The 111,268-nt window shown below is 61.6% G+C and carries 114 protein-coding genes (2 of these 114 only partly in view); 56 read left to right on the forward strand and 58 right to left on the reverse strand.

Annotation, left to right across the window (positions count from 1 at the left end):
- The 17 genes from lnt to mutS form a co-directional block, all read right to left on the reverse strand.
- Positions 1 to 561, reverse strand: the 5' end (the start) of a protein-coding gene (gene lnt, locus FHT28_RS14045) for an apolipoprotein N-acyltransferase (RefSeq protein WP_037203036.1). Its footprint begins 1,041 nt before the window's first position; only the first 561 of its 1,602 coding nucleotides appear in the window; its start codon is at positions 559 to 561; its stop codon lies off the left edge, out of view.
- Between the two features lie 78 nt (positions 562 to 639).
- Positions 640 to 1,812 (reverse strand): hemolysin family protein, encoded by a 1,173-nt coding sequence (locus FHT28_RS14050; RefSeq protein WP_047641077.1) that lies wholly within the window; start codon positions 1,810 to 1,812, stop codon positions 640 to 642.
- 25 nt (positions 1,813 to 1,837) lie between these two features.
- Complete coding sequence (gene ybeY / locus FHT28_RS14055) at positions 1,838 to 2,344, reverse strand: rRNA maturation RNase YbeY (RefSeq protein ID WP_037203032.1); 507 nt, start codon at positions 2,342 to 2,344, stop codon at positions 1,838 to 1,840.
- Between the two features lie 18 nt (positions 2,345 to 2,362).
- The gene (locus FHT28_RS14060) at positions 2,363 to 3,415 is read right to left on the reverse strand and encodes a PhoH family protein (RefSeq protein ID WP_037203030.1); all 1,053 of its coding nucleotides are present in this window, start codon (positions 3,413 to 3,415) and stop codon (positions 2,363 to 2,365) included.
- A 30-nt stretch (positions 3,416 to 3,445) separates the two neighbouring features.
- Complete coding sequence (gene miaB / locus FHT28_RS14065) at positions 3,446 to 4,858, reverse strand: tRNA (N6-isopentenyl adenosine(37)-C2)-methylthiotransferase MiaB (RefSeq protein WP_168596540.1); 1,413 nt, start codon at positions 4,856 to 4,858, stop codon at positions 3,446 to 3,448.
- Between the two features lie 60 nt (positions 4,859 to 4,918).
- A complete protein-coding gene (locus tag FHT28_RS14070; RefSeq protein ID WP_037203026.1) occupies positions 4,919 to 5,716 on the reverse strand; it encodes a lysophospholipid acyltransferase family protein in 798 nt (265 codons plus the stop codon).
- Positions 5,717 to 5,746: 30 nt separating this feature from the next.
- Positions 5,747 to 6,175, reverse strand: coding sequence for a Fur family transcriptional regulator (locus tag FHT28_RS14075; protein WP_037203024.1), 429 nt, complete (start codon positions 6,173 to 6,175; stop codon positions 5,747 to 5,749).
- 38 nt (positions 6,176 to 6,213) lie between these two features.
- Complete coding sequence (locus FHT28_RS14080) at positions 6,214 to 6,708, reverse strand: N-acetyltransferase (protein WP_037203022.1); 495 nt, start codon at positions 6,706 to 6,708, stop codon at positions 6,214 to 6,216.
- A 2-nt stretch (positions 6,709 to 6,710) separates the two neighbouring features.
- Positions 6,711 to 7,367 (reverse strand): tRNA (adenosine(37)-N6)-threonylcarbamoyltransferase complex dimerization subunit type 1 TsaB, encoded by a 657-nt coding sequence (gene tsaB, locus FHT28_RS14085; RefSeq protein ID WP_037203021.1) that lies wholly within the window; start codon positions 7,365 to 7,367, stop codon positions 6,711 to 6,713.
- A 24-nt stretch (positions 7,368 to 7,391) separates the two neighbouring features.
- The gene (locus tag FHT28_RS14090; RefSeq protein ID WP_037203019.1) at positions 7,392 to 7,958 is read right to left on the reverse strand and encodes a NifU family protein; all 567 of its coding nucleotides are present in this window, start codon (positions 7,956 to 7,958) and stop codon (positions 7,392 to 7,394) included.
- A 117-nt stretch (positions 7,959 to 8,075) separates the two neighbouring features.
- The gene (locus tag FHT28_RS14095) at positions 8,076 to 8,567 is read right to left on the reverse strand and encodes a universal stress protein (RefSeq protein ID WP_037203017.1); all 492 of its coding nucleotides are present in this window, start codon (positions 8,565 to 8,567) and stop codon (positions 8,076 to 8,078) included.
- 75 nt (positions 8,568 to 8,642) lie between these two features.
- Entirely contained in the window at positions 8,643 to 9,707 is a 1,065-nt protein-coding gene (gene trpS, locus FHT28_RS14100) for a tryptophan--tRNA ligase (protein ID WP_037203316.1), read from the reverse strand.
- Between the two features lie 111 nt (positions 9,708 to 9,818).
- Positions 9,819 to 10,211 (reverse strand): VOC family protein, encoded by a 393-nt coding sequence (locus tag FHT28_RS14105; RefSeq protein WP_037203016.1) that lies wholly within the window; start codon positions 10,209 to 10,211, stop codon positions 9,819 to 9,821.
- A 243-nt stretch (positions 10,212 to 10,454) separates the two neighbouring features.
- The gene (murJ, locus tag FHT28_RS14110; protein WP_037203014.1) at positions 10,455 to 12,059 is read right to left on the reverse strand and encodes a murein biosynthesis integral membrane protein MurJ; all 1,605 of its coding nucleotides are present in this window, start codon (positions 12,057 to 12,059) and stop codon (positions 10,455 to 10,457) included.
- Entirely contained in the window at positions 12,056 to 14,971 is a 2,916-nt protein-coding gene (locus FHT28_RS14115; protein ID WP_037203012.1) for a [protein-PII] uridylyltransferase, read from the reverse strand. Before FHT28_RS14115 ends, murJ begins: the two co-directional genes overlap by 4 nt.
- Before the next feature lie 157 nt (positions 14,972 to 15,128).
- Positions 15,129 to 15,422, reverse strand: coding sequence for a hypothetical protein (locus FHT28_RS14120; RefSeq protein ID WP_037203011.1), 294 nt, complete (start codon positions 15,420 to 15,422; stop codon positions 15,129 to 15,131).
- Between the two features lie 27 nt (positions 15,423 to 15,449).
- A complete protein-coding gene (gene mutS, locus FHT28_RS14125; protein WP_168596541.1) occupies positions 15,450 to 18,191 on the reverse strand; it encodes a DNA mismatch repair protein MutS in 2,742 nt (913 codons plus the stop codon).
- A 113-nt stretch (positions 18,192 to 18,304) separates the two neighbouring features.
- Here mutS and FHT28_RS14130 point away from each other — a divergent pair, with 113 nt between their 5' ends.
- Positions 18,305 to 20,593 (forward strand): NADP-dependent malic enzyme, encoded by a 2,289-nt coding sequence (locus FHT28_RS14130; RefSeq protein WP_037203008.1) that lies wholly within the window; start codon positions 18,305 to 18,307, stop codon positions 20,591 to 20,593.
- A 77-nt stretch (positions 20,594 to 20,670) separates the two neighbouring features.
- On the forward strand, positions 20,671 to 22,080 hold the full coding sequence (locus tag FHT28_RS14135) for an adenylate/guanylate cyclase domain-containing protein (RefSeq protein ID WP_168596542.1): 1,410 nt from the start codon (positions 20,671 to 20,673) through the stop codon (positions 22,078 to 22,080).
- Positions 22,081 to 22,086: 6 nt separating this feature from the next.
- On the opposite strand, the gene FHT28_RS14140 is transcribed toward FHT28_RS14135, so the two are convergent.
- From FHT28_RS14140 to FHT28_RS14160, 5 genes are all read right to left on the reverse strand, one after another.
- Positions 22,087 to 22,926 carry a GNAT family N-acetyltransferase gene (locus FHT28_RS14140; protein ID WP_234903762.1) on the reverse strand — a complete coding sequence of 280 codons (840 nt, stop codon included), beginning with the start codon at positions 22,924 to 22,926 and terminating at the stop codon, positions 22,087 to 22,089.
- A gap of 291 nt (positions 22,927 to 23,217) precedes the next feature.
- Positions 23,218 to 25,500: a PAS domain-containing hybrid sensor histidine kinase/response regulator gene (locus FHT28_RS14145; RefSeq protein ID WP_168596543.1), complete on the reverse strand. Its 2,283-nt coding sequence runs from the start codon at positions 25,498 to 25,500 to the stop codon at positions 23,218 to 23,220.
- A gap of 55 nt (positions 25,501 to 25,555) precedes the next feature.
- The gene (lspA, locus tag FHT28_RS14150) at positions 25,556 to 26,074 is read right to left on the reverse strand and encodes a signal peptidase II (protein WP_037203001.1); all 519 of its coding nucleotides are present in this window, start codon (positions 26,072 to 26,074) and stop codon (positions 25,556 to 25,558) included.
- Complete coding sequence (locus FHT28_RS14155) at positions 26,071 to 26,931, reverse strand: RNA methyltransferase (protein WP_168596544.1); 861 nt, start codon at positions 26,929 to 26,931, stop codon at positions 26,071 to 26,073. The genes lspA and FHT28_RS14155 overlap by 4 nt, the downstream gene beginning before the upstream one ends.
- Positions 26,928 to 28,049 (reverse strand): class I SAM-dependent methyltransferase, encoded by a 1,122-nt coding sequence (locus FHT28_RS14160; protein WP_168596545.1) that lies wholly within the window; start codon positions 28,047 to 28,049, stop codon positions 26,928 to 26,930. Before FHT28_RS14160 ends, FHT28_RS14155 begins: the two co-directional genes overlap by 4 nt.
- Positions 28,050 to 28,161: 112 nt before the next feature.
- On the opposite strand from FHT28_RS14160, the gene FHT28_RS14165 reads away from it, so the two are divergent.
- Together FHT28_RS14165 and FHT28_RS14170 are read left to right on the forward strand one after the other, a co-directional pair.
- Positions 28,162 to 28,614: a carbon monoxide dehydrogenase subunit G gene (locus FHT28_RS14165; RefSeq protein ID WP_037202998.1), complete on the forward strand. Its 453-nt coding sequence runs from the start codon at positions 28,162 to 28,164 to the stop codon at positions 28,612 to 28,614.
- A 37-nt stretch (positions 28,615 to 28,651) separates the two neighbouring features.
- Complete coding sequence (locus FHT28_RS14170; protein WP_168596546.1) at positions 28,652 to 29,110, forward strand: GNAT family N-acetyltransferase; 459 nt, start codon at positions 28,652 to 28,654, stop codon at positions 29,108 to 29,110.
- Here FHT28_RS14170 and FHT28_RS14175 read toward each other — a convergent pair.
- The 3 genes from FHT28_RS14175 to sppA form a co-directional block, all read right to left on the reverse strand.
- Positions 29,102 to 29,434: a LapA family protein gene (locus tag FHT28_RS14175; RefSeq protein WP_037202994.1), complete on the reverse strand. Its 333-nt coding sequence runs from the start codon at positions 29,432 to 29,434 to the stop codon at positions 29,102 to 29,104. The two genes, FHT28_RS14170 and FHT28_RS14175, sit on opposite strands and share 9 nt — an antisense overlap.
- Positions 29,435 to 29,602: 168 nt before the next feature.
- Complete coding sequence (locus tag FHT28_RS14180; RefSeq protein ID WP_004120746.1) at positions 29,603 to 29,908, reverse strand: integration host factor subunit beta; 306 nt, start codon at positions 29,906 to 29,908, stop codon at positions 29,603 to 29,605.
- Between the two features lie 26 nt (positions 29,909 to 29,934).
- Positions 29,935 to 30,891 carry a signal peptide peptidase SppA gene (gene sppA, locus FHT28_RS14185; RefSeq protein WP_168596547.1) on the reverse strand — a complete coding sequence of 319 codons (957 nt, stop codon included), beginning with the start codon at positions 30,889 to 30,891 and terminating at the stop codon, positions 29,935 to 29,937.
- A 326-nt stretch (positions 30,892 to 31,217) separates the two neighbouring features.
- Between sppA and lptC the strand changes: the two genes are divergently transcribed.
- The 6 genes from lptC to ptsN all read left to right on the forward strand — a co-directional run bounded on the left by lptC (position 31,218) and on the right by ptsN (position 36,520).
- The gene (lptC, locus tag FHT28_RS14190) at positions 31,218 to 31,904 is read left to right on the forward strand and encodes an LPS export ABC transporter periplasmic protein LptC (protein WP_037202989.1); all 687 of its coding nucleotides are present in this window, start codon (positions 31,218 to 31,220) and stop codon (positions 31,902 to 31,904) included.
- Positions 31,901 to 32,563, forward strand: a complete 663-nt coding sequence (locus tag FHT28_RS14195) for an LptA/OstA family protein (RefSeq protein WP_037202988.1) — start codon at positions 31,901 to 31,903, stop codon at positions 32,561 to 32,563. The genes lptC and FHT28_RS14195 overlap by 4 nt, the downstream gene beginning before the upstream one ends.
- Positions 32,564 to 32,594: 31 nt before the next feature.
- On the forward strand, positions 32,595 to 33,386 hold the full coding sequence (gene lptB / locus FHT28_RS14200; RefSeq protein WP_245297501.1) for an LPS export ABC transporter ATP-binding protein: 792 nt from the start codon (positions 32,595 to 32,597) through the stop codon (positions 33,384 to 33,386).
- A gap of 195 nt (positions 33,387 to 33,581) precedes the next feature.
- Positions 33,582 to 35,141, forward strand: a complete 1,560-nt coding sequence (gene rpoN, locus FHT28_RS14205; protein ID WP_168596548.1) for an RNA polymerase factor sigma-54 — start codon at positions 33,582 to 33,584, stop codon at positions 35,139 to 35,141.
- A gap of 249 nt (positions 35,142 to 35,390) precedes the next feature.
- On the forward strand, positions 35,391 to 35,966 hold the full coding sequence (raiA, locus tag FHT28_RS14210) for a ribosome-associated translation inhibitor RaiA (RefSeq protein WP_037202985.1): 576 nt from the start codon (positions 35,391 to 35,393) through the stop codon (positions 35,964 to 35,966).
- 89 nt (positions 35,967 to 36,055) lie between these two features.
- Positions 36,056 to 36,520: a PTS IIA-like nitrogen regulatory protein PtsN gene (ptsN, locus tag FHT28_RS14215; RefSeq protein ID WP_037202984.1), complete on the forward strand. Its 465-nt coding sequence runs from the start codon at positions 36,056 to 36,058 to the stop codon at positions 36,518 to 36,520.
- Between the two features lie 88 nt (positions 36,521 to 36,608).
- On the opposite strand, the gene grpE is transcribed toward ptsN, so the two are convergent.
- Complete coding sequence (grpE, locus tag FHT28_RS14220; protein ID WP_037202982.1) at positions 36,609 to 37,247, reverse strand: nucleotide exchange factor GrpE; 639 nt, start codon at positions 37,245 to 37,247, stop codon at positions 36,609 to 36,611.
- Positions 37,248 to 37,458: 211 nt separating this feature from the next.
- On the opposite strand from grpE, the gene FHT28_RS14225 reads away from it, so the two are divergent.
- Positions 37,459 to 37,893 (forward strand): GFA family protein, encoded by a 435-nt coding sequence (locus FHT28_RS14225; protein ID WP_037202980.1) that lies wholly within the window; start codon positions 37,459 to 37,461, stop codon positions 37,891 to 37,893.
- Positions 37,894 to 37,896: 3 nt separating this feature from the next.
- Here the strand turns inward: FHT28_RS14225 and hrcA are convergent, their stop codons facing one another.
- On the reverse strand, positions 37,897 to 38,985 hold the full coding sequence (hrcA, locus tag FHT28_RS14230) for a heat-inducible transcriptional repressor HrcA (protein WP_037202978.1): 1,089 nt from the start codon (positions 38,983 to 38,985) through the stop codon (positions 37,897 to 37,899).
- Between the two features lie 172 nt (positions 38,986 to 39,157).
- Here hrcA and rph point away from each other — a divergent pair, with 172 nt between their 5' ends.
- Genes rph through hemW form a run of 4 tightly spaced genes read left to right on the forward strand, consistent with a single transcriptional unit; the run spans position 39,158 to position 42,171 of the window.
- Positions 39,158 to 39,874 carry a ribonuclease PH gene (rph, locus tag FHT28_RS14235; protein WP_168596549.1) on the forward strand — a complete coding sequence of 239 codons (717 nt, stop codon included), beginning with the start codon at positions 39,158 to 39,160 and terminating at the stop codon, positions 39,872 to 39,874.
- A gap of 12 nt (positions 39,875 to 39,886) precedes the next feature.
- Positions 39,887 to 40,303: a VOC family protein gene (locus FHT28_RS14240; RefSeq protein ID WP_037202974.1), complete on the forward strand. Its 417-nt coding sequence runs from the start codon at positions 39,887 to 39,889 to the stop codon at positions 40,301 to 40,303.
- Between the two features lie 11 nt (positions 40,304 to 40,314).
- Complete coding sequence (gene rdgB / locus FHT28_RS14245; protein WP_047641086.1) at positions 40,315 to 40,959, forward strand: RdgB/HAM1 family non-canonical purine NTP pyrophosphatase; 645 nt, start codon at positions 40,315 to 40,317, stop codon at positions 40,957 to 40,959.
- Positions 40,960 to 40,977: 18 nt separating this feature from the next.
- Entirely contained in the window at positions 40,978 to 42,171 is a 1,194-nt protein-coding gene (hemW, locus tag FHT28_RS14250) for a radical SAM family heme chaperone HemW (protein ID WP_037202973.1), read from the forward strand.
- A gap of 115 nt (positions 42,172 to 42,286) precedes the next feature.
- Here the strand turns inward: hemW and FHT28_RS14255 are convergent, their stop codons facing one another.
- Positions 42,287 to 43,216, reverse strand: a complete 930-nt coding sequence (locus tag FHT28_RS14255; RefSeq protein WP_210255760.1) for a DMT family transporter — start codon at positions 43,214 to 43,216, stop codon at positions 42,287 to 42,289.
- Between the two features lie 159 nt (positions 43,217 to 43,375).
- Between FHT28_RS14255 and gcvA the strand changes: the two genes are divergently transcribed.
- The gene (gene gcvA / locus FHT28_RS14260) at positions 43,376 to 44,272 is read left to right on the forward strand and encodes a transcriptional regulator GcvA (RefSeq protein ID WP_210255755.1); all 897 of its coding nucleotides are present in this window, start codon (positions 43,376 to 43,378) and stop codon (positions 44,270 to 44,272) included.
- 116 nt (positions 44,273 to 44,388) lie between these two features.
- Here the strand turns inward: gcvA and dnaA are convergent, their stop codons facing one another.
- The 4 genes from dnaA to mutM all read right to left on the reverse strand — a co-directional run bounded on the left by dnaA (position 44,389) and on the right by mutM (position 48,961).
- Entirely contained in the window at positions 44,389 to 45,939 is a 1,551-nt protein-coding gene (gene dnaA / locus FHT28_RS14265; protein WP_034513977.1) for a chromosomal replication initiator protein DnaA, read from the reverse strand.
- An 873-nt stretch (positions 45,940 to 46,812) separates the two neighbouring features.
- Positions 46,813 to 47,088: a 30S ribosomal protein S20 gene (rpsT, locus tag FHT28_RS14270; RefSeq protein ID WP_037202970.1), complete on the reverse strand. Its 276-nt coding sequence runs from the start codon at positions 47,086 to 47,088 to the stop codon at positions 46,813 to 46,815.
- 192 nt (positions 47,089 to 47,280) lie between these two features.
- The gene (locus FHT28_RS14275; protein ID WP_037202969.1) at positions 47,281 to 48,054 is read right to left on the reverse strand and encodes an enoyl-CoA hydratase; all 774 of its coding nucleotides are present in this window, start codon (positions 48,052 to 48,054) and stop codon (positions 47,281 to 47,283) included.
- A gap of 16 nt (positions 48,055 to 48,070) precedes the next feature.
- Positions 48,071 to 48,961 carry a bifunctional DNA-formamidopyrimidine glycosylase/DNA-(apurinic or apyrimidinic site) lyase gene (gene mutM / locus FHT28_RS14280; protein WP_168596551.1) on the reverse strand — a complete coding sequence of 297 codons (891 nt, stop codon included), beginning with the start codon at positions 48,959 to 48,961 and terminating at the stop codon, positions 48,071 to 48,073.
- Between the two features lie 247 nt (positions 48,962 to 49,208).
- Here mutM and ubiE point away from each other — a divergent pair, with 247 nt between their 5' ends.
- The 9 genes from ubiE (at position 49,209) to FHT28_RS14325 (ending at position 60,241) form a co-directional block, all read left to right on the forward strand.
- Positions 49,209 to 49,985, forward strand: a complete 777-nt coding sequence (gene ubiE / locus FHT28_RS14285; protein WP_168596552.1) for a bifunctional demethylmenaquinone methyltransferase/2-methoxy-6-polyprenyl-1,4-benzoquinol methylase UbiE — start codon at positions 49,209 to 49,211, stop codon at positions 49,983 to 49,985.
- Between the two features lie 62 nt (positions 49,986 to 50,047).
- Positions 50,048 to 51,622, forward strand: coding sequence for a 2-polyprenylphenol 6-hydroxylase (ubiB, locus tag FHT28_RS14290; RefSeq protein ID WP_168596553.1), 1,575 nt, complete (start codon positions 50,048 to 50,050; stop codon positions 51,620 to 51,622).
- Between the two features lie 243 nt (positions 51,623 to 51,865).
- Complete coding sequence (locus FHT28_RS14295) at positions 51,866 to 53,449, forward strand: aromatic amino acid lyase (protein WP_047641093.1); 1,584 nt, start codon at positions 51,866 to 51,868, stop codon at positions 53,447 to 53,449.
- A 27-nt stretch (positions 53,450 to 53,476) separates the two neighbouring features.
- Complete coding sequence (locus tag FHT28_RS14300; RefSeq protein ID WP_168596554.1) at positions 53,477 to 54,862, forward strand: amidohydrolase family protein; 1,386 nt, start codon at positions 53,477 to 53,479, stop codon at positions 54,860 to 54,862.
- Entirely contained in the window at positions 54,859 to 56,133 is a 1,275-nt protein-coding gene (locus FHT28_RS14305; RefSeq protein WP_168596555.1) for a Zn-dependent hydrolase, read from the forward strand. The genes FHT28_RS14300 and FHT28_RS14305 overlap by 4 nt, the downstream gene beginning before the upstream one ends.
- 3 nt (positions 56,134 to 56,136) lie before the next feature.
- A complete protein-coding gene (locus FHT28_RS14310) occupies positions 56,137 to 57,237 on the forward strand; it encodes a DUF917 domain-containing protein (protein WP_037202959.1) in 1,101 nt (366 codons plus the stop codon).
- A gap of 17 nt (positions 57,238 to 57,254) precedes the next feature.
- Positions 57,255 to 57,584: a TfoX/Sxy family protein gene (locus FHT28_RS14315; RefSeq protein ID WP_047556236.1), complete on the forward strand. Its 330-nt coding sequence runs from the start codon at positions 57,255 to 57,257 to the stop codon at positions 57,582 to 57,584.
- A gap of 200 nt (positions 57,585 to 57,784) precedes the next feature.
- Positions 57,785 to 59,446, forward strand: coding sequence for a urocanate hydratase (locus FHT28_RS14320; protein WP_168596556.1), 1,662 nt, complete (start codon positions 57,785 to 57,787; stop codon positions 59,444 to 59,446).
- A gap of 126 nt (positions 59,447 to 59,572) precedes the next feature.
- Entirely contained in the window at positions 59,573 to 60,241 is a 669-nt protein-coding gene (locus tag FHT28_RS14325) for a hypothetical protein (RefSeq protein ID WP_168596557.1), read from the forward strand.
- A 114-nt stretch (positions 60,242 to 60,355) separates the two neighbouring features.
- On the opposite strand, the gene FHT28_RS14330 is transcribed toward FHT28_RS14325, so the two are convergent.
- The 5 genes from FHT28_RS14330 to FHT28_RS14350 form a co-directional block, all read right to left on the reverse strand.
- The gene (locus tag FHT28_RS14330) at positions 60,356 to 60,760 is read right to left on the reverse strand and encodes a GFA family protein (RefSeq protein WP_047556242.1); all 405 of its coding nucleotides are present in this window, start codon (positions 60,758 to 60,760) and stop codon (positions 60,356 to 60,358) included.
- Positions 60,761 to 60,765: 5 nt separating this feature from the next.
- Positions 60,766 to 61,248 carry an SRPBCC domain-containing protein gene (locus FHT28_RS14335; RefSeq protein WP_168596558.1) on the reverse strand — a complete coding sequence of 161 codons (483 nt, stop codon included), beginning with the start codon at positions 61,246 to 61,248 and terminating at the stop codon, positions 60,766 to 60,768.
- Positions 61,232 to 61,573, reverse strand: a complete 342-nt coding sequence (locus FHT28_RS14340) for a metalloregulator ArsR/SmtB family transcription factor (RefSeq protein ID WP_037203309.1) — start codon at positions 61,571 to 61,573, stop codon at positions 61,232 to 61,234. The genes FHT28_RS14335 and FHT28_RS14340 overlap by 17 nt, the downstream gene beginning before the upstream one ends.
- 129 nt (positions 61,574 to 61,702) lie before the next feature.
- On the reverse strand, positions 61,703 to 62,089 hold the full coding sequence (locus FHT28_RS14345) for a VOC family protein (protein WP_037202951.1): 387 nt from the start codon (positions 62,087 to 62,089) through the stop codon (positions 61,703 to 61,705).
- A 15-nt stretch (positions 62,090 to 62,104) separates the two neighbouring features.
- Positions 62,105 to 63,388 carry an MFS transporter gene (locus FHT28_RS14350; protein WP_168596559.1) on the reverse strand — a complete coding sequence of 428 codons (1,284 nt, stop codon included), beginning with the start codon at positions 63,386 to 63,388 and terminating at the stop codon, positions 62,105 to 62,107.
- A 97-nt stretch (positions 63,389 to 63,485) separates the two neighbouring features.
- On the opposite strand from FHT28_RS14350, the gene FHT28_RS14355 reads away from it, so the two are divergent.
- On the forward strand, positions 63,486 to 64,364 hold the full coding sequence (locus FHT28_RS14355; protein WP_168596560.1) for a LysR family transcriptional regulator: 879 nt from the start codon (positions 63,486 to 63,488) through the stop codon (positions 64,362 to 64,364).
- Here FHT28_RS14355 and FHT28_RS14360 read toward each other — a convergent pair.
- On the reverse strand, positions 64,361 to 65,266 hold the full coding sequence (locus FHT28_RS14360; RefSeq protein ID WP_047556253.1) for a LysR family transcriptional regulator: 906 nt from the start codon (positions 65,264 to 65,266) through the stop codon (positions 64,361 to 64,363). The two genes, FHT28_RS14355 and FHT28_RS14360, sit on opposite strands and share 4 nt — an antisense overlap.
- A 119-nt stretch (positions 65,267 to 65,385) precedes the next feature.
- Here FHT28_RS14360 and FHT28_RS14365 point away from each other — a divergent pair, with 119 nt between their 5' ends.
- Positions 65,386 to 66,150 (forward strand): SDR family oxidoreductase, encoded by a 765-nt coding sequence (locus FHT28_RS14365; RefSeq protein WP_168596561.1) that lies wholly within the window; start codon positions 65,386 to 65,388, stop codon positions 66,148 to 66,150.
- A gap of 161 nt (positions 66,151 to 66,311) precedes the next feature.
- On the opposite strand, the gene FHT28_RS14370 is transcribed toward FHT28_RS14365, so the two are convergent.
- A complete protein-coding gene (locus FHT28_RS14370; RefSeq protein WP_210255761.1) occupies positions 66,312 to 66,758 on the reverse strand; it encodes an ester cyclase in 447 nt (148 codons plus the stop codon).
- A gap of 244 nt (positions 66,759 to 67,002) precedes the next feature.
- Here FHT28_RS14370 and coaBC point away from each other — a divergent pair, with 244 nt between their 5' ends.
- Positions 67,003 to 68,214: a bifunctional phosphopantothenoylcysteine decarboxylase/phosphopantothenate--cysteine ligase CoaBC gene (gene coaBC / locus FHT28_RS14375; protein ID WP_168596563.1), complete on the forward strand. Its 1,212-nt coding sequence runs from the start codon at positions 67,003 to 67,005 to the stop codon at positions 68,212 to 68,214.
- On the opposite strand, the gene FHT28_RS14380 is transcribed toward coaBC, so the two are convergent.
- Entirely contained in the window at positions 68,201 to 69,016 is an 816-nt protein-coding gene (locus FHT28_RS14380; protein ID WP_037202940.1) for a class II glutamine amidotransferase, read from the reverse strand. The two genes, coaBC and FHT28_RS14380, sit on opposite strands and share 14 nt — an antisense overlap.
- A 601-nt stretch (positions 69,017 to 69,617) precedes the next feature.
- On the opposite strand from FHT28_RS14380, the gene otsB reads away from it, so the two are divergent.
- Both otsB and otsA read left to right on the forward strand, forming a co-directional pair.
- Positions 69,618 to 70,412, forward strand: coding sequence for a trehalose-phosphatase (gene otsB / locus FHT28_RS14385; RefSeq protein ID WP_037202938.1), 795 nt, complete (start codon positions 69,618 to 69,620; stop codon positions 70,410 to 70,412).
- Positions 70,413 to 70,461: 49 nt separating this feature from the next.
- Complete coding sequence (otsA, locus tag FHT28_RS14390; protein WP_168596564.1) at positions 70,462 to 71,838, forward strand: alpha,alpha-trehalose-phosphate synthase (UDP-forming); 1,377 nt, start codon at positions 70,462 to 70,464, stop codon at positions 71,836 to 71,838.
- On the opposite strand, the gene FHT28_RS14395 is transcribed toward otsA, so the two are convergent.
- Positions 71,825 to 72,751 carry a LysR family transcriptional regulator gene (locus FHT28_RS14395; protein WP_047556262.1) on the reverse strand — a complete coding sequence of 309 codons (927 nt, stop codon included), beginning with the start codon at positions 72,749 to 72,751 and terminating at the stop codon, positions 71,825 to 71,827. The two genes, otsA and FHT28_RS14395, sit on opposite strands and share 14 nt — an antisense overlap.
- A 162-nt stretch (positions 72,752 to 72,913) precedes the next feature.
- On the opposite strand from FHT28_RS14395, the gene betC reads away from it, so the two are divergent.
- Together betC and FHT28_RS14405 are read left to right on the forward strand one after the other, a co-directional pair.
- Complete coding sequence (betC, locus tag FHT28_RS14400; protein WP_168596565.1) at positions 72,914 to 74,428, forward strand: choline-sulfatase; 1,515 nt, start codon at positions 72,914 to 72,916, stop codon at positions 74,426 to 74,428.
- Between the two features lie 68 nt (positions 74,429 to 74,496).
- Positions 74,497 to 74,706 (forward strand): molybdopterin-binding protein, encoded by a 210-nt coding sequence (locus FHT28_RS14405; RefSeq protein ID WP_034489026.1) that lies wholly within the window; start codon positions 74,497 to 74,499, stop codon positions 74,704 to 74,706.
- Positions 74,707 to 74,766: 60 nt separating this feature from the next.
- Here the strand turns inward: FHT28_RS14405 and tsaA are convergent, their stop codons facing one another.
- The 3 genes from tsaA to FHT28_RS14420 all read right to left on the reverse strand — a co-directional run bounded on the left by tsaA (position 74,767) and on the right by FHT28_RS14420 (position 78,085).
- The gene (tsaA, locus tag FHT28_RS14410) at positions 74,767 to 75,291 is read right to left on the reverse strand and encodes a tRNA (N6-threonylcarbamoyladenosine(37)-N6)-methyltransferase TrmO (RefSeq protein WP_168596566.1); all 525 of its coding nucleotides are present in this window, start codon (positions 75,289 to 75,291) and stop codon (positions 74,767 to 74,769) included.
- A 25-nt stretch (positions 75,292 to 75,316) separates the two neighbouring features.
- Positions 75,317 to 76,342 (reverse strand): iron ABC transporter substrate-binding protein, encoded by a 1,026-nt coding sequence (locus FHT28_RS14415; protein WP_168596567.1) that lies wholly within the window; start codon positions 76,340 to 76,342, stop codon positions 75,317 to 75,319.
- Between the two features lie 159 nt (positions 76,343 to 76,501).
- Positions 76,502 to 78,085: a peptide chain release factor 3 gene (locus FHT28_RS14420; protein ID WP_168596568.1), complete on the reverse strand. Its 1,584-nt coding sequence runs from the start codon at positions 78,083 to 78,085 to the stop codon at positions 76,502 to 76,504.
- 90 nt (positions 78,086 to 78,175) lie between these two features.
- On the opposite strand from FHT28_RS14420, the gene dut reads away from it, so the two are divergent.
- Together dut and FHT28_RS14430 are read left to right on the forward strand one after the other, a co-directional pair.
- Positions 78,176 to 78,646, forward strand: coding sequence for a dUTP diphosphatase (gene dut, locus FHT28_RS14425; RefSeq protein ID WP_037202928.1), 471 nt, complete (start codon positions 78,176 to 78,178; stop codon positions 78,644 to 78,646).
- Between the two features lie 116 nt (positions 78,647 to 78,762).
- Positions 78,763 to 79,539, forward strand: a complete 777-nt coding sequence (locus tag FHT28_RS14430) for a GNAT family N-acetyltransferase (RefSeq protein WP_348644985.1) — start codon at positions 78,763 to 78,765, stop codon at positions 79,537 to 79,539.
- Here the strand turns inward: FHT28_RS14430 and FHT28_RS14435 are convergent.
- Positions 79,536 to 80,000, reverse strand: coding sequence for an Lrp/AsnC family transcriptional regulator (locus FHT28_RS14435; RefSeq protein ID WP_168596569.1), 465 nt, complete (start codon positions 79,998 to 80,000; stop codon positions 79,536 to 79,538). The genes FHT28_RS14430 and FHT28_RS14435 overlap by 4 nt on opposite strands.
- Before the next feature lie 108 nt (positions 80,001 to 80,108).
- On the opposite strand from FHT28_RS14435, the gene FHT28_RS14440 reads away from it, so the two are divergent.
- Positions 80,109 to 81,023: a DMT family transporter gene (locus FHT28_RS14440; RefSeq protein WP_168596570.1), complete on the forward strand. Its 915-nt coding sequence runs from the start codon at positions 80,109 to 80,111 to the stop codon at positions 81,021 to 81,023.
- Complete coding sequence (locus tag FHT28_RS14445) at positions 81,020 to 81,322, forward strand: NIPSNAP family protein (RefSeq protein ID WP_037202923.1); 303 nt, start codon at positions 81,020 to 81,022, stop codon at positions 81,320 to 81,322. The genes FHT28_RS14440 and FHT28_RS14445 overlap by 4 nt, the downstream gene beginning before the upstream one ends.
- Before the next feature lie 2 nt (positions 81,323 to 81,324).
- Here FHT28_RS14445 and FHT28_RS14450 read toward each other — a convergent pair whose 3' ends face one another.
- From FHT28_RS14450 to FHT28_RS14460, 3 genes are read right to left on the reverse strand one after another with little or no spacing between them, the layout of a single operon-like run.
- Positions 81,325 to 81,957, reverse strand: coding sequence for a hypothetical protein (locus tag FHT28_RS14450; protein ID WP_168596571.1), 633 nt, complete (start codon positions 81,955 to 81,957; stop codon positions 81,325 to 81,327).
- Positions 81,957 to 82,589, reverse strand: coding sequence for a LysE family translocator (locus FHT28_RS14455; RefSeq protein WP_037202919.1), 633 nt, complete (start codon positions 82,587 to 82,589; stop codon positions 81,957 to 81,959). The genes FHT28_RS14450 and FHT28_RS14455 overlap by 1 nt, the downstream gene beginning before the upstream one ends.
- A 30-nt stretch (positions 82,590 to 82,619) precedes the next feature.
- Entirely contained in the window at positions 82,620 to 83,177 is a 558-nt protein-coding gene (locus tag FHT28_RS14460) for a cysteine hydrolase family protein (RefSeq protein ID WP_168596572.1), read from the reverse strand.
- A 129-nt stretch (positions 83,178 to 83,306) separates the two neighbouring features.
- On the opposite strand from FHT28_RS14460, the gene FHT28_RS14465 reads away from it, so the two are divergent.
- Both FHT28_RS14465 and cysK read left to right on the forward strand, forming a co-directional pair.
- Positions 83,307 to 83,924, forward strand: coding sequence for a LysE family translocator (locus FHT28_RS14465; RefSeq protein WP_168596573.1), 618 nt, complete (start codon positions 83,307 to 83,309; stop codon positions 83,922 to 83,924).
- 136 nt (positions 83,925 to 84,060) lie between these two features.
- Positions 84,061 to 85,029, forward strand: a complete 969-nt coding sequence (gene cysK / locus FHT28_RS14470; RefSeq protein ID WP_047556278.1) for a cysteine synthase A — start codon at positions 84,061 to 84,063, stop codon at positions 85,027 to 85,029.
- A 72-nt stretch (positions 85,030 to 85,101) separates the two neighbouring features.
- On the opposite strand, the gene FHT28_RS14475 is transcribed toward cysK, so the two are convergent.
- The 6 genes from FHT28_RS14475 to rsmI form a co-directional block, all read right to left on the reverse strand.
- Positions 85,102 to 86,634, reverse strand: coding sequence for a YifB family Mg chelatase-like AAA ATPase (locus tag FHT28_RS14475; RefSeq protein WP_047556280.1), 1,533 nt, complete (start codon positions 86,632 to 86,634; stop codon positions 85,102 to 85,104).
- Positions 86,635 to 86,820: 186 nt separating this feature from the next.
- A complete protein-coding gene (gene gshB / locus FHT28_RS14480; protein WP_047556282.1) occupies positions 86,821 to 87,768 on the reverse strand; it encodes a glutathione synthase in 948 nt (315 codons plus the stop codon).
- Between the two features lie 93 nt (positions 87,769 to 87,861).
- Positions 87,862 to 88,362, reverse strand: a complete 501-nt coding sequence (locus FHT28_RS14485) for a cupin domain-containing protein (RefSeq protein WP_173410299.1) — start codon at positions 88,360 to 88,362, stop codon at positions 87,862 to 87,864.
- 96 nt (positions 88,363 to 88,458) lie between these two features.
- Complete coding sequence (locus tag FHT28_RS14490; RefSeq protein WP_168596574.1) at positions 88,459 to 89,454, reverse strand: endonuclease/exonuclease/phosphatase family protein; 996 nt, start codon at positions 89,452 to 89,454, stop codon at positions 88,459 to 88,461.
- A 102-nt stretch (positions 89,455 to 89,556) separates the two neighbouring features.
- Complete coding sequence (locus FHT28_RS14495) at positions 89,557 to 89,925, reverse strand: YraN family protein (protein WP_047556286.1); 369 nt, start codon at positions 89,923 to 89,925, stop codon at positions 89,557 to 89,559.
- The gene (gene rsmI / locus FHT28_RS14500; protein ID WP_168596575.1) at positions 89,918 to 90,826 is read right to left on the reverse strand and encodes a 16S rRNA (cytidine(1402)-2'-O)-methyltransferase; all 909 of its coding nucleotides are present in this window, start codon (positions 90,824 to 90,826) and stop codon (positions 89,918 to 89,920) included. Before rsmI ends, FHT28_RS14495 begins: the two co-directional genes overlap by 8 nt.
- Before the next feature lie 251 nt (positions 90,827 to 91,077).
- Here rsmI and dnaN point away from each other — a divergent pair, with 251 nt between their 5' ends.
- From dnaN to FHT28_RS14535, 7 genes are all read left to right on the forward strand, one after another.
- Positions 91,078 to 92,196: a DNA polymerase III subunit beta gene (gene dnaN / locus FHT28_RS14505; RefSeq protein WP_037197359.1), complete on the forward strand. Its 1,119-nt coding sequence runs from the start codon at positions 91,078 to 91,080 to the stop codon at positions 92,194 to 92,196.
- A gap of 161 nt (positions 92,197 to 92,357) precedes the next feature.
- Positions 92,358 to 92,951 (forward strand): phospholipid N-methyltransferase PmtA, encoded by a 594-nt coding sequence (gene pmtA, locus FHT28_RS14510; protein ID WP_168596576.1) that lies wholly within the window; start codon positions 92,358 to 92,360, stop codon positions 92,949 to 92,951.
- A 9-nt stretch (positions 92,952 to 92,960) separates the two neighbouring features.
- Entirely contained in the window at positions 92,961 to 93,548 is a 588-nt protein-coding gene (locus FHT28_RS14515) for a histidine phosphatase family protein (RefSeq protein ID WP_168596577.1), read from the forward strand.
- 1 nt (position 93,549) lies between these two features.
- Complete coding sequence (gene pyrF, locus FHT28_RS14520) at positions 93,550 to 94,242, forward strand: orotidine-5'-phosphate decarboxylase (RefSeq protein ID WP_047556294.1); 693 nt, start codon at positions 93,550 to 93,552, stop codon at positions 94,240 to 94,242.
- A gap of 27 nt (positions 94,243 to 94,269) precedes the next feature.
- Positions 94,270 to 94,557 carry a DUF1330 domain-containing protein gene (locus FHT28_RS14525; RefSeq protein ID WP_037197315.1) on the forward strand — a complete coding sequence of 96 codons (288 nt, stop codon included), beginning with the start codon at positions 94,270 to 94,272 and terminating at the stop codon, positions 94,555 to 94,557.
- A 111-nt stretch (positions 94,558 to 94,668) separates the two neighbouring features.
- Positions 94,669 to 95,649: a complex I NDUFA9 subunit family protein gene (locus FHT28_RS14530; protein WP_168596578.1), complete on the forward strand. Its 981-nt coding sequence runs from the start codon at positions 94,669 to 94,671 to the stop codon at positions 95,647 to 95,649.
- Between the two features lie 288 nt (positions 95,650 to 95,937).
- Positions 95,938 to 96,102, forward strand: a complete 165-nt coding sequence (locus FHT28_RS14535; RefSeq protein WP_037197313.1) for a hypothetical protein — start codon at positions 95,938 to 95,940, stop codon at positions 96,100 to 96,102.
- Positions 96,103 to 96,173: 71 nt separating this feature from the next.
- On the opposite strand, the gene FHT28_RS14540 is transcribed toward FHT28_RS14535, so the two are convergent.
- Positions 96,174 to 96,974 carry an undecaprenyl-diphosphate phosphatase gene (locus FHT28_RS14540; RefSeq protein WP_037197312.1) on the reverse strand — a complete coding sequence of 267 codons (801 nt, stop codon included), beginning with the start codon at positions 96,972 to 96,974 and terminating at the stop codon, positions 96,174 to 96,176.
- Between the two features lie 150 nt (positions 96,975 to 97,124).
- On the opposite strand from FHT28_RS14540, the gene FHT28_RS14545 reads away from it, so the two are divergent.
- The 5 genes from FHT28_RS14545 (at position 97,125) to FHT28_RS14565 (ending at position 102,129) form a co-directional block, all read left to right on the forward strand.
- Positions 97,125 to 97,817 (forward strand): glutathione S-transferase family protein, encoded by a 693-nt coding sequence (locus tag FHT28_RS14545; protein ID WP_037197311.1) that lies wholly within the window; start codon positions 97,125 to 97,127, stop codon positions 97,815 to 97,817.
- 12 nt (positions 97,818 to 97,829) lie between these two features.
- Positions 97,830 to 98,987, forward strand: a complete 1,158-nt coding sequence (gene queG, locus FHT28_RS14550) for a tRNA epoxyqueuosine(34) reductase QueG (protein ID WP_047556298.1) — start codon at positions 97,830 to 97,832, stop codon at positions 98,985 to 98,987.
- Positions 98,987 to 99,859 carry an SDR family oxidoreductase gene (locus FHT28_RS14555; RefSeq protein WP_047556300.1) on the forward strand — a complete coding sequence of 291 codons (873 nt, stop codon included), beginning with the start codon at positions 98,987 to 98,989 and terminating at the stop codon, positions 99,857 to 99,859. The genes queG and FHT28_RS14555 overlap by 1 nt, the downstream gene beginning before the upstream one ends.
- 398 nt (positions 99,860 to 100,257) lie before the next feature.
- Positions 100,258 to 100,626 (forward strand): septal ring lytic transglycosylase RlpA family protein, encoded by a 369-nt coding sequence (locus tag FHT28_RS14560; protein ID WP_037197308.1) that lies wholly within the window; start codon positions 100,258 to 100,260, stop codon positions 100,624 to 100,626.
- Between the two features lie 213 nt (positions 100,627 to 100,839).
- Entirely contained in the window at positions 100,840 to 102,129 is a 1,290-nt protein-coding gene (locus FHT28_RS14565; protein WP_047556302.1) for an RsmB/NOP family class I SAM-dependent RNA methyltransferase, read from the forward strand.
- Positions 102,130 to 102,136: 7 nt separating this feature from the next.
- Here the strand turns inward: FHT28_RS14565 and FHT28_RS14570 are convergent, their stop codons facing one another.
- Positions 102,137 to 102,640 carry an HPP family protein gene (locus tag FHT28_RS14570; RefSeq protein WP_047641110.1) on the reverse strand — a complete coding sequence of 168 codons (504 nt, stop codon included), beginning with the start codon at positions 102,638 to 102,640 and terminating at the stop codon, positions 102,137 to 102,139.
- Between the two features lie 217 nt (positions 102,641 to 102,857).
- On the opposite strand from FHT28_RS14570, the gene FHT28_RS14575 reads away from it, so the two are divergent.
- Genes FHT28_RS14575 through FHT28_RS14590 form a run of 4 tightly spaced genes read left to right on the forward strand, consistent with a single transcriptional unit; the run spans position 102,858 to position 107,949 of the window.
- On the forward strand, positions 102,858 to 104,144 hold the full coding sequence (locus tag FHT28_RS14575) for an imelysin family protein (RefSeq protein WP_168596579.1): 1,287 nt from the start codon (positions 102,858 to 102,860) through the stop codon (positions 104,142 to 104,144).
- 45 nt (positions 104,145 to 104,189) lie between these two features.
- Positions 104,190 to 105,749, forward strand: coding sequence for a di-heme oxidoredictase family protein (locus FHT28_RS14580; RefSeq protein WP_168596580.1), 1,560 nt, complete (start codon positions 104,190 to 104,192; stop codon positions 105,747 to 105,749).
- Positions 105,749 to 106,858 (forward strand): imelysin family protein, encoded by a 1,110-nt coding sequence (locus FHT28_RS14585; protein ID WP_168596581.1) that lies wholly within the window; start codon positions 105,749 to 105,751, stop codon positions 106,856 to 106,858. Before FHT28_RS14580 ends, FHT28_RS14585 begins: the two co-directional genes overlap by 1 nt.
- Positions 106,859 to 106,863: 5 nt before the next feature.
- Positions 106,864 to 107,949, forward strand: coding sequence for a DUF1513 domain-containing protein (locus FHT28_RS14590; RefSeq protein WP_168596582.1), 1,086 nt, complete (start codon positions 106,864 to 106,866; stop codon positions 107,947 to 107,949).
- Positions 107,950 to 107,961: 12 nt separating this feature from the next.
- Here the strand turns inward: FHT28_RS14590 and FHT28_RS14595 are convergent, their stop codons facing one another.
- Positions 107,962 to 108,642: a GntR family transcriptional regulator gene (locus FHT28_RS14595; protein ID WP_168596583.1), complete on the reverse strand. Its 681-nt coding sequence runs from the start codon at positions 108,640 to 108,642 to the stop codon at positions 107,962 to 107,964.
- 368 nt (positions 108,643 to 109,010) lie between these two features.
- Between FHT28_RS14595 and FHT28_RS14600 the strand changes: the two genes are divergently transcribed.
- Positions 109,011 to 109,808 carry an alpha/beta hydrolase gene (locus FHT28_RS14600; protein ID WP_168596584.1) on the forward strand — a complete coding sequence of 266 codons (798 nt, stop codon included), beginning with the start codon at positions 109,011 to 109,013 and terminating at the stop codon, positions 109,806 to 109,808.
- Positions 109,809 to 109,926: 118 nt separating this feature from the next.
- On the opposite strand, the gene FHT28_RS14605 is transcribed toward FHT28_RS14600, so the two are convergent.
- Entirely contained in the window at positions 109,927 to 111,003 is a 1,077-nt protein-coding gene (locus tag FHT28_RS14605) for a DUF2252 family protein (RefSeq protein WP_168596585.1), read from the reverse strand.
- A 164-nt stretch (positions 111,004 to 111,167) separates the two neighbouring features.
- On the opposite strand from FHT28_RS14605, the gene FHT28_RS14610 reads away from it, so the two are divergent.
- Positions 111,168 to 111,268 carry the start of a PaaI family thioesterase gene (locus FHT28_RS14610; protein ID WP_037197294.1) on the forward strand. It continues 349 nt past the right edge of the window, so 101 of the gene's 450 nt are visible here — the first part of the coding sequence; the start codon lies at positions 111,168 to 111,170; its stop codon lies beyond the right edge, outside the window.

The raw sequence follows: 111,268 nt of genomic DNA on the forward strand, positions 1-111,268 counted from the left end.
AAGCACGGTGACGCCAAGCACGCCGACCACATGCGCAGACTGCATCATCAGCGGAATGGGCATGGCGCCATAACCGATGGCATTCCAGGGAAAGCCGGTAAAGAGAAAGCTCCGCAACCACTCCAGCAGACCGAAGCTGAAGGCGAGCGCCGCGATGCGTCCCATGCCGTCGGACCACAAAATCCGAGCAAGCACGGTCGCCACGCCATAAAAGATCGCCAGGAAGGCCGGCAGGCCGAGGATTGCCAGCGGCAGCGCCCAGGCAAACTCATCGGCATCGATCAGCAGCGCGTGGCCAAGCCACCACAGACCGGCGACGAAATAGCCGAAACCGAACAGCCAACCGGTGAAGAAGGCCGGCCATAGCCGGCCTAAAAGCCCGCTATCGGGGCCGGCAGCGACGCCGTCGAGCAGCCAGACCAGCAGCGTAAAGGAGACGAACATGGCGGCAAAGAAGCCGAAGGGCGGCAGCGCCAGCACGCCGAAGGCACCAGCCAGAATGGCAAGCAGCGCACGTTTAAAACCCCAGACGAGGATCACCCTGCCCGAAAGCCATTCCATGCGCCAGCTCCGTCCAACCGCGAATCAACTGGCCGCAGTCTTTCAAAAAAGCAGCGGTTTGTCCCGCCGAGGCGCCATTTATTGGCTGGCGCTGTTGCGCTCGGCCGAAGTTTCCTCGGCGATTGCCTCCGGTGACGGCAGGCCGCGCTCGGTCATGCCGGCTTCGCCCTCTGCCTTGATCGGGCGACGGCGTGCGGCATGCCGCTTGCGCGTGATGCGCACCCGCTTGATGCGGCGTGGATCGGCATCGAGAATGTGGAATTCGAAGCCCGGCAGCGCCTGCACGAGCTCGCCACGCACGGGAATGCGGCCGAGTGCTGAAAAGATCAGGCCGCCGAGCGTATCCACTTCGTCCACCTGCTCGGCAATGTCGAAATCCGGGCCGATCGCCTCGGCGATCTCCTCCAGTTCGACGCGGGCGTCGGCCACGAAAACGTCCTCGGAAACGCGTTTGAACATCACCTCGTCATCGTCGTGCTCATCGTCGATGTCGCCGACGACCATCTCGACAATATCCTCATGCGAGGCCAGGCCGTCCGTACCGCCATATTCGTCGATGACCAGCGCCATCTGCGTGCGGTTGACCTGCATGCGGCGCAAGAGGTCGGAGGCCAGCATGGACGGCGGCACGAACAGGATCTTGCGGATGATGCCGGCGTCCGCCAACGTTTTCTGCAGATCGACGCGCGAGAGATCGAAATTGGGCTTGGCCGAGCGCGGCGCCTTTTCTGCCGCAGCAGTCACACCTGTCGCGGACCCGGCAGCCTTGGCTGTACCGCTCCGGCGCTTGTTGCGAGCCTGCTTGGCGACATAGGACAGGAGGTCGCGGATATGCACCATGCCGCGCGGATCATCCAGCGTATCGGCATAGACAGGCATGCGCGAGCGGCCGCTCTCCTCGAACAGGATCATCAGCTCGCCGATGGTGATGTTCTGATCCACTGCCTCGATGTCGGCGCGCGGCACCATGACGTCTTCGACGCGCACCTCGCGGAAGCGAAGGATGTTGTGCAACATCGCCCGCTCGTCCGGGGAAAAGGCATCGTCACCCGTCGCGTTGGTCATCAACGCGTCGGCGAGATCCTCGCGCAGCCGGGCGGAGTCCTGTGCCGGGCGCAGAATGCGCGCAGCACGCGCCCAGAATGAAGATTGGGATCGCTTGCCGTTGCTACTACTGCCAACCTCGTCGGAGGAGGCCGTATCGGCGCCGTCTTTGGCCTCGGGGGCCGATCTTGTCGTAAAGTCGCTCATTGTTCCTGGTCAGACAGGGTTCAAATCAAATGGGGTCCTGTCCCGCATAGGGGTCAGATAGGCCAAGCTCCGCCAAAATGCGAGTCTCCAGCCCCTCCATTCTTTCGGCCTCGCTATTATTCATATGGTCGTAGCCGAAGAGATGCAAGAAACCATGCACCATCAAATGGGTCAGATGGTCGTCAAAACTCTTTTCGAGATCGATCGCCTCGCGCTCCACCGTCTCCCTGGCGATGATGATATCGCCGAGCATGGGGCCGGGCTTGCCGCCGGGCTGCAGCGGAAAGGCGGGAAAGGAAAGTACGTTCGTCGCCTTGTCCTGCGAGCGCCATTCGGCGTTGATCTCGCGGATCGAGGCGTCGTCGGTGAACACCAGCGACAATTCGGGCGCCACCTTCGGAAAGGGCTGCTTCTCGTGTTTCCTAAGGTAGTTCGCGGCTACTTCCAGCACACGCCCGGCGAGCGGCTGCAATACCTCTTCGGAGGGCCAAGCGCCCTCCTCCACACTGATCTGTATGTCGAGTTCGGCCATGAGCTTGTGCGCCGCAGATCAAATCTGCGGAGCGCCTTCCTCTGCCTGTGCGGCATAGGTCGAGTCATAGGCCCGAACGATGCGCCCCACCAGCGGGTGACGGACGACGTCGATATCCTTGAAGCGGATGATGCTGATGCCCTCGACGCCATTGAGCAGCTGCAACGCTTCCACCAGGCCGGACTTGATGCCGCGCGGCAAGTCGATCTGGCTCGGATCGCCCGTGATGATCATCCGCGAATTCTCGCCGAGGCGGGTCAGGAACATCTTCATCTGCATCGACGTCGTGTTCTGCGCCTCGTCGAGGATGACGGCGGCGTTGGCGAGCGTGCGGCCGCGCATGAAGGCAAGCGGCGCGATCTCGATGACGCCTGCGGTGATGGCACGTTCGACCTTGTCGCCCGGCATCATGTCGTAGAGCGCGTCATAGAGCGGACGCAGATAAGGATCGACCTTCTCCTTCATGTCGCCGGGCAGGAAGCCGAGGCGCTCACCGGCCTCGACGGCCGGCCGCGACAGGATGATCTTCTCCACGGCGCCGCGCTCCAGGAGCTGGGCGGCGTGCGCAACGGCGAGATAGGTCTTGCCTGTGCCGGCGGGGCCGGCGCCGAAGACCATCTCGGACCGCTCCAGGGCGCGCAGATAGGCATCCTGGGTCGGCGTGCGAGCGATGATCGTCTTCTTGCGCGTCGAAACCTGCGCCATCGTCAACTTGGCTTTTCTCTCCATGGTCGGCAGCGTCAATTGGTCATCGGCGGCAACCGCCATGCGGATTGCCCCTTCTACGTCGGAACGCTCTACATTGCCGCCTTTTTGCAGCTTGTCATAGAGATAATCGAGCGTGCGGCGCGCCTGATTGGTGGCCGGCACATCGCCTGTTATGACGACCGAATTGCCGCGGGCGCGGGCATCGATGCCGAGACGTTCCTCAAGCAGCTTCAAGTTCTGATCGAACTGTCCGAAGAGTTCGCTGGCGAACCTATTGTTCTCGAACGTCAGGATGAAGTGATTGGCGTCGCTCGCGGTGCGGGGCTGGCGCGATGAAGAAGAAACCAATTCCTGTCCGTTCAAGCGGTGTGGCTCCTTGTGCCCGTCCAGAACCTAGAGCAAGTCAGCGAAAAGGCTGTTCGTGCTGGTTCCGGTGATTCGTACGTTGATAATGTCACCGATTTGCGATGCTTTTGCATCAACATTCACAGATTGCAGCCAGGGAGATCGTCCAATCAACTGGCCCGGCATGCGGCCCGGCTTTTCCAGGAGGATATCCACGACTTTGCCCACACAAGCGTCGGCGAACGCATGCTGCTGTTTCAACAGCAACGCCTGCAACCGTTCCAGCCGTTCCGCCTTGATCTCTTCGGCCACCTGGTCCTTCAAGTCAGCACCGGGCGTGCCCGGACGCGTGGAATATTTGAACGAGAAGGCTTGCGCATAGTTCACCTCCTCGACCAGTCTCAATGTATCCTCAAAATCCTGATCTGTCTCCCCCGGGAAACCGACGATAAAATCCCCGGAAAGGGCGATATCCGGCCGCGCGGCGCGGATTTTCTCGATGAGCGCCAAATATTCGGCAGCCGTATGCCGCCGGTTCATCGCCTTCAGGATGCGGTCGGAACCGGACTGAACAGGCAGATGCAGGTAAGGCATCAGCGTGCGCAGGTTACGATGCGCATCGATCAGCCGCTCATCCATGTCGCGCGGATGGCTGGTCGTGTAGCGCAGCCGCGCAAGGCCAGGGATTTCCGCCAGACGATAGAGCAGATCACCCAGGCTCCAGGCTTCACCATTGGGGCCGGCGCCATGCCAGGCATTGACGTTCTGCCCGAGCAGCGTGATTTCGCGCACGCCGCCATCCACAAGTTTCTCGGCCTCCTCGACGATCTGGGCGACCGAGCGGGAGACTTCGGAGCCGCGCGTATAGGGCACTACGCAGAAGGTGCAGAACTTGTCGCAGCCTTCCTGCACCGTCAGGAAGGCGGTGACGCCGCGGGAACGGATCTTCGCCCTCTCCGGCGCCGGCAGATGTTCGAACTTGTCCTCGATCGCATATTCCGTATCGACGACACGATGGCCTTCCTTGGCGCGGCGTAGCGCATCCGGCAGGCGGTGATAGGTCTGCGGGCCAATGACCACATCGACGGCCGGCGCACGACGAAGGATCTCCTCGCCCTCTGCCTGGGCGACGCAGCCGGTAACCCCGATCATCATCTCGCGGCCGTCGGCGGCCTTGCGCTTCTTCATGTCGCGCAGGCGGCCAAGCGCGGAATAGACCTTTTCGGCCGCCTTCTCGCGGATATGACAGGTGTTCAGGAGGACGAGATCGGCCTCCTCCATGTCCTCGGTCGGCTCATAGCCATCGCGGGCAAGCGCGTCGCTCATCCGCGTGGAGTCATAGACATTCATCTGGCAGCCGTAGGTCTTGATGAAAACCTTGCGGCTGTTGGAGCCGTCGCGGTGGCCGAGCTGCGATGCAGCCGTCGCCGGGGCGTCGAGAAGTGCACTGTCCTTGGTCATGGCCGCTATGTAGTGGCTTTTGCTTGCCGAGAAAATGAAAAAGTTGGAATCACCTGGAAATCAAGCGATCTCGCGGCCAAGCAGGCGGCTGGCGAGCATTGTGCGGATGCGCCGCGCGATGGTGGCGCTGACGTCCTTGCGGTTGGAGCCGGCACGATAATCCACGGCCTCGCCGAAACAGACATCCACATCGATGGCGCCACAGGCAACGATATCCTTCAGATGCGGTGCCAGCTCGATGTCGCCGGGCCAGGCCGAGATCGGTCGGTGATAACGACCCATCGCGACACCGTGAATGCGGGTATAGGCGACGGCGACGGGCTGGACATGCACGACTGCATCCGGCGTCTTCGGCAACGCGGCGGCGGCGGCACCGAACAGCGAGGACTTGACCTCGAGCAGGCGATTGCCATCGGAGGTCGTCCCTTCCGGAAACAGCACCATGATTTCGCCGTCAGCCATACGCTCGGCGATCTCGTTCACCTGCTCGCCGGTCTTCCGTTTCTGCTCACGCTCGATGAAGACGCTCTTCTGCCATTGCGCGAAAAGACCGAAGATCGGCCAGTCCCTCACCTCGGATTTGGCGATGAAGGCGACATCGGCGACCGCCGAAAGCACGAGAATATCGAGCCAGGATGAGTGGTTCGAGGCGAGCATCAAGGGCCTGTCTGCCTCGATCTTTCCGATCACATGGATGCGGACGCCGAGCCAATAGCAGACGATGCGATGCCAGTAGCGCGGCAGATATCGCCTCAGCTTCCAGTCGAAACGCAAGCAAACGATCTGCAGCGGCAGCAGCACCAGGCTGACGACAGAAATGACGATGGCGGCACAGCCGATGCGCAGCCAGGTCACCAAATCATTCGCTCCCGCACGACAGCCTTCACCTCAACCTTCGTCCTTCTTCAGCGGGATGCCGTAAAGCTCCAGCCTATGGTCGACGAGCTTGAAACCGTGTTCGCGGGCAATGCGCTCCTGCAGCGCCTCGATCTCCGGCGAATGAAATTCGATCACCTCGCCGCTCTTCAGATCGATCAGATGGTCATGGTGCTCTTCCGGCACCGTTTCGTAGCGCGAGCGGCCATCGCGGAAATCGTGGCGAGCGAGCAGCCCTGCGTCCTCGAACAGCTTCACAGTGCGATATACCGTGGAGATCGAGATCTTCGCATCCACCTTCACGGAACGCCGGTAAAGCTCTTCGACATCCGGATGATCCTCGGAGGTCTCGATGATACGTGCAATGACCCGGCGCTGCTCCGTCATGCGCATGCCGCGCTCGGCGCAAAGCTCCTCCAGGGTTTTTACCGGATCATCCATCAATTGCTGTCTTCGGTCTATTGGACTGCGACAACGGACTAGCGAAGAACGCGGCGCATGACAAGCGCCGACGACTTCGCGCCGGTGTCGCTGACATAATAGGCCTTGCGTTCACCGACCGTCTCGAAGCCAAGCTTGCGGTAGAGGCCGAGCGCCGGCTTATTGCCGCCATCGACCTCCAGGAACATGGTGTCGCCGCCGCGATTGCGGGCTTCGCGCAATGCCGCCTGCATCAGCCGCCAGCCGAGGCCGGAGCGGCCGAGCTTGGCATTGACGGCGATCGTCAGGATCTCGGCCTCGCCCGCCACATGCCTTGCCAGCACGAAGCCGGGAAGCGCCTTCTTCAGGATGGCATTGGTCTGGCGGGCGACGAAGCCGAAAGTCAAGTCCTGCGAGAGGAGATCCTGAAATTCGGTTTCGTCCCAAACCCGCGAAAATCGTTCACCGTGCAGGAGCGCCACCTCGGCGCAATCCTTTAACTCCATCGGGATGATTTCGTATTCTGCTTTCAGAGTGAGATAGGATTCGAGCATTTCTACTGCCTGGCAACTGCGTATCCGGCCTGCGGTCTGGCGTCGGGTCCGCGAAGATAAAGCGGCTTCGGCTTTTCGCTGACAGGTTTGGCAGCGCCCAGCCGGGCGACGACGGCAATCGGAAATGCGTCAGGCCGCTCCGCTGGCGGCGCATCGCTCAACCGGGCGACAGCCGTTCCGGTGACAATGCCGTCGAAGGCGGCAGCGATCGTCCGCGCCTCATCGACTGTCACCGCACGTGCCTCGTCCAGCGGGTCGCCATTGGCGCCAAAGGCCTGGAGATAGATCTCCTCGCGCTTGGCGTCGATGGCGGCCAAAACCGGCTTGCCAGGATTCTGCTTTCCGGCTGCCGCCGCCATGACCTCGAGGGTCGTGACGCCAACGGCCGGAATATCGAGGGAGAGTGCAAAACCACGTGCGGCGGCAACGCCGATGCGGATGCCGGTGAAGGAACCGGGACCGACCGTCACGACGACGCGTTCGACATCTGAGAGCGCCGTACCGGCTTTCGCCAGCGCCTCGTCGACCACGTGCATCAGATGCTCGGCATGTCCCCGTCCGATCGTTTCCGTGACCTCCCCCATCACAGAATCACTGCCGCTATCATACACAGCGGCAGCGCAATCCACACCTGCCGTGTCGAGCGCCAGTACGATCATGTCAACTTTCCGAAAAGCCGGGGATTAGACGGCTTCGACTTCCTGAACTTCCGGAACGAAATGGCGCAGCAGGTTCTGCACGCCGTGCTTCAGCGTCGCCGTCGAAGACGGGCAACCGGCGCAGGATCCCTTCATGTTGAGGTAGACCTTGCCATCACGGAAGCCGCGGAAGGTGATGTCGCCGCCATCCTGGGCAACGGCGGGGCGCACGCGGGTCTCAAGCAGTTCCTTGATGGTCAGCACGATCGCCTCATCGCCTTCATCGAAGAATTCGCCGCCTGCATCCTGCACCTCGGACAAAACCGAGGCAGAACCCATCACGGGCTTGCCCGACATGAAGTGCTCCATGATCGAGCCGAGAATGGCGGGCTTCAGATGCTGCCATTCCTGTTGCTCCTTGGAGACTGAAATGAAGTCGTAACCGAAATAGACGCCTGTGACGCCCGGGATCTCGAAAAGCTGGGCCGCAAGCGGCGAGACTTCGGCTTCCTCGGCACTGCGGAACTCGGCCGTGCCGTTTTCCATCACCACCTTGCCCGGCAGGAACTTCAGGGTCGCGGGGTTCGGCGTCGCTTCGGTCTGAATGAACATCTTGATCTCCATGCGGCGGGCACAAACCCGGTCCCGACTTTAGAATGCTTCAAAAGAAAATAGGCCTTTTGGCCGCTCTATTCAAGAGAGTAATTCTCAAGAAATAGCACGCACGGATCAGCTGAGGGCGTCGATTTCCTCGTTGGTCAGCGTATCAGGCAGCACCGTCACCGGGATCGGAAAGGCTGCCGCGCGCCCGGCGATCGACGAGACCAGCGGACCCGGCCCTTCCTTGGCCGAACCTGCGGCAAGAACGAGCAGCGCGATATCGCGATCCTCTTCGATCACGGCGTTGATCTGCTCGGCGGCGGATCCCTCGCGAATGACGATTTCCGCATCGATGCCGACATTCTCGCGGATATTCTGCGCCGCCTTTGCCGTCACCGCTTCTGCTTCTTCGCGCGCCTCCGCCCGCATGATCTCCTCGACGCCAAGCCATTGCTGGAAGTCGCCCTCGGGGATCACGTAGAGGAGCACAAGGCCGCCATTGGAATTCTTGGCACGCCGGCCGGCATAATGGACGGCGCGCTGGCATTCGGGTGTGCCGTCGATGACCGCCATGAACTTGCGGCGATGACCTTCGAGCCGTGAGAGACGTGTTGATACCATGCGGCGACTCTGACACCCGAAGGCGGCGTTTTGCAAGCCCCCGTTTTTCGACGGGAGCCCTCGTCTACGAGATCATCAGTAGATGAAGCCGACGATGTCGCGGACCTGCTTCATCGTCACGTCGGCGCGAGCGCGGGCGCGGGCACTGCCGTCACGCAGGACGGCGTCGATATGGCCGGGATCGGCCATCAGCCGGCGCATCTCGTTCGTGATCGGCGAGAGCACCTGCACGGCAAGATCGACCAGCGCCGGCTTGAAGACGGAGAACTGCTGGCCGCCGAATTCGGAGAGAACCTCCGCCTTCGACTTGTCGGCGAGCGCGGCATAGATGCCGACCAGGTTATCGGCCTCCGGGCGGCCGGCAAGGCCGTCTGCTTCGCTCGGCAAGCCGTCCGGATCGGTCTTGGCCTTGCGGATCTTCTTCGAGATGTTCTCTTCATCGTCGAGCAGATTGATGCGCGACAGGTCCGAGGCGTCGGATTTCGACATCTTCTTGGTGCCGTCACGCAGCGACATGACGCGCGGCGCCGGGCCGTCGATCAACGGCTCGACCATGGGGAAATAAGCATGCACCGGCTCGTCGCCGACGGTGATGTCGATGCCATAGCCCGTGCGGCGAATGTGCTCCATGTAGTCCAGATTGAACTTCATGGCGATGTCGCGGGTCAGCTCCAGATGCTGCTTCTGGTCGTCGCCGACCGGAACATGCGTGGCGCGATAGAGCAGGATGTCGGCGGCCATCAGGCTCGGATAGGCGTAAAGGCCGAGCGAGGCCTGCTCGCGATCCTTGCCGGCCTTGTCCTTGAACTGCGTCATGCGGTTCATCCAGCCGATGCGGGCGACGCAATTGAAGATCCAGGCGAGTTCGGCATGCTGCGGCACGGCCGACTGATTGAAGACGATATGCTTCTCCGGATCGATGCCTGCGGCGAGAAACGCGGCGGTGATCGACCGCGTCTGGCCCGGCATGTCGTCATGCACGAGCTGAGCGGTCAGCGCATGCATGTCTACGACGCAGTAGATGCAGTCGTTGTTGGCCTGCAGGGCCACGAACTTGCGGATCGCGCCAAGATAATTGCCGAGATGGAGATTGCCTGTGGGTTGAACGCCGGAGAATACCAGCGGCTTGAATTCGGTCATGTCGTCCTCGAAAGGCTTGTGGAGGGCCCGGGCGAGCAGCGCTCGACCCTTGGTTTCGAGCGGCTTATGCACGCCGGACAGGCCGGGATCAAGAGGCTATATCGTTGAGACTCACGAAGAATGCTCAATCAGATCCCAGGTATTGCCGTAGGGGTCGGCAAAGACCGCCACGGTGCCGTAGACCTCATGGCGCGGCTCTTCCAGGAAGCGCACGCCCTTCTCCTTCATCGCAGCATGATCGCGGGCGAAATCGTCGGTCTTGAGGAAGAACCCGACGCGGCCGCCGGTCTGGTTGCCGATCGCGGCGCGCTGCCTGTCATCGGCCGCCTGCGCAAGCAGCAGCGCAGCGCCTTCTCCGCCCTTCGGCTTGATCACGACCCAGCGCTTGCCCTCCGGCTGCAGCTCATCCAGCAGACAGTCGAAGTCGAGGCAATCGCAGTAGAAAGCCTTGGCACGATCATAATCATCGACGACGAGGGCGACGAGAAAGAGGGATTGGGGCATGGAAGAACTCCGCATTTGGTAAAGCCGTTCCCTCGCCCCGCTGGCGGGGAGAGGGCTAGGGTGAGGGGCCAAGCACAAAAGTCCGGCGTCGGCAGATTATCCTGGCCAGCCGCAGCGATGGCGGGGCCGGCAGAGTTTATCTCTGTGCCGACATCCGTGAAGACCCCTCATCCGACTTGTCGCAATCTCACTCCGTTCGATCGCTCCAAGCCACTTTCTCCCCGCATCGCGGGGCGAAGGAGCTTAGTCACTCCCCTTCACCGCCTCAGCATCCGGCGCTGATGCTGCCGGCTTGCGGTTCATGTTGCGGCGGATCATGCCGAGATCGGCGCCGCCGATGAGGAAAGCGACCACAAAATAGACCAGCATGGAAATTGCGATCAGCAGGCCGAGCGTGCCGACTTTGGTCAGCAAAGACGTGCCGGACGCCAGATACGGTTCCCAGCGATGCTGAAGAAAAATGATCATCCCGGTCATGACGCCGGCTGAAACGAGCAGCAGCACGGCGCGGCGGGCAAGTCCCCACTCCCAGGTCAGATGGCCCCGGCGCAAGAGCGTGGTGAAGAGCAGCACGGTGCTGATCCAGCCGGCGGTCGCTTCGGCGACGGCGATGCCGGGTGCGCCCATGTAGGGGAAGAGGCTGAGCGCGATCGCGCAGTTGGTGGCGACCGCAACACCTGAGAACCGCATCGGGGTCTTGGTATCCTCGCGGGCATAGAAGCCCGGCTGCAGCGCCTTGATCAGCACGAAGGCCGGCAAGCCCAAGCCGTAGATCGCCAGGATCGAGCCGACGATGATGGTGTTTTCCTGATGGAAGGCGCGGCGCTCGTAGAGCACGCGGATGATGTCGTCCGAGAGAACCCAAAGCGCCATGGCGGCCGGCAAGGTCAGGAACAGCACGAATTCGATCGAGCGGTTCTGCAGATTGCCGGCCTCCTTCAGATGGCCTGACTTCAAGGCCCGCGCAAGCTCCGGCAAGAGGACGACGCCGACGGCAACGCCGACGACACCGAGCGGGAGCTGATAGATGCGGTCGGCATATTGCAGGGCCGCGATCGCACCTTCACGGCTGGAGGCGATCGCCTGGCCGATCATCTGGTTGATCTGCGTAATGCCGCCGGTGACGGCGGCGGGTATGGCAAGGATCAGCAGCCGCTTCACATTCGGCGTGAAGCGCGGCCAGCGGAAACCGATGCTGATGCCGGCATAGCGCACGCCGACATAGACGACGAACAACTGCAGGATGCCGGCGGCAAGCACGCCCCAGGAGAGATACCAGGCTGTTTGCAGCGGCACAGCGCCGAAATAGAGCGAATAGAACAGCGCGCCGATCATGACAACGTTCAGGAAGACGGGCGCCACGGCGGCGGCGAAGAAATGATGCAGCGAGTTCAGCATGCCGCTCATCATCGCCGTCAACGACATGCACATGAGATAGGGAAACATGACGGCGGCCATGCGCACCGTGATCGAGAACTTGTCCGGATCGCCGGCAAAGCCAGGCGCGATGATCCAGCGCACGATCAGCGGCATGCCCAATTCCATGACGACGGTGATCAGGAAGAGGACGGAAAACAGAACGCCGAAGACTTCCTCGGAGAAGCGCTTCGCGCCCTCGATGCCGTTCGCCTCGATCTCCTTGGCGAAAAGCGGGACGAAGGCGGCATTGAAGGCGCCTTCGGCGAACAGGCGGCGGAAGAGGTTCGGAAAGCGGAAGGCGGCGTAGAACACGTCGGCCATCGGTCCGGTGCCAAGGGCGGCGGCCATCAACGTTTCGCGGGCGAAGCCGAAGACACGGCTGCCAAGCGTCGCGCCACCGACCGTGATGAATTTCCTAACGAGGCTCATGCGGCTGAACCGGCTTTCTTTTCAGTATCTGGCTTTTCGGCGGCGGAAGTGCGCGTGGCGGCGGGCGCGATGATGCCGGAGGGCATGCGCTCGCGCACCTCATCCTCTTCACCCGCCATGACCGCCTTCAGGCGCGCGGTGATATTGGCTCGCTTGTTTTCGTTGGAGATCTTCTGCCCGACGAGATCGGTCACGTAGAAGCTATCGATGACCTTTTCGCCGAAGGTGGTGATGCGCGCCGAGTGAATGTCGAGCGACAGATCCGAGAGAACCGAGGTTATTTCCGACAGAAGGCCGGTGCGGTCGAGGCATTCGACCTCGATGACGGTGAACTTGTTGGACAGGCTGTTGGAGATGGTCACCGACGGCGGGATGACGAAGGCCTTGTTCTTGCGACGGTTCTTCGTGCGCGTGGCGATGACTTCCGGCAGCCGCTTGCGGCCGGCAAGGACGTCTTCGATCATCTTGCCGATGGTGCCTGCGCGGCGAAGCTCATCGGCGTCGTCGGGGAATTCGCGGCTGACATGGATGGTGTCGAGAGCGCGGCCATCGGCCGTCGTGAAGATCTGTGCGTCGGCGATGTTGGCGCCCGCCGCAGCACAGGCGCCGGCGATCACGGTCAAAAGGCGCGGATGGTCGGGCGACAAGACAGTGATTTCGGTGATGGCGTGGAAGCTGTCCGTGCGCACCATGGTCGCCAGAACCTGACCCGATTTGTCCGTCTGGCGGATGAACCGCGTATGGCGGATCTGATCTTCCAGCGGCACGGATAGAAGATAGGGCTGGTAGTGCAGCTTGACATAGGCCTTGCGAGCCTTCTGACCCCAATCATCCAATGCCGCTTCGAGCGCATTGGCAGCGGCTTCCGCCCGCTCCTTGCGCGAGACCTCGGAAAAGCCGCCGGCAAGCAGTAGCTCGGTCTCATAATAGAGGGTGCGCAGAAGCTGGCCCTTCCAGCCGTTCCACACACCCGGACCGACGGCGCGGATGTCGCAGACCGTCAGGATCAGCAGCATCTTCAGCCGGTCGAGCGACTGCACCCGATCGGCGAAATCGATGATCGTCTTGCGGTCCGTCAGGTCGCGCGTCTGGGCGACCATCGACATTGTGAGATGCTCGGCGATCAGCCACACCACCAGCTCGGTCTGCTTCGGCGACAGGCCGAAGCGCGGGCAGAGCTTGCGCGCCACCTTGGCGCCGGCTTCCGAATGATCCTCCTCGCGGCCCTTGGCGATATCGTGCAGCAACACCGCAACGTAAAGCGCATCGCGATCCTCGATAGCAGGCATCAGCTTGTTGGTCAGCGGATGGATATCCTCGGCCTTGCCCTTGTCGATCTCCGACAGCACCTCGACGGCGCGGATCAGATGCTCATCCACCGTATAGTGATGATACATATTGAACTGCATCATCGAGACGATCTTGCCGAATTCCGGAATGAAGCGGCCGAGGACGCCGGCCTCATTCATACGGCGCAGGATCAGCGCAGGATCGCGCTTGGAGGTGAGAATGGAGAGGAAAAGCCGGTTCGCCTCCTCATTCTCCCGCAGATCGCTGTCGATCAGGCCGAGCGAGCGGGTGACGCGCTTCAAGGCGTCCGGATGGAATTCCAGACCGTTGATATCTGCAACGAAAAACAGCCGGATCAGGCTGACCGGATCGCGCTTGAAGACCTCGGGATTGGCGAGCGCGATGCGGCCGCGATCCTCGACGAACTCGACGGTGCCGGGGATTTTGCGCGAGCGATTGGCAAAGCGGCTGATGACGCCGGTAAGACCGGGCGTCGCCTTGGCCTGCTGGTCCTCAAGCGCCGCGCAGAGGATGCGGGTGAGATCGCCGACATCCTTGGCGACGAGGAAATAGTGTTTCATGAAGCGTTCGACGGCGGAAAGGCCGGGGCGGGCGTGGTAACCAAGCGCCTCGGCAATCTCCCGCTGGATATCAAAGGAAAGCCGCTCCTCGGCCTTGCCGGTCAGGAAGTGCATGTGGCAGCGCACGGCCCAGAGGAAATCCTCGGCCTTCTCGAAGAGGCGGTATTCCTGCTTCGAGAGCACGCCGAGCTTCACCAATTCCACAGTATCGCGGACGTGATAGTAATATTTGGAGATCCAGAACAGCGTGTGCAGATCGCGCAAGCCGCCCTTGCCTTCCTTGACATTGGGCTCGACCAGATAGCGGGTGTCGCCGGCCTTGCGGTGGCGCTCATCGCGTTCGGCCAGCTTGGCAGCGATGAATTCCGGGCCGGTATTGGTGACGATTTCCTTGTCGAAGCGTGTTTCCAGCTCGTGCGCTAAGGGCTCGCTGCCGCAGATATAGCGCGTCTCGAGGATGGCGGTGCGCACCGTCATGTCGGATTTCGCCTCGCGTATGCACTCCTCGACGGTGCGCGTGGCGTGGCCGACCTTGAAGCCCATATCCCAGAGCATGTAGAGGATGAATTCGACGGCCTTGTGTGTTTCGCTGTCCGGCTTCGGCCGAAAGATAAACAGAAGGTCGATATCCGAGCCCGGTGCCAGCGTATCCCGGCCATAGCCACCAACGGCGGTGACAGAGAAGTTGCCGGCCTGATTCGGATAGACGTGGTGGACGGTGAAATCGTAGAGAACGGTGATGATCTGGTCCTGCAGCCAGGAAATTCGGTGGGCGCAATCCAGCCCGCCGCCTTGGGCCGCCAGCAACCGCCGCGCTTCTTCGCGCCCTTCCTGGCTCGCCTTCTTCAACAAAGCGAGCAGAGCGGACCGCTCCTCGCTCTTATCCAGATGACGGTTGGCAAGGGCCTCGCATTCCGCCCTCAGAGAGGGAACGTCGAGAATGGCGGGAAAATCGATGTCATGCATTTCCATGCTTTGCCGACCGGATTCCTGTTCGTTGACCGCGGCCCACCGCTGGCGCGCCTGTCTTTTCGTCTGCATGCGCTATAGCCTCTTTGCCCAGCGATTGACACAGGCATTCTACGCCCGAATTTCCATAATCCAGCCTGAGTCAAACCTGTCTAATCGACGATCTCAGGATTTCTATCGGGTCAAGGTTGACGAAGCGTGACGGCAATCGACGCAGAAATCGGCGGTTTTAGGGCCTCGGCATATCAAGCGCCCGTCTGAGCTCGTTCAAGCTATATAATATGTTTCGCGATTGGGCACCGATCTGCGTCACCATTTCGCGCTCGCATTCCCAATAGCCTGCATTTGCGATCCTCGAGCAGATGTCGGAAATACGGCTGCATGACAGGGCAATGTTCAGAAGACCGCGATCGGACTCGCAATCCGGCGCCTCGCCCTCGCCGCAGATCTTGCCACGCGCGGCGATGGGGGAAAAGCGATCGGCCAGTATGCGGACCTCGGCGAGAAGATTTTCGATATGCATTGTATTGTCCTTGGAAATCGCCTTCGGTCAGCCGGCCTTGGTCACAGTTTTCTTCAGCTCGTAGAGCACATCGAGGGCGCCGCGCGGGGTCAGGTCGTCGAGATCGAGCGTCTTCAACCTCTCCTCGACCATGGACGGCGCGCGCCGGCCGGAGGCTTCCTCGCGGCGAACCGCCACCTGGAAGAGCGGCAGATCATCGATGAGCTGGCTTGCCGGATTCTTGCGGTCGGCATCCTCAAGCCGCGTCAGAACGTCGCGGGCGCGCGCCACCACCGAGGCAGGCAGACCGGCAAGCCGCGCCACCTGGATGCCGTATGAGCGGTCCGCAGCGCCCGGCCCGACCTCATGCAGGAAAATGACGTCGCCATCCCATTCCTTGACGCGCATGGTGGCATTGGAGAGCCGCCCGAGCTTCTCCGACAGCACGGTCAGCTCATGGAAATGCGTGGCGAAGAGGCCGCGGCAGCGATTGGCCTCATGCAGATGCTCGACGGCGGCCCACGCGATGGAAAGACCGTCGAAGGTGGCGGTGCCACGGCCGATCTCGTCGAGAATGACCAGCGAGCGCTCGGTCGCCTGATTGAGGATCGCCGCTGTCTCGACCATCTCGACCATGAAGGTGGAGCGGCCGCGCGCCAGATCGTCGGAAGCGCCGACACGCGAGAACAGCCGGTCGACGATGCCGATATGCGCCGATGCGGCAGGCACGAAAGAACCCATCTGCGCGAGAATGGCGATCAGCGCGTTCTGGCGCAGGAAGGTCGATTTACCGCCCATGTTCGGGCCGGTCAAAAGCCAGATGGCGCCATCCTTGCCGTCAGCCTTGGGCGACAGATCGCAATTGTTGGCGACGAAAGGTCCGCCGGCCTGGCGGCGCAGCGCCTGCTCGACGACCGGATGGCGGCCGCCTTCGATGGCGAACATGCGGCTCGCGTCGACAATGGGCCGGCAATAGGCCTGCTCCTCGGCGAGCAGCGCAAGGCCCGCCGCGACATCGATTACCGACAGCGCACGGGCGCCGGCCTTGATCGGCTCGGCATTGGCGACAACTGCCGCGACCATGCGATCGAAGGCTTCGAGCTCGATGGCGAGCGCCTTGTCCGCGGCATTGGCGATGCGGCTTTCGAGATCGGCAAGCTCGGTCGTGGTGAACCGCATGGCGTTCGCCATGGTCTGCCGGTGAATGAAGCGCGCCTTGGCCTCGGACGTATCGGTCATCGGACCGGCATTGCCGGCTGTGACCTCGATGAAATAGCCGAGCACATTGTTGTGCTTGATCTTCAGCGACTTGATGCCGGTTTCCTCGGCATATTGCAGCTGCAGGCCGGCGATGACGCGGCGCGACTGGTCGCGCAGCGCGCGCACCTCGTCCAGCTCGGCATTCGCCCCTTCCCGCAGAAAGCCGCCGTCGCGCTTCAGCAAGGGCAGTTCGTCGGCGAGCGTGGCGGCGAGCAGGGCTTCGAGATCGTCAGGCAAGCCACCGAGCCCAGCAAATGCAGCCTTCAGTTCTTCCGGCAGAAGTGCTGCACCGAGCATGCGGGCGATATCGGCAGCCGCGCCGAGCCCCTGGCGGATCGCCCAGAGATCGCGCGGGCCGCCACGGTCAAGCGCCAGGCGCGACAAGGCGCGCGGCATATCGGGCACGTGCTTCAGCGCTGTCCGCAGATCGCTGCAAAGAGAGGGCTCCTCGGCAAGGAAGCCGATCGAATCCAGCCGTTCGTTGATGCGTTGGGGATCGGTGAGCGGCGACATCAGTCGCTCGGCGAGCAGACGAGCGCCGCCACCGGTCACTGTGCGGTCAATCGCCTTCAGGAGCGAGCCGTTGCGGTCGCCGGAGAGCGTGCGCACCAGTTCAAGATTGGCACGGGTAGCGGGATCGATGAACAGCGTCGATGCGCCGCTTTCGCGTTCCGGCAGCCCAAGCGGCGGCCGCTCGGCGATCTGGGTCTTTTCGACATAGGCGACGGCAGCGGCAGCGGCAGCAAGCTCGGCGCGGGAAAAAGTGCCGAAGCCGTCGAGCGTCGAGACGCCGAAATATCTCACGATGCGCCCCTCGGCGCTGGCGCTGTCGAACAGCACTGCCGGCTGCGGAACGGCGGTGCGGCCGAGCACGTCAAAGACCGGCTTCAGCTCCGGATCGTGGAACATCGTATCCGGCAGGATCAGCTCGCGCGGATCGATGCGTAGGATATCGGCGAGCAGCCGCGAGGCTTCCGTTTCGGCCAGCCGGAAGACGCCAGTCGAAATGTCGATCCAGGCGAGCGCCAGTTGCGGCTCGGCGCCGCCGCGAATGCGCGTGAGCGCCATCAGATAGTTGGATTCCGAGGGCGAGAGCAGCTTTTCCTCGGTAATCGTGCCCGGCGTCACCAGACGCACGACATCGCGCCGGACGACAGACTTGCCGCCACGCTTCTTCGCCTCGGCCGGGTCTTCCACCTGCTCGCAGACGGCCACGCGGAAACCCAGTGAGATCAGCTTCTGCAGATAATCGTCGGCGGCATGCACGGGCACCCCGCACATCGGGATATCCTGGCCCATATGCTGGCCGCGCTTGGTGAGCGTGATGCCGAGCGCACGCGACGCATCGACGGCGTCCTCGAAGAACAATTCGTAGAAATCGCCCATGCGATAGAACAGGAGCGAACCCGGATTGTTCGCCTTAATCTCGATGTACTGCTCCATCATCGGAGTCGCGGAGGCGCGACTTTCCTCCGAGGCAAGCTCGGCGGCCGAGAAAGCATCGACGCTGGTGGTTATACGTTCGTTCACGGAGGTGCAGTTTTTCCAAAAAAATGAGGTGTCACCCTATCCGCGCGCCGCTATAGAAGACAACAGCTATCGGGCAAGAGGGACCGGTCGCCCACAGGAGGTTTGGAGGAAAAATGGCTGATAACAAGAGCAAGTCGCGTCCAGGAGCGGGGATCACCGATCAGGAGGCACTGGATTTCCACAGGCAGGGCCGCCCCGGCAAGCTTGAGATCAATCCGACCAAGCCGATGGCGACGCAGCGCGACCTTTCCCTTGCCTATTCGCCCGGTGTCGCCGTTCCCGTGAAGGCAATCGCCGCCGATCCCGCCACAGCCTATGATTATACCACGCGCGGCAACATGGTCGCCGTCATCTCCAACGGCACAGCCATTCTCGGCCTCGGCAATCTCGGGGCACTGGCCTCCAAACCGGTCATGGAAGGCAAGGCGGTTCTCTTCAAGCGCTTTGCCGACGTCGATTCGATCGATCTTGAGATCGATACCGAGAATGTCGATGAATTCATCAATTGCGTGCGCTATCTCGGTCCCTCCTTCGGCGGCATCAATCTCGAAGACATCAAGGCGCCCGACTGCTTCATCATCGAGCAGCGCTTGCGCGAACTCATGGACATCCCCGTCTTCCATGACGACCAGCACGGCACCGCCATCATCGCAGCCGCCGGCCTGATCAATGCGCTCGAGCTGACAGGTCGCGACCTCAAGACAACCAAGCTCGTCTGCAATGGCGCGGGTGCCGCCGCAATCGCCTGCGTCGAGCTGATCAAGGCCATGGGCTTCAACCCGGACAACGTCATCCTTTGCGACACGAAGGGCGTGATCTACCAGGGCCGCAGCGAGGGCATGAACCAGTGGAAGTCGGCGCATGCGGTCAAGACCGACAAGCGCACGCTGGAAGAAGCGATGAAAGGTGCCGACGTCGTGTTCGGCCTGTCGCAGAAAGACGCCTTCTCCGCCGACATGATCCGTTCCATGGCAGACAAGCCGATCATCTTCGCCATGGCCAATCCCGATCCGGAAATCACGCCCGAGGAAGTCGCCCGTATCCGCGACGATGCGATCATGGCGACCGGGCGCTCGGACTATCCGAACCAGGTCAACAACGTCCTCGGTTTTCCCTACATCTTCCGCGGCGCGCTCGACGTGCGCGCCACCACCATCAACGACGAGATGAAGATCGCAGCCGTCAATGCGCTGGCAAGCCTCGCGCGCGAAGATGTGCCTGACGACGTCGTGGCGGCCTATCAGGGCGCGCGGCCGCGTTTCGGTGCGCAATATATCATTCCCGTGCCGTTCGATCCGCGCCTGATCTCGGCAATCCCGGTGGCCGTGGCCAAGGCGGCGATCGAGAGCGGCGTCGCTCGCCGCGAGATGCCCGATATGGCGGCCTATGCCCGCGAGCTTTCAGCCCGGCGCGATCCGATCGCCTCGACGCTGGCGCAGCTCTACGAGCGTGTGCGCCGGCACCAGAAGCGCATCGTCTTTGCCGAGGCGGAAGAAGAGCAGGTCATGCGCGCCGCCCTCTCCTATGCCAACCAGGGGCTCGGCACCGCCATCCTGCTCGGCCGCGAAGATCTGATCCACTCCACCGCCGAACGCGCCGGCATCGACCTCAACCGGCCCGGCCTCGAAATCGTCAACGCTCGCATTTCCAAGCGGGTCGATGCCTATATCGACTATCTCTATGCCCGGCTGCAGCGCCAGGGCTATCTGCACCGCGACGTGACGCGCCTGATCCATAACGACCGCAATCACTTCGCCGCCTGCATGGTGGCATTGGGCGATGCCGACGGCATGGTGACGGGCGTGACGCGCAACTATTCGACAGCGCTCGGAGACGTGCGCCGCTGCATCGACGCGAAGCCTGGGCACCGGGTCATCGGCGTGTCGCTGGTGATCGCCCGCGGCCGCACCGTCTTCGTCGCCGATACCGCCGTGCACGACATGCCGACGGCCGAGGAGCTGGCCGACATCGCCGAAGAAGCAGCCGGCTTCACCCGGCGCATGGGCTATGAGCCGCGCGTCGCCATGCTCGCCTATTCCACCTTCGGTCATCCGTCAGGTGAACGCTCCGAACGGGTGCGCGAAGCGGTCAGCATCCTCGACAAGCGCTATGTGAACTTCGAATTCGATGGCGAAATGGCCGCCGACGTGGCGCTGAACCGCAAGATCATGGAGAGCCTCTATCCCTTCTCACGACTCTCCGGACCGGCAAACGTGCTTGTGATGCCGGCCTTCCACTCGGCCGCGATCTCCACCAAGATGCTGCAGGAACTCGGCGGTTCCACCGTGATCGGGCCGCTGCTCGTCGGGCTCGACAAGCCGGTGCAGATCACCTCCATGGGCGCCAAGGATTCCGACATCGTCAACATGGCGGCGATCGCCGCCTATGGCGCGGGATCGTAGCCACTACACCAGATGGCGGAGCCCGTGACCGAACAAAGGTGATGGGCTGCCGTATCAATTCGGTGTAGGCTATCAGGATGAGTGAAGCTCAGGTCCTGTTCGGAATACTGCGCCATTCAGCGCGGTCGGATATCGTCGATGCTATCGAGCGGCTCGTTGTTGAGGCGCCCGATCGCAAGCTCAATCGCGTGAACGTGCTTGCCTTCGCGGCCGACCAGGGCTTCGATGAAGAGCAGGCCATCAATGCCTTCCTGCATGGCTCGCGCCTCGGCCTGTTCGAGATGTCGTGGAATGTTCTTTGCCCGGGTTGCGGCGGGGTGTTGGATGCCAATACCTCGCTGAAAACAGTGCAAAGCGAAACCTATAACTGCACGCTGTGCGCAGCCGGCTACGAGCCGACGCTCGACGAGATGGTTGAGGTCACCTTCACCGTCAGTCCGCGCGTGCGCCACATCGAAGCCCACAATCCGCACGAACTGCCGCCGCTTGAATATTTCCGACAGATCTATTGGGGCTCGGGTATCGATCTTCCCGATGAGGGCTACGAGGAGAAGGTCGATCAATTCATCCTGGAATCGCTGGAACTGCCGCCTGGCGAGAAGGCCGTCATATCGCTTCAATTACCTGCGGAGTTTACCATCATCTTCGAACCGGTCACGCACGCCGCGCAGTTCCTCGACGTGAAGGGAGAACCATCGAAGGAAAGGCAGACTCTCTCGCTCGTTTTCGACCGAATGCACCGACACAGCGAGGCCATCGAACTGCGCCCCGGCCCCCTGCGCATCATGATGGAGAACCATACGGACCTCCGCGTGCTGCCATCGATCTGTCTGGCCAACGAGGCTCTCCACACCCTGCTCGGCCAACGTCGACCGTTCCTGACCGCCAAGCGTCTGCTCTCCAACCAGACGTTCCGCGACATCTACCGCACGGACACGATCGACATCGACCAGCGACTGAAGATCACCAGTCTCACCTTTCTCTTCACCGATCTGCGCGGCTCGACCGAGCTGTACGAAAGGGTCGGCGACCTCGCAGCCTTCGATCTGGTCAAGACCCATTTCGGCATCCTGCACGAGATCGTGGCGGCGGAGGCGGGTGCGGTCGTCAAGACCATCGGCGATGCCGTCATGGCCACCTTCCCGACACCGGACCGGGCGTTGATGGCGGCAATGCGGATGCGGGAGGCCATGCTCAGCCTCAACAAGGAGCGCGGCAGCGACGATCTTCTTCTGAAAATCGGCATCCATGAGGGACCGTGCATCGCGGTGAGCCTGAACGAACGGCAGGATTATTTCGGGCAAACGGTCAATATCGCATCCCGCGTCCAGCATCTCGCCACGTCACGCGAAATATTCGCAACCAGTTCGGTGCTCGATAATCCTCTCGCCGCCGAGCTGATGACAACGCGCGGCCTCACGCCGCAATCTCATCACGTTGCGCTTCGAGGCATCACGGATGCGATGGATATTTTTGCGATCCCTTGAGATCCGTCAGCTTGCGAAACGACCGGCATCCGCGCCGTAATAGTTGACGTAGCGATCCGAGATGCTGGCGATCGGCAGGACGATCAGGACGTCCGTCGTGTTGAAAGCCTGATCGACGACGGCGGTCGAACCGACCATGGCGCCGAGGCGCAGATAACCCTTGATCAGCGGCGGCAGCGCCATAAGCGCCTTCTTCGGATTGACGGCTTCGACCGGCATCAGGTCCATGTTGCGGGCAAGCGACGGCAAGGCGCCGACCGTCCATTCGTCCTTCGCAAGGACGTTGTGATAAAGGAAGGACAGAGCCAGCGCATGCTGTTCCGGCAGGACGCCGGGGAAAGAGGCGCAACCGATCATCGCGCCCATGCCGTGCTTCAGCGCATAGGCCCAATTGCCCTGCCACAACAACTCGACGGTGCGCTTGTTGCGGTATTCCGGCAGCACGCAGGAACGGCCGAGCTCCATGAAGCGCTTGTCGGGATGGCGAGCGAGCAGCGTGTCGATGTCGAATTCCGAGGAGGAATAGAAGCCGCCGTTGGCCATGGCCACTTCCTGGCGCAGCAGGCGATAGGTGCCAACGATCTGGTCTTCCGGATCGCCTTCAAGCGAGCGATCCAATACCAGCAGATGATCGCAGATTGCGTCCCAGCCGTCGATATCACGCTGGCGACGCATGGCGTCGGCCGGCAATTGCGCGTTCATCTCCTCGACGAAAACGCGATAGCGGACGGCCTGAGCGGCATCAATTTCGCGCGCCGTGCGAGCAAGGCGCGTTTCTAGATTTCCGATGCGTCCGAGCACATCGCTGGCAACCGGCGCAACCGTTGCCTTTGAGGACTGAACCATTTCGCCCTGAGCTTCGCGATTCAAGATTTCGATGGACATGGCGATTCTCCCCCTGCGGGCCGATATAGCGCCATAAACCAAATTCGTGCGACAGGAAAGTGACACGCAGCTTTGCTAAAAGCAAGAAGTGTGCCCGTTGCAATTTTTGAATGGGCGCCCCGTCCCCAACTAAACGACAGCAATTCGCGCAGGTTGAAGGTCGCCGCAAGCCACTATCGGTCATTGCCGCCTAATCGGTTCAGGCGACATGATGGATATGCCCGATCTTGATTCGAAAATCAAATGCCTGGCTTAGGCGCGTTCGAAAGCCGCCTTCGACAGGCTCTGCACGGTGGTTATCAGCCGCTTAGGATCGACGGGCTTGAGGATGACGGCATCGGCCCCGGCAAGCAGCGCCTGACGGCGTATCGCATCGCGGCTGTCGGCGGTCAATACGATGATCGGCAAGGGCGACAATCCCTGCCGGCGCTCATGGGTGCGCAATTGCGCGAGGACGGCAACCGCGGTGCCGCCGGGCATGTTGAAATCGGTGACGATGATATCCGGCCGAGCCTCGCCGTCTTGCGCGCGAGCACGCAGGCCGTCGAAATCCTCGACGAGGCGAACCCTATGACCGGCCTTGGCGAGCATGGCGCGAACCAGCATTGCGTTGACCGGATCATCCTCGCCAAGCAGGATGTTGAGTGCGGGATCCTCGGCCTCCGGCGTCGTTATCCCGATCTCGGACAAACCGTCACTCGAATGGTCGCGCCTTTCCATGCCGCGCATGCGACCGTTCAAGACGTCGATCAGCGACTGTTCGCGCAGCGGCCGGATGAGCCATGCGTCGAAAAGATCGAGCGGATGGGTGTTGCGCTCCTCGGGATTGACGAGGAAAATCTTGCGCAGCGCCGGTGTCGCCAGCTCACTTCCCTCGCGGAAATACCAAGGCGCCATGCGATGATCGACGATAAGATCCGTCCAGGCACCGCCTCCCCCCATCGGGAAAGATTGCCGCAACTCGCCCATATCGCCTGAGCCGATCAGGCGGCAATGGCCACCGAGAGCGCGGATGGTTTGCGCGATCGCTGTGCTTGCCGCGCCCTCCGGCGCCAGCAACAGGACGCGCGACTCCTCGAGCACGGCGTCACGCCGTCTGTATCCATCCTCCTCGGCAACCAGGCCGATCGGGAAGCGGATGGTAAACACGCTGCCGCTGCCGTGCTGGCTGGCAACACTGAGCCCACCGCCGAATTCGCGCAGAATGCGGGCGGAGATCGCAAGCCCAAGGCCGGTGCCGGCACTTTTTTCCACGATGGAACCAGCCTGCTCGAATTCACCGAAAATGCGGGCCTGCTCTTCCTCCGTCATCCCCGGGCCGCTGTCGTGGACCGTTATCGTCAGGTCCCGCCCTTTGAGGCCCGCTCGGATGAGGATGCCGCCGGTCTGCGTGAATTTCACCGCATTGCCGATGACGTTGAACAGGACCTGACGCAGGCGGGCGGGATCGAACTCCAACATCTCGGGGACATCGGACCCGACGCTTGCCGCGATTTCCAGGCCCTTTTCGTGGGCGCGATGGGCAAGCATTTCGACGACGCCTTCCAGCAACGGCCGCAATGCCTCCTTGCGCGGATGCAACTGGAAACGGCCGACCTCGATCGTGGAGAAATCGAGGAGATCTTCGACCAACTGCACCAAGGCGTGGCCCGACTGGCGAATGCCCGTCAGATAATTGGCCTGCTCGAGCGTCAACCGCGTCTGGGCAAGCAGATGGTTCATCCCGAGAATGCCGGACAAGGGGGTGCGGATTTCATGGCTGACGGTGGCCAGCAGCCGCGATTTAGCTGCGCTGTTGTATTCGGCTTTCAGCCGCGCATCCTCGCGAAGGTGGGTGATCTGTCGTTCTTCGGTCACATCGCGCGCCACGCTTTGGATGCACAACTGTCCCGTTGTCGGATCGCGGAACATGACGTCGTGCCAGGCGAACGTACGCCGCCCTTCGGGCGTGGCAATCTCCGCATCCTGATGTTGCGCATCGGTGACGGCACGGAAGACGAGGCCGGTTTCCTCCAGCGTCAGGCCCTCCGGGTTCGTTCTGCCCGTCAGCCGGCGAAAGGTGGCATTGGCATCCAGAATCCGGCGGTCGATACCGCGCGTGACCGTAATGTCACCAAGTGCGTCATGGATGGTAGCAAGCAGGCTGGTGCTTTCCCTGCGCTCCCAAAGACGATCATGCTCGTTTTCGCTGAGATCGGTGACGGCAGGACTGCGGACGACGCTCCATTTTGTGAAGATAGCCATCGCTATCAGCAACAGCGCCACAACGCACAGCGCGGCGAACAGTGCCGGCGGGCCGCCGGCGTAGCCGATCGCGAGCAGGGCGGCTCCGGCAACAAGGCCGCCGCCATTCAACCAGCGGCGTTGCAGCTTCCATGGCGCCGTCGCGCGCTGCGCCTGCTGTTCGGCATGACGCGGCGTCTCAATCGGCGTGATCAGGGACGACACGCCATCGGCCGCTCCTTCGATTGGCGGCGTCTGGCCGCGGGCGATCGCAGCCGCAAGCTTTTCCTGCAGGTTAGCCAGAGTGCTCATGCAGTCTGGCTAACACACGCATCCTTCCCGATGCCTTCAAGGAAACGCTAGAATTTTAGTTTTTCGCCTTTTTCGGCGTCAGAAGCTCGTCCAGGATGACGCAGCCGGCGCCAACCGTGATGAAACTGTCGGCAAGATTGAAGACGGCGAAAGACCATGTCTGCGTATGGAAGAGAATATAGTCGATCACGTGGCCATAGAGAAAGCGGTCGATCAAATTGCCAAGCGCCCCGGCGATGATCAAGGCGAAGCCGAGATGGGCAAGCCAGCGATGATTGGGGGCACGCCGCCAAAGCCAGAGGACGAAGGCGACGATGACGAGCCGCATGCCGACGATGAACCAGCCATCCATGCCCGACAGCATCGAGAAGGCGACGCCGAGATTGTAGGTGCGATACAGCGCCAGCATCGGAATGACCGGCACCATCTCCTGCAGCGGCAGCCATTGGTCGACCATGATCTTGACGGCCTGGTCGAGAATGACTGCGACGACGATGAAGATCAGGATCGGCACGGGCCGGGAAAACAGTGCGGGTTTTGCGGGCACCTGCTCGTGGGTCTGGCTCTCGGTCATCGGCTCTCGCTAAGGGTCAGAAGATGGCGGCGGGCTTCGAACAGCATGACTGCCGTCGCAACCGCCAGATTGAGGCTGTCGGCGCGGCCGGCCTGCGGGATGCGCGCAAGCGCATCGGCCTCTTTCGCCAGGACATCCGGCAGGCCGGATTGTTCATTGCCCATCAGCAGCACCACGGGCTTCTTCTTATAGTCGATCGTGCGGTAATCGACCGCGCCGGCCAGATGAGTGGCGACGACGGAGACATCAGCCTTCTTCTTCCAGGCCAGAAACTCTTCCGGCGTCGCCTTGACGACGGGCACCGCGAAAACGGAGCCCATGGTGGCGCGCACGGTTTCCAGCGAGAAGGGATCGGTCGTTTCGCCGACGAGGATGACACCGGAAGCGCCGGCTGCATCGGCAGTGCGAATGATCGTGCCGAGATTGCCGGGATCGCGCACGCGGTCCAGCGCCACCCAGGTCTCGCCGGCCGCCGGCTTGACGTCCCTAAGCTGCTGCCAGCGCTGGTCGAAGACGCCCACCACCATCTGCGGATTGTCGCGACGGGTGATCGACGCAATGACCTTTTCGCTGGCCTCAAGCACCAGTCCGCCGGCAGCGACCGTCTTGGCGGCGACCTGCTCGACCAAAGGCTTGCCCTTGGCGGATTTGGCATAGACCAGCGTGCGGATGGTCCAGCCAAGCTCGAGGGCGTCGATGACCAGTTTCAAACCTTCGGCCAGGAAAGCGCCGCTCTCCTCGCGCGATTTTTTGACCGTCAGCGCCTTGATATCCTTGACGATCGGATTGGCAAGCGAAGTGACTTCCTTGACCTGTCCGACCTTGCGGGGGCCGTCGTTACGGAAATCCTTGTTCATTTCGGCACCCAGCGGCTGAAGAGGGAGGTGGAAAGCGCCCTGCCGGGCGTGCTGCCGTCGAGGCCGGCCTCGCGGATGACCAGTTCGCCGGATTCGACGACGCCGCCGGCGCCGCGCATGGTCTCGCGCATCAATTCATGGATCGAATAGAAGCTGGCGCGGATCGAATAGGCCGTCAGCACCAGCCCGAGCGCCTTCGGCGACAGGATCTCGCGGCAGATATCGAGCATCAAGGGCAGATGCTCGAAAAGATGCCACACCTCGCCGTTCGGGCCACGGCCGAATTTGGGCGGGTCGGTGAGAATGATGTCGTATTTGTTGCCCCGCCGCTCCTCGCGCAGGATGAACTTCATCGCATCCTCGCAGATCCAGCGGATCGGCAGCTTTTCCATGCGGCCCAGGGCCTGGTTTTCCCGCGCCCAGCCGATTGCCTTCTTGGAGGCATCGACATGGGTCACCTCCGCGCCGGCCGCAGCGGCGACCAGAGAAGCAACGCCGGTATAGCCGAAGAGGTTCAGGACCTTCAGCGGCCGTTTCGCCGCCTCGGCCTGTTCCTTCATCCAGGCCCAGTGAACGATCTGCTCGGGAAAGACGCCGACATGGCGGAATGCGGTGAAGCGGCCGAGAAAATCGACGCCGAGCAACTGCAGCGGCCAGGTTTCGCCCAACGCCTCGCGCGGGAACCGCCAGCGGCCCATGCCATCCTCGTCGGTATCGCCGGTGAATATGGCATCGGCATTGTCCCAGACATGCGAGGCGAGCGACGGCTGCCACAGCGCCTGCGCCTCCGGCCGAACGATGCGATACGGGCCATATTGCTCGAGCTTCAGTGCGTTGCCGCTGTCGATCAGATGGAAATCCCCGGCGCCCAACGATTCCAGGATGACCGGCACACGCTCCGGCGGTCGCTCGCCATTTCTCACGATCAGCGGGCGCTCAGGCGCCGCAACCGTGGAGGCGGCGGTACGCGGTTCGGTAATCCGCTCGCCACGGTCACGCGATGCTGGCATTTTGCCGCCTGTCTTGACGGGCGTATCGCGCCGCGCCTCCGGGCGGGGCTTTGCGCCAGGGCCGCCCGCAGCTTTCTGACCGGGCCGGCGTTCCTTCTGTTTCACCATGCTTGTCTCGAAATTGATATGAGCGTGCAAATAGCATCTGACCGCCACTTGGCAAAGCGCTTTCCGATCTGCGATGATCCATGCACAAAATGTCACATTGGGAGGATTGCGCATGGACATGACCGGCGAGGAGCGGATCACGGCACCCAGGGATACCGTGTGGGCGGCGCTGAACAACCCTGATATCCTCAGGCAGTGCATTCCCGGCTGTGAGAGCCTGGAATGGGTCTCCCCGACCGAACTGACGGCAAAGGTGAAATTGAAGATCGGCCCGGTTTCCGCATCGTTCAGCGGCGACGTGACGCTCTCCAACATCAATGCTCCGGAAAGCTACACGATCTCGGGCGAAGGAAAGGGCGGGATCGCCGGTTTTGCCAAAGGCGGAGCCGACGTCGTGCTGAAGGAAGACGGCAACGAGACGATCCTTCATTACGAGGCCAAGGCACAGGTCGGAGGCAAGATTGCGCAGCTTGGTTCGCGGCTGGTCGATTCCAGCGCCAAGAAGCTTGCGCAGCAGTTTTTTTCCGATTTCACCGCAGCGATCAACGGTCAGGCCAGCGCCTGATTGCCGTTGGCACTTTTGACGCCCATATAATCCGCTCATGATATCGAGATCAGAGACTTGGACCATCCGGCCGGCGCGGGAGCAGGATATGCCGCCTCTTGCCGAGATCTATCTGCGCGTGCGCCGGGAAACATTCCTCTGGGTCGATCCCGGTCGTTTCAGTCTTGAGGATCTTGCCATCCATACAACGGGCGAGCGCCTGTTCGTCTGCGAAGACGGGCACGGCATGATCGCGGGTTTCGCGGCGATCTGGGAGCCGGATGATTTCATCCACATGCTGTACATTCTCCCGGCCTTCCAGGGCCACGGCGCGGGAAAGGCCCTGCTGACCGCGCTACCGGACTGGAAAAGCCGCCGCTACCGGCTGAAGTGCCTGGTCAAAAATACGCGTGCGATGGCCTTCTATCAGGCAATGGGCTTCGAAATCATCGGCGACGGCGCCTCGGCGGAAGGCGATTACAAAGAGATGCGGCTCGGCAACAGCCGATCATTTTGACGGGAGCTGTCCGGCGATCTGCTCGGCGCGTGTGCGGTGCTTGTCAGCCTCGGCCTGCCAGCGCACCGCCTCCTGCGACTGGCTGCGAGCGCGCCTGCGGTGTTTTCCCTGATTGAACCAAGTCACCCCAGCGCCGACGAGCATGCCGAGGATCAATGCCGCGAACAGCAATACGAACAGCGGTGCGTTCAGCGACAGGACCTGATCTTCAGGCCGGAACGGATTGAGCGCGAGCGTCACGGACTGCCTGTTCGCAACGCAGAATACGATCAGGATGATGCCGAGCGGCAGCAATATCAGCAGATTGACGATCTTTTTAGCCATTGCGCAGCTCCTTTATCCAGGCGTATCCGTGCGACTGCACGCGTGATGCCGCCAGCCGCAGAATAGGAAAGACGCGGCCGAGTTCAAGTACCACCGCGTCGCGGCGCAATCATGTCCAATGGATATGTCCGCGGGCACATTTCGGGAAAGAACGAGCCGAGCCGGCTATTAGTTGTCGTCTTCCTCGTCGCCGGCGCCCGGATTCAGGCGTTCGCGCAGTTCCTTGCCGGTCTTGAAGAAGGGAACCCACTTCTCCTCGACGAACACCGTATCGCCCGTGCGCGGGTTGCGACCGGAGCGAGAAGGCCGGTTCTTGACGGAGAAAGCGCCGAAGCCGCGAAGTTCAACCCGGTTACCCGCGGCAAGCGCATCGGTGATCTCGTCGAGGACAGCGTTGACGATATTTTCGACGTCGCGGTGATAGAGATGCGGGTTGCGGGCGGCAACAATCTGCACCAATTCCGACTTGATCACGGCTACCCCCTTAAATCATTGATTTATCAGTTGGCTGCACCCTGCCAAAGAGAAAGCAGGCCGTCAAGAAACAACTTCTCGGTTATGATTTTCTGGAGGCCCTCTCCCCTCACAAAATCATCATAACCGAAACGATTTAGCAACCAGGAAGCGGCACCCGGCCACAAGAAGGATGAGCTTTTGCCTTCCGCCTTCCAGTCGACGATCGGCAGGTCCTTTTTGACCTTGCGCGTTTCGAGGTAGGCCAGGATCTCGTCTTCGCCACCAAGCGTATCGATCAACTTGTTCTGAAGCGCCTGACGGCCGGTGAAAATGCTGCCGTCGGCAAGCTTCAAGACGTCTTCGCGCGGCAATTTGCGACGATCCGCCACAAGGTCGACGAACCAGCCGTAGCTGTCCATGACCATATTGCGGATCATATTCTTGGCGTCTTCGCTGGCCGGATGGAAAGGCGACGGTTCGGCCTTCAGCGGCGCAGACTTGATCTCGTCGAGCGAAACCCCGATTTTGTCGAGCAGATCCTTGACCTGCGGATATTGGAAGATGACGCCGATCGACCCCGTGATCGAGGTATCGCCCGCGACGATATCATCGCCGGCAGTTGCGATCATATAGCCCGCAGACGCCGCGACGGTGCGGATGTCGGAGACAACGGGCTTCTTGGCGGCGACGGCGCGGATCGCCTTGAAGATACGTTCGCCGCCATAGGTCGTGCCGCCGGTCGAAGAGATCGACACGATCAACGCCTTGACCTGATCGTTGTCGCGGATCTTCTTCAGCCGCTCGAGAAGTTCGGGATCGTCCTGAATAAGCCCGGAAATCGTGACGCGGGCAATCTGCGGTCCCCGCGTGTCAGGCAGGTCGCCCGCGACGAAACGATAGAGCGCAAAGCCGAGCGCGACGAGGAGTAAAACAGCGATGACACGCCAGAAACCAAGCTTGCGGCGCATTTGTCGCCGGTCCGCAATTGCAGAACTGTCCATAACGCTTTATTTCTCCCTGTCACAAACCGAATGCGCTACGAACCGGATGCATAATACCTTGAAACAGGCACAATCCTCAGCAAAGGGCGATCCCGTTTTTCGATGTCCTCGACGGAACGGCACTCCGATGCTTCATCAGATAGGACATCGCCTGATCGGATGAAACCAGCAAATGGCATATTTTTCTGCCAAAATTCCTCGGCTGCAGAAAAAAATCCATATTGGCAAGCCAGTGCAATAATGCGAAACGATCCGATAGGCCTTTTGGCACAGTCTGTGCATGACGTGAATGCCGTTCTCCGGATCAGAAAAGACGGACCTGTTGCATGCTCAATACGATCGAGACCTCCGGCCACGCAATCCACTCAGCGCCGGACCGAAACGCGTATAAAGTCGCCACTTTTCACTCCGCACGTGTGAAGAGGCTGCGAATACTGCTGCCTTTGGCCGCTTTCATCGTCTCGCTTATCTTCATCGCCGTCTCCGTCATCCGCGCCTATCTGCCGGCCGACATCCAGATCGAGGGCGCCAAGATCGAAGACGGCAAGGTCGTCATGGAGCGTCCCGCCATCGCCGGCCGCAACAAGGACGGCATCAATTACTCCCTGCTTGCGGAAAAGGCGCTGCAAGATATCCGGAATCCGAACATGATCACGCTGAAGACGATCAAGGCATCGATGCCTGTCAATACTGACGTGATCGCGCATGTGACGGCCCAGAGCGCGGATTTCGATCGCCAGGCCGACACGTTGAAACTGACCGAGCCCTTCGTCGTTCAGATGGACAACGGCTTGCGCGCCGAGTTCAAGACCGCTTTCCTCGATGTGAAGAAGGGCGACCTGTCCAGCCAGGATCAGGTTGCAATCCAGCGAGGTGGCATGTCGGTTGTTGCGCGTTCGCTCAAGATGACGGATAAGGGGAGCGTAATCGAATTCGACGGGCAGGTTCAAATGCGTATCGAACCGTCCGCGTTCCACAACACAGCTAGCGAACAGAAGCCGGGCGGTTCATGATAAACGATTGGACACATTCAATTTTCAACTCCGGCCTGCGCAAGGCAGGCCTTTTTTGTGCTTTCAGCGCGCTCGCCTTTTTCGCAGCGGCGGAAGCAGGCGCGCAGGCAACGACAAGCAACATGCCAGGGCTTGCGCTTTCCAAGGATCAGCCGATCCAGATCGAAAGCGACAAGCTGGAAATCCATGATGCGGAAAGCCAGGCCGTGTTCACCGGCAACGTCAAGGTGGTTCAGGGGACCACGACGATGCAGGCTGGCAAGATGACTGTTTTCTACAAGAAGAAGCAGCCCGCTGATGCCAATGCCAAGCCGGCGGAGGACAATCCGGTCGCCAAGGCAGCCAAGGAGCAGAACCAGTCGCTGGTATCGGGTGACGCCAATATCGACCACATTCTGGTCACCGACAAGGTCTACCTCGTTTCCGGCACACAGACGGCGACAGCAGACGACGGCTCGTTCGACATGGCCAACCAGCTTGCCATCCTCAAGGGCAAGAAAGTGGTGCTGACCGACGGACCGAACGTTTTCACCGGTTGTCAGCTCACCGTGCACATGGCGACGGGCGAAGCGCAGCTGGATGCATGCGGGGGCCGTGTCCAGATCCAGCTCGATCCCAAGTCGCAGCAAGTGCAGCAACAACAGCAAAAGAAGAACTGATACCGGCCCCGTGACGACATCGACCACTTCCATCTTGCCCGGCACGACCGGGCCTTCCTCCACGGCAGCGGGCGCACCGGCCGCGGATAAAGCGCGTTATCAGGGTACCCTGATTGCGCGCGGCCTCACCAAGACCTACCGCACCCGGCGCGTCGTCAACGGCGTCTCGCTGGTGGTGCGGCGTGGTGAGGCGGTCGGCCTGCTCGGGCCTAACGGCGCGGGCAAGACCACCTGCTTCTACATGATCACCGGCCTCGTGCCTGTCGACGAAGGTACGATCGAGATCGACGGCAACAATGTCACCTCGATGCCGATGTATCGCCGCGCTCGGCTCGGGGTCGGCTATCTGCCGCAGGAAGCCTCGATCTTCCGTGGCCTGACGGTGGAGGAGAACATCCGCGCCGTGCTCGAGGTCCACGAAAAGGACAAGGCGAAGCGGGAACACAAGATTGACGAACTGCTGGAGGAATTCCACATTCGCAATCTGCGCACAGTGCCGGCGATAGCGCTTTCGGGCGGCGAGCGGCGGCGCCTGGAAATAGCGCGCGCACTGGCAACCGACCCGACCTTCATGCTTCTCGACGAGCCCTTCGCCGGCGTCGACCCGATCTCGGTCGCCGACATCCAGAACCTCGTCCATCACCTGACGGCGCGCGGTATCGGCGTGTTGATCACCGACCACAATGTTCGTGAGACGCTCGGCCTGATCGATCGCGCCTACATCATCCATGCAGGTGAAGTCCTGACCCATGGCAGGGCGAACGACATCGTCAGCAATCCGGAAGTACGAAAGCTGTATCTCGGCGACAATTTCAGCCTTTGACAGGCTGAAATTCAACCGGAGCGCACGTCAATATTATTGGACGCTGTCGCGCTTCGGAAATTTACCTTCGCTTCACAGTTCCACTTGACCAAATCCAATAAAAAAGCAATTTTTGGGCCAGTTGGGATTTCGCGAAGTTTTTATTAACGGAAAACGCGAATTCCCGAGGAGATCAAGGGGAGTCCCGCGTCCGCCATGGCACTATCGGCCAATCTTTTCCTGCGCCAAAGCCAAAGCCTGGTGATGACACCGCAACTGATGCAATCCATCCAGTTGCTGCAGATGACCCATTTTGAACTGACTCAGTTTATCGCGCAGGAAGTCGAGAAGAATCCGCTGCTTGAATTTGCGTCAAATGACGAGGATATAGGCAGTAGTGGCGATCGCGAGACGAAGGACGAGCGCTTCGAAACCGTGGACGAAACCCACGGCGACGATGATTTCGACCGCAATCCCGGTGATCTGGCGAGCGACTGGTACGAGAGCGACAATACCGGCAATGCGGACCGGCTGAACAACGAGCTCGATACCAATTTCAGCAACGTCTTTCCCGACGATGGAAGTCCGCAGCGTGCCGATGCGCCGGAACTGCTGAGCCAATGGAAATCCATGCCTGGCGGCGAAGCCGGCGAGAGCTACGATCTTGACGATTTTGTCGCCGGCCAGGTGTCGCTTCGCGATCATCTGAACGAACAAATCCCCTTTTCGCTTCCGGCCGCGGCCGACCGGCTGATCGCGCAGTACCTCATCGACCAGCTCGATGATGCCGGTTATCTGCATGCCGACCCGAAGGAAACGGCGGAGCGTCTCGGTGCCGCCCCTCGGGAAGTGGAACGCGTGCTGAATATCTTGCAGCAGTTGGATCCCCCCGGGGTCTTCGCACGCTCTCTCAGCGAATGTCTGGCAATCCAGCTTCGGCAGAGGGATCGTTTCGATCCGGCTATGGAGCGGTTGATCCAGAATCTCGAGCTTCTCGCCCGGCGTGATTTTGCAACGCTGAAGCGGCTCTGTGGTGTCGACGAGGAAGACCTGCTCGACATGATGACGGAGATCCGCCAGCTCAACCCGAAGCCCGGCAGCTGCTTCGAGACCGGCATATCCGAGGCGATCATGCCCGATATCGTGGTGCGCCCCGCCGCAGACGGCAGCTGGCTAGTGGAGCTCAACCCCGATACGTTGCCGCGCGTGCTGGTGAGCCAGTCCTATTTCGCCTGCGTCTCCAAAACCAGCCAGGACCACGCCTTTCTGTCGGAATGCCTGCAGAATGCCAATTGGCTGACCCGCAGCCTTGACCAGCGAGCCAAGACGATCATGAAGGTGGCGAGCGAAATCGTGCGGCAGCAGGACGCTTTCCTGGTGCATGGGGTCGACCATCTGCGGCCACTCAATCTGAAAACCGTGGCGGACGCCATCAAGATGCATGAATCGACCGTCAGTCGCGTGACCTCGAATAAATATATTCTAACGCCACGCGGACTGTTCGAGCTCAAATATTTCTTCACGGTTTCGATCAGCGCCGTCGAAGGCGGCGACAGCCATTCCGCCGAAGCGGTGCGTCACAAGATCCGCCTGCTGATCTCGAGCGAGAGTTCCGATGCGGTTCTGTCCGACGATGATATCGTGGATACGCTGAAGAAGGGCGGCATCGAGCTGGCTCGCCGTACGGTTGCAAAATACCGCGAGGCAATGAACATTCCTTCATCCGTGCAGCGGCGGCGAGAGAAGCGGGCCATCGCAAAAGTCGCGAACTTCTGACCGTTGTCGGCATTCAACCACAGACTGCGGATCTCCTAACAGTCCGTTAAGATGCAGTTGACTTTCAGATGCGGCGGGGCTAGAAGCCCGCCGCAATCGCTGCAGGACAGCACGACCATGAACTTATCCCCATCATCCCGAAGGCGGCCGATATACGCAATTTGTCTTTGACCGCGTGAAGTGCTTGGATGAGCTTGAGGCTTGGCGTAAACTGGTACGCGCAATAACCACTACAAGAAGGGAAACTCCATGAGTGTGCGTGTCTCCGGTAAACATATGGAAATTGGTGACTCATTCCGCCAGCGGATTGAAGACCAGATCGGTATGGCCGTGACGAAATACTTCGACGGGGGGTATTCGGGTCAGGTAACTGTTCACAAGTCCAGTTCTCGCTTCGCGGCCGATTGCAAGCTTCATCTCGACAGCGGTGTGGTGTTGCATGCCGCCGGAGAGGCGATGGACCCGCAGCTTGCTTTCGACGCGGCGTCCGAGCGTATCGAGAAACGTCTGCGCCGTTACAAACGCAAGCTTAAGGACCATCAGGCCGGCAATCATGCGAACGGTCAGGCTGAAGTCGCCTACACCGTCATGGACGGCGTTCCGGACGACGACGAAGAGATTGCCTCCGATTTCGCGCCGGTGATCGTTGCCGAAAGCACGAAGCAATTGAAGACCATGTCGGTGGCGACGGCTGTGATGGCGCTCGACATGACCGACGAACCGTTGCTGCTCTTCCGCAGTCCCGGCAAGGAACATCTGAACATCGTCTACCGTCGTCAGGACGGTAACATTGGCTGGATCGACGCGGCCAATATCAAAGGCTGAGAATAGAAGATGAGCGGCGGCTCCGTGCCTAAGTAGGCCGACCGCCGCTCCCCCGTTATCGGTTCTCGGCGACACGAAGGATAAAGAGAATGGCATTGGCAGATTTGCTACACCAAGATGCGATCATCCCCGCCTTGAGGGCAAATTCCAAAAAACAACTGCTTCAGGAGCTGGCAGCCAAAGCCTCCAAACTGACCGGACTTCCCGAACGAGAGATTTTCGACGTGGTGCTGCAGCGCGAGCGCCTGGGCTCCACCGGCGTCGGCAACGGCATCGCCATCCCGCATGGCAAGCTTGCCAGCATCAAATCCATCGCAGGCATTTTCGCGCGCCTCGAAGCACCGGTCGATTTTGAGGCGCTGGACGACCAGCCCGTCGACCTCGTCTTCCTGCTGCTCGCGCCTGAAGGCGCAGGCGCCGATCATCTCAAGGCACTCTCACGCATCGCCCGCGTTTTGCGAGACCAGGACCTGGTCGCCAAGCTGCGCGCCACCGAATCCGCTTCGGCGATCTATGCATTCCTCAACGAGGAACAGGCATCCAACGCCGCTTAACGGTGACTTGGATCACATCGGATCAAGGCAAAAATAAGAGCCGGATGATTGTGGATCATCCGGCTCTTATTTTTTTATCGCGTGAAGATCAGGCGTCTTTTTCGTCCAGCGGGCTGTTGGCGCCCTCTGCGTTCTCGACGATCTTGGGGCCGCCCTTGGCGACGCCGACCATGGCCGGGCGCAGAACGCGCTCGCCGATGACGAAGCCGGCCTGCACGACCTGCACGACCGTATTGTTCGGCACCTCTGAATTCGGCACCTCGAACATCGCCTGATGGAAATTGGGGTCGAACTTCTGCCCGATCGGTTCGATCTGGCGCACGCCATGGCGCTCCAGTGCCGAGAGCATGGAACGCTCGGTCATCTCGACGCCGTCGATCAGCGTCTGCAGGCCGGCATCGGCGCCGGCGCGCGCTTCGGCCGGAATGGCGTCCAGCGTGCGGCGCAGATTGTCCGCCACTGCAAGCATGTCGCGGGCGAAGCTCGCCACGGAATAGGACTTCGCATCCTTCACATCACGCTCGGTGCGGCGGCGAAGATTGTCCATCTCGGCGGCGAGGCGAAGGTAGCGGTCACGCAGTTCGCCGTTTTCGGCCTTCAGCAGCTCGACCGGGTCCGGCTGAGACGGCTCGGTCGCATCAATGGTTTCCGCTGCGTCTTGAGCGAAATCCGCTGATGTGTCGGCCGCCGCGGCGTCAGGTCCGGTTTTCGTTGTTTCGTCGGTCATGACGGTCTCCGAATTGCTTTGTCTTTTGGATGTGCCCGATATCGAGGTTTAGCCGGAAAAAATCAAGGCTTTGTCGAGAAGATCAGCCAATTCGTGGCATTACGACGGTGGCAAGATACCGGCGGATCAGAGACGCTGGTTGCGACTCGGCTATCCAGGCCTTCTCTCCGGTGATATAGTTAAGCGTATCTCAACACGGCGGGTGAGATCAATGTCCAGCGGCAAATCCCTTTCCGGCAAATGTTTCTGCGGTGCAGTCGAGGTCACCGTCGACGGCGAGCCTATCGCGATGGGCTATTGCCACTGCGATTCCTGCCGGGAATGGTCGGCGGGACCGGTCAATGCCTTCTCGCTCTGGCCGCCCGAAGCCGTCCACATTACCAAGGGTGCAGATCGCATCGGCAGCTACCAGAAGACCGAAACGAGCGTGCGCAAGTGGTGCACGGTCTGCGGGGGCCATCTGCTGACGGAGCATCCCCCATGGGGCGTAACCGATGTTTACGCCGCTGTCCTTCCCGGTCTCGACTTTCAACCGGCATTTCACGCCAATTACGAGACGACGGTGCTGCACATGAAAGATGGACTGCCGAAGCAGAAGGATTTTCCGGCGGAAATGGGCGGATCGGGAACGCTGCTTCCCGACTAGGCGTCAGATCCCTGGCCGCGACAGCCTCGAAATCAGCTGTGCCGTATAATCCACCATGGGTACGATGCGTGCGTAGTTCAGCCGCGTCGGACCGATGACGCCGACTGCTCCGACGATGCGATCGTCATCGTCGCGGTAGGGAGCGACGATGAGCGATGAGCCGGACAGCGAAAAGAGCTTGTTTTCCGAACCGATGAAGATACGCACCCCCGGTCCGCTTTCCGCAAGGTTGAGGATCTCGATGAGACTGTCCTTCTTTTCAAGGTCATCGAATAGCAGACGCAGCCGGTCCAGATCCTCGGCGCCGCCGACGTCGGCCAGCAGATTGGCGTGGCCACGCACGATGAGTTGCGTCGGCTTGCCTTCGGCGTCGTCACCCGACAGCACCGCAATTCCGCGCTCGACCAGCTCATGCGACAGGCTGTCCAACTCCTGGCGGACGCTATCCTTCAGACTTTGCACACGCCGGCGGAATTCCGGAAGGGTCTGGCCGGCCATATGAGCATTGAGGAAATTGGCGGCCTCCGTCAGCTGCGACGAGGTGATGCCGGCCGGCAGTTCGATGATGCGGTTTTCGACCTGGTCATGATCGCCGACAAGCACCGCAAGCGCCTTGGTCGGCTCCAGGCGGATGAATTCCACATGCTTCAGCACGGGATCGCTTTTCGCGGTAATGACCAGGCCGGCGCCGCGCGAAATGCCGGACAGCATGCGGCTCGCCTCGGACATGACCGATTCCATCGGCTGGTCGCGATTGCTCCCGCGCACCTGCCGATCGATGTTGGCGCGGTCCTCGGCGGAGAGGTCACCGACCTGCATGAAGGCGTCGACGAAGAAGCGCAGGCCGATCTGGGTCGGCAGCCGGCCGGCGCTGATATGCGGCGAATAGATGAGACCAAGCTCTTCCAAGTCGCTCATGACATTGCGCACCGAAGCTGGCGACAAGGACATGGGCAGCAGGCGCGAAAGATTGCGCGAACCGAGCGGCTCGCCGTTTTCGAGATAGCCTTCGACGATGCGGCGAAAGATTTCCTTGGAGCGTTCGTCAAGCGCAGCAATGACATCCGAAACCGTCGATGTCGTAAATACCATTTTGCTGCCAAATCCGTTCCATTGAGCCTTAGTGAAAATATAATCATTCAGTTAGCAATCGCAAAAGGGAAAAATGCGGTTACCGCCGCAGTGGGGCATTAAAGCCTGCTTTTCCTTTGCAAAAGCCTCCTCTGGGTCGTAGAAGCGGTCATCGAAGTTTCAGGAGAGTGGAATGCGGCCTTCAGGCAGAAAAACCGATCAGATGCGCAAGGTGTCGTTCGAGCGCAATTTTTCCAAGCATGCGGAAGGCTCGTGCCTGGTCAAGTTCGGCGATACGCATGTGCTCTGCACGGCAAGCCTGGAAGAAAAGACGCCGCCATGGCTGCGCAACAGCGGCAAGGGTTGGGTCACGGCTGAATACGGCATGCTGCCGCGCGCGACCGGCGAGCGCATGAAGCGCGAAGCTGCCGCCGGCAAGCAGGGCGGCCGCACGCAGGAAATCCAGCGCCTCATCGGCCGCTCGCTGCGCGCCGTCGTCGACCTGAAGGAGCTCGGCGAACGTCAGATCACCGTCGACTGCGACGTCATCCAGGCCGATGGCGGCACGCGGACCGCGGCGATCACCGGTGGGTGGATCGCGCTCTACGATTGCATGAAGTGGATGGAAAGCCGCAACATGATCAAAGTCGACCGCGTACTGAAAGATCACATCGCGGCGATCTCCTGCGGCATCTTCGCCAGCCAGCCGGTGATCGACCTCGATTATCTCGAGGATTCCTCGGCAGAAACCGACGCCAACTTCGTCATGACCGGCAAAGGCGGGATCGTCGAGATCCAGGGAACGGCCGAGGGCACGCCCTTCAGCGAAGAAGAATTCGCCACGCTCCTGGGCCTTGCCAAGAACGGCATTGCCGAACTGGTGGATCTGCAGAAGCAGGCGATCGTCTGAGGATATCCTGCAATGGCGGACGCGGCTCTCGAAGGCATCTTGGAAACCGCTCTCTATGCGGACGATCTCGATGCGATCGAGGCCTTTTATAGCGGCATTCTCGGGCTCGAGAAGATCGCACGTGGTGGTAACCGCCATGTCTTTTATCGTTGCGGGCCGGGCGTGCTGTTGATCTTCAATCCGGCCGAGACGATGAAGCCGCCGGAACCGGGCTCCCTTCCCGTGCCGCCGCATGGCACGACGGGCGATGGTCATGTCTGCTTTCGGCTCAGCGGCGACGACATCGAGGCAATGGCCCGGAAGCTGAAGGCTGCGGGCATTGCCATCGAAGCCGATTTTCACTGGCCGAACGGCGGCCGCTCGATCTATTTCCGCGATCCGGCCGGCAACAGCCTGGAATGCGCCGAACCCCGCATCTGGGGCTTATGACGGGACAAGACATGCGCAAACTCGATACCAAGACCATCGTCGTCGCCAGCCACAATGCCGGCAAGATCCGCGAAATCGAGGATCTGATCGGCCCCTTCGGCTTTGCCGCCAAGTCGGCCGCCGACCTCAATTTCATCGAACCGGACGAAACAGGCACGACCTTCGAGGAAAATGCCGCGATCAAGGCCCTGGCCTCGGCGCATGCTTCCGGCCTGCCGGCACTGTCCGACGATTCCGGCCTGGTGATCGATGCGCTCGGCGGCGATCCGGGGGTCTATACCGCCAACTGGGCTGAAACAGCTGACGGCACTCGCGACTTCGCCATGGCGATGCAGAAGGTCGAAACCGCGCTGGAAAAAGCCGGCGCCACCTCGCCTGAACGCCGTACGGCTCGTTTCGTCAGCGTGCTTTGCCTTGCCTGGCCGGACGGACATACCGAACTTTTCCGCGGCGAAGTCGAAGGCGCCGTCGTCTGGCCGCCGCGCGGCACCCAGGGCTTCGGCTATGATCCGATATTCCAGCCGGAGGGATATGAGACGACCTTCGGCGAGATGAGCGCCGACGAGAAGCATGGCTGGAAGCCCGGCAATCCGCAGGCGCTGTCGCATCGCGCCCGCGCCTTCAAGGTCTTTGTCGAAACCTGTCTGGAGGCGTAGGCTTACTTCGTGGAGATCATGGATTCGCAAGACCTGATGCGCGGGGCGCAATTGCTACCGGATACCGGCGAGCCTGGTTTCGGCGTCTATGTGCATTGGCCCTTCTGCGCGGCCAAATGTCCCTATTGCGATTTCAACAGCCATGTCCGTCACCAGCCTGTTGATCAGGAGCGTTTCGCTGCCGCCTTTCTGAAGGAGATGGCATCGATGCGGATGATCAGCGGCCCGAAAACAGTGACCAGCATCTTCCTCGGCGGCGGCACACCTTCGCTGATGAAGCCGGAGACGGTCGGTGCGATCCTCGATGGCATCGCCAGGACCTGGCATGTGCCTGACGGCATTGAGATCACCATGGAGGCCAATCCATCGAGCGTCGAGGCCGAGCGCTTCCGCGGCTATCGCGCCACCGGTGTCAATCGCGTGTCGATGGGCGTGCAGGCACTGAACGACCGCGACCTGAAATTCCTGGGCCGCCTGCACGATGTCGCCGACGCGCTGAAGGCGATCAAGCTGGCGCGCGAGATCTTCCCGCGCATGTCCTTCGACCTCATCTATGCCCGCCCGAACCAGACAGTCGAGGAATGGGAACGCGAGCTGAAGGAGGCAATCTCCTACGCCGTCGACCACCTCTCGCTCTATCAATTGACCATCGAGGAAGGCACGCCCTTCTACGGCCTTCACAAGGCCGGTAAATTGATCGTGCCCGACGGCGACCAGTCGGCGCTGCTCTACGAGGCAACGCAGGAGATCACCGAGCGCGAGGGCATGCCGGCCTACGAGGTCTCCAACCACGCGCGTCCCGGCGCCGAAAGCCGGCATAATCTCACCTACTGGCGCTATGGCGACTATGCCGGGATCGGTCCCGGCGCCCATGGCCGGCTGACCCGCGGCTCGCAAAAGCTTGCAACGGCCACCGAGCGGAAGCCGGAGAGCTGGCTTGAGATGGTCGAGCGCGACGGCCATGGCATGGTCGATCAGGAAATGCTCGGCTTCGACGAGCAGGCCGACGAATTGCTGCTGATGGGCCTGCGCCTGAAGGAGGGTGTCGACCTCGCCCGCTGGCAGGAACTCTCCGGCCGGGATCCAGATCCGCAGCGCGAGGCTTTCCTGCTGGAGCACGGGTTCATCGAGCGGCTGGGCAATTCCCGCCTGCGCTGCACGCCGACGGGAATGCTGCTCCTCGATTCCGTCGTTGCCGATCTGGCCTGTTAGTCACCTCCCTCGAGGGCGGGGCAATTGCATATGGGGCATGCCGGTGCCGCAAGCTCCTTCTCCCCTCGGGGAGAAGTTGGCCCGAAGGGTCGGATGAGGGGGCGCGGCAACGATCTCATCTCATATGCGATTCCCCTGCCCTCAAGAGGAGGGTAAACAGCCGTCCGTCGATCGCCGCAAGGCCGAGCGCGATCATCGCCATGCCGATGAAGTGCTTCGGCTGCAAGTCCTCGCCGAGAATCAGTGCACCGAGCAGGATGGCGCTGACAGGGATGAGGAAGGTCACCAGCATCAAGTTGGTAGCGCCTGCGGTCGCGAGAATGCGGAAGAACAGCACATAGGCGACGGCCGTCGACAGGATGGCGAGGCCCGCGAGCGCCAGCCAGGTTTCGGCCGATGGCATCGCGAGCGTCCAGGGGCGGTCAACGAAAAGAGCGATCGGCAGCAGCAGGACGGTCGAGGCCGTCACCTGACCGGCGGCGGGAATGATGGGCGCCAACCCCATGCGGCGGAAGCGGCGTCCGAATATGCCGGCGAGGGAATAGGTGAAGGCGGCTCCCAATACGGCGAGCTGCGCCAGCACATTCGAACCGAGGCTTGCGAGCACCGACGGGCCGATCATCAGGGCCACGCCGCCAAAGCCGACGATGACGCCGACCAGGCGATTGCCGGTCATCTTCTCATCCGACGTCAGAAGATGCGCGACCACGACGCCGAAAAGCGGTGTCGTCGCGTTGAGAATCGAGGCAAGGCCGCTGGCAATATGTGTCTGGCCCCAGACGATCAGCAGGAAGGGAACAACATTGTTGAGGAAGCCCATGCCGAAGAAGGCGAGCCAGGCCTGGCGATCGCGTGGCATGGAATGCCCGGTCATGCGCACAATGACATGCAGAGCGATAGCGGCAAGTGCGACACGCGCTGTCACGATGGTAAAGGGCGGCAGTTCATGGACCAGAATGCCGTTGAACAGGAAGGAGCCGCCCCAGAGGAGGGATAATCCCACAAGCATGCCCCACTCGACTGCGCCCATGGACTTCTGCGGCATCACGATAGTCTCCAGTATTTCATTCGATTGAGTTTTACTTATGGACGGCCGGAATCTCATACTGTTGCCAACCATCGGAATTGCTGAAATAATCTCGCGATAGCGGGCCTCTGGCAAGCGAGTCTTTCTCACTCCATGATTTAGCTGAACTCAATCATTATGGATCAGTTGCCGTCTCTTTCGGCCCTCAGGGCCTTCGAAGCATCAGCCCGTCATCTCAGCATGACGCTGGCGGCAAACGAGCTGCATGTCACGCCTGGCGCCATCAGCCTGCAGATCCGGGACCTCGAAAGCGCGCTCGGCGTACGGCTTTTCGAGCGCCGGGCGCGCAGCCTTGCGTTGACCACAGACGGCGCCGACTATTTCGCGACGATGCGCACGGCCTTCCGCCTCATTCGCGAGGCAACCACGGCCCTGACGATGCGCTCAAGGGACACAGTGCTGACCGTCGCCTGCACTGCCGGTTTTGCCACGCATTGGCTGGTGCCGCGGCTTCGGCGCTTCGAGCAGGCTCATCCCGATATCGATCTGCGCATCAGCGCCTCGCATCGCATGATGGATTTCCAGCGGGACGGGATCGACATCGCCATCCGCCACGGGCTCGGCGGCTATGAAGGGCTGGCAAGCGAAAGGCTGCTCGATGACGAATATGTGCCGATTTGCACCCCCGAGATGGCGGCGACACTCGGCCCCTCGCCCGTCGTCGACAATCTGGCGGATCAGACCCTGATTCATGATGTCTATCGGCGCGACTGGGAACTCTGGTTGCAAGCTGCAGGCGCGACGCGTGTGGACGCCACGCGCGGGCCGGTCTTCACGGATGGCACCGGGGCTTATCACGCCATGAAGGCAGGGCTCGGCATCGCACTGATGCGCCGCTCCTTCGTCGAGCAGGAATTGGCAGGCGGGACGCTGGTAGCCCCCTTCCCCATCGGGTTTGCCAGCGCACTCGCCTATCATCTCGTCTATCCGCCGGGCGCGCTGGAACGGCCGGCGGTTGCGGCCCTCCGCTCCTGGCTGTTCTCCGAAGTCTCACATGCGACGCCACCGACATAGGCAGGCCCGAACACTCAATCGGTCATCCCCGTCAACATCAAGCAGACAAGGTCACCCAAAGAAAACGGCCGGCGCTGAGGCCGGCCGTGAAACGAAGAGCAGATAGCGCCCGCCGCTTATTCGTTGATGAGGCGCTTGAGCAGCTCGATCTCATGCGACAACTTGGTGTCGCCCGAGATCAGTTCCTCGATCTTGCGCACCGCATGCAGCACGGTCGTATGATCGCGACCGCCGAACCTGCGACCGATCTCCGGGAAGGAGCGCGGTGTCAGTGTCTTCGACAGATACATGGCGATCTGGCGCGGCTTCACGATGACGCGGGTGCGACGATTGGAGACCAGCTCCTGGCGCGAGACATTATAGTGACGCGCGACAATGCGCTGGATGTCCTCGATGCGGACGCGACGCGGCTCGCCGGAACCGACCAGATGCGCGAGAAGCTCGTCGACGCGCTCGACCGTCAGGTTCGGCTCGAAGGAACGGCGGAAGATGAGTTGATTGAACGCGCCTTCCAGCTCGCGACCGCTTGCCGTGACATTGCGGGCGACGTGAGACAGAAGCTCCGCCGGGATTTCCAGCGACGGATCGTCCTGACGGGCCGCATCCAGACGGCGCTTGAGGATTTCAAGACGCATTTCATAGTCCGGTGCCTCGACCTCGATCGCCACGCCACCCTGAAGACGCGAGCGGACGCGTGGATCGAGCGATTCCAGTTCCCAGGGAGCGCGATCGGCAGCGACGACAACCTGCTTGGCGCTGTCGAGCAGCATATTGAGCAGATGGCAGAACTCGTGCTGGATCATCTTGCCCTGCAGGAACTGCATGTCGTCGATGATGAGCAGGTCGATGTTGCGCAGGGAATCCTTCAGCGTCAGCGCATCATTGTCGCGAATCGCGGTTGCGAAGCGCCACATGAAGTATTCCGCCGTCAGATAGACCACGCGCAGGTTGCGCGGATTCTGTACGGCGGCATTGGCGATCGCCTGCAACAGATGCGTCTTGCCGAGACCGACCGTCGAATGAACGAAGAGCGGATTAAACCGCACGGCGCCTGAGCCGGCTTCAGCGATGGTCTTGGCGGCGGCAAGGCTCACCCGGTTCGAGCTGCCCTCGACATAGGTGTCGAAGGTAAAGCGGGAATCGAGCGGCGAGCCGAACAGCGGCATACCTCCCGTCGCAGGCCGGGCAGCGGCTGCCGCGCTTACCGCCTGAGCGACCGCGTGGCCGGCGGGCTGCGCTACAGAACGGCGGATCGGCGCCACGGCAGCCTGATCCGATACAACAGCCTGTTCGTCAGCACCCGGCTTCGCGCTGTGCCGCGTCGCCGTACGCACCAGAATTTCAACTTTCAGGATCTCCGCGTCTTCTGTCTGGAACAAGCCGGTGATCATATCGAGATAGCGATTATTGATCCACGACTTCAGAAAGGTCGTCGGAACCGTAAGGCGCACAACACTCTTGGAGACCGAATGCAGTTTAAGTCGGCCGAACCAGCTGGCATAGACGTCAGGACCAACCTGCGCCTTCAAGCGCGCACTGACACGTTCGAACAAAACATTTTGCGCCACGTCTCCTTTTTCCCCCGCCGCTTCTAGGCAAACCGCACTGAACGCCTGCGCATTGTCCCCGGTTTCCAACGCACCCGTCGTCCTCGTATGTATCTGCATAAAGTGCCGCCTTCCACAGTCTCGTTATAGGACGAAACGACATCGAGCCGCCGTCCTTAGGTCTTCGCCATGACATGACGGTCGCGCTCGTTTTTCAAGCTGCGCCGCATGCCGGTTCATCAGCCGAGCCCAGCCAAGAGGCTTTACAAAAAAACCGCGGCGAAAACTGCTCTTTAAAGCGGCCTTCGTCTTGGCGTTCGTAACCGGAGCATCGGTCGGTCCTCGTATTCCGACCAGTGCCCCAGCGGCTGTCAATTTTTCTCCCCTCCCCACAGCCACGCTTATGACTTAGGCTGCAAAGGACAGACAAGCTTCCTCGTTCCGCCAGCGTTGCCGCTTACGGTCTTAACTCGTCAACTGTTTGAAAAAACGGGGCTGAACTGCTCCGTCACAAGGGACAAAAATCATCCACTCCGCCTTTAGTGGCAGTGTTCGCCGAAGCCGTTTCAGATGATGTCCGCGCCCCTTGTTGAAATGCATTTAGGCAGGATCGAACGCAGATATCAACGATGAATTTTACACAAAATTAAGAGGCAGCCATTGACTCGTGAAGCCGTTTTTGACTGTCACATGGCCTTCAAAAAAGAATCGCTGTTGAATCAAGGAGATTCCCGTTCAGCGCGATTCTCACAGGTTTCAAAACAAAAAAATAAAAAAATCCCTTGACTCACTTGTGAGCCGGCAACGCGTCACGCAGATCACCCAGCGCTGAGATATCCTGCCGCAAGCCTTTGTTTTCAAATGTGTATTTCTGTCACGTCACTGACATGATCAGCCGGCTACATTTTAGCATTATGGCGTTTTTTTGGCCGAATCCAAAAAGCCCGGCACAAGGCCGGGCTCAAGTCTAACGATTAAATCGTTAAGGAAAAATTACGCTGTCGGGGCCGAGAGAGCCTTCACACGCTTGGCAAGACGCGAAACCTTGCGGGAAGCGGTGTTGGCGTGAAGCACGCCCTTGGTCGCGGCGCGAGCCAGTTCAGGCTGGGCGGCGATGAAAGCTGCCTTGGCGAGATCTGCATCACCCGATGCGATGGCTTCTTCGACCTGACGGACGAAAGTGCGAACGCGCGAGCGACGAGCCTTGTTGACATCGGTGCGGCGGGCGATCTTGCGGGTCGCTTTTTTCGCCGAGCTGGTATTGGCCATGTATGCCTCTCTTAGAATTCAAACACAGCTCCGTCACTGCAGCGCGGGCCCTGCGGCCTCTTCATCCAGCAATGCGGGAGCAATTGCGGAAAACCAGAGCGGCTTTCCAAACTGTGGCGGGCATATAACTGGAATGAGCCGCGCCGTCAACGCGGATTCTCGTCAAAGGCTCGTAATTCCGAATTCCGCCCCTCACCGGTTCTTGAAGGCCGGCTTACGCTTTTCGACAAAGGCGGTCATCCCCTCCTTCTGATCCTCCGTGGCGAACAGGCTATGGAAAAGGCGGCGCTCGAAGCGCAAGCCCTCTTCCAGCGTGGTTTCCAAGGCGCGGTTCACCGCCTCCTTGGCCATCAGCACCGAGGGACGAGAGAGCGAGGCGATCTTGGCGGCGGCGGCCAATGCCTCGTCCAGCAGCTTGTCGGCCGCCACGACGCGAGACACCAGGCCCGAGCGTTCAGCCTCTGCTGCGTCCATCATCCGGCCGGTCAGCACCAGATCCATCGCCTTCGCCTTGCCGACGGCGCGTGTCAGGCGCTGCGAGCCGCCCATGCCGGGGATGATGCCGAGCGTGATTTCCGGCTGACCGAACTTCGCCGTCTCGGCGGCAATGATGAAATCGCACATCATGGCCAGCTCGCAGCCGCCACCGAGTGCGAAACCGCTGACGGCGGCAATCACGGGCTTACGCGCCCTGGCGATCTCGTCCCAGCCGCTCATCAAGTCGCCCTTGTAGACGTCAACGAAATCGAGCGGCTGCATTTCCTTGATATCGGCGCCGGCCGCGAAGGCCTTTTCCGAGCCGGTGAGCACGATCGCGCCGATCGCATCATCAAGATGGAAGGCGGCATAGGCCTGCTTCAGCTCGGCAAGCACCGTGGAATTCAGCGCGTTCAGCGCCTGCGGCCGATTGAGCCGGATGAGGCCGACAGCCCCATGAGTTTCGACGATCAGGGTTTCGTAAGCCACTTGTCTCTCCCTTCAATCAGCTTTGGCAGGCGGCGCAATAGAAAGAAGAGCGCCCTGCCTGGACGATGCGGCTGACCGTACCGCCGCAACCCGGCGTGCCGCAAGGCTGGGCTTCGCGGTCATAGACGGAAAAGGAATGCTGGAAATAGCCAAGCGACCCATCCGTCTGGATATGATCACGCAACGACGAGCCGCCTGCCGCGATCGCGTCGGCGATGACAGCGCGGATCGCGGCCACCAGCCTCAACAGCTCCTCCTTCGGGCCGCCGGTGTCGGTGACCAGCGTGCCGGCGGCGCGCAGGGGCGACAGATGAGAGCGCCACAGCGCCTCGCAGACATATATATTGCCGAGGCCGGCGATATTCTTCTGATCCAGCAGCGCGCTCTTCAGCGGCTGCGCCTTGCCGGCGAAGCGTTCGGCCAGATAGTCGGCGCCCAGTTTGTTGCCGGTGGGTTCCGGGCCAAGATCGCGGAAGAAGGGGTGGCTGGCGATATCGGCTCGCCTGACGACATCCATGAAGCCGAAGCGACGCGGATCGTTGTAGATCACGCGCGCGTCACCGCCTGCACCCGCCAGATGGAAGACGACATGATCGTGCTTCTCGTCCTTGGAACGCGGATGGTGGAATGCTCCGGGCGTCTCCGACGACGGGCCGGCCTCGACCCGGAACGAACCGGACATGCCGAGATGGGCGACGATCGTCATGCCGTCATCGAGGTCGATCAGCAGATATTTGGCGCGGCGCGACAGCGACGTGATGCCGCGCCCCGAGACCGCTTGCGAGAAGCCGGCCGGGAACGGAAAGCGCAGATCGCCGCGGCGCAGTTCCAGCTCTTTCAACAGGGCGCCTTCCATGGAAGGCGCCAGCCCTCGTCTGACGGTCTCGACCTCTGGTAATTCCGGCATGGCTATCCATCTTTATGTTTCAACCGCTTATGATCTGGGCTATAGCCCAAGGGCATTGCGGCTGGTGATCTGGCTGATGAGATAGCGTGGCAAAGGCGATTTCGCTATGGTCCGCCGCTGAATACTGCGTAATTCCCTAGATCGGAATCGATTTAAGGATAAAATTATGCAGCAAATTTAAAGGACTACAGCGACCTTTGCGCGTCACATATGACACGCGGCGCTATAGTGTAACGGAGTTGAGCCGATGGCAGACAGCCGCACCTCCGCCGATGGCGGCATGGAAACATCCTATGGCTTTCGCGAAGTGGCCGATGGCGAAAAGCAGGGCCTCGTCAACGAGGTGTTCCACAAGGTTGCCAAGCGCTACGATGTCATGAACGACGTCATGTCCATGGGCCTGCACCGGGCCTGGAAGGACGCCATGATCGCGGCGCTCAACCCGCGTAAGGATGCGGCCTACAAGGTCCTCGACGTTGCCGGCGGCACGGGCGACATCGCCTTCCGCATCGTCGAAGCCTCGAACCGGCTGGCGCATGCGACGGTGCTCGACATCAACGGCTCGATGCTCGGCGTCGGCGCGGAACGCGCGGAAAAGAAGAAGCTCTCCGACAATCTCACCTTCGTCGAAGCGAATGCCGAGGAACTGCCCTTCGAACCCAACTCGTTCGACGCCTATACGATCGCCTTCGGCATCCGCAACGTCCCTCATATCGACGTGGCGCTGAAGGAAGCCTATCGCGTGCTGAAGCGCGGCGGCCGGCTGCTGGTGCTCGAATTCTCCGAGGTCAACCTGCCGCTGCTCGACCGCGTCTATGACGCCTGGTCCTTCAACGCCATTCCGCGCTTCGGCAAGGCGATCACCGGCGAGGCCGAGCCCTACCAGTATCTGGTGGAATCGATCCGCAAATTCCCGAACCAGCAGGATTTTGCGACGATGATCGGCGAGGCCGGCTTCTCGCGCGTGAGCTTCACCAACTATACCGGCGGCATCGCCGCCCTGCACTCCGGCTGGAAGCTCTAAAGCATGATGTCGAGCCATGTGACGCGGTCGACGGCCTCCATTTCCCGAGACCTTGAGACGCTATGAGTGCTTTCAACGCATATTTCGGCCTTCTCAGGGTCGGCTGGGTGCTGGTGCGCGAGGGCGTGGTCATTGCGCTTCCCTCGGAAGGCCTGCCGCCTTCCGTCAGCCTCGCCAAATCCTTCGTCGGTATCTTTGCCCGCAAGAGTGCCAAGAACCAGGCCCGCAGCGACCGGCTTTCCAAAGCTGTCGAACGGCTCGGGCCGTCCTATGTGAAGATCGGCCAGTTCCTGGCGACGCGGCCCGACGTCGTTGGCGTCGACATGGCCAACGACCTGTCGCAGCTGCAGGACCGCATGGCCTTCTTTCCCCATGCCGCCGCGAAATCATCGATCGAAGGCTCGCTCGGCCGCAAACTCGATGAGCTTTATGTCAGTTTTGGCGAACCAATCGCGGCCGCCTCCATCGCCCAGGTGCATCCGGCCGAGGTAGAGACGCCGGGGGGGACCAAGCGCGTTGCCGTCAAGGTGATCCGTCCCGGCGTTCGCCAGCGTTTCGTAAACGATATCAAGGCGATGTATCTCGTCGCCAACCTGCAGGAGCGCTTCCTTCCCTCCAGTCGGCGCCTCAGGCCCGTCGAGGTGACGCGGACGCTCGAGCAGACCACCAAGGTCGAGATGGATCTGCGCCTGGAGGCGGCGGCCCTTTCCGAAATCGCTGAAAATACCGAGAAAGACCCGGGCTTCCGCGTCCCCAAGGTCGATTGGGAGCGCACCGGCCGCGACGTCATCACCATGGAGTGGATCGACGGCGTCAAGATGTCAGATGTCGAGGGGCTCAAAGCCGCCGGGCACGATCTCAACGCGCTCGCCGATACGCTGATCCAATCCTTCCTTCGCCATACGCTGCGCGACGGCTTCTTCCACGCCGACATGCATCCCGGCAATCTCTTCGTCGATGCCGCCGGCACGATCGTCGCCGTCGACATGGGCATTGTCGGCCGCCTCGGCAACAAGGAACGTCGTTTCCTCGCTGAGATCCTCTATGGCTTCATCACACGCGATTACATCCGCGTCGCCGAGGTGCATTTCGAGGCAGGCTATGTGCCCGCTCATCACAATACGGAGAGTTTCGCACAGGCGATCCGCGCCATCGGCGAGCCGATCCATGGTCAGCCGGCCGAGACGATCTCCATGGGCAAGCTGCTGACGCTGCTCTTCGAAGTAACCCAACTCTTCGACATGGAGACACGGCCGGAGCTGGTTATGCTGCAGAAGACGATGGTCGTGGTCGAGGGCGTGTCACGCATGCTCAATCCACGCTTCAACATGTGGAAGGCTTCGGAACCCGTCGTCGGAGACTGGATCCGCACCAATCTCGGCCCGAAGCGCATCGTAACCGACCTCAAGGACGGTTTGAAGGCGGCCTTGAAACTCGCCGAGGCAGCGCCCGAAATTGCCGCCAAGACGGAGAAATTCCATCACGAATTGCTGCGCATGAGCGAGAATGGTCTTCGCTTCGACCCGCAGACCGCCGAGGCGATCGGCAAGGCGGAGGCCAAGCACAGCCGCTCCGGCCGCCTCGCACTATGGGTGATCGCGCTGACGCTCCTCTATATCGCCTGGCAACTGAGCTGACCTTCAGCGCCCCCTGGCGCTCGCGCATCTGCGAAGATTGCCGCCATTGATGCGAGAGGTAATCACTTCCTCCTGCACGCGCTTTTGCTTGGCGATGACAACATACCCGTGCAAACGCCGAGTTGCATCGCAGCCGGACTCGCCTCAAAATTCAAAAGCGCCGCTGAATGAGGTGTTCGCCATTTGGGATATCCCATTTGCGATAAGGCTCGCATAGCCTTGCGAAAAAGGAGAACAAGGACAATGGAGCGTCAGAGAGCCGGCATCGAACTCACCGGGCAACCCTTGGGGTTCAGCGATCTGGTGCGGATCGGCGCTGGCACCGCCATGCCTTCGGCATCGGAAAGCGGCATGGCGCGGGTGCGTCTGGCGCGCGGCGTTCTCGAAAGCACGATCCAGTCCGGCATGCCGGTCTACGGCTCCACGACCGGCGTCGGGGCCATGAAGGATGTCGAATGGTCGCCGGAAGATCTCGATGCCTTCAATCTCGGCCTGGTGCGCGCCCATCATTTCGGCACCGGCGCACCCTTTTCCATGTCGGTCGTGCGCAATGCCATGGCGATCCGCGTCAACACGGCGCTAACAGGCCAAGTCGGCTGCTCGCCGGGGCTGATCGACGCCTATCTTCAGCTTCTGCATACGGATGTCATTCCCGTCGTTCGTCGTACCGGCTCGATCGGTTGTGCCGATATCGGCCTTATGGGCCAGATCGGCGCGGTGCTGACCGGGGTCGGCGAGGCGGTCTATCGCGGCCGGCGCATGCAGGCGGCCGATGCCTTTACCGCTGCCGGTATCAATCCGGTGAAGATGCTGCCGCGTGACAGCCTCGCCTCGCTCAGCGTCAATGCCGTGAGTTTCGCGGCGGCGGCGGAGACCACCCGCAACGCCGCCTCCTCGATCCGGGTGCTGCTGGCGACCAGCATGATGGCCGCCGGCGCGCTCGGCGCCTCGCGTGATCCCTGGTATGCGGTGCGCCATGTCGGCACGGCGCGCGAAGCGCTGATCGGCGCATGGCTCTGCAACGCTTCGGACGAATGGCCGTGGCCCGTCGCAACGCATGTGCAGGATCCTTTGAGCCTGCGCATGATCGCCCAGGTCTACGGCGCTGTCAGCGAGAACCTGCTGACCGCGGGCCACAAGATCCTGGCCGCCACCGGCCGTTCCGACGACAATCCCGTCATCGTCGACGGGCGCGTCATGACGTCGGGAGGCTCGCTGCCGCTCGACGTCACCATCCTGCTCGAGGCCGCCGTCATCTGCATGGCGCATGCCGCTCGCAATGCCTTCAACCACTGCGTCCTGCTCGGCAACGGCCAGCGGCGCGGCCTGCCGGTCAATCTCGTGCCGGAAGGCAGGATCGCGACCGGCTTCGGCCCGATCATCAAGCTCGCAGGCGAGATTTTCTCGCGCGTCCTGTCCATGTCCAACCCGGTCTCGGCGCAATCGCTGGTGGTCGCGGCCGGCATGGAGGACGAGGCGGCCTTCCTGCCGCTCGTCATCGAACGTTTCGAGCGGCAGACGCGGGCACTGAAGCGCCTTGCTGCATTGGAAGCACTGCTTTCGGCCCAGGCGATGGATATTCTCGGCGACAGGCCGGAAGGCGTCGCGCGCATGCTGTACGACGTGGTGCGCAAGCATGCGGATTTCTATGTGGTCGACCGGCCGCTTTCGGCCGAAGTCGAGGCGATCGAAGAGGAACTTGCGTCCGAGGCCTTCGTTTCGGAAATGATCGCCCACAAGCCGATCCTTGCCTATGATGATTTCTTCGCGCTCGGCTCGCTGGAGCGGCTCGAGGAACGGCTTTATCGCGACACCGTCGTTATCTGAACCAACCGATAAGCGGAGAGAACGCACATGGCGGATTTCGATCTTGTTCTGCAGGGCACCGTGGTTTTGCCCGAGCGCATCGTGGAAGCGGGTTATGTCGCAGTCAGCGACGGCAAGATCGCCGAGATCGGCATCGGCGTGCCGCCGGCGGCGCGTGAGCGGCATCTGCTCGGCAAGGCGCTGATCCTGCCCGGCGCGATCGACGCGCAGGTGCATTCGCTCTCGCAGAGGGATCAGGAGGATTTCATCTGGTCAACCCGCTCGGCAGCGGCCGGCGGCGTGACCACCATCGTCGACATGCCCTATGACGAAGGCAATCTGGTCTGCTCCGCCGCAGCGGTGAAAAAGAAGGTCGACCATGCCTCGCCGCAAGCCCGCGTCGATTTCGCCCTCTATGGCACGATCGACCCGGAAGAAGGCCCGGCACGCATCGCCGAAATGGTCGAGGCCGGCGTCGCGGCCTTCAAGTTCTCCACCTTCGGCACGGACCCCAAGCGTTTCCCACGCATCCCACCTGCCCTGCTCGACGCCTGCTTTGCGGCGATCGCGCCGACCGGGCTGACCGCGGGCGTGCACAATGAGGATGACGAAGCCGTTCGGACCTACATGGAGCAGGTGAAAGCCAGCGGCGTGACAGATTATCGCGCCCATGGGCTCTCGCGGCCGCCGATCACCGAGTTGCTTGCCATGCACACGATCTTCGAGACGGGCGCCGACACCGGCTGCCCGGCCCATGTCGTGCACTGCTCGCTCGGCCGCGGCTACGACATCGCGCGCGCCTATCGCCGCGACGGCTTCGAGGCGACGGTTGAATGCTGCATCCACTATCTGACGCTCGACGAGGAAAACGATGTTCGACGCCTCGGCGGCAAGGCGAAAATAAATCCGCCGATCCGCCCGCGCGCCGAAGTGGAAACCTTGTGGCGCAAGGTGGCGGAAGGCAATGTCTGGCTGGTTTCGACCGACCACGTCAGCTGGTCGGAGAACCGCAAGAACAATCCGGATATGCTGGCGAATGCTTCCGGCGTGCCGGGACTGGAGGTCATGGTGCCGCTCTTCGTAAAGGGTGCTCTGGAGCGCGGCGTGCCGCTGACCTGGGCGGCGAAGCTCATGGCGGAAAATCCGGCCAGGCACTTCCGCCTCGACCATATCAAGGGCGCACTGACACCGGGCAAGGATGCCGATATCGTCGTGCTGGAACCGCGCGAGATGATCTATGACGCAGCGGCAAGCGGCAACAACGTCGTCGGCTGGAGCCCCTATCATGGCATCCGCCTGCCCTGGACGGTATCCGCCGCTTACCTTAGAGGCAGAAAGATTACCGAGGGACAGAAGGTGTTGGCCGAACCCGGCTCCGGCAGCTTCGTGCGTCCCTTGCCTCGCCAAATCTTTGCCGGAGAAGCCGCCCGATGAACCAACCGAAGCGCCACAACCTGCCCGTCAACGCCGACCGCATCGCCGAGGACATCGACGCGCTGGCCGGCATTACCGAGCCCGGGCACCCCTGGACACGCCGGGCCTTCTCACCGCTCTTTCTGGAAGGCCGCGCTTACATCGAGGCGCGCATGAAGGCAGCCGGGCTGGAGACGCGCATCGACGCCGGCGGCAACCTGATCGGCAGGCGCGCCGGCGCAAAACCCGGCCTCGGTACGATCCTTGTGGGATCGCATTCCGACACCGTTCCCGATGGCGGCCGGTTCGACGGCATTGCCGGCACGATCGCGGCGCTGGAAGTCGCCCGCTCCCTGAAGGATCGCGATATCCAGCTGGACCACGATCTGGAGATCGTCGATTTCCTGGCGGAGGAAGTCAGCATCTTCGGCGTCTCCTGCATCGGCAGCCGCGGCATGACCGGGCAGATACCGGAGGCATGGCTCACCCGCACCAGCGGCGAGCGCACCCTTACGCAGGGCATTGCGGAAGTCGGCGGCGATCCCGCCGTGCTGCTCGCACAGAAACGCCCGGATCTCGCCGGCTTCCTCGAACTGCATATCGAGCAGGGACCGGTGCTGGAAGCCGAGAATAAGGATATCGGCATCGTCACCGCGATTGCCGGCATCACCCGCATTGAAATCACCGTCGAAGGCCGCGCCGACCATGCCGGCACGACGCCGATGGATCGCCGTGCCGATGCGCTTGTCGCAGCCTCCCAGCTTGTGCTCGATATCAGGGAGCGGGCGGCCGAGCAGGCGAAGACGCCAGGCCATTTTGCGGCCACGGTCGGCGAATTCCGCATCGAGCCGAATGCCGCCAATGTCGTGCCGTCCAAGGTGGTGCTGCTGATCGACGGCCGTGCCGAAATTCGCGGCGACATGGAACAGTTCCTGGCCTGGATCGATGGCGCGGTGCAAAAGATAGCGACGGCTTACGGTGTGACGATCAAGCCACCTGTCCGCGTCTCAGACAATTTTCCGACGCCAGGCGATGTTGGCCTGCTCGAAACGCTCGAGCGTGCTTGCGAAACCGTCGGCGCCAAGCATCGCCGTATGGCCTCCGGCGCCGGTCACGATACCGCCTGGATCGCCAAGGTCGCGCCTGCCGCCATGATCTTCGTGCCCTGCAAGGAAGGCCGCAGCCACTGCGCCGAGGAATGGGCCGAGAATGACGATATCGCCATGGGCGCCGCCGTGCTCTTCGAAGCCGTGCGCGACATGGATAAAAAGCTCAAACAGAACCGGGAGTAGCCAATGGGACGCGTACTCGTTGCCAAGGATGTGGAAGCGGCCGTCAAGGGTGGTTCCGTTTATGCCGCCGGTGGCGGCGGCTGGGCCGATCACGGCCGCATGCTCGGCTATGCCGCAGTCAATGTCGGCAAGCCGGAGCTGGTGTCGATCGACGAGCTTAACGACAATGACTGGATCGCGACGGCAGCCGCCATCGGCGCGCCGGCCTCCACGACCCCCTGGGAAATGCAGGGCATAGACTACGTCAAGGCAGCGCAGCTACTCCAGGACGAACTCGGCGAAAAGCTCTCCGGCCTGATCATCGGCCAGAACGGTAAGTCGTCGACGCTGAACGGCTGGCTGCCGTCGGCCATCCTGGGCACCAAGGTGGTGGATGCGGTCGGCGATATCCGCGCCCATCCCACAGGCGACATGGGGTCGATCGGCATGGCAGGTTCGCCCGAGCAGATGATCCAGACCGCTGTCGGCGGCAATCGCGCCGAGAACCGCTATATCGAACTCGTGGTAAAGGGTGCGACGGCGAAGATCTCGCCGATCCTGCGCGCGGCTTCCGACCAATCCGGCGGCTTCATCGCCTCCTGCCGCAACCCGCTGCGCGCCTCCTATGTCCGCACGCATGCGGCGCTGGGCGGCATCTCCATGGCGCTCTCGCTTGGCGAGGCTATCATCGAGGCGGAAAAGAAGGGCGGCAGCGCCGTCATCGACGCCATCTGCAAGACGACCGGTGGCCATATCCTTGCCGAGGGCACGATCACCAGGAAGGATGTCGTCTATACGAAGGAAGCCTTCGATATCGGCACCATCACGGTCGGCTCCGGCGAGAAGGCCGTGGTCATGCATGTGATGAACGAATACATGGCCGTCGAAGATACCAATGGTAAGCGCCTCGCGACATTCCCCTCCGTCATCACCACGCTCTCGCCAGAAGGCGAGCCCTTGAGCGTCGGCCAATTGCATGAGGGGATGAACGTCTTCATCCTGCATGTGCCGATGGACATCATTCCGCTTTCCGCCAGCGTGCTCGACCCCACAGTCTATCCCTCCGTCGAGAAGGCCATGGGCATTGAGATCGCGAAATACGCCTTGGCCGGCAAGAAGAACTGAGGAGCGCGGAGGCTTAAATGGCCCGTGACGCCGGTCTCGAAGAATTGCTGAGAGAAGAGCTCGGGCAGCGGCCCGGGCTTAGCGAGAAAGCGATGTTCGGCGGCTGGGCCTTTCTGCTCAACGGCCACCTCCTTTGCGGCGCGCGCGAAGACGGTCTGCTGATACGCCTCGGCAAGGGCAACGACGCCTGGGCGCTGGAGCTGCACGACATCAAGCCCATGCTGTCAGGTAGCCGTGAAATACAGGGCTGGGTGCGCGCCGGGCCGGAAGCCTATGGCAACGACATGCTGCGCAAGCGGCTGCTTCTTGCCGCGCTGGACTTCGTCGAAGGCCTGCCGCCGAAATGAATGACTATCGGCGCCGCCCTCTTCTCCCCAGCGGGGAGAAGATGCCCGTCAGGACAGATGAGGGGTGAGCGACGAAGGAGTGAACGTCTGAGGGAGAAGCAAAGACGGCATATGCCGCACTACCCCCTCATCCGACCCTTCGGGCCACCTTCTCCCCAGCGGGGAGAAGGAGAACCACCAAACCAGAGGTAAGAGCAACCATGCCGAAAGCCAATCCACGTCATCCGAAATTCCCGATACCGGGCGGTCCGGAGCTGCGCGCCAAGGGCTGGCGGCAGGAAGCACTGCTGCGCCTGCTCGAAAACGTGCTCTCTGTCGGCGAAGATCCGGACAACCTCATCGTCTATGCCGCGCTCGGCAAGGCGGCGCGCAACTGGGCGGCACACAAGGGCATCGTCAAGGCCCTGACCGAGATGGATGAGAATCAGACGCTGCTCATTCAATCCGGCAAGCCGATCGGGCTGGTGCGCACGCATGACAAGGCGCCGCTGGTCATCATGGCGAACTGCAACATCGTCGGGCAGTGGGCGAAGGCGGAAGTCTTCTATGAACTGCAGCGCAAAGGCCTGATCTGCTGGGGCGGTTTGACGGCCGGCGCCTGGCAATATATCGGCAGCCAGGGCGTCATCCAGGGCACCTACGAAATCTTCATGCGCATCGCCGAGCGCCGCTTCGGCGGCGATCTTTTCGGCCGCTTCGTTTTGACTGCCGGGCTTGGCGGCATGGGCGGCGCGCAGCCGCTGGCGGGCCGCATGGCGGGTGCTGCCATCCTCTGTGTCGATATCGACGCAGAGCGGGCGAAGAAGCGCCAGGAGATCGGCTATCTTCAGGAGATCGCGCCGGACCTCGATTCCGCGCTGGCGATGATCGATGCTGCGGTCAAGGAGAAGCGGGCGCTCTCGGTCGGCCTCGTCGGCAACGCCGCGGAGATCTATCCCGAGATCGCAAGGCGCGGCATCGTGCCCGATATCGTCACCGACCAGACATCGGCCCATGACCTCGTCTATGGCTATGTGCCGAAGGGCATGAGCCTGCAACAGGTCAAAGACCTGCGCGACGACGGCCAGGGCCAGCTCATGGCGGCAAGCCGCGCCTCGATCGTCGAGCATGTGAAGGCCATGCTCGATTTCCAGAAGAAGGGTTCGGAAGTCTTCGACAACGGCAACCTGATCCGCACCCAGGCGAAGGAAGGCGGCGTGGCGAATGCCTTCGATATCCCGATCTTCACCGAAGCCTATCTGCGTCCGCTCTTCTGCCGCGCCATCGGCCCCTTCCGCTGGATGGCGCTTTCGGGCGAGGAAAGCGACATTGCCCGCATCGACGACCTACTGCTGGAAATGTTCCCGGACAACAAGATCGTCACCAACTGGATCCGGCTTGCCCGCGAGCATGTCCCCTTCGAAGGGCTGCCGGCGCGTATCGCATGGCTCGGCCATGGCGAACGCACGGCACTTGCCCGCCGCGTCAACGAGCTGGTCGCAAGCGGCGAGCTGAAGGGTCCGATCGCCTTTTCACGCGACCATCTCGACGCCGGTGCGATGGCGCATCCGAACATCATGACCGAAGGCATGAAGGACGGTTCCGACGCCATCGCGGACTGGCCGTTGATCGACGCCATGATGCTCTGCTCGTCCATGGCCGATCTCGTCGTCATCCATTCCGGCGGCGGCGGCTATGCCGGCTACATGACGAGCTGCGGCGTTACCGTGGTTGCCGATGGCACGCCGGCCGCCGACGAGCGGCTCGACCATGCGCTCACCAACGACACGGCGCTCGGTGTCATGCGCTATGCCGATGCGGGCTATGAGGAGGCCCTGGACGAAGTGGCGAAAAAGGATGTGCCCTATATCCGTCTTGGATGAGCACATCTGTTCTTCGGAACAGTGACCGACTATGGTCCCGGGCAATTCGAAACGACCTGTTTTACACGCAACTCCGGGCGGAAGACCGCTGCACACTTTTCCTGGAATTGCTTTGGAGAGTTGCCCGTGATCCCCTGGACCTTGCTCGATACTGCGAAAATCCTCGGCGGCGGTGAGCTGCGGCTGAAGCAGCGCGGCCAGGAATTTTCCATCATGCTCGGCACCAACGAGCTGATGAACAGCCGCCTCAGCGGCTCGGAACGCGCGCTTGCCACGCTCTCCTGCGACAAGATCAAGGGCCGGAAGGCACCACATCTGCTGATCGGCGGCCTCGGCATGGGCTTTACCCTACGCGCGGCGCTCGGCGAGTTGGGTGCGGACGCCAAGGTGACGGTCGCGGAACTGGTTCCGGCCGTCGTTGCCTGGGCGCGCGGGCCGATGGCCACCGTGTTCGACGGCTGCCTCGACGATCCGCGCGTTGCCATTCACGAAGGCGATGTGCGCCCGCTCATCGGCACCGCAAAGGCGGTCTATGACGCCATCCTCCTCGATGTCGACAATGGTCCTGACGGCATCACGCAGGAGGCCAATGACGGCCTCTACGACTATCAGGGCCTCAAGGCCGCCCATAATGCGCTGCGCCCGAGCGGCATTCTCGCCGTTTGGTCTTCCGGACCCGACGAACGCTTCACAAGGCGCCTGCGCGATAGCGGCTTTGCCGCCGAGGTGGTCAACACCCGCGCCAATGGCAAGAGCGGCGCGCGTCACGTTATTTGGCTGGCGACGAAAGCCTAGAGCATTTCCAGGAAAAGTGCGTAGCGGTTTTCCGTCTGGAATGCGTAAAAAAACAAAAGGATAGAGCATTTTCGCGATTCGAAGAAAAGCGAAAACGCTCTAGCTCCGCACCCCCTAAAGATAGCGCGTTTCCTCCGGCGCCTTGTCAAAGCGATCGTCGCGGCCATCGAAGTAGCCGACGGGAAGGGAGGCGAGCTCCTCGTCGGTGGCGTCATCCAGGCAGCTGATACTGACCGCATAGAACTTGCCGCCAAGCGCAGGGTTTTCGCCCCAGTTGAAAGAACTGACGCCGCAATTCTTGCAGAAAAGATGATGCAGGATGCGCGGGCCGAACTGATATTCACCGATGCTGTCCTCGCCCGAAACCAAGCGGAAATCGGCGGGTGTTGCCACAGCCAGCCAATTGCGCTTCTTCTTGCAGATCGAGCAATTGCACTTGAAGGTGCCGCCCTGCAGGTCGAGATCGGCATCGTAGCTGACGGCGCCGCAATGGCAGCTTCCGTGATAGGTCTTCTTCATCACACTCATCCTTCCCTTGAGGTGGCTTCCGCATAGGCGACGTATTTGTCGAGGGCTTGCTCCCAGCCGCCGGTCTGCAGCTTCAGTTCGGTATCGTCAGGCAGTTCGACCTTGCGGAAGACGAGGCGCGTCTTGTCGCCGAGCTCGTGCAATTCCACCGTGACCTTCATCTGGTGCCCGGGTTTGCCGTGCTGGTCCTCCCAGGCGAAGGTAAAGACGAGACGCTCGGGCGGGACGATCTCGAGATAGCGGCCATGGCTCCAATATTCCTTGCCCTCCGCCGTGAGAATGCAATGCCGCCAAGCTCCCCCTTCCCGCAGATCGACCGAGACGGCTGAGGCCGTCGTGGTCTGCGGACCCCACCAGCGCATCAGATGCTCGGGCTCCGTCCAGAGGCGAAACAGCAAGGTACGCGGCGCGGCTATTTCGCGGGTCAGCACGATCTCGCGCAGCGGGCGCGGGCTCCGGATCTCATTTGTTGCGGTCATCAGCTCCTCCCCGTTGCAAGGCTGCGGCATAGGCTTCCAGGCGATCGAGATTTTCGTTCCAGAATTGGCGGTAGCTTTCCAGCCAGTCATCCACCTGCATAAGCGGTTTGGTTTCCAGCCGACATGGACGCCACTGCGCCTCCCTGCCCTTCGAGATCAGGCCGGCTTTCTCCAGCACTTTCAGATGTTTGGAAACGGCAACCAGCGACATGTCGAACGGTTCGGCCAGCTCGGAAACGGAGGCCTCGCCGGTCGTGAGCCGCGCCAGAATGGCCCGGCGGGTCGGATCGGCAAGGGCGGACAGTGTCATGCTCAACGCGTCCATGCAGGTCATAAACCATAAAGTTAATTAACTTATTGGTTTAATATATCTCCGGCCGAGACATGTCAAGTAACCTAAAGCTGGGCTGACTTGCCATGCAAACGAAACGCGAGCTCGACAGCGCGCGTAATCTCAGGAAAGGGGATTGGAAACTTCGATCAGATTGTGATCCGGATCGCGGAAATAGACCGAGAGAATCGGGCCGGTCGCACCAGTCCGGCGCACAGGGCCTTCCTCGATCGCGACGCCTTCGGCCTGCAGATGAACGATGACATCGTCGATCGGCGTGTCGCTGATGAAGCAGAGATCGGCCGAGCCCGGCGTCGGTCGATCGGCTTTCGGTTCGAATTCATGCCCCGCGCGATGCAGATTGATCTTTTGGTTGCCGAAGGCCAGCGCCTTGCGGCCTTCACCGAAAGTCTCCACGCCCATGCCGAGGACACGGGCGTAGAAATCGCAGCTTTGCTCGATGCTCGCGACTGTCAGCACGAGATGATCGAGATGGTCGATGCGGATCATTTTCAGTCTCCGGCCTTAGCGGCGAGCCAGCCTTGCGACCGCAAAGGCACTGACAAGGCAGATCGCCAGCATGATGAGGATGAAGGCAATCACGGCATTCCAGCCGTCTGCAAGCCAGAAATAACCGCCGAGCGAACCGGCAATGCTGGAGCCCAGATAATAGGCGAGCAGATAGAGCGAGGAGGCATGCCCCTTGGCGCCGCGGGCAAGCCGTCCCACAAGGGCGCTGGCCACGGAATGGGTCATAAAGAAACCGATCGTCACCAGAACGATGCCGAGGATGATCAGCGGCAGCGACGTGGCGAGCGTGACGGCCGCACCAAGTGCTGCGATCAGCACGCCGGCCGGCAGCACGACGAAGTGACCGATGCGATCGCCGAGGAGGCCCGCTGCCCAGGAGGCGACGATGCCGAAGAGATAGGCGGTAAAGATCAGGCCAAGTTCGGTCTGGCTGAGGTTATAGGGAGCGGCGACGAGGCGGAAGCCGGCATAGTTATAGACCGTGACGAAGGAACCCATGACGAGGAAGCCGATGGCAAAGAGCAGAGGCAGCGCCGGGTTGCCGAAATGGCCGCTCCAGGCCTTTACGTGGAAGGCAATATCGAAACCTTTGCGCGGCGTGAAATTGCGCGACGGCGGCAGCAGATAGAGAAAGCCGGTGGCGGCGATCAGCCCGAGAATGCCGACAGCGGCCAGTGCCGGCCGCCAGCTGAAGAATTCGGCGATCGTGCCCGTCACGACCCGACCGGCCATGCCGCCGAAGGCGTTGCCGGCGATATAGAGACCCATGGCGCCGCCGAGGCCGCGCGGCTCGATTTCCTCGGCCAGATAAGTCATGGCAACTGCCGGCACGCCGCCCAGGAGGAAGCCTTCGAGGGCGCGGAAGACCAGCAGGACATGCCAGTTCGGTGAGACGGAGCAGACGAGCGTGCAAAGGGCAGCACCCAGCAGCGATATGAACATCAGGCTTCGACGGCCGAGGCTTTCGGAAACGGCCGCCGCGCCGAAGATCGCAAAGGCGAGGAAGCCGGTCGAAAGCGACAGCGACAGCGAGCTGGCCGCCGGCGTAACGCCGAAATCCTGCGAGAAAATCGGCATCAGCGGCTGCACGCAATAGAGCAGCGAGAAGGTGGCGAAACCGGAGAGGAACAGCGCAATGGTCGCGCGCCGGAATGCGGGCGTACCGCGCGTGAGGTATTGACGGGGCTCAACCGCTGGCGCGCTCCTGACGAGCGTCAATTCCGGACGGGAGGGAACTTCGGAAGCGGTGATTTCTTGCTTTTCAGCAGCGCGGAACATGGGGGGATCCAACCTTTGTTGTCCAGAAATCTAGTCAATAGCGCTTCATTAGTCCAATATATGGAACAGGCGATTTCAATAGGTTTTGGAGATAGCGATGGAGCTGCGTCATATCCGCTATTTTCTGGCGCTCGCGGCAGAAGGGAACTTCACCCGCGCCGCCGCCAAGCTCGGCATCGGGCAGCCGCCGCTCAGCCAGCAGATCAAGGATCTGGAGAACGAGGTGGGGGCGCAGCTGTTTCACCGCGTGCCGCATGGTGCCGAGCTGACGGCGGCCGGCGAAGCCTTTCTGGCCGAGGCGAAAACCGCTGTCGATGCGGCGGAAAAGGCGAAGCTTGCAGCCCAGCGCGCAAATCGCGGCGAGATCGGCCGCCTGTCGCTCGGCTTTACCGCCTCCTCCGCCTTCAACACCATCGTCACGGCGACCATCCGCGAGTTTCGCGATCACTGGCCTGAGGTACGGCTGTCGCTCACCGAGATGAATACCAACGCGCTGATGGAGCGGCTGATACGCGGCGAGATCGACGCCGCCTTCATCCGGCCTGGCTTGGAAGATCCGCGCGATGTGCGGTTGAAGCGTTTTGCCGACGAGCCGATGCTGATTGCGCTGCCGGCCCATCATCCCCTTGCCGCTAGAGATCGCCTGCCGGTCGCAGCGCTTGCCGGCGAGCCTTTCATTCTATTCCCGCGCATGGTCGGCCTCAGCCTCTATGACGATATCGTCGCGGCCTGCCGCGAGGCCGGCTTCGAGCTGGTCGTGACGCAGGAGGCGCCGCAGATCCCGTCCGTCGTCAATCTCGTCGCCGCCAATCTCGGCGTTTCCATCGTTCCCGCCTCGATCGCGCAGATCAAGCTCGACGGTGTCGCCTATCGCCCCATTGACGGGCCGGCGCTCGCCGCGCGTCTCGGCCTTGCCAGCCTCAAGGCGCAGCGTTCGCCCGTCGTCGCCAACCTCATGAGCCTGATTGCTGATTAGCCTTCCCGGTCCCAATAGGGCGGATCGCCGAACGCCTTCCTCAAGTGATCGGCGATGGCGCGCAGCTTTGCCGAGGGATTGCGCCCCTCGGGATGCGCCATGAAGATGAACTCCGCCTCCGGCCGACAACCCACATCGATTTCGACGAGCCGCCCCTCCTTTATCGCCGGACCCGCGATGAAGGTCGGCAACAGCGCGATCCCCAGCCCGGCAATTGCCGCATCATGCATGACGTCGCCATTGTTGACGCCGAATGCCAGCTTTCCCCTGATGATGACGGCGCCATCCGGCCCCTGGAAACGCCAATCGGCGACGCCACGATTGGCGTAGAAGATACCGCGATGGTTTTCGAGATCGGCTAACGAGGCAGGCCTGCCGTAGCGGCTGAGATAGTCCGGTGCTGCAACGAGAAGACGGCGGCTGCGGGCGAGCGTCCATGCGACTAAGCGGGAATCGGCAATCAACCCATGGCGTATGATCGCATCATAGCCTTCCGATGCTGCATCGACCCGGCGGTCATCAAGGTCCAACGTCAGCTCGATCCCGGGGTGATCGGCGAGAAACGGATAGAGAGCCGGGCCGAGATGCCTGCGGCCGAAGGTGACGGGCGCTGCGATGCGCAGCGGTCCTGTCAATGTCCCGCGCCGTTCCGCAAGATCGGCAGCGGCCTCGCGTACCTCGTGGGCGATACGTGTCGCTCGCTCCAGAAAGGCGGCGCCATCCTCCGTCAAGGTCAGCTTGCGGGTGGTGCGATGAAGCAATGTCGCCCCCAACGCCTTCTCCATTTCCGACAGGCGCTCGCTGACGACGGATTTTGACAGGCGCAGGCGTCGCGCCGCTTCGCTGATCGACCCCGCCTCGGCAACGGCGACGAAGGCAGTGATCCCGTCAATCTTCAACATCGTTCGGCGATTCCGAATTCGAGTTCCATGATTTGAAGACTAATCCGAACGATCGGAAAAGACCATCTTCCGCGTATCGGGCAGACCGAAAGACACGTCCTCACACAGGAGATGGAACAATGAACCGCTTGAATGGAAACGTCGCGATCGTCACCGGCGCCAGCTCCGGCATCGGCCGCGCCACCGCAAAGCTTTTCGCCGCCGAAGGCGCCAAGGTTATCGTCGGCGCCCGCCGCGGCGCGGAACTGGAAAGCCTTGTCGCGGACATCAAAGCCGCGGGCGGCGATGCGGCCGCGTTGGCCGGCGATGTCCGCTCGGAAGACTACCACAAGGCGCTGGTTGCCCTTGCGGTCGAGCGTTACGGCAAGCTGGATATCGCCTTTAACAATGCCGGCACGCTCGGCGAGGCCGGTCCCAGCACCGAGGTTTCAGAGGCAGGCTTTGCCGAAGCCCTGGCGATCAACCTCACCGCATCGTTCCTGGCCGCCAAGCACCAGATCGGCGAAATGGTCAAGCACGGCGGCGGCTCGGTGATCTTCACCTCGACCTTTGTCGGCCATACCGTTGGCTTCCCGGGCGTTGCCGCCTATGCCGCCAGCAAGTCCGGCCTGATCGGCTTGACGCAAACACTTGCCGCGGAATTTGGCCCGCAGAATGTGCGCGTCAATGCCATACTGCCAGGCGCGGTCGATACCGATATGTATCGCGAGATGAACGACACATCCGACAAGCAGGCTTTCATAACCAATCTGCATGCGCTGAAGCGCGTCGCCGGTCCCGAAGAAATTGCCCGCTCGGTCCTCTATCTCGCCTCCGATGACGCAAGCTTCGTCACCGGCACGGCGTCGCTCGTCGATGGCGGCGTATCGATCACGCGTACCTGACCGCCCCTTTTCATGACGCAATTATCGTCGGCGGCATCAGCAATCTAGAGAACGCCGATATGATCCCGCAAAGCCTGAATTGGCTGCGGGATCATGTCGCTGGAATGCTCTGAATGGATAGGAACTGGCCGTGGGTTCTGCTCCCGCGGCAGCCTTTCCGTTCAGAACATCGTATTGTTGTTCATCGATTTTTCCGGGATCGGCTGCACCGAGTCCCAGTGCTCCTCGATCTTGTTGTTCTCGACGCGGAAAATATCGACGATGGCGCTGCCCCTATCACCCGGTTGGCGAATAGTGTGGACACGCAGGATCACAAAGTCACCGTCGACCATGACGCGCTTGATCTCGCTCTTCGACTGCGGATAGTCTTTCTTCAGGTACTCGAGGAAGCCGCGCAGGCCTTCCGGACCATCGGCAGCCAGCGGGTTGTGCTGGACATATTTGCCGAGATATTTGGAGGCGGCGTCGAAGTCCTTGTCATTCAGCGCCTTCTGGTAGAAATCCAGAACGATCTCCTTGTTCTTCTGCTCCTGCGGCGAATAGGCCCGCTCCGCCAAAGCCGGCACGGCGGCGGCCACGATCGGCAGGGCGATCATCACAACTTTCATCAATTTCAAAGCGTTACTCCTTCGATCAGATCCGGTCAGTCTCGTTGAGCAGGACGAGCGTCGCAAATGACAAGGCTGTGATGCCCGGTAACCGTCTGCCTGGAGACCTTGGCCGAGCTGCTCGATCTGAACGTCATTGCCGCCCACCGCCGGAGCATTGACGACGATGCCGGAGCGCTGCGATTGCCTATTATCCGCCAAAGGCTTAGGCTGATTGCCAAAAGAACAGGCGACGGGTTCAACCATGGTTCTCGCAGGAAAGCGCATCCTTCTCATCATCTCCGGCGGCATCGCGGCCTATAAGAGCCTCGATCTGATCCGCCGACTGCGCGAACGCGGTGCGAGCGTGCGCCCTGTCATGACGGCGGGCGCCCAGCAGTTCATCACGCCGCTTGCCGTCGGAGCCCTCGCCGCCGATCACGTTTTCACCGATCTGTTTTCCCGCCAGGACGAGCAGGATGTCGGCCACATAAGGCTTGCACGCGACTGCGACCTCGTGCTGATCGCGCCCGCGACCGCCGATCTGCTCGCCAAGATGGCAAACGGGCTGGCGGACGATCTCGCCTCCACCATATTGCTCGCCACGGACCGGCCGGTGCTTGCCGCGCCGGCCATGAACCCGAAAATGTGGGCCCATGCCGCAACGAAGCGCAATGTCGAGATGTTGCGTGGCGACGGCATCGCTTTCGTCGGCCCCATGAAGGGGGAAATGGCTGAAAGCGGCGAGACAGGCACGGGCCGGATGGCGGAACCGCTTGAGATCGTCGCCGCCGTCGAGATGCGGCTCCATGACGGTGCCAAGCCGCTTGCCGGAAAGAAGGCCATCATCACCTCGGGCCCGACGCACGAACCGATCGATCCCGTGCGCTACATCGCCAACCGCTCATCGGGCCGGCAGGGCCATGCCATCGCCTCAGCGCTCGCAGCGCTCGGCGCCGATGTCACCTTGGTCTCGGGGCCTGTCACCATTCCCGATCCGGCGGGCATGCACGTCATCCATGTCGAGCGCGCCGACGACATGCGCGATGCCGTGTTGGCGGCGCTGCCGGCCGACATCGCCGTCATGGTCGCCGCCGTTGCTGACTGGAAGGTGGCTTCCGCCTCGGACCAGAAGATCAAAAAGCATCCGGGCGAATCCCTCCCGACGCTGGCGCTGACGGAAAACCCCGACATCCTGAAGACCGTCGGCCATCATACGCAGCGGCCAAAGCTCGTCATCGGTTTTGCCGCCGAGACGCAGGACGTGGAGAGCAATGCGCGGGCAAAGCTGGAGCGCAAGGGCGCCGATATCATCGTTGCCAACGATGTCTCGCCCGCGACCGGCATCATGGGCGGCACGCGCAACCGCGTGAAGATCATCCGTCACGACGGTGTCGAGCAATGGCCAGATCTAGACAAGGACGACGTGGCGGTGCGGCTGGCGGCGCTGATCGCCGAGCAGTTCAAGCAGGGATAGCGGCTGGCGTCCGGCTCTCGCCGGAAGCGCGTTCTTCCGGCTGGAAGGGCGTGACATGAACGCCGGTATCGTCGATCAGCACGGCGCTGCCATCGGGAATTTCCCGCCAGGCGTCGATATCGTCGTTCAGAGGTTCCGATACCAGGCAGTATCCCGAGCCGACGGGCGATGCATAGAGCGTTGGCGCCTTGCGGTCGGTGGCATAGCGTATTGCGTGCAGCGATTTGCCGTCGGAGAAGGCTGCCGTGAATCGCACGAGCGCCGAGCCGGTCAGATGGATCGACAAGCCTTCGACAAAGCCGATGGTCTCCGCGATCGCCGCGACCGGATTGGCCGCCAGGCCGAATTGCATCGCCAGCAGAAACAGAAGCTCGGAATCGGTGGTGCCGCTGCGCGCGTGGAACAGCCTGTCATCGAGCATGGCTTCCATCGGACGTCGCAGACGGTCGAAGTTGGAAATCTGCCCGTTGTGCTGGAACGTCCAGTTCTCGAGAACGAAGGGATGGCAGTTGTCGCGCCGCGTGCCGCCGCCGGTGGCGGCACGGACATGGGCGAGGAAGAGCGGCGAACGGATCTGCCGCGCCAGGCTCTTGAGATTGCAGTCGGACCAGGCTGGCAGGACGTCGCGATAGCGGCCCGGCTCCGGCCGATCACCATACCAGGCGATGCCGAAGCCGTCACCGTTGGTTGCCGTCTTGGCGCGTGTGGCGCAATGGGATTGTTCGATCAGGGAGTGGGCGGGCGAAGACACCAGCTCCTCCAGATAGAGGGGGTCTCCACGATAGGCTGCCCAGCGACACATGCGTCTTTCACTCCGATTCCGGCTGTTTTTCTGTCCCGCGAGAGAATGGCAAATCTTGGACGATTGTTCATGCAGAATGGGTAACAAACTCTTAATTTTCCATTCCCTGACAGCCAAGATGACAGATATTTGACGCCTCGTCCGATCACATTTCGCATCGCAACATTTTCTTCGTGAGCCCATGCCGGCAAGGCTTTCGTCGCAGGAATCTCGTGAAAAGCATTTCGCTGCGACAAGAAGTGTGAAGTTCGCCCGCGCCGAAACCCTTGCATTGGGTGAAATTTGAGCTACGTTTGTCATATCTGAAACGTAACGAAAGGAAGGTGATCCAATGTCTAGTGAGATTTCGGTCTTCGTACCGGGCATGGAAATGGTCGTGAACGTTGCGAGGCAGCCCTCGCACTGATCAACGCCTTCCGGAAGCGCCTGGCGCTTCAGGCCAGTTACGGGCCAAAGCTCATGGGGGGTCGCTAACGCGGCCCCTTTTTGCATTCCTGGGCATCAGTATCCTGACGATTTCAGCAGATCGCTGCCGACCTTGATCCATAACAAGTTCGTTTTTTTCCTTGCCGAATGGGAACAGCGCCTTAGCTAACTATACATGTCTTCTCAGGAACAGCCCGATCAGGGCGAAGCCGAACCGAGGCCGCTCAAAGAGCCGGCACTCACCGCACTCTCACTGTATCCTCGGGACTGGGCCCTGTTCCTCGACATCGATGGAACATTGCTCGATCTCGCCGAGAGGCCCGAGGCGATCGTCATACCGGACTATCTTCCCGCTACGCTCCATGCGCTTTCCCGCCAGCTCGGCGGCGCGCTGGCGCTGGTGACGGGACGCTCGATCGAATTTGTCGATCCGCTGTTTGCGCCTTTCCGTTTTCCGGTTGCCGGCCTGCACGGCGCGGAGCGGCGCGATGCGGCCGGACGGCTGCGGCGCACGCATATTCCGCCTGCCTTCCAGCAGATGAAGCAGACCATCGCCCGCGAGGCCCATGCCTGGCCGGGCGCTATCGTCGAGGACAAGGGTGCCGCCGTTGCGGTTCACTTTCGGCATGCGCCTGGGAGTGAAGCCGAGATCGCCGCGGCGATGCAGCGCCACCTTGAGGATGCCGGCCCCGACTGGAGCCTGCAGCACGGCAAGATGGTGGTTGAAATCTGCCCTGCCCATGCCAGCAAAGGGCACGCCATCGAGGCATTCCTCGGTGAGGCTCCTTTCGAGGGGCGCCGTCCAGTCACGATCGGCGACGACGTGACCGATGAGACGATGTTCGCCGCCGCCAACCGGCTGGGCGGTCAATCCGTGCGCATCGGCGACGGCAACGGAAAAACGCTGGCACGTGCATCCATTGGCTCGCCTGCGCGTTTAAGGGACGTGCTGGGAACGCTCGTCAAATAATCTCCCAATCATTGCGGCGCCCTCCCAGCCCTCTTGAAAGGAATAATCCGTGAGTCGTCTCATCATCGTTTCCAATCGCGTTTCCGTGCCCGATCACAAGGGTGCCGCAGCTGCGGGCGGCCTTGCCGTGGCGCTGCAGGCAGCCCTTGCCGAACGCGGCGGCGTCTGGATGGGCTGGTCCGGCAAATCGAGCGGCGAGGCTGAGCCGGAGCCGCTGCAGATGACGCAGGACGGCAATATCACCTATGCCCTGACCGATCTGACCCAGACCGACGTCGAGGAATATTACCAGGGCTTTGCCAACCGTGTGCTCTGGCCGATCTGCCACTACAGGCTCGATCTTGCGGAATATGCCCGCAAGGAAATGACCGGCTATTTCCGGGTCAACCGCTTCTTTGCCCACCGGCTTGCGCCGTTGATCAAACCCGACGACGTTATCTGGGTTCACGACTATCACCTCATTCCACTGGCGGCCGAGCTGCGGCAGATGGGGCTGAAAAACCGCATCGGTTTCTTCCTGCACATTCCCTGGCCGCCGGCAGACGTTGTGCAAGCCATGCCGGTGCATGAAGAAATCATGCGCGGCCTCACCTCCTACGACCTGCTCGGCTTTCAGACCGATCATGATCTTGAAAACTTCGCGGGCTGCCTGAAGCGCGAGGGCATGGGCATCGAGAAAAGTCCTGGCCATTTCAACGCCCACGGCCACGACTTCCGCGGCGGCGCCTATTCCATCGGCATCGAAACGGCAGGCTTCGCCGCCTTCGCCCGCAAGGCCGCGTCGCACAGCATGGTGCAAAAGGCGCGAAAGAGCATCGAAGGCCGCGACCTGATCCTCGGCGTCGACAGGCTCGATTACTCCAAGGGCATCACGCAGCGCATCGACGCCTTCGAGCGGTTCATCACCAACAATCCGGCTCACCAGCGCAGCGTCACCTATCTGCAGATCACCCCGAAATCGCGCTCGGAAGTGCCGGAATACGAGGCGATGCAGCACGCCGTCGCCGAACAGGCCGGCCGGGTCAACGGCGCCATCGGCACAGTTGACTGGGTGCCGATCCGCTATATCAACCGCTCGATCAGCCGCCCGATACTGGCCGGTCTCTACAGGCTCGCCAAGGTCGGATTGGTGACGCCGCTGCGCGACGGCATGAACCTCGTCGCCAAGGAATATGTCGCGGCGCAGGATCCGGAAGATCCCGGCGTGCTGGTGCTGTCACAGTTTGCCGGCGCGGCGCGCAAGCTGCACGGTGCTTTGCTGGTCAATCCCTATGACGTCGATGGTACCGCCAACGCATTGGCGCGCGCCGTCAACATGCCGCTGCAGGAGCGACAGGAACGGTGGCGCGGCATGATGGACTACCTGCTGGAACACGATGTCTTGCACTGGTGCGAGACATTTCTGACCGATCTTACGGCAGAGTAAGCGATCGCGTCTGCGCAATGGCCGCTTCCGACAGCAGCCATTGAGCCAGCCGCTCCGCATGCAGGCTCGGCGCTGCCGGCGGCAAGAGCCAATAGCCGCGCCCCGGTGCTTCCAGCATCGGACCTGCCGTCACCAGCGTACGTGCGGTGAGAAGCGAATCGATGAGGCCCATCCAGCCGATCGCCACACCTTGCTCGCTGAGTGCTGCCTGCACGACCAGGGAATAGGTATTGAAGCGCAGGTCGCCACGGCCGGCATAGCTGTCGCGGGCAATGCCGAATGCCGCAAGATAGCTTTCCCAGTCGAACCATGGCGACGGCATATCGGAATCGAGATGCACGAGCGTGGCGCGCGCCAGTTGCGAGGGATCGGTGAATGGGCCGTGGCGATCTGCGAAGCCACGGGTACAGATCGGCACGACCTTTTCCGGCAACAGCAGCGTTGCTCCCGGACCGAACTCGTTTCGTGCGCCGAAAACAACGACGATATCGCTGCTTTCCGGTGCGCCGCGATCGAGCCGCTGCGTCGCGACGATCTGGATATCCACTTCAGGGTGAAGCAGCCGGAAGGCATGCATACGGGGAATCAGCCAAAGTGCTGAGAAGGCGTAGTCGGTTCGTAGCCTGACCGAAGGGCGCTCCGCCTCTGCGCGAAAGCTGCGCACCAGCATATCGACGCCGCCGACTGCCTTCTCGACGATTTCGAACAGACGCTGTCCCTCAGGCGAGAGCTTGACGCCGCGATGCTGGCGGTGGAACAGGGACACGCCCATCTGCTCCTCGATGCGGCGGATCTGGTAGCTGACGCCCGGCTGCGTCAGGCCAAGCGCCAGGGCCGCGGAAGACAGGCTGCCGGAGCGCCCGACCTCCAGGAAAATTCGCAGCCAGCCAAGATCGACCGAACGTTCAGCCATAGAATTTCCTTTTGGCATCCATCAAAAAATGCCCGCTTTACAGCAGGAACGCTAGTGATGTTCAATAAAATAATCCAATAGCAAGAAGGGAGCTATCGTCATGCGCATTTCCGCCATGGGTTGGCTCGCAGCCGGCCTCTGATTTCCAAGGAAAACACTTACATGTCGCGCCCGAATATCCTCATTCTCATGGTCGATCAGTTCAACGGGACATTGTTTCCCGACGGGCCGGCCGAGTTTCTGCATGCGCCGGTTCTGAAAGCCTTGGCGCAACGCTCCGTGCGCTTTGCCAACAGCTATACGGCAAGCCCGCTCTGCGCCCCCGCGCGGGCCTCCTTCATGTCCGGCCAGTTGCCGAGCCGCACGCGCGTCTATGACAATGCAGCGGAATTTTGCTCCGATATCCCCACCTTCGCTCATCATCTACGCGCCGCCGGCTATCAGACGGCTCTGTCAGGCAAGATGCATTTCGTCGGTCCCGATCAGATGCACGGCTTCGAGGAGCGGCTGACGACCGACATTTATCCCGCCGATTTCGGCTGGACACCTGACTACACCAAGCCCGGCGAACGCATCGACTGGTGGTATCACAATCTCGGCTCGGTGACCGGGGCCGGCGTCGCCGAGATCACCAACCAGATGGAATATGACGACGAGGTTGCCTATCACGCCACCCGCAAGCTCTACGATCTCTCGCGTGGCCAGGACGAGCGGCCCTGGTGCCTGACGGTCAGCTTCACCCATCCGCACGATCCCTATGTTGCGCGGCGCCGCTTCTGGGATCTTTATGAGGATTGCCCGGCGCTTGACCCCGAAGTCGGCGAAATCCCCTTCGACAAGCAGGATCCGCATTCCCAGCGGCTGATGAAGGCATGCGATCATACCGCCTTCGACATCACGCCGGAGCAGATACGCCGGGCGCGGCGCGGCTATTTCGCCAATATCTCCTATGTCGACGAAAAGATCGGCGAGATACTGGAGGCGCTGGAGCGCGGCCGCATGGCCGACAACACCATCATTCTCTTCGTCTCAGACCACGGCGACATGCTCGGCGAACGCGGCCTCTGGTTCAAGATGAACTTCTTCGAAGGCTCCGCGCGCGTGCCACTGATGATCATGGCACCCGGCTGGCAGCCGAGACGGATCGATCAGCCGGTTTCGACGCTCGACGTGACGCCGACGCTCGCCGGCTTGGCCGGGCTCGATATCACATCGTTGCGCCGCTGGACCGATGGCGAGGACCTGGGTCCGCTTGCCCTTGGAACCGGAAGCCGCAGTCTCGTGCCGATGGAATATGCCGCGGAAGGGTCCGAAGCTCCGCTCGTCGGCCTGCGCGATGGCCGATATAAGCTGACGCTGTGCGACAAGGACCCGCCGATGCTCTTCGATGTCGAGGCCGATCCGAAGGAAATGACCAATCTCGCCGGCGATCCCGCCCATGCCGAAACGCTGCACCGATTGACCGCGCAGGCCATGGAGCGCTGGAACCTGGCGAGCTTCGACGCGGCGGTGCGCGAAAGCCAGGCGCGTCGATGGGTCGTCTACGCGGCGCTGCGCAACGGCGCCTACTATCCCTGGGATTATCAGCCGCTGCAGAAGGCCTCGGAACGATACATGCGCAACCACATGGATCTCAACGTCCTGGAGGAGAACAAGCGCTTTCCGCGCGGCGAGTAGGATCTCGGGGGGTAGCCCGCCGCAAACCGAGACGATATCGTCGCGCCGGCACAACGGAGAAAATATCCATGAAAATCAGCGCAAGAAACCGTCTCAAGGGCAAGATCGTCGAGATCACCAAGGGCGCGACGACGGCTCATGTCCGCATCGATATCGGCAACGGCTCCATCGTTACCTCCTCGATCACCAACGAGGCGGTCGACGAACTGGGCTTGACTGTGGGATCAGCGGCCTATGCCGTGATCAAGGCATCCGACGTCATGGTCGCCGTCGACTGATACCAGAAGCGGGCATGATCCGTCGCAAAGGCCGTTGTTCCGTAACTTGCGGGAAGATGCCTAGGCTTTCTGGCAGTAATGCGCCGTCCCGCCGTCGCCGGTCTGGAAATCTCCGGGCTGCGGCGGCGCGATCGGCTTGAACAGCGTCCGATCCGGCTTCAGATCGAGCAAGGGCGTCCCGTCCAGGCAATCGAGCCCACGCACCAGCAATACGGCACCCTCCACGGCTTCGAGCTTGACGATCGATGTGCCGATGGGATTGGGCCGAACCGGGGAGCGCAGTGAGAAGGTGCCGTGCACCTTGCCGTTGCTCGCCGGGCTCTGCAGCACGAGATCCCGGCGCGAACGATCCAGCCAATAGAGAATTTCCAGGCGCTCGAAAGCCTCCACGCCCGTCAGCGCCGGCACCCAGGGCTCGAAAATCTCGATCCGGCACAGCGGCCCGTCATGCCGGCCTTGGCGCGGCGTCTCCATGCAGGATGTCCAGGGCGTGGAGATGCGGCCGATGAAGGTGAGACCGGCATCCGATGCCGTAGGTGGCTCGACGGCCACCTCGTTTTCGCGAATCTCGTTCTCACGGACCATGGATTGCCTCCTTCACCGGTGCCGGTTACTTCACGCCCTTCAGCAGGGCGGCCAGTTGAGCATCCGTCAAATCGACCTGATAGAACAGCTTGTAGAACGTCTTCACGTCGCCGGCGAAATCGCTTCTGAAGAGCTTCGGATAGAGCAGCCTTTCCAACCAGCGCACGCCGAGGAGCCTGTTGACGCCGGGCGGCGAATCAAACCAGCCGAAAGGCAGGGACGGCGGCACGAAGATCTTGCCATCCTTGACGGCCTTGATGCCTGCCCATTGCGGATCACTCCTCACCGACGCCGCGAAATTTGGGTCATCGGCGATGATGATATCCGGATTCCAGCCGACGACCTGCTGCGGCGTCACCTTGGTCAATCCACCCTTGCCGGCGGCGGCCGCGACGTTCATCGTACCCACGACATCGAGGATCTCGAGATTGATCGAGCCTGACAATCCCGTCTCCAAGCCATCGGCGCCGCGGCCGTAATAGACGCGCGGCCGCGGATCGCTCGGCAATGTCGCCAGCTTGTCGTTCAGATCCTTGATTGCCGAATCGGCATAATCCGCAAGCTTGTTGGCACGATCTTCGACGCCGATGAGAGCACCGACATCGCGAAGTGTGTCGCCGGTGCGGCCAAAGCTGCCGTCGATAAGGACATAGGGAATATGGGTCTCGGCCTGCACCTTGTCGGCCAGCGCCTTGTAGGTGGGATCGACCGTGCCGGCATCGAGGATGATATCCGGCTTGGCGTCCGTCACGGCCTGCGAGCCGATCGTGCCATCCTTGCCCGTCAGGCGCCCAATGGTCGGAAGCGCGCGCACCGACGGCATCAGATAGGCTTTCGCGGCATCATCGGGGGCGTGAACCCAGCCGACCAGCTTCTCCGGTGCGAGAACATAGACCAACACGGCGGCCGGCGGCCCGGCAACCAGGATATGGTTGATCTTGTCCGGCACCGATACCGTACGCCCCGCCGCGTCGGTGATGATTCGTGCCTCGGCCGGAACAGGCAATAGTCCGACAAATGCCAGAGCAAGAACCGCAAAAAATTTCATCATGAAAGTCGCCCGCTATGATCGAAGAGATCCCGGGGCGGCACTATGGCATAGCGCTATATTGGATGGAACATCGCGACAACACTATTCCAAAGCCAAACACGTCGAACCGATGAACGCCGCTCAGTAGAGCGGACAGCGGCAGAGCAATGGTCGCAAATATCACGCCGCCTTGACGGCGTGATATTCCTTGATGGCGACCATTTTGATAGCCGGATAACGTTCTGCCTCGTATCGCAGGGAGAAACCATCCTGGGCGAGGAAAACCGGGTCACCGTCGAGATCGCGGGCGATATCGCCGCGGCGGGCGGTCACGAATTTTTCGAGGTCGGCCGCCTGGTCGGCGGATACCCAGCGGCAGACGGAGAAACGCGACATCTCGAAGGAAACCGGCAGGCCGTATTCCCCCATCAGCCGCTCCTTCAGCACGTCGAGCTGCAGTGCACCGACGACGCCGACGATGGCGGGCGAGCCGTCTTCCGGCGAGAAGAGCTGTACGACGCCTTCCTCGGCCATCTGCTGCAGCGCTTCCTTGAGCTTCTTCGCCTTCATGGCATCCTCGAGACGCACGCGGCGCAGGATTTCCGGCGAGAAATTCGGCACGCCCTGGAAGACCAGCGGTTCGCCTTCCGTCAGCGTATCGCCGATGCGGAGCGTGCCGTGGTTGGGAATACCGACGACGTCACCGGCATAGGCCGTATCTGCAAGCTGGCGCTGCGAGGCGAAGAAGAATTGCGGCGCGGTCAGGCCGAGCTGCTTGCCAGTGCGCGACAGACGCGCCTTCATGCCGCGCTCCAGCTTGCCCGAGCAGATGCGCGCAAAGGCGATGCGGTCTCGGTGGTTCGGATCCATATTGGCCTGGATCTTGAAGACGAAGGCCGTCATCTTGTCGTCGGTTGCGTGAACCGTCCTGATATCGGCGACCTGATCGCGCGGCGGCGGCGCGAATTCGCCGAGCGCATTGATGAGATCGCGAACGCCGAAATTGCGCAACGCCGAGCCGAAGAAGACCGGCGTCATATGACCTTCGAGGAACGATTGCCGATCGAAGGGACGGCAGGCTTCGATCGCCAGTTCCGTTTCGTCGATGAAGGCCTGCCGCTCGTTTTCCGGTAGCCTGTCGGCAACGGCTTGCGGGCCGTTGACGTGGGTCGGTTCGATTTCCCTGTCTGAGCCGCGCACGGTGTTGTCGGCCAGATGATAGGAGCCGCAAAAGCTCTTCGCCCGGCCGATCGGCCAGGTGATCGGCGCCGTGTCCAGCGCCAGCTTTTCTTCCACCTCATCGAGAATTTCGAAGGGATCGCGGCTTTCGCGGTCCATCTTGTTGATGAAGGTGATGATCGGGATATCGCGCATGCGGCAGACTTCGAACAACTTCAGCGTCCGCGGCTCGATGCCCTTGGCGGCATCGATGACCATGACGGCGGCGTCGACGGCGGTGAGCGTGCGATAGGTGTCGTCGGCGAAGTCTTCGTGGCCGGGCGTATCGAGAATGTTGAAGACATTGCCTTCATATTCGAAGGTCATGACCGAGGTGACGACCGAGATACCGCGCTCGCGCTCGATCTTCATCCAGTCGGAGCGCGTCTGGATGCGATCCTTCTTCGCCTTGACCTCGCCGGCAAGCTGAATGGCGCCGCCGAACAGCAGCAGCTTTTCGGTGAGCGTCGTCTTGCCCGCGTCCGGGTGAGCGATAATAGCGAATGTGCGGCGGCGGGAGACCGCCTCGGCGAGACTTTCGGCCATGCGTGTGAATCCTGTGAATTGCGGCGTATCTAGCGTTTCAGAGGCTGGATTGCAATTGACCTTGGCCGTTCGAGCGCAAACTAATGCCGCATGACCATTCACACAGACACCCGTCCGACCCTGAACCTTATCCGCCTGCCGCATGGCGAAGGCCTTGATATGCCCGCCTATGAGACCAAGGGCGCAGCCGGCATGGATCTGCGCGCAGCCCTCAAGGACGGCGTAACGCTGACGCTCGCTCCCGGCAAACGGGCGCTCGTTCCATCAGGCTTTATCTTCGAGATTCCGGAAGGCTATGAGGCGCAGATCCGCCCGCGCTCCGGCCTTGCATTCAAGCACGGCATCACCTGCCTGAATTCGCCCGGCACCATAGACAGCGACTATCGCGGCGAAGTGAACGCTCTACTGGTCAATCTTGGCGAAGAGCCGTTCGAGATCACGCGCGGTATGCGAATCGCTCAGATGGTCATCGCTCCGGTCACGCAAGTGCGTGTTGCGGAGATCACCGAAGTCAGCGAGACCGCGCGCGGCGCCGGCGGCTTCGGCTCCACCGGCGTGTGATGACGGATCCCGCCGGACAGCATGGCCTGACGCTTCGCCAGAACTATTTTGCAGATCCCCTCGCCTGAAAGGGGCTAGTCGATCTTTTGCAAGACACGTTTTCCATCGACGTCGGCATGCAAGATCAATTCGGCGGTCCTGATCCCAGCAGCATGCCGTTCGGCTATTTCGATGCCGACGGTCGCTGCGTCGCCAACTTCAGCGCCTTCTCCATGCCGATGATGATCAATGGCCGTGCCATCAAAGCGGCGGGCTATCAATCCGGTGCGGTTCGGCCCGAATGGCGCGAACGCGGCCTTTATCGCAACCTCATGCAGCGCGCCTTTGATCGAACCTCAGCCGAGGGTTACGAACTCGATCTCCTGCTCACCGACAAGCCGGCGCTGTATGAGCGTTACGGTTTTCGAACCCTGCCGCAGCATGTCTTCATTGCGCAGGCGCCGAAGCCCCAGAAATCCGACTGGACTGCCCGGCAGCTCTCCTTGGAAGCGCCTGATGATCTGCGCCTGATCAAGACGCTTCTACAAGGTCGGCAGCCGGTTTCCGCCCGTTTTGCCGTCATCAGGCAGATGGAGATGTTTTTGCTGAATGCCTGCTTCAATCCTGCGATCCGCCTGACGGCAATCGGGGATGAGGCGGTGATTGCATGGACATTTGATGGCGCAACTTTCTGGCTTCTCGATGTAGCGGGAACGGCCATTCCGTCCCTGTCGATCATTTTGTCCGCGCTTGATCTCCAACCCGATCGCATCGAGATCTGCTTTTGTCCGGATCGCCTGGATTGCGAGGTATCGCTGGAGCCTTATGAGGGCTACACGATGCTGATGGTGCGCGGCAAAGCGGCAGACGATATTGCCGGGCCGCTCATGCTCTCGCCCATGGCGGAATTTTAGCGCGAAAGCGGCGGCAGGCGCCGCTTGACCGGCGTTGCCTTGATCATCGACGTATTCGTCTCCGCCCGCTCGGTGATCTTGTCGAGAATGCCGTCTAGCTCGCCCATGGAGCGCACCACCAGGCGGCCGATGAAGCAATCATCGCCGGTCACCTTGTCGCATTCGATGAATTCCGGCGTTTCCTGAATGATCCGCTCGACGACGTGCAGTTGCCCGGGCAGAGGCCGGATGCGGACAATCGCCTGCATGGGGTAACCGATCGCCTCCGGCGCGATATCCACCGTGAAAGCCGAAATGATCCCGCGCTCTTCCAGCCGACGCAGCCGCTCCGCAGCACTCGGCGACGAGAGGCCGGCCGCCTCCGCCAGCTCCTTCAAGGAGATCCGGGCGTTGCGCGCCAGCGCCTCCAGCATCCGCTGGTCCGTCTCATCAAGATCGATCGCCGCATTAGGCACACCCATGTTTTGTCCTTATATAATTAGGAAAAATAGCCGTAATTCCTTATCTAAACTATATCATTAAGGCTTCCCTGGCAATATTATTTGCTCCCACAAGCGGGAGCCATGGCAATGAGCGAGATAAGACGCGGTACGATGGAAATGACGGCGGCCATGCTGATTTCGGGGACGATCGGCTGGTTCGTTCTGATGTCGGGGCAGGCGGTGACCGGCGTGGTATTCTGGCGCTGCCTCTTCGGGGCGATGACGCTTCTCGTCGTCTGCGCGGCCATGGGCCTGCTGCGCCCCGGCATGCTCAACGCGAAAACATTTTCGATCGCCGTTGCCGGCGGGGTCGCCATCGTCCTCAACTGGCTGCTGCTTTTCGCTGCTTATTCGCACGCCTCGATCTCGATCGCCACGACCGTCTACAACACGCAGCCCTTCATGCTTCTCGGGCTCGGCGCGCTATTCCTCGGCGAAAAGATCACGCTCACAAAGCTCTTCTGGCTCGGCCTCGCCTTTGCAGGCATGGTCGTCATCGTCGAGGGCAAGCCGACGGAAACGGGCGGCGCGGCAAGCTATGCGATCGGCATCCTGCTCTCGCTGAGTGCTGCCTTCTTCTACGCGCTGGCGGCAATTGCCGCGAAATGGCTGAAGGGTACGCCGCCGCACCTGATCGCGCTTATCCAGGTCTCCACCGGCGTCCTGATGCTTATTCCCTTCACAGATTTCGCCGCCGTCCCGCGTGATGCCGGCGGATGGTCCATCCTCGTCACCATGGGCATCGTCCATACCGGACTGATGTACGTGCTGCTCTACGGCGCCATCCAGAGGCTGCCAACACACCTTACCGGCGCGCTGTCCTTCATCTATCCGATCGCCGCCATCGTCGTCGATCGCCTCGCCTTCGGCCATGTGCTCGGCGTCACGCAGATCACCGGTGCCGTCGTCATTCTGGGGGCTGCGGCGGGCATGAATCTCGGCTGGACGATCCCCCTGCCCCGTCCTAAAAGCGGGCGTCTATCAAAGGGAACAGCCAAATGATCACCTGCTATCTGCGCTATACGATCGATCCCTACAAGCTCGCCCAATTCGAACATTACGCCAAGCTCTGGATCCCGCTCGTCAACCGGCTGGGCGGCACGCATCACGGCTATTTCATGCCGCATGAAGGTGCCAATAACATCGCGCTGGCGCTGTTCAGCTTCCCGAGCCTTGCCGCCTACGAGAACTATCGGCAAGAGATGGCCGAGGATGCGGAATGCCGCGCCGCCTTTGCCTATGGCGAAGAAACGCGCTGCATCGTCAGCTATGAACGCAGCTTCATGCGGCCGGTCTTCTAGGCTTATTTGGCTGGTTGCCGGCAGGTTTCCGGCTGGCCGTCGAGACCCTCGGTCAGTTTCTCGAAACTCGCGCTCGGCTTCGCCCCGTCTCCGCCGAGATGCAGGACATAGAGACTGTCGAAATCCTTGCCATGCCATTTCGGCACCGCCTTGGCGTCACCGCCGTTCTCACTCATCAATTGACGGGCGAGATCGACAATCTGCTTGTGCTCCCAGGCGACGAAGATCAGCTTGCCGGCATAATCAGGCTTTTCGAGCGCGGCCTTCAGGCCGTCGATATCCTCATAGCCGAAGCTGGTATCGACCGGCAGCCCGAGTGCGATGGCGGTGGGCTCGATGGTCGCGAGCGGGCGCACATAATCGTAGGAGGCGCCGGAGTCTTCCTTCCGTTTCGATGGATCGGGCGCAAAGATCGCTGAGGGATGACCGAAGAGCCGCGTCAGCACTGGTGGCAAGGCGAGCGCGCGGTTAAGCCCCTGACAGCTCAGCTGCCCGAGACCGGCCTCCGGCTTTTCACCATGGCGCAGGAAAACGATCGTGCGCGTCGTCGTCTCCGCCGCAGAAGCCGCGGAGACAAAACCGCATGATGCGAGTGCAAGCAAGCCTGCGGCCAGCCGCAGCGGAAGCCTCCGCATCAACGCTGCGCTTCGAAAGCCATACGAACGGCAAGGCCCGCCAGCACCGTGCCCATCAACCAGCGCTGCACCAGCGCGAAGGACGGGCGGCGGACGAAGAACAGCGCGACGGAACCGGCGGTCAGCGCGAAAATGGCATTGAAGGTCAGGCTGACGGCAATGTGGACGAAGCCGAAGACGACGGATTGCGTGAAGACGCTGCCGTTGGCGGGATCGATGAACTGCGGCAGCAGCGAAAGATAAAGCACTGCGACCTTCGGGTTCAGCAGACTGGTCACCAGTCCCATCGAAAACAGCCGGCGCTTGCTGTCCTTCGGCAGCTCGCGCACCTGAAAGGCGGAACGACCGCCGGGCTTCAGCGCATTCCAGGCCAGCCAAGCGAGATAGGCGGCGCCTGCCAGGCGCAATGCATCATAGGCGAAGGGCACGGCGAGGACGAAAGCGGTGATGCCGAGCGCGGCCGAGAGCATGTAGAAGACGAAGCCCAAGGCCACGCCGCCGAGCGAGATCAGCCCTGCCGCCGGCCCCTGCGAGATCGATCGCGACACCAGATAGATCATATTCGGCCCGGGGGTCAAAACCATGCCGAGAGCGATCAAGGCAAAGGCGATCATGCTGGTCAGATGCGGCATCGGGGAGCTCCGGCGGCGGGATGAAGGAATTCAGAAGAGAATTTCGCTGGACGCGATCAAGTTGATTTCATGCGGCCCGGCATCGAAGCCGTCAAGCAGCATATTGTGATGGGAGACAATCTCTTCGAATGCCAGCTTGCCCATGTCAGCAGTGGTGTGACCATCCGAGATCAGCGAGACGTCGAAGCCGAGAGAAACGGCGCGGCGCGCTGTCGTGTCCACGCAGAATTGCGTCATGCAGCCGCCGATGAAAAGACTGGTAACGCCTCGGGCCCGCAGCTTCGCCTCGAGATCGGTTTCGAAGAAGGAATCGCAGCTCGCCTTGTGCACCACCACATCGCCGGCCTCGGGGGCGATTTCCCGGCGCAATTGCCAGCCTTCGCTGCGCTTGACCAGGCGATGACCCGGACCGCCATCATGCTGGACGATGAAGGCCGGGATGCCGGCGGCACGCGCCCTGTGCTTCAGCGCCGCAAGCTTTGCGACGACCGCCTCCAGCGCCGCATCGATCGCCGGCTGCCGGCCCGGCTTGCCGAGGCCGGTCAGGATGGAATTCTGAAGATCGATCAGGAGCAATGCAGCAGACATGATATCCTTGGGCAAAGCGGTTTCGACGCGCCGTTAACTCCTTGGTAATCTGTTCGCAGCATCAGCGCAATCGCTTGAAAACGCAAAGGTGGTGCGATAGAGCAAGCACCATCTGAGGAGGAAATTGCCATGACGCTTGCATCCCTGCTCGCCTATTGCGGCGCTCTCTTCATCGCCGCGGCAATTCCCGGCCCGGGCATTACGGCGATCGTGGCCCGCGCGCTCGGCTCCGGCTTCCGCGAGACCTTCTTCATGGGCCTTGGCCTCGTGCTCGGCGACACCATCTATCTGACGGCAGTCGTCCTTGGCCTTGCCTTCGTGGCGCAGACCTTTACCGAGGTCTTTCTCGTCATCAAGATCGCCGGCGCCCTCTATCTCGGCTATATCGCCTGGAAGCTCTGGACCGCCGGTCTGCTGTCGACCGATGTCGTGGCGAAGAAATCGAACGGTGCCGGCATGGCCTTTCTCTCGGGCTTGCTGGTGACGCTCGGCAACCCGAAGACCATGCTCTTCTATGTCGCGCTCGTGCCGACGCTCATCGACATCGGCAGTATCGGCCTGCGTGAATATGCCATGCTGCTGGCTGCAACCTTCATCGTTCTTCTGGTCGTCCTCGTGCCCTACATGCTGCTTGCCTCGCGGGCTCGAACCTTCCTGAAGAAGCCAAGAGCCCTGCAGATATTGAACAGGGTCGCCGCCAGCATTCTCGCCGGCACGGCCGCCTTTATCGCCGCCCGCGCGGCCTGAAAAAACCTTCTCTGAAGAGGCCTCTTGAGAGATTCTTTTCTCACGGGCGACAAGCCGGGAGAATGAGCGCACTCTGGTTTCCGCAGGCGTTTGATCCTATTGTCACTCCACAATTCAAATATAGGGAGAGCTACCCATGTCCGACACCCGCAAACCAGGCCGCGGCCGCGTCTACGCCTCGATCACCGAGACCATCGGCGATACGCCGATCGTCCGTCTCGACAAGCTGGCGAAGGAGAAGGGCGTCAAGGCCAACCTCCTGGCAAAGCTCGAATTCTTCAATCCGATCGCTTCCGTGAAGGACCGCATCGGCGTTGCCATGATCGAGAGCCTGGAAAGCCAGGGCAAGATCGCTCCCGGCAGGACCGTGCTGATCGAGCCGACGTCAGGCAATACCGGCATCGCGCTCGCCTTCGCCGCCGCCGCCAAGGGCTACAAGCTGATCCTCACCATGCCGGAGACCATGTCGATCGAACGCCGCAAGATGCTGGCGCTGCTCGGCGCCGAACTGGTGCTGACCGAAGGGCCGAAAGGCATGAAGGGCGCCATCGCCAAGGCGGAGGAACTGGCCGCAACGCTGCCGGACGCCATCATTCCGCAGCAGTTCGAAAACCCGGCCAATCCGGAAATCCATCGCAAGACGACGGCCGAGGAAATCTGGAACGACACAGAGGGCAAGGTGGATATCTTCGTGTCCGGCATCGGGACTGGCGGCACGATCACCGGCGTCGGCCAGGTGCTGAAGGCCCGCAATCCTGACGTCAAGGTCATCGCTGTCGAGCCGGCGGATTCACCGGTTCTTTCGGGCGGCAATCCCGGCCCACACAAGATCCAGGGCATCGGCGCCGGCTTCGCGCCGAAGATCCTCGACACCCATGTCTATGACGAGGTGGTCACCGTCACCAATGACGAGGCTTTCCAGCTGGCCCGGCTCGTGGCGAAGCTCGAAGGCGTGCCGGTCGGTATCTCCTCGGGTGCTGCGCTGACGGCAGCCATCAAGGTCGGCCAGCGCCCGGAAAACGAAGGCAAGACCATCGTCGTCATCATACCCTCCTTCGCCGAACGTTATCTCTCGACGGCGCTGTTCGAAGGTTTGGGCGGCTGACAAGACCTACCCCCTTACCAAGCATTCAGAGGGCGCCGCGGCGCCCTTTGTCATTTCTGGTCCTTGCGGGTTTCACGCAGCCGCGGTCAGCCGCTCGCCAGCAATGCGATAGGAGATGGCTTCGGCCAGATGAATGCGCCCGACGGTCGGCTTGTCGTCGAGATCGGCGAGCGTGCGCGCCACCTTGAGGATGCGGTGATAGCCGCGAGCCGAAAACTTCATCTTCTCCGCCGCATCCCGCAGCAATTGCAGGCCGGCGGCATCCGGCTCGGCGATGGTTTCGATCATCGCGGTCGAGCAGCGGGCATTGGTGACGATCCCCTTCATGCCGGCGCTCTCGAAACGCTCTCGCTGCCGCTCCCGGGCGCGAGCAACACGCAACGCAACATCGGCGCTCTTTTCCGCCGTCGTCGGCCGGATCAGATCGGCGGCGGAAACGGCGGGCACGTCGATGCGAATATCGATGCGATCAAGCAAGGGGCCGGAAATGCGTCCCTGATAATCGCTCACGCAGCGCGGCCCGCGGGCGCAGGTGTGGCCCGGTTCGCCGGCCATGCCGCATCGGCAAGGGTTCATCGCCGCGACGAGCTGGATGGCGGCGGGGTAGGAAACGCGATGGTTCGCGCGGGCGATGACGCATTCGCCGGTCTCCAGCGGCTGGCGCAACGCATCGAGCGCCTGCGGTGAGAACTCCGGCAGCTCATCGAGAAAGAGAATGCCGTGATGGGCGAGCGAGGCCTCACCGGGCCTGGCGCGCAGACCACCGCCGACGAGCGCTGCCATGGTGGCGGAATGATGCGGCGCGCGATAGGGCCGCCGGTCGGAGAGCTTGCCGCCCGAAAGCTGGCCTGCGACGGAATGGATCATCGACACTTCGAGCAGTTCCGCCGTCGACAATGGCGGCAATATCGACGGCAGGCGCGAGGCGAGCATCGACTTGCCGGAACCGGGCGGGCCAACGAAAAGCAGATTGTGACCGCCTGCTGCCGCCACTTCCAGCGCGCGCTTGGCGCTCTCCTGCCCCTTGATGTCGGCAAGATCGGGCAGATTGGCGGCGGCGGCGCGGATCGACGGCTCCGGGCGGGACAGGACCTGTGTGCCGCGGAAATGATTGGCGAGCGCGATCAGGCTGCGGGGCGCGAGAATATCGATCTCCTTGCCCGCCCAGGCGGCTTCCGGCCCGCTCTCGGCGGGGCAGATCAGCCCCTTGCCCACGGCATTGGCGGCGATCGCCGCCGGTAAGGCGCCCGCGACGGGAGCAATCGTGCCATCGAGGTTGAGCTCGCCGATGACGGCATAGGAGGATAGTGCATCGGCCGGGATTGCGCCGAGGGCTGCCATCAGGCCGAGAGCGATGGCAAGATCGAAGTGACTGCCTTCTTTCGGCAGGTCTGCCGGCGCAAGGTTGACCGTCACCTTCTTCGGCGGCAGCGCCAGGCCGGAGGCGTGGAGTGCGGCCTGGACCCGTTCGCGGCTTTCGGCCACCGCCTTGTCAGGCAGGCCGACGATGTGCATCAGCACCTTGCCCGGCGCGATCATCACTTGAACCTCGACGGGCACGCCCTCGATACCCTGAAACGCAACCGTACTGACGCGCGCCACCATGCCCTGCCCCCTGTCATCGGACTCGTTTGCCGCTACTTGCCCTGACCAGCAAACTATGGGTTGCAATCTGGCACAAGACAAGGAATGAAACAAGAACAATAAATGAACATAGACATCATAAATCGGCCGGCGACCAAGCGCCGGCTTCTCAGGTCATGGGCTGGAATGAGTGGACAGATCCGCCGATCAGGCCCGCTTGGATTCGATCGCGTCCCAGAGCAGGCTGGCGATATCGGCGCCGCCGAAACGCTTCACTTCGCGGATGCCTGTCGGCGAGGTGACGTTGATCTCGGTCATATAGTCGCCGATGACATCGATGCCGACGAGCAGGAAGCCGCGGGCCTTCAGCGCCGGACCGATGCGGGCGCAGATTTCCTGTTCGCGCGCCGTCAGCTCGGTGGCCTCGGCGCGACCGCCGACGTGCATGTTGGAGCGGCTGTCATGTTCGGCCGGCACGCGGTTGATCGCGCCGACAGGCTCGCCGTCGACGAGGATAATGCGCTTGTCGCCCTTGCGCACGTCAGGCAGGTATTGCTGGGCGATGAAGGGCTCGCGGAAGAGCTGGCCGAACATTTCAAGCAGAGATGACAAATTACGGTCGTCGCGCGTCGAGTGGAAAACGCCGGCGCCGCCATTGCCGTAAAGCGGCTTCAGGATGATGTCGCCCATCTCCTCGCGGAAGCGGCGGATTTCGCCGGCATCGCGGGTGATCAGCGTCTTCGGCATCAGATCGGCGAATTCGGTGACGAAAATCTTTTCCGGCGAGTTGCGCACCCAGGCGGGATCGTTGACGACGAGGGTCTTCGGATGGATGCGCTCCAAGAGATGCGTCGAGGTGATATAGGCCATGTCGAAGGGCGGATCCTGGCGAAGCAACACCACATCCATGGTTGAGAGATCGACACGTTCCGGCTCGCCAAGCTCGAAATGATCGCCCTTGACGTCACGCAGGATCATCGGCTCGACGGAGGCATAGACCTTGCCGTCGCGCATGCTCAGCTGTTCCGGCGTATAATGGAAAAGTTTGTAGCCGCGGTTCTGGGCCTCGAGGCTCATGGCGAAGGTCGAATCGCCCGCAATGTTGATGCCCCGGACATGGTCCATCTGGACCGCGACATTCCTAATCTTCGCCATAGTCAGCCCTCGCTCGAATTCGCGGACAGATGTAGGTCGGCCCGCCTTCAAACGCAACGGCTATTCAAGAGCTTCCGCAGAGGCTCGCCGCGCTCAGGCTGCAAGACCCTGGGTGCCGCCCTGCCTGACGAGATTGCGCAGGCGATAGGCCATGGTCAACGGCTTCGGGAACGGCTTGCGGCAGAAGGCCACCTTGCGCAGATAGCGATCGATGCGCCACGTCGCCCATGTGCCGCCGGCAAAATAGGCGACGTCTCCGGCATTGAGCGTGCGTTCGACGCCGTCCTCCGTGGTGATATGCACCTCGCCTTCGAGGATCATCACCGTTTCGTCCCAGCCGAAGTACCAGCGAAACTCGCCCGCCGTGCAATCCCACAGCGCCGTCAGCGCGGCATCGTCCTGCCCGCGCGAATGCTCGGCAATGCGGGCGACCGGCGCGCCGGCCACAATCCAGGACGGTTCGATCGGCGCCGGTTTCATTTCCATCTCACCGGCAGAACCGGCCACGAAGTTCTTCGATTGTGGCAATGCCACCACCGGAGCGGCACGAACCGCGAATGCGGCCATGCTCGCCAACATCAATTTCAAGACCATGCAATCCCCCAATTCCATGCGCGTCACGACCTTCATGGCATGGAAGAGGTAACGGCGCGGTTCAGGAAAAACCTCGCATTTTAACGGTTGCAACGATCAGGCAGCAAAACCCTCGATGGTGCAGACGATCATGTCATGATCGGAAAGCGGCTTGCCGTCCTCGTTCAGCGAGGAAACGAGATGGCTTTCGCTGATCTTCAGGCCCCGGCTCAGGAACCAGTCGAGCTTCATGGCGCGATCGGGAAAGCGGGTGATAAGGCTTGGGCGCGTGCTTGTCTGATCGAGCGGGCCGCCATGGCATTCGAAGCCGCGGCTCTCAGCCATGGCGAAGAGAGTATCGGTCGAGAAGTCGCCGCCGGTATGATTGCCGGTGTTGAGATCGCCGCCGATCAGGATCGGAAGGCCGGGCGCAAAGGCCTCGACGGCGTCGATCAGCGCCGCCGTCTGCCGCTCGCGATAGGCAGCAGTTGCCACACTTTCGAGATGGACCGAAACGGCGACGAAAGAGCCGGCCTCGGTTCCGACGATCGCGCCGACGGCGCAGCGATCGCCGACACGCGGCTGCTCATTGTCGTCATTGAACCAGACGGCTTCACCCGGCAACCGGAAGAGGAAAGCATCCGTGGGGGCAACGGAAGCCATCAAAGCATTGCCGTGAAAGCCTTTTTCGTTGAAGTCGTCACGGCAGTAGGAACGCTCGATTTCCGAGCCGAGACTGAGTTCCAGGAATTCGACGCCATAGGCGTAGTTCATGGCAAGTTCGCCGGCGATGACGGCGGTCGGGTCACGCTGCTCGGTGCGGGCCATGCCGTAGTCCATCTCCGAAAGCAGCACCAGCGGCGCTTCAGTCGTCCGCAGCTTGGCCGCGGCTTCCTCCGGAAAAAGGCAACGTTCGAGGTTCCAGGCCGCGACCGTGAAGGGGAAGGACAAAGCGCCAGTCTTCGCCGCAGCGCCGCCGATCCGCACCGTATTCATGCAGGCAAGCGATGCCAGGACAGCAGCGTGAACGGCCGGCGTCTTTTCGAGCGATATGAAGCTTTTGCGCTCCTCTTGCGAAGGAACGGAGAAAGCGGAAACGGTGCTGCGGATCATGGGGAAGCCTGTCGAAACGAGATGAAGAGCGCCGGCGAAAAGATCGCGAACGCGTTTCGCCCGCCAATAGGCTGATTTTGTGACGTTCCTGTAACGCTGTCCTCAAAAGGCATCCGGAAAATGCCGCGGCCAGCGTCCGGGCAGCATGGCGACGATGTCGTAGCGTTGCGACAGACGGGCGAAATCCGGTTGCCGCGCCAGCCAGAGGTCGCTGGCGGCGCGGATGCGCTTTTGCGAAGAGAAGGAAACGGCGTCGATCGCCTCCTGCGCGCCTCGCCTGGACTTGACCTCGACGAAGACGGCGAGATCGCCCTTGCGGGCCACGATGTCTATCTCTCCAAGCTTGGTGCGATGACGGACGGCCAGGATGCGATAACCTTTGAAGAGCAGAAAGGCCGCCGCCAGATATTCGGCCACATGGCCGCGCCGCCAGGCCTTCTGCCGTTTCAGCCTTTCGTCCGGCTCACCCATGCGGCCCCTTCATGTCGAGAAGCCGTTGATAAAGCTCCTTGCGCGGCAGGCCGGTCAGCCGGGCGGCTTCCGCTGCGGCCTTCGCCGTCGGCATTGTTCCCGCGAGGTCGGCAAGGATGGCATCGACATCAGCCTCGGCCGTCACGCTCTCCGCCGGCGGGCCGACGAGCCAGACGATTTCGCCCTTGACGTTGTCGACCTTGTCGTAAAAGGCGGCGAGGTCGGCGAGCGACCCGCGGCGGAATTCCTCGAAGGTCTTGGTGAGCTCGCGGCAGACGGCGGCTGGGCGTTCGGTCCCGAGCACATCGGCGGCGGCGGCAAGCGTGGCGGCGATACGATGCGGCGATTCAAAGAAGATAAGGGTCGCGGGGATGCCCGCAAGCTCCGCCAGCCGGTCCCTCTTGCCCTTGTCTTTCGCTGGCAGAAAGCCGGCAAAAAAGAAGGCATCGTTGGGCAGGCCGGAGCCGACGAGAGCCGCCAGCGGCGCCGAGGCGCCCGGAATCGGAACGACCTTGTATCCCGCCTCAATGGCTTGCCGGGCCAGCCTATAGCCGGGATCGGAGACGAGCGGTGTGCCGGCGTCGGAGACCAGCGCCACTGAACGGCCGGCCTCCAGCGCCTGCAGCAGACGCGGCCCTGCTTCATCGGCATTGTGCTCATGATAGGCATAAGGCCTGTTCTGGATGCCGTAGCGATCGAGCAGGACGCGGGTGACGCGGGTATCCTCGCAGGCCAGAACATCGGCGCCCGCCAGCGTCTCCAGCGCCCTCAACGTGATATCGCCGAGATTGCCGATCGGCGTGGCGACAAGGTAGAGCGCCGGTTCGAGAGGACGGGCTGGAACCGTGGTATTATGCAGGCGGAAACTGCGCGCCCCGCCGCTTGAATGGTCTTCGTTCATGCCTGTCCTGAATTCGCCTCGGATTCATCGCCTTTATGGGCGAGGCTCGGCCCGACGGCAAGAGCGGTGCAAATCCTGTGAGCATTGTCGGCCAAATGTTCAATTGGCACGCGACAAACGCCCCATGCCTCTTGCATTCGCATGCTGAAGTCTGCCATTTTGCCCGTCCAATCTTTCGGGCCTCGTCCGAAAACATGTCATTCGGGCGCTTCGGGCCGCCCGGAAAGTCACGGTCGAAAGCGGTAGCATCCATGCGTATTACAATTGAGCGGTCGAACCTCCTGAAGTCGCTGAACCACGTGCATCGCGTGGTCGAGCGTCGCAATACGATCCCGATCCTGTCCAACGTGCTGCTGAAGGCCGAGGGCGCAAGCCTCGACATGAAGGCGACGGACCTCGATCTCGAAATCACCGAGGCGACGCCCGCCAATGTCGAGCAGGCCGGCGCCACCACCGTGCCGGCGCACCTGCTCTACGATATCGTGCGCAAGCTGTCCGACGGATCGGAAGTGCTTCTCGCCACCAACCCCGACGGCAGCTCCATGACGGTTGCCTCCGGCCGGTCGAAATTCTCGCTGCAATGCCTGCCGGAATCCGATTTTCCGGATCTCACCGCCGGCAGCTTCAGCCATTCCTTCAAGCTGAAGGCGGCGGATCTGAAGATGCTGATCGACCGGACGCAGTTCGCGATCTCCACCGAAGAGACCCGTTATTACCTCAACGGCATCTTTTTCCACACGATCGAAAGCGATGGCGACCTGAAGCTGAGGGCCGTCGCCACCGATGGCCATCGCCTTGCCCGCGCCGATGTCACCGCCCCTTCGGGCTCCGAAGGCATGCCTGGCATCATCATCCCGCGCAAGACGGTCGGCGAGTTGCAGAAGCTGGTGGACACGCCGGATGCGATCGTGACCGTCGAGGTCTCCGACGCCAAGATCCGCCTCACGATCGGGTCCATCGTCATGACATCGAAGCTGATCGACGGCACCTTCCCCGATTACCAGCGGGTCATACCGACCAACAACGACAAGGAAATGCGGGTCGATTGCCAGTCCTTCGCCCAGGCCGTCGATCGTGTGTCGACCATTTCTTCGGAGCGCGGCCGCGCGGTGAAGCTGGCGCTGTCCGACGGCCAGCTGCTGCTGACGGTCAACAATCCGGATTCGGGAAGTGCGACGGAAGAAGTGGCTGTCGGCTACGAGATGGATCCGATGGAAATCGGCTTCAACGCCAAATATCTGCTCGATATCACGGCGCAACTCTCGGGCGAATCGGCGGTATTCCTGCTTGCCGACGCCGGCTCGCCGACCCTCATTCGCGATACGGCCGGCGACGACGCGCTGTATGTTCTGATGCCGATGCGCGTCTGACGAAACCAAAGCGCCCTTTCATGCGTTTCTCAGACGCAAAGGGCGCTTTTATTTTTTCCTTTGTGGATTGCGACATTTTCTCTTGTTATTGCGTCATCGCATTGCAAGATTCGCGATAAGCGGTATGTAAGTCGCGACCATAACATCTGGTGGGGGAGAGCATGGCGTTGCGTCTCAAGGAACGGCTGGGCAAGAAATTCGACGAGGAGATCCGTTTCTTCAAGGGCATGATGCAGGGACCGAAGACAGTCGGTTCGATCGCCCCGACGTCCTCGATCACCGCCCGCAAGATGGCGAGCATCATCAACACGCAATCCGGGCTGCCGGTGCTGGAATTAGGCCCGGGTACGGGAGCCATCACCAAGGCAATCCTGGCGCGCGACGTTGAGCCCCAGAACCTCGTCGCCATCGAATATTCCACCGACTTCTACAATCACCTCGTCAAGCTCTATCCCGGCGTCCATTTCATCAATGGCGATGCCTTCGATCTCGACAAGACGCTCGGCGTCCTGCGCGGCCAGACGTTCGATTCCGTCGTGTCAGGCATTCCGCTCCTTAATTTCCCGATGCAGGCGCGTGTCGCGCTGCTGGAGAGCCTGCTGGACCGCATGCCGCCTGGCCGTCCCGTCGTGCAGATCTCCTATGGGCCGGTCTCGCCGATCATCGCCAAGCCGGATCGCTACCACATCCGCCACTTCGACTTCATCGTCCGCAATATTCCGCCGGCCCAGCTCTGGATCTACAGCCGCGGTTGAGGCAATCCCATGTACGCCCTCTATGTCACGCACCCCCAGGTGCGCATCGATCCGGACGTTCCCGTGCCGCAATGGGGACTTTCCTCGATCGGCGCGGCAAGAGCACGCTTGGCGGCGACACACCCCTGGGCGCACAGGCTCGGCCTGATCGTCTCCAGCGGCGAACGCAAGGCGATAGAAACAGCCGAAATTCTCGCGGCCACAAGCGGTGCATCGGTCGAAATCATCGAGACCATGCATGAAAACGACCGCAGCGCCACGGGCTTCCTGACCCCGCCGGAATTCGAGAAGGCGGCGGACTGGTTCTTTGCCCATCCGCACGAGAGCTTCAAAGGCTGGGAGCGTGCCATCGATGCGCAGGCGAGGATCGTCTCCAATGTCGATGCCGTACTTTCGCGGCATGATCCGCAGGTGCCGATCGCCTTCGTCGGGCATGGCGGCGTCGGCACGCTGCTGAAATGCCATCTGGAAGGAAAGCCGATCGCGCGGCAGGCCGATCAGCCTCCCGGCGGCGGCAATCTTTTCTGTTTCGATCTTGCGAAGCGTGTCGTCTCATGCGACTGGACACCCATGGAAGATTGGATGGGATGGGCTTGAGATGACCGCACGCGACCGCTTGATCGTTGGACTGGATGTCCCAAACCTTCAGGAGGCCGAAAAAGTGGTCGGCGCCCTCGGCGACGATATCCTCTACTACAAGATCGGCTATCAGCTCGCCTTTGCCGGCGGCCTGGAATTCGCGCGCGATCTCGCCGCCGACGGCAAGAGGATCTTCCTCGATATGAAGCTGCTCGACATCGACAACACAGTGGCCTCCGGCGTCGAGAACATCGTCAAGATGGGCATGTCGATGCTGACGCTGCATGCCTATCCAAAGGCAATGAAAGCGGCCGTCGCCGCAGCCAAGGGATCGGATCTTTGCCTGCTCGGCGTCACCGTGTTGACGTCGATGGACGAAGAGGATCTGATTGCCGCCGGCTATGAATATGATCCGCATACGCTGGTGCTGCGCCGCGCCGAGCAGGCGCGTCTCGCCGGCATGGGCGGCATCGTCTGTTCGGCCGAGGAGGCAGCCGCCGTGCGCAAGATCATCGGCCCGGACATGGCGCTGGTAACTCCCGGCATCCGGCCTGATGGTAGCGACAAGGGCGACCAGAAGCGTGTGATGACGCCGGCCGCCGCCATCAAGGCCGGTTCGAGCCATCTCGTCGTCGCCCGGCCCATCGTCAAGGCAGCCGATCCCAAGGAGGCGGCCCGGGCCATCCTCGCCGAGATCGACGCCGCACTCTAGATCATTACGGGAAACAGGGAGGCAATTATGGCAAAGGGATACTGGATTGCACGCGTCGATGTTCGCGACCTCGAGCGCTACAAGGACTACGTCGCCGGCGCCAAGCCGGCTTTCGAGAAATACGGTGCGAATTTCCTTGCCCGTGGTGGTGCATTCACCCCGCTTGAGGGGCAGGCCCGCGGCCGCAACGTCGTCATCGAATTTCCGTCGCTGCAACATGCCGTCGATTGCTACAACTCGCCGGAATACCAGGCGGCCGCCAAAATCCGCCATGAAGTAGCGGATGCGGAAATGGTCGTCGTCGAAGGGATTTGATCCCTTCGAAATGTGACGCTGCGATGCAGCGCGATAGCACTTCACCTCGGCGCTCCGATCGGTTAAGACGAAATCAGATCAGCCCAATCAAAGCCTTTCGAGGAGCCTGCCATGACCCTGTCCGACCTCCCGCCGCTCGTTACCGTGTTCGGAGGATCAGGCTTCATCGGGCGGCATGTGGTGCGCACGCTTGCCAAGCGTGGCTATCGCATCCGCGTCGCCGTACGCCGTCCCGACCTTGCCGGTTTCCTGGTGCCGGCCGGTAATCTCGGCCAGATTTCGATCGTCCAGGCCAATGTGCGCTATCGCAATTCCATCGACCGCGCCGTCGAAGGCGCGCAGCATGTCGTCAACTGCGTCGGTATCCTGGCCGAAAGCGGCCGCAACACCTTCGACGCCGTGCAGGAATTCGGCGCCAAGGCCATCACTGAGGCCGCGCGCGGCGTCGGCGCTTCGCTGACGCATATTTCCGCGCTCGGCGCCAATGCCAATTCCGCTTCGGCCTATGCCCGCACCAAGGCCCGCGCCGAGGCAGCCATCCTGTCGATCAAGCCGGATGCAGTGATCATGCGGCCTTCGATCGTCTTCGGACCTGAAGATGGCTTCTTCAACAAGTTCGCCGATATGTCGCGCACGGCACCCTTCCTGCCGCTGATCGGCGGCGGCGAGACCAAATTCCAGCCTGTTTATGTCGAAGATGTCGCCGAGGCCGTTGCGCGCAGCGTCGACGGCAAGCTGAAGGCCGGCACGACCTACGAACTGGGCGGCCCGGAAGTGCTTACCTTCCGCGAATGTCTCGAGACCACGCTGTCCGTCATCAACCGGAAGAAGACGCTCGTCTCGATCCCGTTCGCCGTCGCCTCGCTGATCGGCTCGATCGCGTCGCTGGTGCCGCTCATCACGCCGCCGATCACGCCAGACCAGGTCACGCTGCTGAAGAGCGACAATGTCGTTTCCAAGCAGGCCGAGACGGAAGGACGGACGCTGAAGGACATCGGCCTGCTGCCGACGCTGCTCATCTCCGTGCTGCCGTCCTATCTGGTCCGCTATCGTCCGCAGGGTCAGTTCACCGGCTCGGGCAAAGCAGCCTAACGATTCGGCCATTCCACGAAATTCACGCGCCGCCCGGCTTTGCCGAGCGGCGTTTTTTATTGCTCCTTAACGGCAGAAACCTGCTCCAGCAGGCTGGCAGAGCACCGTCATTCACAGCTCAGCGTTGCTCAAAAGACGCAGTGCGGAAATAGTAGCATTAACGTCAAATTTAATATGAACATTTATTGCTATTGCTCATTCCACTGACTAACACAACCGCGCGTCTCAGGCTTGGACAGTGAGCTGGTCTGAGGGGCGCTTCACACTTCTGCGGAAAGGCATTCTTCGATGGGTAAGTCTATCGCGCTTTTGTTTGCGTGCGCGGCATTGGTGATTCTCGCCGGATCCTTCATGGCCCGCGGCAGCATCGCTTCAGTGAAGGGCGAATGTGCGCCGGCCTATGGCGTCGACCCCTGCACGACAGGCTCCATCGGCGCTTCCTCGTCGAACTGATCGAGCATGAAAAAGGCCGGTTCTCACCGGCCCCCATCTTTCTCCAGGATTGCGACGTCAAACCGTCCGTATTAGCCGATCGTGTAAAGTCCGATCAGGCCGAGGGTGCCGACGGCAATGCGCCACCATGCAAAGGGGGCGTAGCCGCGGCGTGAGACGAAGTCGAGCAACGCCCGCACGACGAGCAGCGCCGATATGAAGGCGGTGACGAAACCGATGACGATCAGCAGACCCTGGTCCGTGCTGAGATCATGCCGGCTCTTCCAAAGATCCAGTGCAAAGGCGCCCGCCATGGTGGGCATGGCGAGGAAGAAGGAAAATTCTGCGGCCGATCGCTTGTCGGCCCCGAGCAACAAGGCGCCGACGATGGTGGAGCCCGAACGCGACGTTCCCGGAATCATTGCCAGGCACTGGAAGAAGCCGATCTTGATCGCCATCGGCCAGGAGAACTCATAGGCGCTGGTATATTTGGGCTTGAACTGGATCTTGTCGATGACGAGCAGCACAATGCCGCCGAGGATCAGCGAGATACAGATAAGCTGCGGTGAATCAAACAGAACGGTCTTGATGAAGTCATGCGCGAGCGCGCCGATGACGGCAGCCGGCAGGAAGCCGAACAGAACAGCCAGCACGAAATGGCGGGCCTTGACGCTCACAGGCAGCGCCTTGGCGATTTGAACGAGGCGATTGAAATAGACAAGCAGGATGGCGAGAATCGCACCGAGCTGGATCAGAACGTCGAATGTGGCGGCTTCCTTGAAGCCGAGGAAGTGTCCGAGCAATATCAGGTGGCCGGTGGAGGAGACGGGAATGAACTCCGTAAGCCCCTCCACAAGACCCAAAACCAGCGCGATAATAATTTGTTCAGCCATATCGTGTCCTTTGTCAAACGGCAGGGCGGCCCGATTCGCTTGTGCAAACTAGGCCAAGCTCCTATAGCTTCAACCCATGACAAATGACTAGGGCCGCAGGATCGCGACCCGAAAAACTCCGTAGCACCAATTGGAAACACCCGAGTATCAATGCCGACGCTGTATCATCACCCAATGTCATCTTCTTCACGGTTCGTCCGTCTGATCCTGACCGAATATGGCTATCAGACGGAGCTGATAGAGGAGCAGACATGGGAAAAGCGCCGCGACTTCCTCGCGCTCAATCCCGCGGGAACCCTGCCCGTCTATGTCGATGACAGCATGCGGGCGCTCTGTGGCGCGACTGTCATTTCCGAATATCTCGACGAGACGCACGGCGTCCTGAAGCGGGATCGCCGTCTTCTGGCCGAGGATCCGTTCCAGCGCGCCGAGATTCGCCGGCTGACGGAATGGTTCATGCAGAAGATGGAACAGGACGTGACGCGGCCTCTGACGCGCGAGCGCGTCTTCAAGCTGCAGATGACCGCGGACCAGGGCGGCGGCGCACCCGATTCCAAGGTGATGCGCATGGCGCGCGGCAATATCCGCCAGCATATGAAGTATCTTTCCTGGCTCGCGGGCTCCAGGCAGTGGCTCGCCGGCGAGCGGCTGAGCTATGCCGATCTGGCAGCCGCCGCCTCGATTTCCGTGCTCGACTATCTCGGCGAGATCGACTGGACGGAATCGCCGGTCGCCAAGGAATGGTATCAGCGGCTGAAGTCGCGTCCGTCCTTCCGACCGATCCTGGCGGAGCGCGTACGCGGTGTAACTCCGGTTTCCCACTACGCCGACCTGGATTTCTAACGAGGGCTAGATATGCCCGAGGATCGTGAAGCGGAAAAAGCCGGCAAGCGACGGCGCGCACTGACCGCCTTTCTGCGCGAAGAGGCGGGCGCCCAAGGCTTTGACCTCTGCCGCATCACGCGACCGGACGCCATCCCCGAAGCAGCCGTCAGGCTCGGCCAGTTCCTGGAACAGGGCCATCACGGCACCATGAGCTGGATGGAGGAGACGCGCGATCGGCGCGGCGATCCGCGCGTCCTATGGAGCGAGACCCGCTCCATAGCCGTCTTCGGCCTCAATTACGGTCCCGACGAAGATCCGCGCGGCATTCTGGAGAAGACCGACAAGGCAGCAATCTCCGTCTATGCCCGCAACCGTGATTATCACGATGTCATCAAGGGGCGACTGAAGGAAATCGCCACCCGCTTTGCCGCGCGCTCCAAGGAGGACGTAAAAGTCTTCGTCGATACCGCGCCGGTCATGGAAAAGCCGCTGGCGGCCGCAGCAGGGCTCGGCTGGCAAGGCAAGCACACCAATCTCGTCAGCCGCACACACGGCTCCTGGCTGTTTCTCGGATCGATGTTCACCACGGCCGATCTGGAGCCGGACGAGCCGGAAATCGATCATTGCGGCTCCTGCCGCGCCTGTCTCGATGTCTGTCCGACCGCCGCCTTTCCCGCGCCCTATCAACTCGATGCGCGCCGCTGCATTTCCTACCTCACCATCGAACACAAGGGACCGATCGATCCGCAGATCCGGCCGATGATCGGCAACCGTATCTATGGCTGCGACGACTGCCTTGCCGCCTGTCCCTGGAACAAGTTCGCAAGCGCTGCCTCCGAGATGAAGCTGGTTGCACGCGAAGAGCTGAAGGAGCCGTCGATCGCCTTTCTGCTGACATTGGATGATGCGGCCTTTCGCGCCTTCTTCAGCGGCTCGCCGGTCAAGCGCATCGGCCGCGACCGCTTTGTCCGCAATGTGCTCATCGCCGCCGGCAATTCCAGCGAACGCGCTTTGATCGAGCTATGCCGCGATCTGGCTAAGGACCCCTCGTCCGTCGTGCGCGGCATGGCCGTCTGGGCGCTGTCGCGGCTGATGACGGCTGGCGAATTTCGCGCGTTTGCGGCAGAAAGGGATGACGAGCCGGACGAAGAGGTTCGCGCGGAATGGAAAATAGCGGGGGCGATATGATGCATGTGGTGATTTTCGGCTGTGGCTACTCGGGGACGGCCATCGCCAAGGCTTTCGCGGGCTCCGGCATTCGCATCACGGGCACCACCCGTTCGGCCGACAAGGCGGAGCTATTGGCCGCGGAAGGCATCGAAGCCTTTGTCTTCGACGGCGAGACGCTCGATCCGGCTCTCCGTGAGGCGATGAAATCCGCAACGCATCTGGTGCAATCGATCGCGCCCGGCAGGGCGGGGGATCCGCTGCTGCGACTGGCGCAGCTCAATTTGCGTGCGCTGATGCCGAAGCTGGAATGGATCTGCTATCTGTCGACTGTCGGCGTCTATGGCGACCACAAGGGCGCCTGGATCAACGAAGAGACCCCGCTGCATCCGATCGCGGATCGCTCCGTGGAACGTGTCGAGGCGGAAGACGGCTGGCTTCGCGTCGGCGTAAGGCTCGACCTGCCCGTTGCGGTGCTCAGGCTTTCCGGCATTTACGGCCCGGGTCGCAACGCCTTCAGCAATCTGGAAAAGGGCACGGCGCGGCGGCTGATCAAGGCAAATCAGGTTTTCAACCGTATCCGCGTCGAAGACATCGGCGCCTGCGCGCGGTTCCTGTCGGACCGCAAGCTCGGCGGTATATATAATGTCACGGACGACGAGCCCGCGCCGCCACAGGATATAGTCGCCGAAGCCGCCCGTCTCATGGGTGTCGAACCGCCCCCGGAACAGCCTTTCGAAACGGCCGAGCTCACGCCGATGGCGCGGTCCTTCTATGGCGAGAACAAGCGCGTCTCGAACGCGAAACTACGCGCCCTCGGCTTTGCCTTTCGCTTTCCCGAATACCGCATGTCGCTTGCGGAGCTCTGGTCATCGGGGCGGTGGCGCGGCTAGGAAAACCCGTCTTTCAATCAAGAGGAATCGCATGAAAATTCCTACTTGTCCGCCTCTCCTAGTTCAATTTACTCCACAATTATGGTTAACGACCTCTAAATTGGCCCAAATGCGGCAGCAATTGTGGCAAGATCGGAAAATTATTTTTCCGATTTTCGTGAACTTATGCGCCGCCGTATGCCGACAAGAATAATTGTTCCATTTTCAACTGATTTTATTAGATTTTTTCCACAAATCGATAAATCCAACCATTAGTCATCTAGTTCGCTTTGCATCACGAATGTTACGAATTGCAATATTCCGTGATCAAACCAGGCACTTTTTCGCCATTTTTGGCCGGATTTAAGCCCCGCCGCCTACGCAAGGCGCAAGTTCAACAGCTTGAGGGAAAATTCGGTTTGACGAACATCAGACGTTCTTTGGCAATAGCCGCAACTATATCCGCCTCCTTTGCTCTTCTTTCGACACCGGCATTAGCTTCGAATGGATGCGGAGGCGCCTCATGGTACGGAGGAAGCTCCAAAACTGCTTCCGGGGAACGTATGAGTTCCAGAAACCTTACTGCGGCCCATCGCTCGCTTGCTTTCGGCACGCGCCTCAGGGTCATCAACAAGCACAATGGTCGTAGCGTCGTCGTTCGCATCAACGACCGCGGGCCGTTCATTCGCGGCCGCGTCCTCGATCTTTCCCGCGCAGCGGCCCAGGATATCGGCATGGTCGCCTCCGGCACCGCCAGCGTCTGCTACGAAGTCGTCGCCTCGAAGTAATCGGCGATCAGGCCGGAAGCATAGGGCATTTCGGCACAACGCTTGCTCTCTCCGTCAATCGCGGCTACCACGCGGTTGGGACGTCTCAATAATCCGCCGCCATGTGCGCTATTCGTGCGGATTGATGAGACGTCAGCGACATTTTGGCAGCGCATGCCATTTCCCGACAGCTCCACCGAGTTTCGGGACCGTGCGCAAGCAGGAGAGTAGTAAATGCGTCTGGGCGGCCGATTGCAGGGGGCCATCGAGGTTCTTGCCGATATCGAAACGCGCAAGCGACCGGTGGCTGACGCCCTCAAGGATTGGGGGCTCGCTCATCGTTTTGCGGGCTCCGGCGATCGGGCCGCGATCGGCAATATCGTCTACGACGCGCTACGCATGCGGCTTTCCCATGCCTGGCTCATGGGCGACGACAGCCCTTCGGCACTTGCCCATGCCGTGCTCTTTCGCCAATGGGGCCTGACGCCCGAGGCGCTGGCTGCCGAACTCGACGGTGACAAATTCGCCCCCGAGGCCCCGAGCGCCGAGGCGCTGGCCGCCTTTGCCGCCCGCAAGCTCGAAGATGCGCCCCGGCACGTCCAGGGCGATATCCCCGAATGGGTCGAACCTTCCTTTGAGCGCGCCTTCGGCGAAGACTGGCTCTCCGAAGCGCACGCCCTCTCTGAACGCCCGACGCTCGACCTTCGTGCCAACGCGCTGAAGGCGGACCGCGCCAAGGTGGTGAAGGCGCTCGATCGCGCAGGCGCGCAAGCATCGAAGCTCGCCCGTTTCGGCATCCGTATTCCCGCCGGCGAAGGTGCATCCCGGTTGCCGAACGTCACCGCCGAGCTTTCCTTCCAGAAGGGCTGGTTCGAAGTGCAGGACGAGGGCTCACAGATCGTCGCCGATCTCGTTCTGCCTGAAGAGGGCGACCAGGTGCTCGACTATTGTGCGGGCGGCGGCGGCAAGACGCTCGCCATGTCGGCTGCCATGCACAACAAGGGTCAGGTCCACGCCTATGATTCCGACCGGCGACGATTGGCGCCGATCATCGAGCGCTTGAAGCGGGCCGGAACCCGCAATGTCCAGGTCCATGACGAGCGCAACGGTTTGTTGCCGCTGCGCGGCAAATTCGACAAGGTTCTGGTCGATGCGCCCTGCACCGGCACGGGCACCTGGCGCCGAAGGCCCGACACGAAGTGGCGGCTGACGCAGAAGAACCTCGACGAGCGTACCAGCCAACAGCAGGAAGCGCTGGCCCAGGCCGGCGAATTCGTCCGCCCCGGCGGCTCGCTGCTCTATGTCACCTGCTCTGTGCTGCCCGAGGAAAACGAAGTGCAGGTCAACCGTTTCGCCAGCCAGAACCCGGATTTCGACGTCGTGGAGGCGTTGAGCTCCTGGGAAAAGCTGTTCGGCAAAGATGCGCCGCGGCCGCGCTCATCCGATGGCAAGACCATTACGCTGACACCAGCATCGACCGATACGGACGGCTTCTTCTTCTGCCGTCTGCAGCGGAAAGCGTGAAGTGAAATCAATCCGCCCGCAGCGGATATTGCTGCCGGGGCGGGATGAGGTGATGCAGCACGGCAATGGCGATGAGCAGCAGGCCGCCAAGGCCGACAACGGTGAACAGTGTCCACGCCGACAGATGCGATCCGAATGCCACCAGTGGCACGGCGCCGGCCGGCGGATGCGTCACCCTTAAAATAAGCATCGCGGCGATAGCAAGACCGACAGCGATGGCGGCTGCCCACCAAAGGCCCGGCAGCAGCGCCATGGCGAGGCTGCCGACAATGGCGGCCAGCAGATAGCCACCGAGCACATTGGCAGGCTGCGCCAGTGGGCTCTTCGGCTGGCCGAAGATCAGCACAGCCGTCGCGCCGAAGGGTGCGATCAGCAAGGGAATGCCGGTCGCAATCGCCAGAGCGCCAACGGCGGTCATGCCTGTGATGGCGCCTACACCCGACTTCAGATGCCCCTGCCAATGGCCTTTCGGCTCATGACGGTGAAGGAAATGCTTGAAATGGCGATGCATGAAAGATCTTCGAGACTCAACTGAAATCCACATGCCTGTTTTTTGACCTGCATCTGCCGCTTTTTCAAGCAAATCCATTCCACTGCTGCGGCCTTAACCAATAATTTCCTGCCTTAAAATCGTTCTAAACTAGAGTATTTGACACAAGTTTGTTTTTCATACATGAGACAAAATACCAAGTTTTTGACGGTGCCCCCCGCTGTCGTAGGAGAGGAATATGAAACTGAAGATCAATTTTGGCGCCGTGCTCGCGGTGGCCGTTGCCGCAACCGCCGTATCCGGCCTTCCCGCCCTTGCAGCCGCTCCCGAGCCGGCTGCCGTCCTCAAGCATTATGCGGAAGTGGCGCATGCCAAATATCAGGACTCCCTGACGACGGCACAGGCGCTCGACAAGGCGATCAACGCGTTGCTTGCCGACCCCAGCGACAAGACGCTGAAGGCGGCGCGCGCCGCCTGGATCGAGGCCCGCGTTCCCTATGCCCAGACGGAAGTCTATCGCTTCGGCAACTCGATCGTCGACGATTGGGAAGGCAAGGTGAATTCCTGGCCGCTGGACGAGGGGCTGATCGACTACGTCGATGCTTCTTACGGCACGGAAAGCGATGAGAACGCACTCTATGTCGCCAACGTCATTGCCAACAAGACGATCAAGATCAACGGCAAGGATGTCGATGCTTCGCATCTGACCCCGGAATTCCTGTCGGGCACGCTGCATCAGGCTGGCGGTGTCGAGGCTAACGTCGCGACCGGCTACCATGCCATCGAGTTCCTGCTCTGGGGCCAGGACCTGCACGGCACCGGACCGGGCGCCGGCGAACGCCCCGCCACCGATTACGACTTGAAGAATTGCACGCACGGCAATTGCGACCGCCGCGCGGAATATCTGAGATCCGTTTCGACGCTTCTTGTCTCGGACCTTCAAGACATGACGGCCAAGTGGGCACCGGACGGCGAAGCCACCAAGCATGTCGAAGCCGATCCGAAGGCTGGCCTTACCACCATCCTGACCGGCATGGGCTCACTCTCCTACGGTGAACTTGCCGGCGAGCGCATGAAGCTCGGCCTGCTGCTTCACGATCCGGAAGAGGAGCAGGATTGCTTCTCCGACAATACCTATAACGAGCACAATGGCGACGCCATCGGCATCGCCTCGGCCTATACCGGCAACTATACCCGTGTCGACGGCACCAAGCTGAAAGGTCCGTCGCTGCACGATCTGGTCAAGGCCAAGGACGCAGCGCTCGACAAGGAGACCGAGGGGAAGCTCAACGCTACCCTTGCAGCCATGAAGGCGCTGGTGCATCGCGGCGAGACGGTCGAGAAATACGACCAGATGATCGGCGAAGGCAACAAGGAAGGCAATGCCACCGTGCAGAAGGCCATCGATGGCCTGCTCGACCAGACGAAGAGCATCCAGCGCGTCATTGCCGCTCTCGATCTCGGCACGATCAAGCTTGAAGGTTCGGACAGCCTGGACAATCCTAACTCCGTCTTCAAGAAGTAATAAAGGAGGGCGGCGGCGCGACAAGACGCTGCCGCCCTGACACCCATGACAAACATCCCGGCCAACCGCGCCCTTTTGCCCGCCCTCGCTGCGGGTTTTTTGGTTTTTTCGATCACCCTGGCCGTTGCCGGCATCCTCGACTTTCCGACGACCCGCGGCGATCTTTCCGCCGAGCAGCTGAACCGGGTGCGCGACGTCACGCGCGCGACCACGGATTTTTCGAAGGCCGAGGCCTATGAGGCGATGCAGGGCGGGGCGGCTACATCGATCGATTCCGTCCATCGCGATATCTTCTCGCAGCCCTCGGCCAATCTCGGGCTGGAGCGCGGCGAGAACTTCCACTTGGGCAACGCCCTCTTTCGCAAGCTCTGGGTCTCGGCCCCCTCCTCCACGCAGGCTTCCGACGGTCTCGGGCCGCTGTTTAACGCCCGCTCCTGCCAAAGCTGCCACATCCGCGATGGTCGCGGCCATCCGCCGGAGGCCACCGGAGCCGCCGCGACCTCGATGGTCCTGCGCCTGGCGCGGTCTGCCGCCACGCCGGAAGAGGAGCAGGCCGCCAAGGATTTCCGCGCGCTCAACTTTCCGGATTCGACCTATGGCAAACAACTGCAGGATCTTGCCGTGCCCGGCCTTGCCGCCGAAGGCAAGGTGACGGTGAGCTATGTGGAAGAGACAGTGACGCTCGCGGGCGGCGAGACAGTGACGTTGCGCAAGCCACACTACGGCGTGACCGATCTGGCCTATGGACCGCTGGATCCGACGACGACCCTCTCTCCTCGCATCGCGCCGCCGATGATCGGCTTGGGCTTGATCGAGGCCATTCCGGAAGCCGATATCCTTGCCAATGCTGATCCGGACGGCAAGAACGGCACGGGTATTCGCGGTCGCCCCGCCGTCGTCCGCGACCACCGCACTGGCCAGATGGCGCTCGGGCGCTTCGGCTGGAAGGCCCAGAATGCCACGGTGCGCGACCAGGTCGCGGACGCCTTCTCGGCCGATATCGGCATTTCCACGCCGGACCGGCCGAATCCCTACGGCGATTGCACGTCCAAGGAACCGCGCTGCCTTGTCATGCCGAACGGCGTGCAGAAGCGCCTGGGCGATACCGAAGCACCGGATCCGATCCTTGCCCTCGTCACCTTCTATTCCGAAAATCTTGCCGTGCCCGCCCGCCGCAAGGCGAGCTTTCCCGATGTGCTGCACGGCAAGGAGATGTTCTATCGTTCCGGCTGTGCCGCCTGCCACACGCCGAAGTTCGTCACCCGCGACGACATCAAGGGCAGCGATGGCAAGGACTCACCGCAGGCATTCCAGCTGATCTGGCCCTATTCCGATTTCCTGCTGCATGACATGGGCGAAGGCCTTTCCGACGGCCAGCAGGTGGGTGTGGCCTCCGGCCGCGATTGGCGCACCCCGCCGCTCTGGGGTATAGGCCTCACCCAAACGGTGAGCGGCCAGCAGGCCTATCTGCATGACGGCCGCGCCCGCACCTTGACCGAAGCCATCCTCTGGCATGGAGGAGAGGCGGAAAAAGCCCGTAACGCATTCGCCGATCTTTCGACGGACGATCGGCAAGCCCTCATCAACTTTCTGGAGTCTCTTTGATGCGCCACTGGAAACGTCTCGCAGCTAGCCTTCTCTTCACCGTCTCGGCGTTATCAGTCCATGCGCAGGGCGCGACGGCCAATGGCGCCGGCCTGAACGAAGCGGCCGTGCCTGCAACCCTGCGGAAGGCGGTGGACGATGTCATTCGCCCCGGCTATCGCGCCATGCATGACTCGGCCTCGAAGCTGACCGTGGCGATGAAGGCGCTTTGCGCCGATCCCACCGCCGCCACGCTCGCCAGCGCCCAATCGGCCTTCGGCGACACCGTGAAGAGCTGGTCGCGCATCGAAATCGTCGATACCGGCCCGATCATCGACAAGAACCGCTTCGAGCACATCCTGTTTTACCCAGACCGCAAGGGCGTCGGCCTCAAGCAGGTGCAGGCGTTGATCGCCAAGGCGGATGAGAAGGACGCGACGGTCGAGGCCGTTGCCGGCAAGAGCGTGGCACTGGTGAGCATGACGGCCCTGGAATATGTGCTCTACGGCACCGGTTCGGACGTTCTCGCCGGCCAGAAGCAGGGCTTCCGCTGCCGCTATGGCGCGGCCGTCGCCGGCAATATCGAAAACACGGCCAAGGAAATCGCCGACGAATGGGATGCACCCGATGGTGTGCAGAAATCCTGGAAGTATCCGGGCAAATCCAGCGATGATTTCATGGACAACAAGGAAGCGGTCACGGCGCTGCTCGGCATCCTCGTGCATGGTGCAGCCAACGTCCGCGACCAGCGGCTGGAGAGCTTCTACAAGGGCGATCCCGCCTCTGCGCGGCCAAAGATGGCGATCTACTGGCGCTCCGCCAACACCTGGACGTCGTTCACCGGCAATGTCGAGGGTTTGAAGGCGCTCTGGGAAAAGGCCGATATGGCAAGCCTGCTGCCAGCGGACAAGCGCGACGCCGCCGCCAAGATCGACAGGCTGCTGAACGAGCTTGCGGCGACCGCGCCGACGATCAATCCCAACATCGATACAGCGCTTGGCAACGATGCGGAGCGCGCCAAGATTGACAAGCTGCTCTCCGCCAGCCGCGATCTCACCACCGCCTTTAGCGACGAGTATGGCGGCGCCATCGGCCTTTCGGCCGGCTTCTCCTTCGCCGACGGAGATTAAGGGCGATGCGCAGTGGGCTGATCGACCGGAGAGCTTTCGTTAGAGGTGCGGGGCTGACATTCCTCGCAGCGCTCAAGCCCGGCGCCCTGATGGCCCTGGAGCGGGCCGATGCGGTTTATGCGTCGGGCATCCGCGCCGCCGACGGCTCCTTTGCCGTGGCGACGGTGACCGAGAAGGGGCGGATCATCGATCAGGTGGCCCTGCCCGCTCGCGCCCATGGCATGGCCTTCTCGAAGGCGACGGGCAAGACCGTCGCATTCGCCCGCCGGCCGGGCACCTTTGCGATGATCTTCGATCCCTGGAATAAGGCCGAGCCGATCGTCATCAGCGCAAGGGAAGGCCGGCATTTCTACGGGCACGGTACGTTTTCGCCCGATGGCCAGCTGCTTTATGCGAGCGAGAACGACTTCGACGACAATCGCGGCATCATCGGGCTTTATGATGCCCGCAACCGCTTTGTCCGCATCGGCGAGTACGAGACCTATGGCGTCGGCCCGCACGACATGACCGTCTCAGATGACGGCAGGTTCCTGATCGTTGCCAATGGCGGCATCGAGACGCATCCGGATTTCGGCCGCACCAAGCTCAATCTCGACCATATGGAGCCGTCGCTGACGCTGATCGATGCAGCGAGCGGCCGGCTGATCGAGAAACATGTCCTGCCGCCGCAATATGCCCAGGTCTCCACCCGCCATGTCGATATCGATGCAAGCGGCCGAGTCTGGTTCGCCTGTCAGTATGAAGGCCATCGCAACGACCTGCCGCCGCTCGTCGGCCATTTCGCCAGGGGTGAGGACCTAACCTTCGTCTCCCTGCCCGACGAAACGACCCGCGCGCTCGGCAACTATGTCGGCGCCATCGCCGTCAATCGCGCCGAGAACCTCGTGGGCGTGACGTCGCCGGTCGAGGGGACATCGGTGACGCTCGATGCGAAGACGGGCAAGGTGCTGAAGGTCGAAAGCGTGCCTGATGCGGCGGGCATTGCGTCGGCCAGCCATGGATTTGCCGTGTCCTCCTATGAGGGCGAGTTCCTGGATGAGCATAGCGATGTCGCCTGGGATCAGCATATCGTCCGCATCGCCCGCGGCTGATTTCGCCACGGCTCAGACCGGTTTGCTGGCTTCGATGAAGCGGCGCAGCGCCGTCGCAGCATTCAGCATGTGCGCCCGCATGCGCCGCGACGCCATATCGCCGTCACCCTCAGCAATTGCCTGCATGATGGCTTCGTGCTCCGCTCGTGATCGATCGAGGCGCTCGTCCTGCTGCAATTGAGCGCGGCGGAAGGCGGTCAAGCGACTGCGTATGGCAATCGCCTGTTCCGCCAGAAAGCTGTTATGCGTCGCGTGATAGATCGCCTCGTGAAAGGCGCGGTTGAAGGCGTCGTAGGCATCGAAATCGCCCTTCTTCACGATCGTTTCGGAGGCATCGTGCAGCTCGATCAGGTGGCTGCGCTCCAAAGGCGTCATGCGATAGGTGGCAAGCCGCACACACATGGCCTCGATCTCCGCCACCGTCTCGAACATCTCCATGATGCGCTCCGGTGTCATGCGGGTGACGACGACGCCGCGCCGCGGCCGCACCTCGACCAGGCCGCTCACCGCCAATTGCCTCAATGCCTCGCGAACCGGTGTGCGCGAAGCACCAAAGCGATCGGCAAGATGCTGCTCGTCGAGTGCCGCGCCGGCCTCGAGCCTTCCGGTCGCGATCTCATCGGCCAGGGCGTTGCGGATACGGTCCGACAGCAATTCGCGGTTGTCAGCGGAATCCTCGAACCCATTGGTCATTCCCGATCTCCTGGCATTTGCCCCATCTCGTATGCAATATCGCTACTGTTCTGCTGCCTTGCATGCAGAATGACTATCACGCAACTGTTACGCATTCAATGATTGACCATCTTGAGCAGCAGGAATACAAAATCCCTCATGAAACGTCCTCCCGCATACGCAGGGCGGCCAGAATGCCAGACCAGAATGCAAGCAGAGCAGATTTTGTCCGAGCGCTTCGGCGGAATGCTCTTTTCAACGACAATGACATCGCGAGCGACCCGTCGCCCGAACCCTCGGCCGGAAGGCCTTCCGCTGCCGACTTCACCCCTTCGATGCAAAGGATCAGGACCATGATGATAACCAGTTCGATGCAAAGGATCAGGACCATGATGATAACCAGACGGAATTTCTCGGCAGCACTTGTTGCCGGCGCCGCCGCCTCTCTCGTTTCCACCAGCGGCATGGCCGCCACCAACGTTGCTGGCGGTTCGGCAACCTCAGCCCCGCAAAAGGCGCGTAATGTCGTGTTGGTGCATGGGCTTTTTGCAGACGGCTCCTGCTGGTCGGAGGTCATCGCGCGGCTGCAGGCAAAGGGGCTGAACTGCACGGCGGTGCAGAACCCGCTGACCACATTGCCCGAGGCCGTTGCCTCGGCCCAGCGCGTTCTCGATCGCCAGGACGGCCCGACCGTGCTTGTCGGTCATTCATTCTCCGGCATGATCGTCACCGAGGCAGGCATGCACCCGAAGGTCTCCTCGCTGGTCTATGTCGCGGCCCGTGCGCCCGATGCCGGCGAGGATTACACGGTGCTTGCCAAGACCTATCCGACGCCGCCGGCATCGGCTGGCATCGTCTTTGACGGCGACGAGGGCCGCCTGAGCGAAGAAGCCTTCCTGCGCGACTTCGCCGGCGATTTGCCCGAAGCCAAGGCCAAGGTCCTCTATGCCGTACAGGAGCCGTTCCACAAGGAACTCCTTACCGGCAAGACGACCCAGGCCGCATGGCATTCGAAGCCGAGCTGGTATGCGGTCTCCACCGAAGACCGGACGATCAATCCCGACCTCGAACGCTTCATGGCCAAGCGCATGGGCGCCAAGACCATCGAGGTGAAGGCAAGCCATCTTGCGCTGATCTCTCACCCGGATACGATCGCCCGCCTGATCCTCGAAGCGGCCGGCCACTAGAGCGGTTACGCGTTTCACGGAATCGCCCAACCGCTCCATGCTATTGTTTTTGCGCAATCCCGGACGGAAAACCGCTTCGCACTTTTCCCGGAATTCTCTAGGCCGACAGGCTGCCGGCCTATCCCTTCCTGGCGAATTCGGCCTGTTCCGCACTGACAGCGACAGCGACGGCTCTTGCCGCCGCTCGCAGCCAATCGGTGCCCCGCTTATCGAGATCGGCAACAATGCCTGGCAGGTGCGAGGCATCGTCGGCGTGGCAGTTGGCGATTTCGAAGCCCATTAGATCCAGCATCTCAGGCGCCAGCAGCACCTGCATATCTCCGTCGACTTCGATCTTGCGGCTGTTGGGTGATAGACGGCGGACCAGAAGCTTGCCGCTCACCTGGTAACGTGGATCGGGCGAGCGCGCCCGTCCCGCGGCGATAACACCCGTATGGATCGTCTTGTCCGAGGGGTTATGCTTGAGCGACCAGCCAGACTGTAGCAGCGCCTTGACTTCGCGCAGGACAGGACCGCCGCGCCATTCGACATAAACGACGAAACGCGGACGACCCAGACTGCCGGTGCCGGCCGTGCGCGGCTTTGCCTCGAATTCTGTCATCGGATCCGGCAATGCCCTGCGCAGCGCCTTCAGATAGGGCTCCGGCACCGGGTCTTTCGCCGGTGGCAGGCTGCGATACTTCTCCCAGAAAGCCCTGCGCTCGGCATTCGACAGCAACACCTCATTGCGCAGCCGTTTGTAATCGCGCTCCAGGATGACGGGAGACGGCTGCCGCAAACCGCGGCGATAGCCTCCAAGAATGGCATCGGCGATGGCGCGCGGCGTCGGACCATCGTTGCCCCGCGCCAGAATCGCGCTGGTCGCCAGGCGCACGAGATCGAGCGCGTAAGGCATGACGGCGGCCTCGTCGAAATCGTTGGCGCCCCATATCAGCCGCCCCTCCTCGTCACGCCATGTGCCGAAATTCTCGAGATGCGTGTCACCGATCGCCAATATCTGCGGCGCACTCGCGAGATCGGGGCAGATCTGGAGGATGGTTTCGGCCCAGCGCCAGTAGGTTCCGCGCAGGAATGAGAAGCTGTCTCTCTTCATGAGCTTGTGCTTCTTTGCCAGGCCGGACCCGACCAGATCGTCGCCAAGCTGCGCCCGCATCCAGGTCTCGTAGGCCGCCACCGATTGCAGGATCGTCGTCATCGATGCCCCTCGCCATGTATTCTCTGGTTTCGGATAGCATGATGCTGCCATTGAGGAAATTGGATGTCGGCCGCAGAAGCGGCAGAGGCTTTGCTTTTCCAAAGCATGACCCTTGTTCTCGCCGCCTCTCCATGCCAATTTCGCACCCGCGAAGAGGGGATGGCATGACAGAGGCAGACAGCGGCGATTTTCGGGCCCGCATTAGAACCAGCTTCGAGCGGCAGGCGGCGATGGCGACCATCGGCGCGGAACTGACACGCGTCGA

Origin of the sequence: Rhizobium sp. SG570 (assembly GCF_012275345.1) — a bacterium.
Taxonomy (GTDB): domain Bacteria; phylum Pseudomonadota; class Alphaproteobacteria; order Rhizobiales; family Rhizobiaceae; genus Rhizobium; species Rhizobium lusitanum.

Excerpts from the sequence above, each read along its gene's own strand:
- hrcA (WP_037202978.1), bottom strand. The coding sequence starts at position 38,985 with ATGGTATTTACGACATCGACGGTTTCGGATGTCATTGCTGCGCTTGAC.
- FHT28_RS14310 (WP_037202959.1), top strand. The coding sequence starts at position 56,137 with ATGGGACGCGTACTCGTTGCCAAGGATGTGGAAGCGGCCGTCAAGGGT.
- FHT28_RS14135 (WP_168596542.1), top strand. The coding sequence starts at position 20,671 with ATGAGTGAAGCTCAGGTCCTGTTCGGAATACTGCGCCATTCAGCGCGG.
- FHT28_RS14555 (WP_047556300.1), top strand. The coding sequence starts at position 98,987 with ATGCATGTGGTGATTTTCGGCTGTGGCTACTCGGGGACGGCCATCGCC.
- queG (WP_047556298.1), top strand. The coding sequence starts at position 97,830 with ATGCCCGAGGATCGTGAAGCGGAAAAAGCCGGCAAGCGACGGCGCGCA.
- FHT28_RS14405 (WP_034489026.1), top strand. The coding sequence starts at position 74,497 with ATGAAAATCAGCGCAAGAAACCGTCTCAAGGGCAAGATCGTCGAGATC.
- rsmI (WP_168596575.1), bottom strand. The coding sequence starts at position 90,826 with ATGAACGAAGACCATTCAAGCGGCGGGGCGCGCAGTTTCCGCCTGCAT.
- FHT28_RS14165 (WP_037202998.1), top strand. The coding sequence starts at position 28,162 with ATGGACATGACCGGCGAGGAGCGGATCACGGCACCCAGGGATACCGTG.
- FHT28_RS14305 (WP_168596555.1), top strand. The coding sequence starts at position 54,859 with ATGAACCAACCGAAGCGCCACAACCTGCCCGTCAACGCCGACCGCATC.
- FHT28_RS14160 (WP_168596545.1), bottom strand. The coding sequence starts at position 28,049 with ATGGTGAAACAGAAGGAACGCCGGCCCGGTCAGAAAGCTGCGGGCGGC.
- tsaA (WP_168596566.1), bottom strand. The coding sequence starts at position 75,291 with ATGGTCCGTGAGAACGAGATTCGCGAAAACGAGGTGGCCGTCGAGCCA.
- lspA (WP_037203001.1), bottom strand. The coding sequence starts at position 26,074 with ATGACCGAGAGCCAGACCCACGAGCAGGTGCCCGCAAAACCCGCACTG.
- FHT28_RS14485 (WP_173410299.1), bottom strand. The coding sequence starts at position 88,362 with ATGGTCTTGAAATTGATGTTGGCGAGCATGGCCGCATTCGCGGTTCGT.
- FHT28_RS14365 (WP_168596561.1), top strand. The coding sequence starts at position 65,386 with ATGAACCGCTTGAATGGAAACGTCGCGATCGTCACCGGCGCCAGCTCC.
- ubiB (WP_168596553.1), top strand. The coding sequence starts at position 50,048 with ATGAGTGCTTTCAACGCATATTTCGGCCTTCTCAGGGTCGGCTGGGTG.
- miaB (WP_168596540.1), bottom strand. The coding sequence starts at position 4,858 with ATGACCAAGGACAGTGCACTTCTCGACGCCCCGGCGACGGCTGCATCG.
- FHT28_RS14130 (WP_037203008.1), top strand. The coding sequence starts at position 18,305 with ATGGCTGATAACAAGAGCAAGTCGCGTCCAGGAGCGGGGATCACCGAT.
- rph (WP_168596549.1), top strand. The coding sequence starts at position 39,158 with ATGCGGCCTTCAGGCAGAAAAACCGATCAGATGCGCAAGGTGTCGTTC.
- FHT28_RS14080 (WP_037203022.1), bottom strand. The coding sequence starts at position 6,708 with ATGCTCGAATCCTATCTCACTCTGAAAGCAGAATACGAAATCATCCCG.
- FHT28_RS14295 (WP_047641093.1), top strand. The coding sequence starts at position 51,866 with ATGGAGCGTCAGAGAGCCGGCATCGAACTCACCGGGCAACCCTTGGGG.
- FHT28_RS14105 (WP_037203016.1), bottom strand. The coding sequence starts at position 10,211 with ATGCCCCAATCCCTCTTTCTCGTCGCCCTCGTCGTCGATGATTATGAT.
- FHT28_RS14300 (WP_168596554.1), top strand. The coding sequence starts at position 53,477 with ATGGCGGATTTCGATCTTGTTCTGCAGGGCACCGTGGTTTTGCCCGAG.
- FHT28_RS14570 (WP_047641110.1), bottom strand. The coding sequence starts at position 102,640 with ATGCATCGCCATTTCAAGCATTTCCTTCACCGTCATGAGCCGAAAGGC.
- FHT28_RS14355 (WP_168596560.1), top strand. The coding sequence starts at position 63,486 with ATGGAGCTGCGTCATATCCGCTATTTTCTGGCGCTCGCGGCAGAAGGG.
- ybeY (WP_037203032.1), bottom strand. The coding sequence starts at position 2,344 with ATGGCCGAACTCGACATACAGATCAGTGTGGAGGAGGGCGCTTGGCCC.
- FHT28_RS14420 (WP_168596568.1), bottom strand. The coding sequence starts at position 78,085 with ATGGCCGAAAGTCTCGCCGAGGCGGTCTCCCGCCGCCGCACATTCGCT.
- FHT28_RS14490 (WP_168596574.1), bottom strand. The coding sequence starts at position 89,454 with ATGATCCGCAGCACCGTTTCCGCTTTCTCCGTTCCTTCGCAAGAGGAG.
- FHT28_RS14590 (WP_168596582.1), top strand. The coding sequence starts at position 106,864 with ATGCGCAGTGGGCTGATCGACCGGAGAGCTTTCGTTAGAGGTGCGGGG.
- FHT28_RS14255 (WP_210255760.1), bottom strand. The coding sequence starts at position 43,216 with ATGCCGCAGAAGTCCATGGGCGCAGTCGAGTGGGGCATGCTTGTGGGA.
- rpsT (WP_037202970.1), bottom strand. The coding sequence starts at position 47,088 with ATGGCCAATACCAGCTCGGCGAAAAAAGCGACCCGCAAGATCGCCCGC.
- FHT28_RS14335 (WP_168596558.1), bottom strand. The coding sequence starts at position 61,248 with ATGACCGCAACAAATGAGATCCGGAGCCCGCGCCCGCTGCGCGAGATC.
- ubiE (WP_168596552.1), top strand. The coding sequence starts at position 49,209 with ATGGCAGACAGCCGCACCTCCGCCGATGGCGGCATGGAAACATCCTAT.
- FHT28_RS14415 (WP_168596567.1), bottom strand. The coding sequence starts at position 76,342 with ATGATGAAATTTTTTGCGGTTCTTGCTCTGGCATTTGTCGGACTATTG.
- dnaA (WP_034513977.1), bottom strand. The coding sequence starts at position 45,939 with ATGCAGATACATACGAGGACGACGGGTGCGTTGGAAACCGGGGACAAT.
- FHT28_RS14340 (WP_037203309.1), bottom strand. The coding sequence starts at position 61,573 with ATGGACGCGTTGAGCATGACACTGTCCGCCCTTGCCGATCCGACCCGC.
- FHT28_RS14320 (WP_168596556.1), top strand. The coding sequence starts at position 57,785 with ATGCCGAAAGCCAATCCACGTCATCCGAAATTCCCGATACCGGGCGGT.
- FHT28_RS14450 (WP_168596571.1), bottom strand. The coding sequence starts at position 81,957 with ATGCGGAGGCTTCCGCTGCGGCTGGCCGCAGGCTTGCTTGCACTCGCA.
- FHT28_RS14580 (WP_168596580.1), top strand. The coding sequence starts at position 104,190 with ATGACAAACATCCCGGCCAACCGCGCCCTTTTGCCCGCCCTCGCTGCG.
- mutM (WP_168596551.1), bottom strand. The coding sequence starts at position 48,961 with ATGCCGGAATTACCAGAGGTCGAGACCGTCAGACGAGGGCTGGCGCCT.
- FHT28_RS14240 (WP_037202974.1), top strand. The coding sequence starts at position 39,887 with ATGGCGGACGCGGCTCTCGAAGGCATCTTGGAAACCGCTCTCTATGCG.
- otsB (WP_037202938.1), top strand. The coding sequence starts at position 69,618 with ATGTCTTCTCAGGAACAGCCCGATCAGGGCGAAGCCGAACCGAGGCCG.
- dnaN (WP_037197359.1), top strand. The coding sequence starts at position 91,078 with ATGCGTATTACAATTGAGCGGTCGAACCTCCTGAAGTCGCTGAACCAC.
- FHT28_RS14175 (WP_037202994.1), bottom strand. The coding sequence starts at position 29,434 with ATGGCTAAAAAGATCGTCAATCTGCTGATATTGCTGCCGCTCGGCATC.
- FHT28_RS14350 (WP_168596559.1), bottom strand. The coding sequence starts at position 63,388 with ATGTTCCGCGCTGCTGAAAAGCAAGAAATCACCGCTTCCGAAGTTCCC.
- FHT28_RS14050 (WP_047641077.1), bottom strand. The coding sequence starts at position 1,812 with ATGAGCGACTTTACGACAAGATCGGCCCCCGAGGCCAAAGACGGCGCC.
- FHT28_RS14225 (WP_037202980.1), top strand. The coding sequence starts at position 37,459 with ATGTCCAGCGGCAAATCCCTTTCCGGCAAATGTTTCTGCGGTGCAGTC.
- FHT28_RS14195 (WP_037202988.1), top strand. The coding sequence starts at position 31,901 with ATGATAAACGATTGGACACATTCAATTTTCAACTCCGGCCTGCGCAAG.
- FHT28_RS14525 (WP_037197315.1), top strand. The coding sequence starts at position 94,270 with ATGGCAAAGGGATACTGGATTGCACGCGTCGATGTTCGCGACCTCGAG.
- FHT28_RS14595 (WP_168596583.1), bottom strand. The coding sequence starts at position 108,642 with ATGACCAATGGGTTCGAGGATTCCGCTGACAACCGCGAATTGCTGTCG.
- tsaB (WP_037203021.1), bottom strand. The coding sequence starts at position 7,367 with ATGATCGTACTGGCGCTCGACACGGCAGGTGTGGATTGCGCTGCCGCT.
- FHT28_RS14465 (WP_168596573.1), top strand. The coding sequence starts at position 83,307 with ATGACGCTTGCATCCCTGCTCGCCTATTGCGGCGCTCTCTTCATCGCC.
- FHT28_RS14455 (WP_037202919.1), bottom strand. The coding sequence starts at position 82,589 with ATGCCGCATCTGACCAGCATGATCGCCTTTGCCTTGATCGCTCTCGGC.
- FHT28_RS14075 (WP_037203024.1), bottom strand. The coding sequence starts at position 6,175 with ATGGATGATCCGGTAAAAACCCTGGAGGAGCTTTGCGCCGAGCGCGGC.
- FHT28_RS14445 (WP_037202923.1), top strand. The coding sequence starts at position 81,020 with ATGATCACCTGCTATCTGCGCTATACGATCGATCCCTACAAGCTCGCC.
- FHT28_RS14360 (WP_047556253.1), bottom strand. The coding sequence starts at position 65,266 with ATGTTGAAGATTGACGGGATCACTGCCTTCGTCGCCGTTGCCGAGGCG.
- rpoN (WP_168596548.1), top strand. The coding sequence starts at position 33,582 with ATGGCACTATCGGCCAATCTTTTCCTGCGCCAAAGCCAAAGCCTGGTG.
- coaBC (WP_168596563.1), top strand. The coding sequence starts at position 67,003 with ATGGTTCTCGCAGGAAAGCGCATCCTTCTCATCATCTCCGGCGGCATC.
- FHT28_RS14585 (WP_168596581.1), top strand. The coding sequence starts at position 105,749 with ATGCGCCACTGGAAACGTCTCGCAGCTAGCCTTCTCTTCACCGTCTCG.
- FHT28_RS14535 (WP_037197313.1), top strand. The coding sequence starts at position 95,938 with ATGGGTAAGTCTATCGCGCTTTTGTTTGCGTGCGCGGCATTGGTGATT.
- FHT28_RS14515 (WP_168596577.1), top strand. The coding sequence starts at position 92,961 with ATGTACGCCCTCTATGTCACGCACCCCCAGGTGCGCATCGATCCGGAC.
- FHT28_RS14540 (WP_037197312.1), bottom strand. The coding sequence starts at position 96,974 with ATGGCTGAACAAATTATTATCGCGCTGGTTTTGGGTCTTGTGGAGGGG.
- lptC (WP_037202989.1), top strand. The coding sequence starts at position 31,218 with ATGCTCAATACGATCGAGACCTCCGGCCACGCAATCCACTCAGCGCCG.
- sppA (WP_168596547.1), bottom strand. The coding sequence starts at position 30,891 with ATGGACAGTTCTGCAATTGCGGACCGGCGACAAATGCGCCGCAAGCTT.
- FHT28_RS14435 (WP_168596569.1), bottom strand. The coding sequence starts at position 80,000 with ATGGGTGTGCCTAATGCGGCGATCGATCTTGATGAGACGGACCAGCGG.
- pmtA (WP_168596576.1), top strand. The coding sequence starts at position 92,358 with ATGGCGTTGCGTCTCAAGGAACGGCTGGGCAAGAAATTCGACGAGGAG.
- betC (WP_168596565.1), top strand. The coding sequence starts at position 72,914 with ATGTCGCGCCCGAATATCCTCATTCTCATGGTCGATCAGTTCAACGGG.
- FHT28_RS14330 (WP_047556242.1), bottom strand. The coding sequence starts at position 60,760 with ATGAAGAAGACCTATCACGGAAGCTGCCATTGCGGCGCCGTCAGCTAC.
- FHT28_RS14440 (WP_168596570.1), top strand. The coding sequence starts at position 80,109 with ATGAGCGAGATAAGACGCGGTACGATGGAAATGACGGCGGCCATGCTG.
- rdgB (WP_047641086.1), top strand. The coding sequence starts at position 40,315 with ATGCGCAAACTCGATACCAAGACCATCGTCGTCGCCAGCCACAATGCC.
- cysK (WP_047556278.1), top strand. The coding sequence starts at position 84,061 with ATGTCCGACACCCGCAAACCAGGCCGCGGCCGCGTCTACGCCTCGATC.
- dut (WP_037202928.1), top strand. The coding sequence starts at position 78,176 with ATGACCATTCACACAGACACCCGTCCGACCCTGAACCTTATCCGCCTG.
- gshB (WP_047556282.1), bottom strand. The coding sequence starts at position 87,768 with ATGGCGAAGATTAGGAATGTCGCGGTCCAGATGGACCATGTCCGGGGC.
- ptsN (WP_037202984.1), top strand. The coding sequence starts at position 36,056 with ATGGCATTGGCAGATTTGCTACACCAAGATGCGATCATCCCCGCCTTG.
- FHT28_RS14495 (WP_047556286.1), bottom strand. The coding sequence starts at position 89,925 with ATGGGTGAGCCGGACGAAAGGCTGAAACGGCAGAAGGCCTGGCGGCGC.
- FHT28_RS14095 (WP_037203017.1), bottom strand. The coding sequence starts at position 8,567 with ATGGTATCAACACGTCTCTCACGGCTCGAAGGTCATCGCCGCAAGTTC.
- FHT28_RS14430 (WP_348644985.1), top strand. The coding sequence starts at position 78,763 with ATGCAAGATCAATTCGGCGGTCCTGATCCCAGCAGCATGCCGTTCGGC.
- pyrF (WP_047556294.1), top strand. The coding sequence starts at position 93,550 with ATGACCGCACGCGACCGCTTGATCGTTGGACTGGATGTCCCAAACCTT.
- FHT28_RS14475 (WP_047556280.1), bottom strand. The coding sequence starts at position 86,634 with ATGGTGGCGCGCGTCAGTACGGTTGCGTTTCAGGGTATCGAGGGCGTG.
- FHT28_RS14155 (WP_168596544.1), bottom strand. The coding sequence starts at position 26,931 with ATGAACAAGGATTTCCGTAACGACGGCCCCCGCAAGGTCGGACAGGTC.
- FHT28_RS14145 (WP_168596543.1), bottom strand. The coding sequence starts at position 25,500 with ATGAGCACTCTGGCTAACCTGCAGGAAAAGCTTGCGGCTGCGATCGCC.
- FHT28_RS14545 (WP_037197311.1), top strand. The coding sequence starts at position 97,125 with ATGCCGACGCTGTATCATCACCCAATGTCATCTTCTTCACGGTTCGTC.
- FHT28_RS14575 (WP_168596579.1), top strand. The coding sequence starts at position 102,858 with ATGAAACTGAAGATCAATTTTGGCGCCGTGCTCGCGGTGGCCGTTGCC.
- FHT28_RS14370 (WP_210255761.1), bottom strand. The coding sequence starts at position 66,758 with ATGAAAGTTGTGATGATCGCCCTGCCGATCGTGGCCGCCGCCGTGCCG.
- FHT28_RS14460 (WP_168596572.1), bottom strand. The coding sequence starts at position 83,177 with ATGTCTGCTGCATTGCTCCTGATCGATCTTCAGAATTCCATCCTGACC.
- hemW (WP_037202973.1), top strand. The coding sequence starts at position 40,978 with ATGGATTCGCAAGACCTGATGCGCGGGGCGCAATTGCTACCGGATACC.
- FHT28_RS14380 (WP_037202940.1), bottom strand. The coding sequence starts at position 69,016 with ATGTGTCGCTGGGCAGCCTATCGTGGAGACCCCCTCTATCTGGAGGAG.
- FHT28_RS14140 (WP_234903762.1), bottom strand. The coding sequence starts at position 22,926 with ATGGTTCAGTCCTCAAAGGCAACGGTTGCGCCGGTTGCCAGCGATGTG.
- FHT28_RS14090 (WP_037203019.1), bottom strand. The coding sequence starts at position 7,958 with ATGTTCATTCAGACCGAAGCGACGCCGAACCCCGCGACCCTGAAGTTC.
- raiA (WP_037202985.1), top strand. The coding sequence starts at position 35,391 with ATGAGTGTGCGTGTCTCCGGTAAACATATGGAAATTGGTGACTCATTC.
- FHT28_RS14530 (WP_168596578.1), top strand. The coding sequence starts at position 94,669 with ATGACCCTGTCCGACCTCCCGCCGCTCGTTACCGTGTTCGGAGGATCA.
- gcvA (WP_210255755.1), top strand. The coding sequence starts at position 43,376 with ATGGATCAGTTGCCGTCTCTTTCGGCCCTCAGGGCCTTCGAAGCATCA.
- FHT28_RS14315 (WP_047556236.1), top strand. The coding sequence starts at position 57,255 with ATGGCCCGTGACGCCGGTCTCGAAGAATTGCTGAGAGAAGAGCTCGGG.
- trpS (WP_037203316.1), bottom strand. The coding sequence starts at position 9,707 with ATGACCGAATTCAAGCCGCTGGTATTCTCCGGCGTTCAACCCACAGGC.
- FHT28_RS14115 (WP_037203012.1), bottom strand. The coding sequence starts at position 14,971 with ATGCAGACGAAAAGACAGGCGCGCCAGCGGTGGGCCGCGGTCAACGAA.
- grpE (WP_037202982.1), bottom strand. The coding sequence starts at position 37,247 with ATGACCGACGAAACAACGAAAACCGGACCTGACGCCGCGGCGGCCGAC.
- FHT28_RS14600 (WP_168596584.1), top strand. The coding sequence starts at position 109,011 with ATGATGATAACCAGACGGAATTTCTCGGCAGCACTTGTTGCCGGCGCC.
- murJ (WP_037203014.1), bottom strand. The coding sequence starts at position 12,059 with ATGAGCCTCGTTAGGAAATTCATCACGGTCGGTGGCGCGACGCTTGGC.
- FHT28_RS14120 (WP_037203011.1), bottom strand. The coding sequence starts at position 15,422 with ATGCATATCGAAAATCTTCTCGCCGAGGTCCGCATACTGGCCGATCGC.
- FHT28_RS14605 (WP_168596585.1), bottom strand. The coding sequence starts at position 111,003 with ATGACGACGATCCTGCAATCGGTGGCGGCCTACGAGACCTGGATGCGG.
- FHT28_RS14170 (WP_168596546.1), top strand. The coding sequence starts at position 28,652 with ATGATATCGAGATCAGAGACTTGGACCATCCGGCCGGCGCGGGAGCAG.
- FHT28_RS14565 (WP_047556302.1), top strand. The coding sequence starts at position 100,840 with ATGCGTCTGGGCGGCCGATTGCAGGGGGCCATCGAGGTTCTTGCCGAT.
- FHT28_RS14395 (WP_047556262.1), bottom strand. The coding sequence starts at position 72,751 with ATGGCTGAACGTTCGGTCGATCTTGGCTGGCTGCGAATTTTCCTGGAG.
- FHT28_RS14345 (WP_037202951.1), bottom strand. The coding sequence starts at position 62,089 with ATGATCCGCATCGACCATCTCGATCATCTCGTGCTGACAGTCGCGAGC.